This window comes from Acidiphilium sp. 20-67-58, from assembly GCF_002255515.1.
GTDB lineage: Bacteria > Pseudomonadota > Alphaproteobacteria > Acetobacterales > Acetobacteraceae > Acidiphilium.
This window is the reverse complement of the sequence record NZ_NCAS01000016.1, coordinates 1-94,631: the sequence shown is the minus strand read 5'-3', so window position 1 is coordinate 94,631 and position 94,631 is coordinate 1. Positions and strand designations below refer to the sequence as shown.

Annotated in this window: 86 protein-coding genes and 1 tRNA gene; 33 read left to right on the top strand and 54 right to left on the bottom strand. The window is 69.6% G+C overall.

Annotated elements, in window-relative coordinates; translation table 11 throughout:
• Positions 1 to 211 precede the first annotated feature (211 nt).
• The 5 genes from B7Z76_RS08345 to B7Z76_RS08325 all read right to left on the bottom strand — a co-directional run bounded on the left by B7Z76_RS08345 (position 212) and on the right by B7Z76_RS08325 (position 8,754).
• Positions 212 to 2,479 (bottom strand): Hint domain-containing protein, encoded by a 2,268-nt coding sequence (locus B7Z76_RS08345; protein ID WP_291343295.1) that lies wholly within the window; start codon positions 2,477 to 2,479, stop codon positions 212 to 214.
• 26 nt (positions 2,480 to 2,505) lie between these two features.
• Positions 2,506 to 3,702 (bottom strand): autotransporter strand-loop-strand O-heptosyltransferase, encoded by a 1,197-nt coding sequence (locus B7Z76_RS08340; RefSeq protein WP_291343293.1) that lies wholly within the window; start codon positions 3,700 to 3,702, stop codon positions 2,506 to 2,508.
• A 612-nt stretch (positions 3,703 to 4,314) separates the two neighbouring features.
• Entirely contained in the window at positions 4,315 to 6,054 is a 1,740-nt protein-coding gene (locus tag B7Z76_RS08335; protein WP_174504657.1) for an ABC transporter ATP-binding protein, read from the bottom strand.
• A gap of 30 nt (positions 6,055 to 6,084) precedes the next feature.
• Positions 6,085 to 7,521 carry an MFS transporter gene (locus B7Z76_RS08330; RefSeq protein ID WP_174504956.1) on the bottom strand — a complete coding sequence of 479 codons (1,437 nt, stop codon included), beginning with the start codon at positions 7,519 to 7,521 and terminating at the stop codon, positions 6,085 to 6,087.
• Positions 7,522 to 7,560: 39 nt separating this feature from the next.
• The gene (locus tag B7Z76_RS08325) at positions 7,561 to 8,754 is read right to left on the bottom strand and encodes a DUF2125 domain-containing protein (RefSeq protein WP_291343291.1); all 1,194 of its coding nucleotides are present in this window, start codon (positions 8,752 to 8,754) and stop codon (positions 7,561 to 7,563) included.
• Positions 8,755 to 8,898: 144 nt separating this feature from the next.
• Between B7Z76_RS08325 and B7Z76_RS08320 the strand changes: the two genes are divergently transcribed.
• The 3 genes from B7Z76_RS08320 (at position 8,899) to B7Z76_RS08310 (ending at position 11,377) form a co-directional block, all read left to right on the top strand.
• Positions 8,899 to 9,825 carry a glycosyltransferase family 2 protein gene (locus B7Z76_RS08320; protein ID WP_371808640.1) on the top strand — a complete coding sequence of 309 codons (927 nt, stop codon included), beginning with the start codon at positions 8,899 to 8,901 and terminating at the stop codon, positions 9,823 to 9,825.
• 164 nt (positions 9,826 to 9,989) lie between these two features.
• A complete protein-coding gene (locus B7Z76_RS08315; RefSeq protein ID WP_174504655.1) occupies positions 9,990 to 10,451 on the top strand; it encodes a MaoC family dehydratase in 462 nt (153 codons plus the stop codon).
• Positions 10,448 to 11,377 (top strand): bifunctional riboflavin kinase/FAD synthetase, encoded by a 930-nt coding sequence (locus B7Z76_RS08310; RefSeq protein WP_291343289.1) that lies wholly within the window; start codon positions 10,448 to 10,450, stop codon positions 11,375 to 11,377. The genes B7Z76_RS08315 and B7Z76_RS08310 overlap by 4 nt, the downstream gene beginning before the upstream one ends.
• Before the next feature lie 169 nt (positions 11,378 to 11,546).
• On the opposite strand, the gene recF is transcribed toward B7Z76_RS08310, so the two are convergent.
• Together recF and B7Z76_RS08300 are read right to left on the bottom strand one after the other, a co-directional pair.
• On the bottom strand, positions 11,547 to 12,686 hold the full coding sequence (recF, locus tag B7Z76_RS08305; protein ID WP_291343287.1) for a DNA replication/repair protein RecF: 1,140 nt from the start codon (positions 12,684 to 12,686) through the stop codon (positions 11,547 to 11,549).
• Positions 12,687 to 12,728: 42 nt separating this feature from the next.
• Positions 12,729 to 14,159: a short-chain fatty acyl-CoA regulator family protein gene (locus tag B7Z76_RS08300; protein ID WP_291343285.1), complete on the bottom strand. Its 1,431-nt coding sequence runs from the start codon at positions 14,157 to 14,159 to the stop codon at positions 12,729 to 12,731.
• Positions 14,160 to 14,566: 407 nt separating this feature from the next.
• Between B7Z76_RS08300 and B7Z76_RS08295 the strand changes: the two genes are divergently transcribed.
• Complete coding sequence (locus B7Z76_RS08295) at positions 14,567 to 15,442, top strand: hypothetical protein (protein ID WP_291343284.1); 876 nt, start codon at positions 14,567 to 14,569, stop codon at positions 15,440 to 15,442.
• A 9-nt stretch (positions 15,443 to 15,451) separates the two neighbouring features.
• Here B7Z76_RS08295 and B7Z76_RS08290 read toward each other — a convergent pair whose 3' ends face one another.
• From B7Z76_RS08290 to B7Z76_RS08265, 6 genes are all read right to left on the bottom strand, one after another.
• Complete coding sequence (locus tag B7Z76_RS08290; protein ID WP_291343282.1) at positions 15,452 to 15,874, bottom strand: PH domain-containing protein; 423 nt, start codon at positions 15,872 to 15,874, stop codon at positions 15,452 to 15,454.
• 63 nt (positions 15,875 to 15,937) lie between these two features.
• Positions 15,938 to 16,013 (bottom strand) — tRNA-Lys (locus B7Z76_RS08285).
• 70 nt (positions 16,014 to 16,083) lie between these two features.
• Positions 16,084 to 16,638, bottom strand: coding sequence for a peptidylprolyl isomerase (locus B7Z76_RS08280; RefSeq protein WP_174504649.1), 555 nt, complete (start codon positions 16,636 to 16,638; stop codon positions 16,084 to 16,086).
• Positions 16,635 to 17,144 carry a pantetheine-phosphate adenylyltransferase gene (coaD, locus tag B7Z76_RS08275; protein WP_291343280.1) on the bottom strand — a complete coding sequence of 170 codons (510 nt, stop codon included), beginning with the start codon at positions 17,142 to 17,144 and terminating at the stop codon, positions 16,635 to 16,637. Before coaD ends, B7Z76_RS08280 begins: the two co-directional genes overlap by 4 nt.
• Positions 17,137 to 19,869 carry a DNA gyrase subunit A gene (gene gyrA / locus B7Z76_RS08270; RefSeq protein ID WP_174504647.1) on the bottom strand — a complete coding sequence of 911 codons (2,733 nt, stop codon included), beginning with the start codon at positions 19,867 to 19,869 and terminating at the stop codon, positions 17,137 to 17,139. Before gyrA ends, coaD begins: the two co-directional genes overlap by 8 nt.
• Before the next feature lie 45 nt (positions 19,870 to 19,914).
• Entirely contained in the window at positions 19,915 to 20,652 is a 738-nt protein-coding gene (locus B7Z76_RS08265; protein ID WP_291343278.1) for a squalene/phytoene synthase family protein, read from the bottom strand.
• 117 nt (positions 20,653 to 20,769) lie between these two features.
• On the opposite strand from B7Z76_RS08265, the gene B7Z76_RS08260 reads away from it, so the two are divergent.
• Entirely contained in the window at positions 20,770 to 21,375 is a 606-nt protein-coding gene (locus tag B7Z76_RS08260) for a superoxide dismutase (RefSeq protein ID WP_174504645.1), read from the top strand.
• Positions 21,376 to 21,444: 69 nt separating this feature from the next.
• Here the strand turns inward: B7Z76_RS08260 and yajC are convergent, their stop codons facing one another.
• Positions 21,445 to 21,804 (bottom strand): preprotein translocase subunit YajC, encoded by a 360-nt coding sequence (gene yajC / locus B7Z76_RS08255; RefSeq protein ID WP_174504644.1) that lies wholly within the window; start codon positions 21,802 to 21,804, stop codon positions 21,445 to 21,447.
• A 106-nt stretch (positions 21,805 to 21,910) separates the two neighbouring features.
• On the opposite strand from yajC, the gene B7Z76_RS08250 reads away from it, so the two are divergent.
• The 5 genes from B7Z76_RS08250 to B7Z76_RS08230 all read left to right on the top strand — a co-directional run bounded on the left by B7Z76_RS08250 (position 21,911) and on the right by B7Z76_RS08230 (position 25,739).
• Positions 21,911 to 22,780: an ATP-binding protein gene (locus B7Z76_RS08250; protein ID WP_174504643.1), complete on the top strand. Its 870-nt coding sequence runs from the start codon at positions 21,911 to 21,913 to the stop codon at positions 22,778 to 22,780.
• 66 nt (positions 22,781 to 22,846) lie between these two features.
• Positions 22,847 to 23,602, top strand: a complete 756-nt coding sequence (locus B7Z76_RS08245) for an energy transducer TonB (protein WP_174504642.1) — start codon at positions 22,847 to 22,849, stop codon at positions 23,600 to 23,602.
• 120 nt (positions 23,603 to 23,722) lie between these two features.
• On the top strand, positions 23,723 to 24,394 hold the full coding sequence (locus B7Z76_RS08240) for a MotA/TolQ/ExbB proton channel family protein (RefSeq protein ID WP_174504641.1): 672 nt from the start codon (positions 23,723 to 23,725) through the stop codon (positions 24,392 to 24,394).
• 3 nt (positions 24,395 to 24,397) lie between these two features.
• Entirely contained in the window at positions 24,398 to 24,811 is a 414-nt protein-coding gene (locus B7Z76_RS08235; RefSeq protein WP_174504640.1) for a biopolymer transporter ExbD, read from the top strand.
• Positions 24,777 to 25,739 carry a tyrosine recombinase XerC gene (locus tag B7Z76_RS08230; RefSeq protein WP_174504639.1) on the top strand — a complete coding sequence of 321 codons (963 nt, stop codon included), beginning with the start codon at positions 24,777 to 24,779 and terminating at the stop codon, positions 25,737 to 25,739. The genes B7Z76_RS08235 and B7Z76_RS08230 overlap by 35 nt, the downstream gene beginning before the upstream one ends.
• Here the strand turns inward: B7Z76_RS08230 and B7Z76_RS08225 are convergent.
• The 4 genes from B7Z76_RS08225 to B7Z76_RS08210 all read right to left on the bottom strand — a co-directional run bounded on the left by B7Z76_RS08225 (position 25,732) and on the right by B7Z76_RS08210 (position 29,740).
• Entirely contained in the window at positions 25,732 to 26,265 is a 534-nt protein-coding gene (locus tag B7Z76_RS08225) for a GNAT family N-acetyltransferase (protein ID WP_291343270.1), read from the bottom strand. The genes B7Z76_RS08230 and B7Z76_RS08225 overlap by 8 nt on opposite strands.
• Positions 26,262 to 27,542 carry an RsmB/NOP family class I SAM-dependent RNA methyltransferase gene (locus tag B7Z76_RS08220; RefSeq protein WP_291343268.1) on the bottom strand — a complete coding sequence of 427 codons (1,281 nt, stop codon included), beginning with the start codon at positions 27,540 to 27,542 and terminating at the stop codon, positions 26,262 to 26,264. The genes B7Z76_RS08225 and B7Z76_RS08220 overlap by 4 nt, the downstream gene beginning before the upstream one ends.
• Positions 27,543 to 27,545: 3 nt before the next feature.
• Positions 27,546 to 29,045 carry an IMP dehydrogenase gene (gene guaB, locus B7Z76_RS08215; RefSeq protein WP_174504636.1) on the bottom strand — a complete coding sequence of 500 codons (1,500 nt, stop codon included), beginning with the start codon at positions 29,043 to 29,045 and terminating at the stop codon, positions 27,546 to 27,548.
• 110 nt (positions 29,046 to 29,155) lie between these two features.
• Positions 29,156 to 29,740, bottom strand: coding sequence for a hypothetical protein (locus B7Z76_RS08210; RefSeq protein ID WP_291343267.1), 585 nt, complete (start codon positions 29,738 to 29,740; stop codon positions 29,156 to 29,158).
• 257 nt (positions 29,741 to 29,997) lie between these two features.
• On the opposite strand from B7Z76_RS08210, the gene B7Z76_RS08205 reads away from it, so the two are divergent.
• Complete coding sequence (locus tag B7Z76_RS08205; protein ID WP_291343265.1) at positions 29,998 to 31,623, top strand: acyl-CoA synthetase; 1,626 nt, start codon at positions 29,998 to 30,000, stop codon at positions 31,621 to 31,623.
• A 51-nt stretch (positions 31,624 to 31,674) separates the two neighbouring features.
• Here B7Z76_RS08205 and B7Z76_RS08200 read toward each other — a convergent pair whose 3' ends face one another.
• From B7Z76_RS08200 to B7Z76_RS08180, 5 genes are all read right to left on the bottom strand, one after another.
• Positions 31,675 to 32,649 carry a glycosyltransferase family 2 protein gene (locus B7Z76_RS08200; protein WP_291343262.1) on the bottom strand — a complete coding sequence of 325 codons (975 nt, stop codon included), beginning with the start codon at positions 32,647 to 32,649 and terminating at the stop codon, positions 31,675 to 31,677.
• Between the two features lie 10 nt (positions 32,650 to 32,659).
• A complete protein-coding gene (locus B7Z76_RS08195) occupies positions 32,660 to 33,565 on the bottom strand; it encodes a polyprenyl synthetase family protein (RefSeq protein WP_174504632.1) in 906 nt (301 codons plus the stop codon).
• Complete coding sequence (locus tag B7Z76_RS08190) at positions 33,562 to 33,828, bottom strand: exodeoxyribonuclease VII small subunit (RefSeq protein ID WP_174504631.1); 267 nt, start codon at positions 33,826 to 33,828, stop codon at positions 33,562 to 33,564. Before B7Z76_RS08190 ends, B7Z76_RS08195 begins: the two co-directional genes overlap by 4 nt.
• A 205-nt stretch (positions 33,829 to 34,033) precedes the next feature.
• Positions 34,034 to 34,963, bottom strand: a complete 930-nt coding sequence (locus tag B7Z76_RS08185) for a histone deacetylase family protein (protein ID WP_291343260.1) — start codon at positions 34,961 to 34,963, stop codon at positions 34,034 to 34,036.
• Positions 34,964 to 35,009: 46 nt separating this feature from the next.
• A complete protein-coding gene (locus B7Z76_RS08180; protein WP_174504629.1) occupies positions 35,010 to 35,288 on the bottom strand; it encodes a sulfurtransferase TusA family protein in 279 nt (92 codons plus the stop codon).
• 85 nt (positions 35,289 to 35,373) lie between these two features.
• On the opposite strand from B7Z76_RS08180, the gene B7Z76_RS08175 reads away from it, so the two are divergent.
• Positions 35,374 to 36,270 carry an ROK family protein gene (locus tag B7Z76_RS08175; protein ID WP_291343258.1) on the top strand — a complete coding sequence of 299 codons (897 nt, stop codon included), beginning with the start codon at positions 35,374 to 35,376 and terminating at the stop codon, positions 36,268 to 36,270.
• Positions 36,271 to 36,291: 21 nt separating this feature from the next.
• Here the strand turns inward: B7Z76_RS08175 and cysQ are convergent, their stop codons facing one another.
• On the bottom strand, positions 36,292 to 37,062 hold the full coding sequence (cysQ, locus tag B7Z76_RS08170) for a 3'(2'),5'-bisphosphate nucleotidase CysQ (protein WP_291343256.1): 771 nt from the start codon (positions 37,060 to 37,062) through the stop codon (positions 36,292 to 36,294).
• A 92-nt stretch (positions 37,063 to 37,154) separates the two neighbouring features.
• On the opposite strand from cysQ, the gene B7Z76_RS08165 reads away from it, so the two are divergent.
• Positions 37,155 to 38,699 (top strand): leucyl aminopeptidase, encoded by a 1,545-nt coding sequence (locus tag B7Z76_RS08165; RefSeq protein ID WP_174504626.1) that lies wholly within the window; start codon positions 37,155 to 37,157, stop codon positions 38,697 to 38,699.
• A complete protein-coding gene (locus tag B7Z76_RS08160) occupies positions 38,638 to 39,780 on the top strand; it encodes a DUF563 domain-containing protein (protein ID WP_291343254.1) in 1,143 nt (380 codons plus the stop codon). Before B7Z76_RS08165 ends, B7Z76_RS08160 begins: the two co-directional genes overlap by 62 nt.
• On the opposite strand, the gene B7Z76_RS08155 is transcribed toward B7Z76_RS08160, so the two are convergent.
• From B7Z76_RS08155 to B7Z76_RS08125, 7 genes are all read right to left on the bottom strand, one after another.
• Positions 39,771 to 40,298 carry a YqhA family protein gene (locus tag B7Z76_RS08155; RefSeq protein ID WP_291343252.1) on the bottom strand — a complete coding sequence of 176 codons (528 nt, stop codon included), beginning with the start codon at positions 40,296 to 40,298 and terminating at the stop codon, positions 39,771 to 39,773. The two genes, B7Z76_RS08160 and B7Z76_RS08155, sit on opposite strands and share 10 nt — an antisense overlap.
• A complete protein-coding gene (locus tag B7Z76_RS08150) occupies positions 40,295 to 42,361 on the bottom strand; it encodes an FUSC family protein (protein ID WP_291343250.1) in 2,067 nt (688 codons plus the stop codon). Before B7Z76_RS08150 ends, B7Z76_RS08155 begins: the two co-directional genes overlap by 4 nt.
• The gene (gene parC / locus B7Z76_RS08145) at positions 42,348 to 44,582 is read right to left on the bottom strand and encodes a DNA topoisomerase IV subunit A (RefSeq protein ID WP_291343248.1); all 2,235 of its coding nucleotides are present in this window, start codon (positions 44,580 to 44,582) and stop codon (positions 42,348 to 42,350) included. The genes B7Z76_RS08150 and parC overlap by 14 nt, the downstream gene beginning before the upstream one ends.
• Positions 44,572 to 45,327 carry a DNA repair protein RecO gene (gene recO / locus B7Z76_RS08140; RefSeq protein ID WP_291343247.1) on the bottom strand — a complete coding sequence of 252 codons (756 nt, stop codon included), beginning with the start codon at positions 45,325 to 45,327 and terminating at the stop codon, positions 44,572 to 44,574. The genes parC and recO overlap by 11 nt, the downstream gene beginning before the upstream one ends.
• 19 nt (positions 45,328 to 45,346) lie before the next feature.
• A complete protein-coding gene (locus B7Z76_RS08135) occupies positions 45,347 to 46,570 on the bottom strand; it encodes a hypothetical protein (RefSeq protein WP_291343245.1) in 1,224 nt (407 codons plus the stop codon).
• Positions 46,571 to 46,582: 12 nt separating this feature from the next.
• Positions 46,583 to 47,737 carry a M20 aminoacylase family protein gene (locus B7Z76_RS08130; RefSeq protein WP_174504620.1) on the bottom strand — a complete coding sequence of 385 codons (1,155 nt, stop codon included), beginning with the start codon at positions 47,735 to 47,737 and terminating at the stop codon, positions 46,583 to 46,585.
• A 69-nt stretch (positions 47,738 to 47,806) separates the two neighbouring features.
• The gene (locus tag B7Z76_RS08125; RefSeq protein ID WP_174504619.1) at positions 47,807 to 47,965 is read right to left on the bottom strand and encodes a hypothetical protein; all 159 of its coding nucleotides are present in this window, start codon (positions 47,963 to 47,965) and stop codon (positions 47,807 to 47,809) included.
• Between the two features lie 46 nt (positions 47,966 to 48,011).
• On the opposite strand from B7Z76_RS08125, the gene B7Z76_RS08120 reads away from it, so the two are divergent.
• Positions 48,012 to 48,632, top strand: a complete 621-nt coding sequence (locus B7Z76_RS08120; RefSeq protein ID WP_174504618.1) for a carbonic anhydrase — start codon at positions 48,012 to 48,014, stop codon at positions 48,630 to 48,632.
• A 42-nt stretch (positions 48,633 to 48,674) separates the two neighbouring features.
• On the top strand, positions 48,675 to 49,481 hold the full coding sequence (panB, locus tag B7Z76_RS08115; RefSeq protein WP_291343241.1) for a 3-methyl-2-oxobutanoate hydroxymethyltransferase: 807 nt from the start codon (positions 48,675 to 48,677) through the stop codon (positions 49,479 to 49,481).
• Between the two features lie 96 nt (positions 49,482 to 49,577).
• Here the strand turns inward: panB and B7Z76_RS08110 are convergent, their stop codons facing one another.
• The 12 genes from B7Z76_RS08110 to B7Z76_RS08055 all read right to left on the bottom strand — a co-directional run bounded on the left by B7Z76_RS08110 (position 49,578) and on the right by B7Z76_RS08055 (position 64,745).
• On the bottom strand, positions 49,578 to 49,718 hold the full coding sequence (locus B7Z76_RS08110) for a hypothetical protein (protein WP_291343239.1): 141 nt from the start codon (positions 49,716 to 49,718) through the stop codon (positions 49,578 to 49,580).
• Between the two features lie 122 nt (positions 49,719 to 49,840).
• Positions 49,841 to 50,455: a 30S ribosomal protein S4 gene (rpsD, locus tag B7Z76_RS08105; RefSeq protein ID WP_174504615.1), complete on the bottom strand. Its 615-nt coding sequence runs from the start codon at positions 50,453 to 50,455 to the stop codon at positions 49,841 to 49,843.
• 189 nt (positions 50,456 to 50,644) lie between these two features.
• Entirely contained in the window at positions 50,645 to 55,144 is a 4,500-nt protein-coding gene (locus B7Z76_RS08100) for a Hint domain-containing protein (protein WP_291343236.1), read from the bottom strand.
• A gap of 66 nt (positions 55,145 to 55,210) precedes the next feature.
• On the bottom strand, positions 55,211 to 56,857 hold the full coding sequence (locus B7Z76_RS08095) for a class I adenylate-forming enzyme family protein (RefSeq protein WP_174504614.1): 1,647 nt from the start codon (positions 56,855 to 56,857) through the stop codon (positions 55,211 to 55,213).
• 10 nt (positions 56,858 to 56,867) lie between these two features.
• Positions 56,868 to 57,851, bottom strand: coding sequence for a cyclase family protein (locus B7Z76_RS08090; RefSeq protein ID WP_291343234.1), 984 nt, complete (start codon positions 57,849 to 57,851; stop codon positions 56,868 to 56,870).
• Positions 57,852 to 57,930: 79 nt separating this feature from the next.
• Positions 57,931 to 59,160, bottom strand: coding sequence for an NO-inducible flavohemoprotein (gene hmpA, locus B7Z76_RS08085; protein WP_291343232.1), 1,230 nt, complete (start codon positions 59,158 to 59,160; stop codon positions 57,931 to 57,933).
• Positions 59,161 to 59,343: 183 nt separating this feature from the next.
• Positions 59,344 to 60,504, bottom strand: coding sequence for a rod shape-determining protein RodA (gene rodA / locus B7Z76_RS08080; RefSeq protein WP_174504611.1), 1,161 nt, complete (start codon positions 60,502 to 60,504; stop codon positions 59,344 to 59,346).
• Positions 60,501 to 62,384, bottom strand: a complete 1,884-nt coding sequence (mrdA, locus tag B7Z76_RS08075; protein WP_291343230.1) for a penicillin-binding protein 2 — start codon at positions 62,382 to 62,384, stop codon at positions 60,501 to 60,503. Before mrdA ends, rodA begins: the two co-directional genes overlap by 4 nt.
• Positions 62,385 to 62,390: 6 nt before the next feature.
• Complete coding sequence (locus B7Z76_RS08070; protein ID WP_291343228.1) at positions 62,391 to 62,918, bottom strand: rod shape-determining protein MreD; 528 nt, start codon at positions 62,916 to 62,918, stop codon at positions 62,391 to 62,393.
• Between the two features lie 19 nt (positions 62,919 to 62,937).
• Positions 62,938 to 63,801, bottom strand: coding sequence for a rod shape-determining protein MreC (mreC, locus tag B7Z76_RS08065; RefSeq protein WP_291343226.1), 864 nt, complete (start codon positions 63,799 to 63,801; stop codon positions 62,938 to 62,940).
• An 80-nt stretch (positions 63,802 to 63,881) separates the two neighbouring features.
• Positions 63,882 to 64,295, bottom strand: a complete 414-nt coding sequence (locus B7Z76_RS08060; protein ID WP_174504607.1) for a hypothetical protein — start codon at positions 64,293 to 64,295, stop codon at positions 63,882 to 63,884.
• A gap of 30 nt (positions 64,296 to 64,325) precedes the next feature.
• Positions 64,326 to 64,745 (bottom strand): hypothetical protein, encoded by a 420-nt coding sequence (locus B7Z76_RS08055; RefSeq protein ID WP_174504606.1) that lies wholly within the window; start codon positions 64,743 to 64,745, stop codon positions 64,326 to 64,328.
• A gap of 180 nt (positions 64,746 to 64,925) precedes the next feature.
• On the opposite strand from B7Z76_RS08055, the gene B7Z76_RS08050 reads away from it, so the two are divergent.
• From B7Z76_RS08050 to B7Z76_RS08020, 7 genes are read left to right on the top strand one after another with little or no spacing between them, the layout of a single operon-like run.
• Positions 64,926 to 65,870, top strand: a complete 945-nt coding sequence (locus tag B7Z76_RS08050; RefSeq protein ID WP_174504605.1) for a LysR substrate-binding domain-containing protein — start codon at positions 64,926 to 64,928, stop codon at positions 65,868 to 65,870.
• A 32-nt stretch (positions 65,871 to 65,902) separates the two neighbouring features.
• Positions 65,903 to 66,586, top strand: coding sequence for a lysophospholipid acyltransferase family protein (locus tag B7Z76_RS08045; protein WP_291343225.1), 684 nt, complete (start codon positions 65,903 to 65,905; stop codon positions 66,584 to 66,586).
• Positions 66,571 to 67,839, top strand: a complete 1,269-nt coding sequence (locus tag B7Z76_RS08040; protein WP_291343224.1) for a 3-deoxy-D-manno-octulosonic acid transferase — start codon at positions 66,571 to 66,573, stop codon at positions 67,837 to 67,839. Before B7Z76_RS08045 ends, B7Z76_RS08040 begins: the two co-directional genes overlap by 16 nt.
• Positions 67,839 to 68,786, top strand: coding sequence for a tetraacyldisaccharide 4'-kinase (lpxK, locus tag B7Z76_RS08035; protein ID WP_291343223.1), 948 nt, complete (start codon positions 67,839 to 67,841; stop codon positions 68,784 to 68,786). The genes B7Z76_RS08040 and lpxK overlap by 1 nt, the downstream gene beginning before the upstream one ends.
• Positions 68,783 to 69,682 (top strand): lysophospholipid acyltransferase family protein, encoded by a 900-nt coding sequence (locus B7Z76_RS08030; RefSeq protein ID WP_291343222.1) that lies wholly within the window; start codon positions 68,783 to 68,785, stop codon positions 69,680 to 69,682. The genes lpxK and B7Z76_RS08030 overlap by 4 nt, the downstream gene beginning before the upstream one ends.
• Before the next feature lie 56 nt (positions 69,683 to 69,738).
• The gene (locus tag B7Z76_RS08025; protein WP_291343220.1) at positions 69,739 to 71,148 is read left to right on the top strand and encodes an APC family permease; all 1,410 of its coding nucleotides are present in this window, start codon (positions 69,739 to 69,741) and stop codon (positions 71,146 to 71,148) included.
• On the top strand, positions 71,148 to 72,212 hold the full coding sequence (locus B7Z76_RS08020) for a tartrate dehydrogenase (RefSeq protein WP_291343218.1): 1,065 nt from the start codon (positions 71,148 to 71,150) through the stop codon (positions 72,210 to 72,212). The genes B7Z76_RS08025 and B7Z76_RS08020 overlap by 1 nt, the downstream gene beginning before the upstream one ends.
• Before the next feature lie 52 nt (positions 72,213 to 72,264).
• On the opposite strand, the gene B7Z76_RS08015 is transcribed toward B7Z76_RS08020, so the two are convergent.
• Genes B7Z76_RS08015 through B7Z76_RS08005 form a run of 3 tightly spaced genes read right to left on the bottom strand, consistent with a single transcriptional unit; the run spans position 72,265 to position 74,893 of the window.
• On the bottom strand, positions 72,265 to 72,705 hold the full coding sequence (locus B7Z76_RS08015) for a GNAT family N-acetyltransferase (RefSeq protein WP_291343216.1): 441 nt from the start codon (positions 72,703 to 72,705) through the stop codon (positions 72,265 to 72,267).
• Positions 72,702 to 73,472: an inositol monophosphatase family protein gene (locus B7Z76_RS08010; RefSeq protein ID WP_174504597.1), complete on the bottom strand. Its 771-nt coding sequence runs from the start codon at positions 73,470 to 73,472 to the stop codon at positions 72,702 to 72,704. Before B7Z76_RS08010 ends, B7Z76_RS08015 begins: the two co-directional genes overlap by 4 nt.
• Complete coding sequence (locus B7Z76_RS08005) at positions 73,469 to 74,893, bottom strand: c-type cytochrome (RefSeq protein WP_174504596.1); 1,425 nt, start codon at positions 74,891 to 74,893, stop codon at positions 73,469 to 73,471. Before B7Z76_RS08005 ends, B7Z76_RS08010 begins: the two co-directional genes overlap by 4 nt.
• Before the next feature lie 83 nt (positions 74,894 to 74,976).
• On the opposite strand from B7Z76_RS08005, the gene B7Z76_RS08000 reads away from it, so the two are divergent.
• The 4 genes from B7Z76_RS08000 (at position 74,977) to B7Z76_RS07985 (ending at position 79,103) form a co-directional block, all read left to right on the top strand.
• Positions 74,977 to 75,729, top strand: a complete 753-nt coding sequence (locus B7Z76_RS08000) for a 3-deoxy-manno-octulosonate cytidylyltransferase (protein WP_291343297.1) — start codon at positions 74,977 to 74,979, stop codon at positions 75,727 to 75,729.
• Complete coding sequence (locus tag B7Z76_RS07995) at positions 75,726 to 76,589, top strand: prephenate dehydratase (protein ID WP_291343213.1); 864 nt, start codon at positions 75,726 to 75,728, stop codon at positions 76,587 to 76,589. Before B7Z76_RS08000 ends, B7Z76_RS07995 begins: the two co-directional genes overlap by 4 nt.
• A gap of 194 nt (positions 76,590 to 76,783) precedes the next feature.
• A complete protein-coding gene (locus B7Z76_RS07990) occupies positions 76,784 to 78,628 on the top strand; it encodes a Hint domain-containing protein (RefSeq protein ID WP_291343211.1) in 1,845 nt (614 codons plus the stop codon).
• 181 nt (positions 78,629 to 78,809) lie between these two features.
• On the top strand, positions 78,810 to 79,103 hold the full coding sequence (locus B7Z76_RS07985) for a hypothetical protein (protein ID WP_174504593.1): 294 nt from the start codon (positions 78,810 to 78,812) through the stop codon (positions 79,101 to 79,103).
• A gap of 75 nt (positions 79,104 to 79,178) precedes the next feature.
• Here the strand turns inward: B7Z76_RS07985 and B7Z76_RS07980 are convergent, their stop codons facing one another.
• The 6 genes from B7Z76_RS07980 to B7Z76_RS07955 form a co-directional block, all read right to left on the bottom strand.
• Positions 79,179 to 79,784, bottom strand: coding sequence for a ribonuclease HII (locus B7Z76_RS07980; protein ID WP_291343209.1), 606 nt, complete (start codon positions 79,782 to 79,784; stop codon positions 79,179 to 79,181).
• Complete coding sequence (locus tag B7Z76_RS07975) at positions 79,777 to 80,265, bottom strand: NADH-quinone oxidoreductase subunit B family protein (RefSeq protein WP_236656477.1); 489 nt, start codon at positions 80,263 to 80,265, stop codon at positions 79,777 to 79,779. Before B7Z76_RS07975 ends, B7Z76_RS07980 begins: the two co-directional genes overlap by 8 nt.
• Positions 80,266 to 80,292: 27 nt before the next feature.
• Positions 80,293 to 81,576 carry a Ni Fe-hydrogenase III large subunit gene (locus B7Z76_RS07970; protein ID WP_291343206.1) on the bottom strand — a complete coding sequence of 428 codons (1,284 nt, stop codon included), beginning with the start codon at positions 81,574 to 81,576 and terminating at the stop codon, positions 80,293 to 80,295.
• Positions 81,573 to 82,370 (bottom strand): hypothetical protein, encoded by a 798-nt coding sequence (locus B7Z76_RS07965; RefSeq protein ID WP_291343205.1) that lies wholly within the window; start codon positions 82,368 to 82,370, stop codon positions 81,573 to 81,575. Before B7Z76_RS07965 ends, B7Z76_RS07970 begins: the two co-directional genes overlap by 4 nt.
• Before the next feature lie 375 nt (positions 82,371 to 82,745).
• The gene (locus B7Z76_RS07960) at positions 82,746 to 83,966 is read right to left on the bottom strand and encodes a hypothetical protein (RefSeq protein ID WP_291343203.1); all 1,221 of its coding nucleotides are present in this window, start codon (positions 83,964 to 83,966) and stop codon (positions 82,746 to 82,748) included.
• A gap of 255 nt (positions 83,967 to 84,221) precedes the next feature.
• Positions 84,222 to 85,106 (bottom strand): sulfite oxidase heme-binding subunit YedZ, encoded by an 885-nt coding sequence (locus B7Z76_RS07955; RefSeq protein WP_174504587.1) that lies wholly within the window; start codon positions 85,104 to 85,106, stop codon positions 84,222 to 84,224.
• A gap of 250 nt (positions 85,107 to 85,356) precedes the next feature.
• Between B7Z76_RS07955 and ileS the strand changes: the two genes are divergently transcribed.
• From ileS to B7Z76_RS07935, 4 genes are all read left to right on the top strand, one after another.
• Positions 85,357 to 88,185: an isoleucine--tRNA ligase gene (gene ileS / locus B7Z76_RS07950; protein ID WP_291343201.1), complete on the top strand. Its 2,829-nt coding sequence runs from the start codon at positions 85,357 to 85,359 to the stop codon at positions 88,183 to 88,185.
• Positions 88,182 to 88,733, top strand: coding sequence for a signal peptidase II (gene lspA, locus B7Z76_RS07945; protein ID WP_174504585.1), 552 nt, complete (start codon positions 88,182 to 88,184; stop codon positions 88,731 to 88,733). The genes ileS and lspA overlap by 4 nt, the downstream gene beginning before the upstream one ends.
• Positions 88,730 to 89,302 carry a DUF3035 domain-containing protein gene (locus tag B7Z76_RS07940; protein ID WP_291343199.1) on the top strand — a complete coding sequence of 191 codons (573 nt, stop codon included), beginning with the start codon at positions 88,730 to 88,732 and terminating at the stop codon, positions 89,300 to 89,302. The genes lspA and B7Z76_RS07940 overlap by 4 nt, the downstream gene beginning before the upstream one ends.
• 77 nt (positions 89,303 to 89,379) lie before the next feature.
• Complete coding sequence (locus B7Z76_RS07935; protein ID WP_291343197.1) at positions 89,380 to 90,609, top strand: MFS transporter; 1,230 nt, start codon at positions 89,380 to 89,382, stop codon at positions 90,607 to 90,609.
• Here B7Z76_RS07935 and B7Z76_RS07930 read toward each other — a convergent pair.
• Positions 90,569 to 91,366, bottom strand: coding sequence for an alpha/beta hydrolase (locus B7Z76_RS07930; RefSeq protein ID WP_291343195.1), 798 nt, complete (start codon positions 91,364 to 91,366; stop codon positions 90,569 to 90,571). The two genes, B7Z76_RS07935 and B7Z76_RS07930, sit on opposite strands and share 41 nt — an antisense overlap.
• Before the next feature lie 167 nt (positions 91,367 to 91,533).
• On the opposite strand from B7Z76_RS07930, the gene mutL reads away from it, so the two are divergent.
• On the top strand, positions 91,534 to 93,258 hold the full coding sequence (mutL, locus tag B7Z76_RS07925; protein ID WP_291343193.1) for a DNA mismatch repair endonuclease MutL: 1,725 nt from the start codon (positions 91,534 to 91,536) through the stop codon (positions 93,256 to 93,258).
• Between the two features lie 46 nt (positions 93,259 to 93,304).
• Here the strand turns inward: mutL and B7Z76_RS07920 are convergent, their stop codons facing one another.
• On the bottom strand, positions 93,305 to 93,931 hold the full coding sequence (locus B7Z76_RS07920) for a hypothetical protein (RefSeq protein WP_291343191.1): 627 nt from the start codon (positions 93,929 to 93,931) through the stop codon (positions 93,305 to 93,307).
• A 326-nt stretch (positions 93,932 to 94,257) separates the two neighbouring features.
• On the opposite strand from B7Z76_RS07920, the gene B7Z76_RS07915 reads away from it, so the two are divergent.
• Positions 94,258 to 94,536, top strand: coding sequence for a hypothetical protein (locus B7Z76_RS07915; RefSeq protein WP_291343189.1), 279 nt, complete (start codon positions 94,258 to 94,260; stop codon positions 94,534 to 94,536).
• Positions 94,537 to 94,631 lie beyond the last annotated feature (95 nt).

The window sequence follows — 94,631 nt, the reverse complement described above, 5'->3', positions numbered from 1 at the left end:
ATAATCTGCTCGTCCGAAAACCTGCTCCGCTTCATTCGTCCGTCTCCTCGAGAAACGGACTCTACCCAAAAATGGCGCCAATTCAGGGGTGCACGTCACGCTTCATTCGTCCGTCTCCTCGAGAAACGGACTCTACCCAAAAATGGCGCCAATTCAGGGGTGCACGTCACACGCCACCGGGGGTTCCGGGGGCGCGGCGCATGGTCGTTTGTTAGCCGACGGACGCCATGCGGCTGTCCGCGGTCACCGGATATGCCAGGGTCGTGGCGATCGTGATTTCCACGTTCCTGCCCTGCACCAGCTCGGCCGGGATCACCGCGGCGCCATTGGTCCAGCGGCCATTGGCCTCGACATCGTGCCAGCCTTCGGCAAGGCCGGGGTGATCGAGCGCGATCGGCTCGCCCCCTGCTTTCAGGGCGCCGATCTTGATGCCGAGAACGCGGCGATCGCGCGGATCGACGGTCAGTTCACCGGGGACCGCCGTCCGGGATGCGATCACGACGCTGCCGTCCTGCCGATGGATCGCGACGACCGCGGCGTCCTGTGTCGTCTCGATCGCAGCACGGTCGAGGATCCGCGCCCGGGCCCTCTCGACGAGCGGACCATGGTCGGCGAAGGACGCGCAGCTGCGCGTCTCGCGGAGGGACTGCGCGAAATCCGGGTGCAGGATCAGGGCCTCGCCACCGTTCTCGAACGCGCCGCGATTGCCGGTTTCGAGGTAGCTTTCCGTTGCCATGCCCTCGGCCAGCAGCACCGCGTGGAACGGCAGTTCGACGTGGAAATACGTGACCTCGCGCATCGTGACCTGGCGGATCGTCGTGCCGTTGACCAGGATCTTGGCCGGGATCAGCACGCCTTCGAGGTAGAATGCGTGATCCGGGGAGACGACCAGGTCGCGGGCCGGAACGTTGTCTGCAATCGCGTTGGCGGAGATGACGACAGGCTGCACCGCTTCCGGCCGCGGATGGCGGGTGAGGTCGATCGTGCGCTTGCCCAGCCAGACCACCGGGGCGGTGCCGCCATCGTGCAGGAGGACGGTTTCGCCGGCGGTGAGGTGTTCCACGGCCACTGGGCCGCGCGCGGTCGCGATCAGCGTTCCCGCGGCAAAGCAGGGGTTGTTCGGGTTGTTCGGGTTAAAGATGCCGCCTGACGAGACCGTGAGAGTGGCCCCACTGGTCGCCTCCAGCGGGCTGAACACCTGGCCGCCGCTCGACACGGTGGTGTTGGTGCCGCTGCTGAACGTGTCCCCGATCGATTCGCCGCCGGAGGAGATGTTCACGGAGTCGGACGTCAATGCGTTGCCGCTCGTCACGCCACCCGCAGTCACGTCGAGCGTGCCGCCGGAGAGGGACGCGCTGAGCAGTTCGCCGCCGCTGTTGACGCTGACCGTATCGCCAGCCCCGAACGTCACGGCATTTCCGGAGACGACCGCGCCGCTCTCCACGATCAGTGTGGTGTTCGCACCGAGAGCGACAGGGCCGGATATGGTCTGGCCGTTACTCAGGTATTGTGTTGTGCCGTTGACGTTAACCGCCGACACGGTGCCGCCGGTAAGGACCTGCTCATTGTATTGGTTTGTTGCCATGCCACCGGAGCTGATGGTGCCACCGGAACCCGCGATAATCTTCGACACGGTTGCACCGGCGTTGATAGCGATATTACCGCCGCTCTCAACCAGCGCGCCGCTGAGCGTAGTGCCCGCATTGAAATAGACGCTAGGCATATAAGTAGAGGGGTTAATATTATTGATGAAGGTATCGTTGACCGACGAACCGCCATTATAAGTTTGCATCCCCCCGTTGATCACGTTGCCACTGGTGGTGCCGCCATAGCCATACATGTACGCGTTATTGATGACCGAGCTGAGCAATTCGCCGCCCGAACTAACGTTTACTGTGGCTTTCGAGGTACCACCGTTATCAACGATCATCCCCGAGACAACGGCGCCGCTCTCGATGTTGAGAGTGGTTCCGCCGGCCAGTTCGACCAGGCCGCTGACGGTTGTGCTGCCATTCGTATAGACAGTGGTGCCGTTGTTGTTCACGGCAGACCAGTATGAATATCCGTTAAGCACAGTGCGCTGGGTGTTGTTGGCCGTTGCCTGATCGACAATGGCACCGTTCTGGAAGTTTGCCGCAGCGCCAGCACTTACGAATGTGCCGGACACAATGCCTGAAGGAGCGACAGTGATCAGACCGCCGCTGCCGACGATAAAGTTGTTGAGGCTGGAGCCGCCGGAGGAAACCTGGAGACTGGCACCGCTCAGAGTCGAGTTTTCGACCACGCCGCCACCTGAAACATTGATGGTGACGCCGGCACCTGTGTTCGTCAGCCCGCTGGCAGTCGCGCCTGACTGGACAATCAGCGTCGCGCCCGCGTCGAGATTGACGAGGCCGGTAACGGTCACCCCGTTGCTGAGATACTGGGTGGTTCCGTTGGTGTTTACCGCAGACCAGGTTCCATTCAAATTCGTGGCCATATTCAATTCCTTTTTACAAACGCAGGTTATTCAATGTTGAGGAGAGGTTCGATCGTTCTGATGACCTGTTCGGACGTGATCAGACGCGTACACTCAAACTGCTTTGAGGTGTTCGCGTGCCGTGGACACCAGAAAAAATCATTGTGATCGAACATTTCACGCGGATCGTTCCAGCATGAATTGCAGGCATGCCAGTTGATGACGCGATACGGTGTTTCGAATTCATTGGTGGGGTGCGTGAACCCCGAAATCATCACGACGGGAGTCTCCATAGCCCAGGCCAGCCATGAAAGGCCGGAACTCAACCCAACAAAAAACGCGGCGTGCTTCAGCCAGCGGGCGCGCTCGGCCAGCGGGCGGTCTCCGGTCTCGTCCTCGGCGCCATGCGGAATCCGGTTCCACACATAGCCGGCGCCGTGTACCGGCTTCTGGTCGATGCAGATCACCCGGTAGCCCCTTGCCTTCAAGTGACTAACGACGTCGAGCCATCCCGTGGGATTGTTCCAGTATTTGCACTGGGCCGAACTCTGCGTCGCGATGCAGACATAGGGCTCCGCGATCGGCCTCGTATCATCCTCGAGCGCGATCCGGGGCCGGATTTCCGACGGATCCACCCCCAGAATGTAGGCGGCCGTCTTGTGCAGGCCGACATGGCGGAAATCGGTCGGCTGCAACGTGTTTTCGGTGTCCTTGAAGAACAGGCCGATGTGATAGTTCGCATAGGCCCGTTGCAGAGTGCTGTCGGCTTCGAGCTGCGCGGCCGTCATCAGCCGAAGCTCCGGATAGGTTGCCTCGAACAGCGGAATGAGCGCCGGCGACATGACACAGGTGACCCTCGCCTGCCGCGCCGCCGCGAACCGCGAGACATAGGGAAACCAGGCAAAGACGTCGCCGATGGTGCCGACCGGTATCTGCACGACCACGTTCTGATCCCGGAGATCGAGCACGTGCTGGAAGACAGGCTCCATGTCGCCTGCATCGCTACGTCGCTGGATCTTGATTTCAAAACGGACAACATACCTCTTTTTCGACTTGAGAACGCCGGTCTTGATCTCGTTCTGATAAACGACAAGGCCTGAATCCGCATCCGTCAGCGTTACGAACCACGCGCCCCCCTCGAGTTCGGGGAGATAGACACGCGCGCCATCGAGAAAATCATAACGAATTCCAAGCGGCGCCTCGCAAACCGGCATTTCCGGCGGGTTAATGTAAGCCGAGCTCAACGAAGCAATCCTCTGTCAATTCAATATTCAGATCAGTTTATGCCGCATAAATGATATTTTTCATATAAAAAGAGAATTTTCTCTTATAGCCCAGATCGTCAAACGCTATCCTAAAAGCTGTCTCAAACGCTGCCGTGGGTCTTCAGGACACTGAAGCACGGCCATCCTTGCTAAAACTAACGAAAGCCAAATACCGATTTCGTTCGTCTCGGTTATAGAGGAATTAATAACGTTCGGTCAATCAATACCAGCACTGGAGAATGTTTCAATAAATTTTATCCGATTATTTTTAAGACTATTTCCAGATTTATATTTTTATTTATACGATTTTTGTTTAAATAACATATTTAGTTTACTTATTTTTGTCTTTTGTATTCTAATTTTAGATCACCGAGACGGCGCGGGACAGGTGCGCCCGGCGCGTTCGCGAGTCTTGCCGCACCGGCCTCGGGACCGCAAGATCTGCCGCAACGCGCCGCGTGACAGCGTCTTCGCCCGCCGCGCACGACGATCAGGGCGACGGATGGGCGGACGGGGGAGCGGGGGAGCGGGCGAGCGGGCGAGCGGGCGAGCGGGCGAGAGCTTCATCCGATCCGGGGGGCGGAAAATGCTCTATGACGAGAGTGCCTGCGCGCGCACGAGGCGGGCGAAAGCCCCCTCACCCGCCATCAGGTCGGCATGCGTGCCCTGCTCCACGACCACCCCATCCGCAACCACCACGATCCTGTCGGCATCCCGCACCGTGGCGAGGCGGTGCGCCACGACGATGGTGGTGCGGCCGCGGCGAAGGCGGGCGAGCGCCTCCTGCACCGCCGCCTCGCTCTCGGCGTCCAGCGCGCTGGTTGCCTCGTCGAGCAGCAGGATCCGCGGATCGCGCAGCAGGGCGCGGGCCAGGGCCACGCGCTGGCGCTGGCCGCCCGAAAGCCGCTGGCCATTGACGCCGACACGGGTTTCGAACCCCTCGGGCAGATCGGCGATGAAGCCTGCCGCCGCCGCCTCGGCCGCCGCCCGGATCTCGGCGGGCGAGGCGCCCTTGCGGCCCATCCCGATATTGGCGGCAATCGTGTCGTCGAACAGCAGCGCGTCCTGGCCGACATAGGCGATCGCGCCGCGCAGGGATTGGAGGGAGACGGCGGCGATGTCGGCGCCATCGATCAGGATCGCGCCGCGATCGGCCTCGTAGAGCCGGGGGATCAGGGCCAGCGCCGTCGATTTGCCAGCGCCCGACGCGCCGACCAGGGCGAGAGTGCGCCCCGGCTCGGCGACGAAGGACAGATCGCGCAGCCCCGGCCTGCCATCCGGATAGGCGAACCCGACATGGCGGAATTCCACCCGGCCGGGACCGGGCGGCAGCTTCGCGGCGCCGGGGCGCTCGACGATGACGGAAGGCTCGTCGATCACGCGGAACACGCGCTCCAGCCCCGCCATGCCTTCCTGCACCGCGGCATTCATCGTGCCTAGCGCGCGCAACGGGCGGGAGGCGATCAGCAGCGCCGCCACGAAGCCGGTGAAATTGCCGATGCCCGCAGCGCCGGCGGCATGCCGCCAGCCGGCAAAGCCGATGACGAGGGCGATGGCGAGGCCGCCGAGGACTTCCAGCACCGGATCGAGCGCGGCCCGCCCGCGGATCATTCGCATCAGCGCCCGATACAGATGCTCGAACGCCCGGTCCGCCCGGCGGCGTTCATCCTCCTCGAGCCCATAGGCGCGGACGGTGCGGGCCTGGGCGAAGCTCTCGTTGAGCAGGGACGCGGCTTCGCCCATCCGCTCCTGCATGCCGCCCGAGGCGCGGCGGATGCGACGGCCGATCTTCTGGATCGGCAGCCCGGCCAGCGGGTAGAGCAGGGCGGCGATCAGGCTCAGTTCCCAGTCGATCCAGAGCATGGTGCCGACCAGCCCGATCAGCGTGAAGAAATCGGCGATGCCGTTCACCGCGCGGCTCATCGCCTCGCGGATCACCGTGGCATCGGTGGTGAAGCGGGCGGCGAGCGCTGCCGGCGGCTCGCGGTCGATCCGCACCAGTTCGGCGCTGGTCAGATGCCCGAACATCGAAACCTGCAGGCGGCGGATGGTGCCGAGCACGACCTGCTGCGTCAGCAGCGTCTGGGCGTATTGGGCAAGCGCCTTGATCACGGTGACGACGAGCACGATCAGCGGCACCTGGTACAGGATCCGCGGATCGCGCTTGGCGAACATGGTGAAGGCGCGGTCGATCAGCGCGGGGTAGAGCGCCGTCGTGCCCGACATCACCAGGGTGGCGACGATGATCAGCGCGACGCGGCCGCGATAGGCGGTGACATGTTGCCGCCACAGCCGCCGCGCGAGCGCGATGCTGCTGCCGGTTTCCATCATGAGAGATCCGTTTCCGCTTGCGATACCGCGTTACTGGCGCGGCGCCGGGTTCGCGTCAATCGCCGGTGAAGCTGCGGCGTGACCGCTCAGCGCCTCGCCCGCCCCCGGCGAGAGCCGGGCACAGACCGGCACCGAGAGCGCGCCGATGGCGCTGACGATGAGGAAGGCCCAGCCGTAATCGGCGATCGCGGGTTCGGTGTGCCCGGCCAGTGAAGTGGTGAATTCCAGCGCCCCGGCGGCAACCGATATGCCGAGGGTCAGGGTGATCTGCTGGAACGTGGCGTAGAAGCTCGTCGCGGCACTCATCCGGCTGCGCGGCACATCGGCATAGGCGATGGTGTTGAGGGCGGTGAACTGCAACGAGCGGAACACGCCGCCGACCAGCAGCACCGCGTCGAGCCCGAGTTCCGGCCAGCCGGGCCGGAACGCCGCGCAGGCAGCGGTGAAGACCACCGCGAGGCCGCCGAACAGCATCATCGCCACGCGAAAGCCGAGGCGGCGGAGGACCGGCTCGGCCAGCGGCTTCATCGCCAGCGCGCCGATGGCCGCGGCGAAGGTGATCGTGCCGGATTTCGCCGCGGTGTCGCCGAAGCCGAGCTGGAGCATCAGCGGCAGCAGGAACGGCATGGCGCCGGCCAGCACGCGGAAGAGGCTGCCGGCGATCGTCGAGTTCGCGAACGTGTCGATCCGCATCAGCGTCAGGTCGAGCACCGGGTGCGGATGGTGGCGCGCATGCCGGACATAGGCGAGTGCGGCCGCCACGCCGCCGGCGAAGCACAAGAGGCTCCAGCGCAGGGGAATGATGCCGCGGCCGATCGTCTCGAAGCCGGCCATCAGCAGCGCCATGGCAAGGCCGCTCCAGACCAGGCCGGCAAGATCGAGCCGGCCGGCCTCCGCCTCGTCCCTCACCTCGCGGATATGCCGGGTCACCGCGACGATGCCGATCAGGCCGATGGGCACGTTGATGTCGAAGGTCCAGCGCCAGGAGAGATAGGTGACGATGAAGCCGCCGAGCGGCGGGCCGATGATGGGGCCGAGCAGGGCCGGCATGGTGAGCCACGACGTGGCCGCGATCATGTCGCGCCGGCGGACCGACCGGAGCAGCAGCAGCCGGCCGACCGGCACCATCATCGCCCCGCCGAGCCCCTGGAAAATGCGCGCCGCGATCAGTTCGCCCAGGCTCTGCGACAGGCCGCAGAAAATCGACCCGAGGGTGAAGACGACAATCGCCGCCCGGAACACCGTCCGGCTGCCGAAGCGGTCGGCAACCCAGCCGGAGGCGGGGATGAAGACCGCGAGCGCGATCAGGTAGGAGGTGAGCGCGAGGCTCATGTGCAGCGGATCGGCGTGGAAGCTCTTTGCCATCGCCGGCAGGGCGGTGGCCACGATGGTGCCGTCGAGATTCTGCATGAACAGCGCCGTGGCGACGATCAGCGCGGTCAGGCGCATCCGGTGCGGCGGCAGCATCGGGCCGGCCTCGTCGTCGGGGGCGAGATCGGTCACGTCTCAGCCCTTCGGTTTCGGCGCTCCGGCGGTCGGCGGCGGCGGCGCGGGCCAGGCCAGGGGCGGCACCGTCATGAGGTCGGTGCTGTTCGCGGTCAGCTTGCCATCAGCCAGACCGAAGGTGACGGCGAGGCGCTGGCTGCCTTTCGGCCCGCGGACCAGAAAGGGCGACGCGGCTGCGGTGAGCGCGCTGATGCCGCCGACGAGACCCGGATAATGGGTCGAGATCGTGCCGAGCGCAGCACCGAACCCATCGGCGACCAGGTGCATCCGGCCGCGCGGCTGGACGCGGGAATCGAAGCCGAACTCACCCTTGCCGGTGGCATCGAGCGGGCCGACCGCAAGCCGGACACCGAGGCTGCCATGCCCGCCATCCTGCGCCCAGCGATGCAGCGCCGGGGCCGCTTGCTGCCAGAGCGCCATGAAATCTGCCGGGGCCACGGCGCTTGTCTGCCCGGCCGGGCCCGCGATGGTGGGGGCGAAGGCGCCGGCAAGCCCGGCCGGCAGTTCGGCGGCGGGGCCGGAGACGGCAAGATCGAGGCTGAGCCGGCCGAGCTTGCCGCCGAAGGGCAGGTCGCCCAGCGTGGTGAAGATCGGCGACAGCGCCAGCCCGGACAGCTTTTCGTGGAGGGAAAACGCGGTCTCGGCGGTGCCGGCGCGTGGGTTGCGGGTGGTGGTGACGGAGATCGCCGCGATGCTGAGCAGGGTGAAGTTGGTGTTCTGGCTGTCGATCCTGAGATCGGTCGCGTGGAAGCTGCCGGCGCGAAGCGGATTGTCCGATCCCTGGAGCAGCGCGGCCGGATCGAATTGCTCGGCGGCGGCGATGCTGCCGAAATGCAGCGTCGCCGAAGGGCCATCGACCAGCGCGAGACGCCATGTCGATGCGGGGGTGAGGTTCAGCGTGAACGGCGTGCCGGGACGCACCATCAGGTCCAGCGCGGGAATCCCGATCGTCGGCGCCGGGCCGTTCGCGACGGGCGGCGTGAGGCGCAGCCTGCTCACCAGAACCTCGGCCCGGAGCGGCGAGGTGCCGCGGGTGATCGCGCCGCGCGTGACCGTCCAGCCATGCGAGCGCAGCACGGTGGCCACCTGGTCCACCGCCAGGGCAAGGCGGCTTTCGGCATACCACCACAGCCCGAGCCAGACGATCGCCACGACCACCAGCGCGAGGGACAGAAAACGGACCAGGCTTCGCATCTTGCGTCCTTTCAGCTGCGCGGGTCACATGCGCATCCTTACTGTAGCTGCGGCCCCGCCCAAGGCCAAACCGGCCGACATCCCGGTTTACCGGCAGCACCACGGCGGCTACACCGGAGCCCGCCAATACGGAGCTGGATCACGATGACGGAGCCGAAGATCGCGGTTCTCCTACCTTGTCACAACGAGGCGGCGGCGATCGGCGCTGTCATCCGCGCGTTCCGCGACGCCTTGCCGGGTGCGGAGATCTATGTTTTCGACAACAATTCGACCGACGATACCGCCGCGATCGCGCGCGAAGCGGGCGCGATCGTTCGTCAGGAGAGCTTGCAGGGCAAGGGATACGTGGTGCGGCGGATGTTCCGCGACATCCAGGCCGATCTCTATGTCATGGCGGATGGCGACGACACCTATGACGCCACCCTGGCCCCGGCGATGATCGCGCTCGCGCGGCGCGGGCCGTACGACCTCGTCAACTGTGTGCGGCGCGAGACCGATGCCGCCGCCTATCGCAGCGGCCACCGGTTCGGCAACCACCTGCTCACCGGGGCGGTCCGCGCCATTTTCGGCGACCGGGTCGAGGACATGCTCTCCGGCTACAAGGTGCTGTCGCGCCGCTTCGTGAAATCCTTCCCGGTGCTGGCGACCGGGTTCGACATCGAGACCGAGCTTGCGGTCCACGCGCTCGAACTCGCGCTGCCGATCGCCCATGTCGAGGGCGAATACCGCCCGCGCCCGGCGGGATCGGCCAGCAAGCTGCGAACCTGGAGCGATGGCTGGCGCATCCTCCGGCTGATCCTGCGGCTGCTGCGGCACGAGCGGCCGCTGGCCTTTTTCGGCGCGCTCGGCCTCGCGGCGTTTCTGGCCGCTGCCGTGCTCATCGCCCCGGTCATCGTGACGTATCTGCGCACCGGCCTCGTGCCGCGCCTGCCGACCGCGGTGCTGGCGACCGGCATCGTCCTCGCCGGCGCGCTGAGCCTGACCACCGGCGTCATCCTCGACACGGTGACCCGCGGGCGGCGGGAAACCCGGCTGCTCGCCTATCTGCGCCATCCAGCCCCAGAGCCTTGATCCGGAGCGTTGACCCGGAGCGTTGACCCGGAGCGTTGACCCGGGGCCTTGATCCGGGGCCTTGAGCGGGAGCCTTGACCAGAGCCTTGACCGGGGGCCTTGACCCGGCGCCCCGATCCGGCGCTTTGTGCATCGCGATAGCTTGACCCGCGACGGGAGGTCCCATGCCCAGCTGCGTCCCCTTCGATCAGCTCCAGCCCGGCCAGACCGCCGCGCTCGGAAAAACCATCACCGAGGCCGATATCCTGCTGTTTTCGGCGGTATCGATGGATACCAACCCGGTTCACCTGAACCAGGAGTTGGCCGACGAGACGCTGTTCAAGGGGCGGGTCGCGCATGGGATGCTGTGCGGCAGCCTGATCTCGGCCGTGCTCGGCACGGTGCTGCCGGGGCTGGGCACGATCTATCTTACCCAGTCGATGCGGTTTCGCGCGCCGGTGCGGATCGGCGATACCGTCACCGCCGAGGTCGAGGTCGCCTCGCTCGATCACGAGAAGCGGCGGGCGACGATGCGCACGCGGTGCTTCGTCCGCGGCAAGGTGGTGATCGAGGGCGAGGCGGTGGTGATCCCGCCTTCCGAGGCCGTCGTCGCCGTGGCGCAGAACGAGAAGCGCGCCGCCGAATGATCCGCGTCTTCCACGACTGGACGGCGATTCCCGCGGACGCGCGCGGCGCTTCGGTGGCACTCGGCAATTTCGACGGGATGCATCGCGGCCATATCGAAGTGCTGCGCGCGGCACACGCGGCACGGCCGGATTCGCCGCGCGCCGTGCTCACCTTCGCGCCGCACCCGCGGGAGTTCTTCCGCCCCGAGGACCCGCCGTTCCGGCTGATGCTGGAGGCCGAGCGGGCGGCGGCGCTGGAAGAAGAGGGGATCGATTTTCTCTATGAACTCAGCTTCGATCGCGCCTTCTCGCAGCTGAGCGCCGAGGCATTCATCGGCGAGGTGCTGCATCGCGGCATCGGCGCGGCGCATCTGGCATGCGGCGCGGATTTCGCCTTCGGCCACCGCCGGGGCGGCGATGTCGCCCTGCTGCGCGAGACCGCGGAATTGCATGGCATCGGCCTCACGGTCGTGCCGCATCTGGATGATGCCGAGGGCCCGATTTCCTCCAGCCGGATCCGCCGGCTGTTGCAGGATGGCTATCCGGAACGCGCCGCCGCACTGCTCGGCCGGCCGCACGCGATTCGCGGCGTGGTCGCGCATGGCGACGCGCGGGGGCGGACGATCGGCTTTCCCACCGCCAACGTCGCACTCGGCCGGCATCTGGAACCCGCACGCGGCGTTTATGCGGTGACGGTGCGGCTCAAGGACGGCAGCAGGGTCAAGGGCGTCGCCAATATCGGGCGCCGCCCGACCGTGGCGGAGGGCGCGATCTCGCGGCTGGAGGCGCATCTGTTCGACTTCGCCGGCGATCTCTACGGCCAGGATATCACCGTCTCGCTGCACCATTTCATCCGCGAGGAGCGGCGCTACGCCGATTTCGACGCGCTGCGGGCGCAGATCGTGGCCGATGCGCAGGAGGCGCGGCGCCTGCTGGCGGCGATCTGACCGAAGCCCGATTAGAGCACGTTCCGATCCATCAGGATCGGATGTCGTGCTCTATCTTACTGATAACCAGAGCATCTTAATCCGATCAGATGATTCCATCTGATCGGATGATGCTCTAGGGCAGAGCGCTGTTGATGCGCGAGGGGCGCCATCCTCTTGCACCAATGCCTCAATCGCGGCGAAGACCGCCCTCGCCGACCGTCCAGATCGCGGCATCGCCGAGGGCGGCGAACTGCTCGCGCTCGGTCGCGGTGCAGAACACCTGCGCCTCCCCGCGCTGCAGGGCATCGCCGAGTGCCATCCGGTGCGCGGCATCGAGATGCACGAACGGCTCGTCGAGCAGCAGCACCGGCGCCGTGCCCCGGGCGGAGGCGACCAGCGCCACATGCGCGAGAACGATCGACACCAGCATCGCGCGTTGCTGCCCGGTCGAGGCCAGCGCCGCGACGAGGCCGCTCGCCGCCTGCGCGAGACCGAGATCGGCGCGCTGCGGCGAGATCGCGGCGACCGGTTCGGCACGCGAGGCGGCATAGCGGGCGCGCAGCCACTCCTCGACCTCCAGCGCCGGGCGGCGCGCGAGTTCGGCGCCGATCGGGCAGTCGAGCGACAGGCGCGCGGCGGGGAACGGATCGGCGGTGCCGGCGGCGAGCAGCGCGTTGAGCCGCTCGATGACGTAGAGCCGGGACGCGGTGAGTGCGGCGGCGTGGCGGGCCATCGAATCCTCGATCGTGGCGAGCCAGAGCGGGTCGTACCGCCCGGCCTCGATCAGCCGGTTGCGGTTGGCCGAGGCGGATTCGAAGGCAGCGACCTCGCTGGCATGGGCCGGTTCGAGGGCGAGCACCAGGCGGTCGAGAAACCGGCGGCGGGATGATGCCCCCTCGGTGAACAGCCGGTCCATCTGCGGGGTGAGCCAGAGGCAGGAAAACCGGGCGGCGAGGCGCGAAGCCGGCACCGGTTCGCCATCCAGCAGCAGGCGCCGACGATCCCCCTGCCCCGCCTCGATACCTGTCCCGATCGCGAATCCGCCCTCCTTGCCCTCCAGCCGCGCGGCAACGGCCCAGCCGCCGGCGGCGCCCGGCGTATGGCGGGCCAGCTCGGCGAGGCGCGCCCCCCGCAGGCCCCGGCCCGGCGCGAGCAGCGAAACGGCTTCGAGCAGATTGGTCTTGCCCGCGCCGTTCGGCCCGGCAAGGGCGACGATCTTGCCGCCGGGCTGCCAGTCGAGCCGGGCGTAGGACCGGAAATCGGCAAGGCGAAGCGAGGCGATCCGCAACGCGGCGGCGGAACGCGCGGAAATGCCGGGGTTCGTCATCCGGTTCTGATAGTCGAGGCCGCCTCCCGCGGCCAGATGGCGTCAGCCGCCGGGCAACGGGCGGCTGACCCGGTAGGGCACCACGCCGCGCTCGGCGGTGCCGACATCGATCGTGCCATCGATCGGCGGCATGGCGCGATGCCGGCAGGAAACCCGCAGGCAGGAGCGGCAGCCGGGGCCGATCGGGTCGATGGCACCCGGCCGGTCGAGATCGAGCCCGGCGGCGTAGACGATCCGGGGCGCATACTGGATCTCGCAGCCGAGACCGACCGCGACGGCGCGCGGCCGCGCGAGGTAGGACGTGCCGCCGCCGCCGACCGTGCGGGCGATGCTGATATAGGTGGTCTCGCCCGGCGGCTGGGCGAGCTGGACCGAGATTTTTCCCGGCTGCGAAAACGCCTGGTAGACATTCCAGAGCGGGCACGGGCCGCCGAAACGGTCGAAGCGGAAGCGCGTGGCGCTACTGCGCTTGAGCACGTTGCCGGCCACATCGGTCTTGAGGAAGAAGAACGGAATTCCCTGCGCGCCCGGCCGCTGCAACGTGCTGAGCCGGTGGCAGACCTGCTCGAAACTCGCCTGGAAGCGGATTTGCAGGCGCTGGATGTCGTATCGCTCGGCCTCCGCCTCGGCGAGAAAGCCGCCATAGGGCATGATCAGCGCGCCGGCGAAATAATTGGCCAGCGCGACGCGGGCGATGCCGCGCGCCGCATCGGAAGAGAATTTCGCCCGCTCGACCAGGCGCGAGATCAGCTTTCCATGGCTGAGCAGGCCGATCACATGGGCGAGGGAGAACCGGCGGGTTTCGAGCCGCATTTCCTCGGCGATCAGCAGCCGGCGGTTGCGCCGGTCGATCTGCCAGAGAATGCCGTCGGGCAGGAGATTGGCCGAGAGCACGACCTCGATCCGGTGCGCGGTGGCCAGATGATGTTCGAGTGCCGCAGATTCGTGGCCGAGCGCCGGGTGAATGTCGGCGGCGAGGCGCTCTGCCGCGAGGTCGATCTCGTGGAAGTAGTTCCGCTCGGACTGCACCCAGTCGCGCACCTCGTCATAGGGCGGCAAGGGGCCGGGTTCCTCGCGCCCGAGGGCGGTATCGCGCGCGACGCGGGTTTGCAGCGAGCGGTAGGCGGCATAGAGGGCGATGAAGCGGCGGGCGAGTTCCGGCGTGTCGCGCACCGCGACGCGGGCCTCGGCGAAGGTCAGCCGGCCGGGGCCGAGGGCGGGGTCGAGGGCGGCTTCGAGCAGGTCGCCGGCGCGGCGGACCTCGTCATCGCCGGACAGCTCGGCCGGCGGAATGCCGAGGAGATCGCAGAGCGGTGCGGCAAGGCGCGAGGGCACCGGCCGCCGGTCGTTCTCGATCTGGTTCATGTAGCTTGGCGACAGGCCGAGCTGGCGGGCGACATCGCGCTGCTGCAGGCCGCGCTGCTCGCGGATCAGCCTGATTCGGGCACCGGCGAAAAGTTTTGGTTCACGCAAAAGACAAATCCCTCGACGTGGCCAGGCCCCGCCCGCGCGATGTGGCGCAAGGTGGGAAGCAGCCTGCGATGGCCAGACCATCGACCGATCGGATGATCGCGCCCGATGGACTGGAAATACCATTGATGATCAACCGGATGACGCTCTAGAGCACGTTCCGATCCGATTGGATCGGATGTAGTGCTCTAGCATATTGATAAGTCGAGCATCTTTATCCGATCAGATGATTCCATCTGATCGAATGATGCTCTAGAGCACGTTCCGATCCATCCGGATCGGATGTCGTGCTCTATCTTTTTGATAATTAGAGCATCTTTATCCGATCAGATGATTCCATCTGATCGGATGATGCTCTAATGCCGCGGATCGCGCCGGTCAAACAGGGGGCTGCGCTGGATCAATGACCGATGCACTTCGTCTGGCTCATGTTCGGCATCGAGGCTGCGGCGGAGGGCATGATGAGACGGTTGCGCACCGGAATATGGCTGGCGCTGGCGGTCGTGCTGGCAGGCTGCGCGCGTCCGGCGCTTCGGACGGCGCTGCCACGCCCAGAGCCGGCGCGCGGCACCGCGGGCATGATCTTCGATGCCGAGACCGCAAAGACACGGGCGGCGCTGGCGCGCGATGTGCCGCGCGCCACCCTCCCCGCACCCGCCGCCGCCGCCGCCTGGATTGCGGCGACGCAGGGCGCGCTGGCGCGCGCGGGTGTCAGCCTGACCCGGCCGCAGCTCATTGTCGTCGTCAATCGCGATCACAGCGTGCAACGACTCTGCCTCGTCGCCGCCGCCCCGTCGGAATCGTGGCGGGTGGTCGGCTGCGACGCGGTCTCGACCGGGCAATCCGGGCGGCGCGGATACTTTATCACCCCGGTCGGCGTGTTCGCCCACACGACGGAAATTCTCGACTACCGCGCGCTTGGCACATTCAACGAAAACCATGTGCGCGGGCTTGGCATCAAGGGCATGCGGGTCTGGGATTTCGGCTGGCGGGTGGCGGAAAAAGGCTGGCGGCGCGATGGCGAGACCGGCGAGATCCGGCTGCTGGTGCATGCGACCGATCCCGACCTGCTGGAGCCGCGCCTCGGGCAACCGGCCTCGCAGGGATGCGTGCGGATCTCGGCGGCAATGAACCGCTTTCTCGATCGCCACGGCGTGCTGGACCGGGAGCAGGAGACCGAAGCACGGGACAACATGCGGATGGCGGCGACGCTGCCGGCCGACCGCACCCCCTCGCCGCTCGCCGGCGGATTGCTGGTGGTGATCGATTCGGCGAACGCCGCCTGAAATGCCGGATCAGGCGGCGGTGATGCTGCTGCGGAAGACCAGCGGGTCGGCAATGCGCGGGAATGGTTCCCAGGTGGACCCCGTGCCGCGCACAATCACCGTGCCGTAATTGAACAGGCGGCCGGCCAGGGACTGGCGGACCTCGACGCTCTCGACCTTGTCCAGGCTCATCTCATGCGTGGTGCGGCCGAAAATGCCGCTTTTGTGGATCACCCGCCGGTCGGTGACCGCAAGCTCGGTCGACATGCGCCGAAGCCAGGCGACGAACAGCAGCCAGCAGCCGAGGAGGAACGCCGCCGCCGCCGCGAAATGCAGGATCGTCGCCGAACGGGGGGATGCCACGCCGCCCGCCACGATGAGGGCAAAGGCGATGACAATGGTGAACATCCCGCGCAGATAGACGAACCAGTGGAGATGCGTCCAGCTCAGCACGGTTTCGTCAGGAGGACCTGCTCGATATAGCTCAAGGAGAGGCTCTCCGCGCCGTGTGGGTCATGGTGAGCCCGCAGGGATTCGAACCCTGGACCCCAAGATTAAAAGTCTCGTGCTCTACCAACTGAGCTACGGGCTCTCACCAGATGACCCGCCGGAAAGACCAATTCCGGCGGGGTTCGTCAAGAGGCTGAGACGGATTGCCGGTATTACGCGGCGAGTTCCATCTTGATGATCTTGGTCGGGTCGGTGACGCGGCCGCTCTGGCCCTGGCCCTTCTTGATCTGGTCGACGAAGTCCATCCCCGCGGTGACCTGGCCGAACAGCGTGTATTGCCCGTCGAGCCAGGCGGCGGGGGCGAAGCAGATGAAGAACTGGCTGTTGCCGCTATTGGGGTCGGCGGTGCGGGCCATGCCGAGAGACCCGGTCAGGAACTTCGCCTTGTCGGTGAACTCGGCGGGGACGTTGGGCAGGTTGCTGCCGCCGGTGCCGGTGTTGGACGGGTCGCCGGTCTGCGCCATGAAGCCGGCGATCACGCGGAAGAACTCGCAGCCGTCATAGAAGCCGCGGGCGGTCAGCGTGCGGATCTGCTCGCAGGTTTTCGGCGCGAGGTCGGGGCGCAGCTCGATCGTGACGACGCCGAAGGGCAGCGTCAGGTGGATGGTGTTCGACGGGCTGGCGGCGGAAGCGGATTCGGACATGAAAACTCCGGCAAGAGGGGTGGATGCGGCGGCGGCTAATAGCGTGCGGCGTCTGATGATCATGGTCTGCCAACCCGGCGAAGGGTCCTCTCCAAGGTCAGTTTCGGAACGAAGCTCGAGATGTCGCCGCCCAGCTGGGCAATTTCCTTCACGAAGCGCGAGGAGATGAACTGGTGCCGCTCACTCGCCATCAGGAAGATGGTTTCGATCTGCTGGTCGAGCCGTGCGTTCATCCCGGCCATCTGGAACTCGTAATCGAAGTCGGAGACCGCGCGCAAGCCGCGCACGATCACTTGTGCGCCGACCTGCTGGGCGAAGCCGATCAGCAGCGAGTCGAACGGCTGGACGTCGATCACGGTGCCGGTGCGCGCGGCGATCGGCGCAATCTCGGCGCGCGCCATCTCGACCCGCTCGTCGGTGGGGAAGAGCGGCCCCTTGCCGGCGTTGCGCGCGACACCGATGACCAGCTTCGCGCAGAGCTGCGCGGCGCGGCCGATGATGTCGAGATGTCCGTTGGTGATCGGATCGAAGGTTCCCGGATACAGCCCGACCAAGCCGCCCTCACGCATCCCGTTCCTCCAAGCCTTCCTCCTCGCCATCGTCGATGACCGGGAAAACGCTGGTCACCTGCTCATCTTTCTCGACCCGCACGAGTGTGACACCCATCGCCTGGCGGCCGGTGATGCGCACCTGATCGACCGGCGCGCGGATCAGCTTGCCCTGGTCGGTCACCAGCATGATGTCGTCGCCCGGCCGGACGGGGAAGCTCGCGGCAACCGCGCGGCCATTGCGCGCGGCGAGCGCGATATTGCCGATGCCCTGCCCGCCGCGGCCGGTGACGCGGTATTCATAGGCCGAGGAGAGCTTGCCGAAGCCGCCGGTGGTGACGGTGAGGAGCATTTCCTCGGCCGATTGCAGCTCGGCGATCCGCTCGGGGGCGAGCTGGATGTCGGCCGCCGCCTCGTCGTTTTCCACGGCATCGGCCTCGGGCTCCTCGCTGCCGGTGCGGCGCTGGGCGGCGGCGTATTTCAGGTAGGCCGCGCGCTCGTCCACATTCGCCTCGACATGGCGGAGCACGGAGAGCGAGATCACCTCGTCGCCGGCGCCGAGGCGGATGCCGCGCACGCCGCTGGAGTCGCGGCCGGCGAAGACGCGCAGGGTCTCGTCGGTGATCTGGAAGCGGATGCAGCGGGCCTGGCGGGTGGCGAGGAACACGTCGTCGCCCTCGCGGCAGGTGGCGACGCCGATCAGGCGGTCGCCCTCGTCGAGCTTCATCGCGATCAGGCCGGTCGAGCGCACGTTGCGGAAATCGGCGAGGCGATTGCGCCGCACATTGCCCGAGGCGGTGGCGAAGACGAGGTGCAGGTCGTTCCACAGGCTTTCATCCTGCGGCAGCGGCAGCACGGCGGTGACGGCGTCGCCGTTCAGCTCGGGCAGGATGTTGACGATCGCCCTGCCCTTCGCCGCCGGCGCCGATTCGGGCAGGCGCCAGACCTTTTCGCGGAACGCCTTGCCGCCCTGGCTGAAGAACAGCACGAACTGGTGGGTATGGGCGTTGAAGCTGCGGGTGATCACGTCGTCGCCGCGCATCGAGGCGGCGGCGCGGCCGCGGCCGCCGCGGTTCTGGGCGCGGAAGGATTCGAGCGGGGTGCGCTTGATGAAGCCGTCGCGCGTCATGGTGACGACCATCTGGCCGGGCTCGATCAGGCTTTCATCGTCCTGGTCGGCGACGCTGTCCTCGATGCTGGTCAGGCGCGGGGCGGCGATGCGCGCGCGGATGGCGATCAGCTCGTCGCGCATCACCTCGAGCCGGCGCGGGCGGGAGGCGATGATTTCGAGCAGCTCGCCGATGCGGCGGCCGACCTCGGCGAGTTCGGACTGGATCTTTTCGCGTTCGAGCCCGGTCAGGCGCTGGAGGCGCAGTTCGAGAATGCCGCGGGCCTGCGCCTCGGTCAGGCGCACGGTGCCATCCGGCGAGATCTGGTTGCCGTGATCGTCGATCAGTTCGAGCAGCGGGCGGACATCGCCGGCCGGCCAGTCCCGCGCCATCAGGGCGGCTCTGGCGGAGGCGGCGTCCGGGGCGGCGCGGATCAGCGCGATCACCGCGTCGATATTCGCCACCGCGATGCCGAGCCCGACCAGCAGGTGCGCCCGGTCGCGCGCCTTGTTCAGCTCGAAGCGCGAGCGGCGGAGGATCACGTCCTCGCGGAAGGTGATGAAGCAGTCCAGCGCATCGCGCAGGCCGAGCTGGCGCGGCCGGCCGCCATCGAGGGCGAGCATGTTGATGCCGAAGCCGGTCTGCATCTGGGTGAAGCGGTAGAGATGGTTGAGCACGATTTCCGGCGTGGCGTCGCGCTTCAGCTCGATCACCATCCGCATGCCCTCGCGGTCGCTCTCGTCGCGCAGGTCGGCGATGCCCTCGATTTCCTTGGCCCGCACCAGCTCGGCGATGCGTTCGAGCAGGGTCGCCTTGTTCACCTGGTAGGGCAGCTCGCCGACGATGATCGCCATGCGGTCCTTGCGGATTTCCTCGATGACGGTCCGCGCGCGCACGACGATGCCGCCACGGCCGGTCTCGAAGGCGCTGCGGATGCCGGAGCGGCCGAGAATGATGCCGCCGGTCGGGAAATCCGGGCCGGGGACGATCCGCATCAGATCATCCAGCGTCGCCTCCGGCTGGGCGATGAGATGCAGCGTCGCGTCGATGATCTCGGCGGGATTGTGGGGGGGAATGTTGGTCGCCATGCCGACGGCGATGCCGTTGCCGCCATTGACCAGCAGGTTCGGGAAGGCGGCGGGCAGGACGCGGGGCTCGCTGTCGCTCTCGTCATAGGTCGGCTGGAAATCGACCGTGTCCTTGTCGATATCGGCGAGCAGCGCCATCGCGGCATCGGCGAGGCGGGCCTCGGTGTAGCGCATCGCTGCCGGCGGATCGCCGTCGACCGAGCCGAAATTGCCCTGGCCGTCGATCAGCGGCACCCGCATCGAGAAGCCCTGGGCCATGCGGACCGCGGCGTCATAGATCGCGGCGTCGCCATGCGGGTGATACTTGCCCATGACATCGCCGACCATGCGGGCGGATTTGCGATAGGGCTTGTCCGGCGTGTTGCCCGATTCCTGCATGGCGTAGAGGATGCGGCGATGCACCGGCTTCAGCCCGTCCCGCGCATCCGGCAGGGCGCGCGAGACGATCACGGACATGGCGTAATCGAGATAGGAGCGGCGCATCTCCTGCTCGATCGTCACGGGCACCTGGCCGCTTGGCCCTTCGGTCTGGTCGGTCGTGTCAGTCATGCCGGCGTCATATCACCTGCGCCGCGCGGGGGCGAGGGGTGCGGCTCAACAGCGCCCGGTCAGCCCGGCGAAAATGACGGCGATCCGGTCGGCAAGGCCACGCGGCGCCGGGCCGGCGGGGCGATGCAGATCGCGACGGGCGAGCAGGTCGCGCAAGTCGCGACGGGCGAGCACCGCCGGCAGGGCGGCGGCGAGGCCCTGGCGCGGCGCCCGGCGGCGCAGCAGGCGGGCGGCATCCTCGCGCAGGGATGCGGGATCGGTGCCGTCCTGCGGCAGCAGGTCGCGCCCGGCGGCTGCAAGTGCCGGGGCGGCGCGGAGAATGCCGGCAATGCCATAGCCGGTGCCGAGATCCTCCAGCGCCGCCAGCTCATCGAAATCGGTCACGCCAAGCACCGTGCCGGCACTCCGCGCCAGCCCGCCCGCCGTGCCGCGCGCATAGGCGAGAAAGGCGGCGCGGTCGGGAATCGGTTCGGCCTCGGCCTCGCGCGCATCGATCAGCGCGGTCAGCGCGGCGGCGGAAAAGATGCCCCCGGCGAGGCCGGCGCGGAGGGAAGCGGCCAGCGGATGGGCGCGCTCGGCCCCTTCCACCACCTCGCGCCACCAGTGCAGCCGGATCAGCGCCAGCGGCGGCTGGCTCGCCACCTCGCGCGCGCGGGCCAGCTCGTGGTTGAAGGCGTAGAGCACGAACAGCCAGCGCCGTGCTTCCGGCGGGGCGAAGATCGCGCCGAGAAAACGGTCCGGATCAACGCGGCGGAGAAGGGCGGCGAGGTCGGGTTCGGTCATTGCGAAACTCTTTCGATGCTTGACGCTGGCAGGGCCGGACCATAGCTACCGTGCGAGCGGTCGGCACGCCCCGTGCCGGCGCCGAAACAGAAGCCCAAACCGGATCGGAGATGCCCCATGGCCTTTGAACTCCCCGCGTTGCCGTATGCGCACGCAGCCCTTGCCGCGCATGGCATGTGCCAGGAAACGCTCGAACTTCACCACGGCAAGCACCATCAGGCCTATGTGACGGCGCTGAACGGCTTCGTCGAGAAGAACGCCGACCTGCAGGGCAAGAGCCTGGAGGAGATCGTCGCCTTCACCTACAACAAGGCCGATCTCGCGCCGGTGTTCAACAATGCCGGGCAACACTGGAACCACAACCTGTTCTGGCAGTGCATGTCGCCCACCGATGGCGGCAAGCTGCCGGGCCGGCTGGAGGCGAAGCTCGTCGAGGATTTCGGCGGCGTCGCGCAGTTCAAGGACGCGTTCAAGACCGCCGGCACCACCCAGTTCGGCTCGGGCTGGGCCTGGCTGATCCTGACCCCGGGCGGCAAGCTCGCCGTCACCAAGACGCCGAACGGCTCCAACCCGGTCGCGACGGGCGAGGGCAAGCCGCTGCTCGGCCTCGATGTGTGGGAACACTCCTACTATCTCGATTTCCGCAATCGCCGGCCGGACTATATCCAGAACTGGCTCGACAATCTGGCCAACTACGCCCACGCCGCGCATCTGCTGGGCTGAGGCCGGGCAAAGCCTGACGATATTCGCGGCCCCGGAGTTTCGCTCCGGGGCCGTTGCCGTTTGCGGCGCCTACTTCTTCTTCGGCTCGGCCGCCTTGGTCTCGGCCGGCTTCGAATCGGTCAGCACGTTGCTGATCGTGCTGCGCAGCACGGTGATGCGGACATTGGGGGCGATGTCGACCTCGATTTCCTCGGCGCCGTCCAGCGCCTTGACCACCTGGCCGACAATGCCGCCGCCGGTCACCACCTTGTCGCCGCGGCGGATCGAGGCGAGCCGCGCCTTCTGGGCCTTGGCCTGCTGCTGCTGCGGGCGGATCAGGATGAAGTAGAAGACGATGACGATCAGCACCAGCGGTGCGAAATTGATCACCGCCGCCGTGATGTCCGATGGCGATGACTGTCCGGCAGCGTAGGCGGTGGCGATGAACATGCGGAATATCCCGATCTGCTGTGGTGAAGCTTGTCCTTGCTCGGGCGGGACCATAGTTTGCACGCCCGCCCCGTCAAGCCGCGCGGGGCCTGCCTGAGGAGACGTCATGGACCAGCCGACACACGACCTGCTCGCCCGCATCGCCGATGCGCTCGACCGCCTCGCCCCGCCGCCGCCGCCGGCGGCCGAGGTGACCGCGCACGATGCCTATGTCTGGCATCCCGAGCGCGCGGCGCTGGAGCCGGTGGAGCAGGTCTCGCGCGTGCCGATCGGGCTGTTGCAGGGCGTGGAGCGGCAGAAGGACATCCTGACCGAGAACACGCTGCGCTTCGCCCGCGCCCTGCCGGCCAACAACGCGATGCTGTGGGGGGCGCGCGGGATGGGCAAGTCCTCGCTGGTGAAGGCCGCGCATGCGGCGGCGAATCGGGCCTATCCCGGCAGCCTCGCGCTGATCGAGATCCATCGCGAGGACATCGCCACCCTGCCCGCGCTGCTCGACATCCTGCGCGGCCAGCCCCGCCAGTGCCTGATCCTGTGCGACGATCTCAGCTTCGAGCGCGAGGATGCCGACTACAAGGCGCTGAAATCGGTGCTCGATGGCGGGATCAAGGGCCGGCCGGACAACGTGCTGTTCTACGCGACCTCGAACCGGCGGCACCTGATGCCGCGCGACATGATCGAGAACGAGCGCAGCACCGCGATCCACGCCTCGGAAGCGACCGAGGAGAAAGTGTCGCTCTCGGACCGGTTCGGCATCTGGCTCGGCTTTCACAATTGTGATCAGCAGACCTTCTTCGCCATGATCGAGGGGTATGCGAAGGCGTTCGCCCTCGATGTCGACACCGAAACCCTGCATGCCGAGGCGGTGGAATGGTCGGTGACGCGGGGAGCGCGGTCGGGGCGGGTGGCGTGGCAGTTCATCTGCGATCTCGCCGGACGGCTCGGCCGCCGCATCGAGGCCGGAGCGGCGCCTTGACAGCCCTGGGCCGCCCCCCGAAGACAGGGGCGTGACCAGCAACCCGGACCAGCACCCGAGCCGCGCATGACGACGGAGGGGGCGACGACGAACGGCGCCGCCCGCTCCTGGCGGCCGGACGAGCTTGGCCTGCCGCGCGCAACGGCGGCGGGGCTCGCGCTGGTCGGGCTGATCGCCGCCGGCGCGCTCTACGCCGCCCGGCACCTGCCGCGCTACCGCACGCCCATCGTCCCGGCGACCACCGTGCACCTGGTCCGGCTCGCGCCGCCCTTGCCGCTGCCACCCAAGCCGGTGCAGCCGCCGCCCCCGCCGCTGCCGGTGCCGCCGCCGCCGGTCCCGCCGCCGCCGCAACCCGCACCGCTGCCGCCACCGCCCGCGCCATCGCCGATGCCGCCCCCCAAACCGCTATCGAGGCCGCTGCCGAAAGTGGTGCATCGCCCGCCGCCGCCGCGCCCGGCGCCGAAGCAACACCCGGTTCCCCATCCGGTGCCGCATCCCGCGCCGCCGCCGAAGGCGAAGACGCCGCCGCCGCAGCCGGCTTTCGATTTCGCGCAATACGCCGCCAGCCTGCGCGCACCGTTGCAGCGCGAGGTGCATGTCACGCAGACGATGCGCATGCTCGGCGTTCGCGGCATCGCGTTCATCGAATTCACCCTCGCCCCGGATGGAAAGCTGCTCTCAGCACGGATCTACCGCAGCAGCGGCAACCCGCTGATCGATCGCGCCGCACTCGATGCGGTGCGGCAGCATCATTTCCCGCCCTTCCCCGGCACCGCCGACAAGAGTTTCGCGGTGCCCATCCAGATCCGCGTTCGCGGCTAGAGCGATGGTCGGGATTGAGATCGGCGGGCGGGTTTTCGCCCCCGCGCGGATTGCGGCTATAGGATTGAACCGCCCCGGCGGCGCGCCAGCGCGGGGCAGGATGAACGAGGAGCTGAGCCGATGAATGAAATCGTCCGTCTGGTCATGATGACGGGCGGCCTGCTGGCGGTGATGCCGGTATTGCTGCTGGTGACGATCGTGGTCGGGCTCGAACGGTTCTGGCTGCTCACGCGCACGCTCGGCGCCGGGCGGCGCATCCATGCCGCGCTGCGCGCGGTGGGATACGGCAATCCGGCCGGGCTGCGCGACCTCGCCGCGCGCCACGGCACGACGCTGCAAGGCCACCTCATCGCCACCGCCCTCGCCTCGCGCGGTGAAACCGCCGACGAGCTCGACAACCATCTCGAGGAAGAGATCATGGACGCGATGCCGCGGATCACCCGCGGGCTCTGGATTCTCGACACCGCGGTGACGATCGCCCCGCTGCTCGGCCTGTTCGGCACGATCATCGGCATGATCCAGGCCTTCGACGTGCTGTCGAGCAATGGCGGCCCGGCGAAGGTGACGGGCGGGATCGCGGATGCGCTGGTCTCGACCGGCGCCGGCCTGCTGATCGCCATCATCGCGGTCTATCTCGTCAACTATTTCAACAACCTGACCCGCCGGATCGTGCAGCAGCTCGAACTCATCAAGGTGGTGCTGATCAACCGGCTGCACGGGCGCGGCCTCGCCGGTGACGATGCGGCCGAGGACGCGCCGAAACGCCGCGCCGCCGGCGTGGCGCGGGTCTGAGCGATGCGCCGCCGCCGCGACCTCATCGAGCGCGAACGCCCGCGGCTCGAAATCGTGCCGATGATCGACATCATGATGTTCCTGCTCGTGTTCTTCGTGATGATCGTGCTGAAGATGATCCCCGATTCCGGCGTCGCGCTGAAGCTGCCGGGCGCGCAGACGGCGAAGGAACTCAAGCCCGCCCAGGTGGTGGTGATGATCGACGCCGCCGGCGCGCTGCATGTGAAGAACCAGGTGGTTACCCTGGCGGGGCTGCGCGACTATCTCGGCCAGGTTCTCGCGGCGAAGCGGAATGTCGATGTCGTCATCGCCGGCGACAAGGATATCCGTTACCAGCGTCTGATGCAGGTGATGGACACCGTACGCAAATCCGGGATCGTCAATGTCGGACTCGCCACCAGACGGGCCGGCGGCTGAGGCCGGCAGGACCACGGCCGAGGCGCTGCGCCTCGGCTTTCTCGGCCACCTGGCCGGCGAGCGGCGGGCCGCACTGCTCACCGTGTCGACCTATGGCGCGGATCTCGCCGGATTTGTCGGCTTCGTCAGCCGGCATATCGGCGCCGAGCCCGCAGGGGCCGATCTCGCGGCGCTGAGCCTTGCGGATTTCCGGGCCTGGCTGGCGAGGGACGCCGCCGATGGCATCGGCAACGCGACGCGGGCGAAGAAACTCTCCGCGGTGCGCAGCTTTTTCCATTGGCTTCGCCGCCGCCACGGCATCGTCAACGAGGCGCCCTTCCTGCTGCGCACGCCCCGAGCACGCCGCCCCCTGCCCCGCGCGCTGAGCGCGCCGGATGCCGTCGCCGTGGTCGAAAGCCTCGGCGACGATGCGGCAAGCCCGGCGCTTGCGGCGCGCGACACGGCCTTGATGGCGCTGCTCTATGGCGCCGGGCTGCGCATCCACGAGGCGCTGGGGCTCGATATCGGCGATCTGCCGCCGGACGGCGCGCCGCTCGTGGTTCGCGGCAAGGGCGGGCGGCAGCGGATCGTGCCGCTGCTGGCGGTGCTGCGGCGGGAAATCGCCGCCTGGCTGCGGCATCACCCCGCACCCGCGCCCGAGTCGCCGCTTTTTCTCGGTGCGCGCGGCGGGCGGCTCAATCCCGGCGTGGTGCAGCGCCGGCTGCGCGACTTCCGCCGGCTGAACAACCTGCCGGAGCATGCGACACCCCATGCGCTGCGCCATTCCTTCGCGACGCATCTGCTGGCCAACGGCGCCGATCTCAGGGCGATCCAGGAATTGCTCGGCCATGCCAGCCTCTCGACCACCCAGCGCTACACCGCGGTGGATACCGCGCGGCTGATGGATGTCTGGCAGGCGGCGCATCCCCGTGCCAGGGATGTCAGATGAAGCGCTCGATCCCGTCCCAGCGATAGGCGATCTGCGGCACGTCGACCCCGCCGACCTCGACGCTGCCATCCGCCACGCGCCGCCCGCCCATGCGCTCGTAGAACCAGCGGGCGGGATTGTCGGCCAGGACCCACAGGATCGCCGAGGCGCAGCCCCGTCCGGCGAGATGCGCCATCGCCGCGGTGAGCAGCTGCCGGCCGAGCCCGCGCTCGCGGAAATCGTCGAGCACGTAAAGCGTCTCGATCTCGGCATCGGCGACGCCATCGCCGCGCCGCCGCCCGGTCACGAAGGCGACGACATCGCCGCTTCGGCCGGCTTCAGGCCGTTCGGGACCGGAGGCGACCGCCACATGCACGACGGCACCGCTGCGGATCACCCGGTCGTAATATCCGGCCTGGTCCGGCGCCGAGAGGCCGGTGAGCACCGGTTCCGGCAGGACGCCGGCATAGGCGCTCCGCCAGCTCTCCACGTGCACGGCGCCGATGCCGCGCGCATCCGCGGTGCGGGCGCGGCGGATCGCGATCATCCACGCCGCTCCATCCGGCAGGCGAAAAATCCGTCGGTGCCGTCCCGCGCCGGGGACAGGCGCAGCGTGTCGCCATGCAGATAGGCCGGCAATCCGTCGGTGACCGGGAGAATTGCAAAGTCGGGATGGCGGGCGAGAAACCCCTCGATCTGCGCCTCGTTCTCCGGGCGCAGCACCGAACAGGTGGCATAGACCAGCCAGCCGCCCGGCTTGACCAGGCGCTGCGCGGCATCGAGGATCGACGCCTGCTTCGCCGTGAGCTCGGCAAGGTCGGTCTCGGTCAGCTTCAGCCTCGCATCCGGGTTGCGCCGCCAGGTGCCCGCACCGGTGCAGGGCGCATCGACCAGCACGCGGTCGAATTTCTTCTCCTGGCGCTTCACCCATTTGTCGCCCGATTCGAGCAGGTGGCGCTCGGCATTGTGGACCCCGGCGCGGCGCAGCCGGCGGATCGCGCCATCGAGCCGCGGCGCGGAGACGTCGCAGGCGATGATGTGTCCCTTGTTGGCCATCGTCATCGCCATCGCCAGCGTCTTGCCGCCGGCGCCGGCGCAGTAATCGGCGACGCGCATGCCCGGTTGCGCCCCGGCGAGCAGGGCGACGAGCTGGCTGCCCTCGTCCTGGATTTCGACCAGCCCGTCGCGGAACGGGGCTGCGACGGTGACGTTCTGCCGGCCGGCGAGGCGCAGGCCCCACGGGCTGAGCCGCGTGATCTCCGCCTTCAGCCCGGCGCCGGCCAGCGCATCCAGCGCCGCCTCGCGGGTCGCCTTGAGCAGGTTGACCCGCAGATCGAGCGGCGCGGGCTGCATCATCGCGGCGCATTCGGCCGCCAGCCGGTCGCCGAAGCGCTCCCGCAGCAGGGGCAGCGCGAAATCGGGGATTTCCAGCTGGATCGCCTCGGGCATCGAGGGATGATCGAGCGTATGGGTATCGAGCCGGTCGAGCGCGCGGCGCTCGGCGGCGTCGAGCGGCGGCGGGGCGAACCGCATCACGCCGAACAGGCCGGCGACGCGCTGTGCCTTCATGCCGGTGAGCACATGCAGCGCGGCGATCAGCAGGCGCGCCGTCGGCTCGGCTTCGACACGGTCGAGCCACCAGCCGAGCCGGCGGCGGGCGCGCAGCACCGACCAGACGATCTCGCTGATCTCGCGCCGGTCGCCGCCGCCGATGAAGCGGCGGGTGCGCAGGAAGTCGTTGGCGATGGCGTCGGCTGGGCGGCGATCCGTCTCGATCGCCTCCAGCAGCTCGATTGCCGCCTGCAGCCGGCCCGCGGGGGTCAAGTCTCAGTCCTGCCGGTAATTCGGGGCCTCGCGCGTGATCGCCACGTCATGAACGTGGCTCTCGCGCAGGCCGGCGCCGGTGATGCGGCGGAACTGCGCCTTGGTCTGCAGCTCCGCGATCGTGGCGCAGCCGGTATAGCCCATGCCGGCGCGCAGGCCGCCGACGAGCTGGTGCACGACGCCTGCCATCGGCCCCTTGTAGCCGACGCGGCCCTCGATGCCTTCCGGCACGAGCTTCAGCGAATCCTTGATGTCCTGCTGGAAATAGCGGTCGGCCGAGCCGCGGGCCATCGCGCCGAGGCTGCCCATGCCGCGATAGGATTTGTAGGATCGTCCCTGGTAGAGGAACACCTCGCCGGGCGCCTCGTCGGTGCCGGCGAGGAGCGAGCCGATCATCACGCAATCGGCGCCGGCGGCGAGCGCCTTGACCACGTCGCCCGAGGTGCGGATGCCGCCATCGGCGATGGCGGGGACATCCGCCGCGTGGCAGGCGGCGGCGGTTTCCATCACGGCGGAGAATTGCGGCACGCCGACGCCGGCGACGACCCTTGTGGTGCAGATGCTGCCCGGCCCGATGCCGATCTTGATCGCATCCGCCCCCGCCTCGATCAGCGCCGCGGCGGCTTCGGGGGTGGCGACGTTGCCGGCGACGATCTGCACCGCGTTCGAGCGTTCCTTGATCCGGGCGACGGCGCGCAGCACGCCCTCGGAATGGCCGTGCGCGGTATCGACCACGACGACATCCACCCCGGCCGCGATCAGCGCCTCGGCGCGGCGCGCGCCGTCCTCGCCGACGCCGGTCGCGGCGGCGACGCGCAGCCGGCCAAGCTCGTCCTTGTTGGCCAGCGGATGCGCCTCCGCCTTGTCCATGTCCTTGACGGTGATCAGGCCGACGCAGCGATAGGCCTCGTCCACCACCAGCAGCTTCTCGATCCGGTGCTTGTGCAGCAGCGAGCGGGCAACCTCGGGCGCCACGTTCGCCGGGGCGGTGACAAGGTTATCCCGCGTCATCAGTTCGTGGACACGGGCGGCGGGGTCGGTCGCGAAGCGGACGTCGCGATGGGTGAGAATGCCGACAAGGCGGTTGGTGCCGCGCTCGACCACGGGAACGCCGGAAATCCGGTGCTGCGCCATCAGCGCCTGCGCCTCGGCCAGGGTCTGCTCGGGATGGATGGTGAGCGGGTTGACCACCATGCCGCTCTCGAATTTCTTGACCTGGCGGACATGGTCGGCCTGGTCCTCGATCGAGAGGTTCTTGTGCACCACGCCGATGCCGCCCTGCTGGGCCATGGCGATCGCCATCTGCGCCTCGGTGACGGTGTCCATCGCGGCGGAAATGACCGGGATGTTGAGCGAGATGGTGCGCGTCAGCCGCGTGCGGGTGCTCGCCGCAGCCGGCAGCACCGTGGAAAAGCCGGGCACAAGCAGCACATCATCGAAGGCATAGGCCTCGGTGATGCGGTCTGCGCCGCGCGGGAGAGAAACGTCGTTGCTGGGAGCCATGGTGCGTCCTTGCCGGTTTGCGGACCTTGGCGATCCCTACTATCTGGCTCCCGCCGATCCGGCAAGGCCGGCGGCGCAGGGCAGACCGGGCGGCGCCGGATCTTGCGGCCTCAGCCGGCCGCGCGCGCCCGACCGGGAACCAGGTCCTCCGCCTCGATCGTCCTCGAGGGCGGCGGCAGCGCGTCCGCCGGCAGACGCTGACGGGCCTGCGGCGGGTAGCCGCCAAGTGCCTGCGGCGGGTAACCGCCAAGCTTATGCGGCGGGTGGGAGGGCATCGCGGCGGCCTGCGGCGCGCAGCCGGCGCTGCGGCGGACGAAGACGTGCATCCTTCCATCGTGCCCCGGCATGATCTCCATCTGCTCGCTGCACACACCCTTGCCCCCGCCGGCGGCGACCATGGTGATGCGCACACCGCCGGCTGGCGGCGCGGCGAGGCCGGCCATCGCCGGGAGCGCCGGCGGGCGCGCGGCAAGACGCGCGAGCGCTGCCATCTGCACCTGCATCGCGCGCTGCATCGCGTCCATCTCGCGGAACAGGGTCACCGGGGGGGCCGGCATCGCCATCACCGGCACCGCGACGGGCACGACCACGATCGCCGCGGGCGACGCGGGTGGCGCTGCCCGGGCGGTGGCAGGCAGGGCGGCCACGGGCAGGACCAGCGCCGCCGCGGCAAGGGGCAGGAAGGAACGGATCATCGGCGTGACTCCTTCGATTTCGGCAAGTCTGGGATTTCGGCAAGTCTGGGATTTCGGCAAGTCTGGCAAGGCGGGATGAGGCGGTCCGGCGCCGGCGGGCATCCCGCTGACCGATGCCGATCTTGGCGCCCCACCCCGCCATGTCCAGCGTCATCCGCGCCCCTTCCCGTTCACATCGTCGCGCGCGGGCGGGATGGCGGCGCGGGGAAGCGGCTGATATCCTGCCGGCAAACAAACCGCCACGCCGAGGAAACCCCATGACCGATTTCACCGCCGGCCTCGAAAAGACCGCAGCGAATTACCAGGCGCTGTCGCCGCTCTCCTTCCTCGCGCGGACGGCGAGGGTCTGGCCGGAACGGACGGCGGTGGTTCACGGCGCGATCCGGCGGAGCTGGGCGGAAACCTTCGCCCGCTGCAAGCGGCTCGGCGCGGCGCTGGCGGCGCGGGGGATCGGGCGGGGCGATGTCGTCGCGGTGATGGCGCCCAACATCCCGGCCATGGTCGAGGCGCATTTCGGGGTCGCGATGGCGGGGGCGGTATTGAACACGCTCAACACCAGGCTGGATGCGCCGACCATCGCCTATATCCTGCGCCATGGCGAGGCGAAGCTGCTGCTGACCGACACCGAATTCGCGCCGGTGATCGGGGCGGCGCTGGCCGAGCTGGGCGATGCCGCGCCGCCGGTGATCGATATCGACGATCCCGAGGGGCCGGGCGGCGCGCGTCTCGGCGCGATGGAGTACGAGGACTTTCTCGCCACCGGCACGGCGGGATTTGACTGGCAATTCCCCGACGACGAATGGTCGGCGATCGCGCTGAACTATACCTCCGGCACCACCGGCAAGCCCAAGGGCGTCGTCTATCATCATCGCGGCGCCTATCTGAACGGGCTCGGCAACGCCATCACCTGGAACATGCGCCAGCACCCGGTCTATCTCTGGACGCTGCCGATGTTCCACTGCAACGGCTGGTGCTTCCCCTGGACCATCACCGCGCTGGCGGGAACGCATGTCTGCCTGCGGCGGATCGACGCGGCGCATATCGCCGCCGCCGTGGAGCGGCATGGGGTGACGCATCTCTGCGGCGCCCCGGTGATCATGAACATGATGATCAACGCGCCGGAGCCGCAGCGCGCGGTCTATGCCGGGCGCGGGGTCGCGATGATGACCGCGGGCGCGCCGCCGCCTGCCGCCGTGATCGAGGCGATGGAAGGGCTCGGCGTCGATCTCACCCATGTCTACGGGCTGACCGAAACCTACGGCCCGGTGACCTATTGCGCCTGGCAGGCGGCGTGGGACGGCCGGCCGGCGCCGGAACGCGCGGCGCTGCGGGCGCGGCAGGGCGTGACCTACGCGGTCGAGGAAGGGGCGATGGTCGCCGATCCGGCCACCCGCGCGCCGGTGCCGGCCGACGGGACGACGATGGGCGAGGTGTTCCTGCGCGGCAACATCGTCATGATGGGCTACCTGAAGGACGCGGCGGCGACGGAAAAATCCTTCGCCGGCGGCTGGTTCGCGACCGGCGATCTCGGCGTGATGCACCCGGATGGCTATATCGAGCTCAAGGACCGCTCGAAGGACATCATCATTTCCGGCGGGGAAAACATCTCCACCATCGAGATCGAGACCGTGCTCTATCGGCATCCGGCGGTGCTGGAGGCGGCGGTGGTGGCCGCGCCGGACGAGAAATGGGGCGAGGTGCCCTGCGCCTTCGTCGTGCTGCGGCCGGAGATGACCGCGACGGCGGAGGAGATCATCGGCTTCTGCCAGCAGAACATGGCGCGTTTCAAGGCGCCGAAGCGCATCGTGTTCAGCGAGCTGCCGAAGACCTCGACCGGCAAGATCCAGAAATACGTGCTGCGCGAGCGGGCGCGGGAAGGCTGAGCGACGCGAGGGCGTCATCCGATCGGACGACGCTCTGGAAGCGTCATCCGGTCAGAACAGGAAGTTGCGCTCGCCGTTCCATCGCGCGACCAGGCCGCGCGCCTCGGCCGATTCGTCGAGCAGCCGCCCATGGGCGCGGGCAAGCGCCTCGGCATGGTGCAGTGCTGCCGCGAGCGCACGCATCGCCGGGTCGGACGGCACCGTATGGCGCAACTCGCCGCCGCGATACGCGATCGGGTCGAGCACCATCCGCGCCGGATCGACCGGCTGGGCGAGATAGGCCGGCTCGCGCAGCAGGCTTGCCGGCGCATCGCGCAGACGCTCGAAGGGCACCCGGTAATGCGCCGAATACCCCGCCTGCGCCGCGTGCCCGCGGGCGGCCAGCACCTTGAGCCAGCCGATGGCGGATTTCTGCAGGTCGTGCCAACCGGAGCGGCGGGGATAATGCGCGAGTGAAGCGCCGGGCAGCCCCACGTGCGGCAATGCGACGCCATCGACCGACGCGCCGTGATTGCCCGGTGCGATCGCGCAGCGCGCCCCGAAGCCGCCGCGCACGATGACCTTGGGCACCGGCGGCATCTGCCGCGCGCGCCAGCGCAGCCGCCGCGGAATGACCAACTCGGCGGGATCGTCATCGGCGGTATCGTGATAATTCACGAGCGGAAGCGCCACCGCCGGCGCCGGTGCGGCGGCCAGAAGCGGGGCGAGAAGCGGGGCCAGCCCGTCCTCGCCCGCGACGATGAATTCGTCGACGTCGAGAAACGCCACCCAGTCCGGCCGGTGCAGCCCGTCCGCGGTCTCGTAGAGCCAGGTATTCACCCGCGCCTCGTCGAAGCCGACGGCGCGCGCCTGGAACACCGAGATCGGCAGCCCCTCGTCGCGCAGCGCAAGCAGGATCGCGAGTGTGCGGTCGGTGCTGCCATTGTCGAAGAAGAGCAGGTGCGCCGCGAAGGTCGCGTTGTGGCGCACGAAGGCCTCGACAATGTCCTCCTCGTTCAGAATCCGGCTGGCGATGACGATCCGCATCGCCCGCCGGTCAGCTCCGGCGGCTGACGGTGAAGGCGGCGAGGCCGCGCAGCAGGTCGGCCTGCGCGCCGAACCCGTCGAGATAGGCGGCGGCCTGGCTGGCGAGATGCGCCGCATGGGTGCGCGCACGCTCGATGCCCATCACCGCGACCATCGTCGCCTTGCCCTGGGCCGCATCCTTGCCGGCGGTCTTGCCGAGGCTCGCAGCCGAGCCTTCCTCGTCGAGAATGTCGTCGGCGATCTGGAAGGCGGCGCCGAGATCGCGCCCGTAGCCGGCGATATGGTGGCGCTGCGAGCCCTGCGCGCGGCCGAGAATGGCGCCGGCCTCGGCGCTGAACTGGATCAGCCGCCCGGTCTTGAGCGCTTGCAGGCGGGTGATCACCGGCGGTTCGAGCTGCTTTCCTTCCGAGACGATGTCGATCATCTGGCCGCCGACCATGCCGCGCGCGCCGGAGGCCGCCGCAAGGGCGAGCACCAGTTCGCAGCGCACCTCGGGGTCGGAATGGGTATCGGGCTCGGCCAGCACCTCGAAGGCGCGGGTCTGCAGCGCATCGCCGGCGAGGATCGCGGTCGCCTCGTCGAAGGCCTTGTGGCAGGAGGGCTTGCCGCGGCGCAGATCGTCATCGTCCATCGCCGGCAGGTCGTCATGCACCAGCGAATAGGCGTGCAGCATCTCGACCGCGGCGGCCACCCGCACCGCGCAGGTGAGGTTGACCGAAAACAACCGCGCCGTCTCGATCACGAGGAAACCGCGCATCCGCTTGCCGCCGCCGAGCACCGCGTAGCGCATCGCCTCGACCAGCGGCCGCTCCTCGCCCTCCGGCAGGGGCAACAGCACGTCCAGCTCGGTCTCGATCAGCGCGGCGGCATCGCGCAGCGCCGCGGCGAGGGCGTCATCCGACCCGGCGGCGCTCACTGGTCGTCCTTCAGCGCAAGCGCGCCATCGGCGCGCGCGACGATCGACTGCACGCGGCTCTCCGCCTCGGCCAGACGCGCCTCGCAATGCTGCTTGAGGCGACTGCCACGCTCATAAGCCGCGATCGCGTCCTCAAGTTTCTGCTGCCCGGTTTCGAGCCCGCGCACGATGCGCTCAAGCTCGGCCAGGGCATCCTCGAAGGACAACTTGTCGATGTCCGGCCCCGTATCGGGGGCGCCGGCATCCGGCTTGGCTGCGGCCATGATCAAAACTCCCAAGTTTTCCTCGCGATAGAGCCGTTTCCGATCCCATGGATCGAATGTAGTACTCTATCATATTGACAAACCGAGCTTCTTTAACTGATCGGATGATCCCATCTGACCGGATGATGCTCTATCCTGTTGATTATCAGAGCATCTTTATCCGGCCATATCATTCCATCTGACCGGATGATGCTCTAGCCCCGGATCAGTGCCGCATCAAGGCGCGGACATGGGCGGCGGTGCCGGCGGCGAGTGCATCGAGGTCGTACCCGCCTTCGAGCAGCGAGACCACCCTGCCGCCGCAATGACGGTCGGCAATGCCCACCAGCGCCTCGGTCAGCCAGGCGAAATCGGCGGTTTCCACGTTGAGTTCGGCGAGCGGGTCGAATTTATGCGCATCGAACCCGGCCGAGACGATCAGCAGCTCGGGCGCGAAACGCTCCAGCGCCGGCAGCAGCGTCTCCTGCCAGGCGGCGCGGAAGGCCTCGGAGCCCGAGCCCGGCGGCAGCACGGCATTGACGATATTGCCGGCAACCCCGCGCTCGGAGGGCCGGCCGGTGCCGGGGTAGCACGGGTATTGGTGCGACGAGGCATAGAACAGGTCGGCATCGGTCTCGAACATCGCCTGGGTGCCGTTGCCGTGATGCACGTCGAAATCGACCACGGCGATGCGCCGGAGGCCCCGCGCGCGGGCATGGTGCGCGGCGATCGCGGCATTGGCGAAGAGACAGAACCCCATCGCCCGGTCGGGTTCGGCATGATGGCCGGGCGGGCGGGTGGCGACGAAGGCGGCCCGCGCCCAGCCCTCCATCACCGCGTCGACCCCGCGCATGGCACCGCCGGCCGAGCGCAGCGCGGCGGCGAGGCTGCCCCGGCTCATCAGCGTGTCGGCATCGAGATTCACCTTCTCGCCCTCTGCCGGCAATTTCGCGAGAATCGAGTCGACATAGGCGTCGTGATGCACCGCCCGCAGCGCCGACTCGGGGGCTTCGGGGGCGACCTCGCGCAGCAGGTGCTGGAATTCGGGGGTCTCCAGCGCGGCGAGCACGGCGCGCAGCCGGGCCGGGCGCTCGGGGTGGTGCGGGCCGGTATCGTGCTCGAAGCAGGCAGGATGAGTGATCAGGGCCACGGTCATTTTTCTTGGTATCTCCCCTTATTCTGACATTTCCCGAGGCGTCAGCTCATGTCGCCGGACCGCGCGGCACTGCTTCGTGGGGCGCGGCCTCGCGCGCGGCGCCGGCCGCACGAATGGTGAAGCTGAACACGCCCTTCACCTCGCTCCACGAGACCAGCGCGTGGCCGGCATCGCGGCAGAAATCACGAAAATCGACGACGGTGCCGGGGTCGGTCGCCAGCACGCGCAGCCGCGTTCCGGGTGCCAGGCGGCGCAGTTCGCGGGCCGCCCGCAGCACCGGCATCGGCCCTTTCAGATAGCGCGCATCGAGCTGCCTGTCCGCCATGACGGCATGGTGACGCCTCGCCGCCTCTTGAGCAATAGGCCCAATGGCGTGATAGAGGCGACGAACGCAACGGACGGGACAGATCATGACCTATCGCATCGGCATCGACCTGGGCGGGACCAAAATCGAGATCGCGGCGCTGATGCCGGACGGCTCGCTCGCGCATCGCAAGCGCGTGCCCACCCCCCAGGATTACGGCCGCACGATCGAGACCATCGCCGAACTGGTGCGGGAGGCGGAGGCGCAGCTCGGCACGGCGCACGGGGTCGGCATCGGCATTCCCGGCACGATCAGCCCGGCTACCGGCCTGGTCAAGAACGCCAATTCCGAGCGGCTGAACGGCAATCCGTTCGACAAGGACCTCGAAACCAAGCTCGGCCGGCCCGTGCGCGTCTCGAACGACGCGAACTGCTTCGCGATGAGCGAGGCGGCGGATGGCGCGGGCGCGGGCGCGCATTGCGTGTTCGGCGTCATCATCGGCACCGGCTGCGGCGGCGGCATCGTGGTCGACGGCAAGGTGCTGGAAGGGCGGCATCACATCGCCGGCGAATGGGGCCATACCCCGCTGCCCTGGCCGCGCATGGAGGAAATGCCGCTGCGCCGGTGCTGGTGCGGCAAGTCCGGGTGCCTCGAAACCTATATCGCCGGCCCCGCCCTCGCCGCCGAGGCCGATGGGCCGGGCGCGCGCGATGCCGGCCGCCTGCCGGCGCGCGCCGCCGCCGGCGAGGAGCGCGCCATCCGCGCCCTCGCGACACATGCCGAGCGGCTGGCCCGGGGCCTCGCGATGATCGTGAACATCCTCGACCCGGACGTGATCGTGCTGGGCGGCGGGCTGTCCAACCTCGACCATCTCTACACCGACCTGCCGAGGCTGATGAAACCCTACATCATCAGCGATACGTTCGACACGCCGGTGGTCCGCAACAAGCACGGCGATTCCTCGGGCGTGCGGGGCGCGGCCTGGCTCTGGCCGGCGCCCTGAGCGAGCGCACGGCCCACACCTTCAGCCGGGAGGGCGGCCGAAGCAGAGGAAATGCGGGTTCTCGAACCCTTGCTTGCCGTAGCGCAGCGGGGTTTCATCCGTCATGGTGAGAACCCGGCCGCCGGCCGCCTCCAGCACCGCCTGCGGCGCCGCCGTGTCCCACTCCATGGTCCGGCCGAGACGGGGGTAGAAATCCGCCGCCCCCTCGGCAAGGCGGCAGAATTTCAGCGCCGAGCCGATATTGGTCAGCCGCGCCACCTTGTAGCGGGCGAGATAGGCGGCGAGCTGCGGATCGTCGGCGTAATGGCGCGAGGCATAGACGGTAATCCCCTCGTCCGGCGGCGTGCGGGCCGCGATCGGGTGACGGCCGGCGCTGGTCTGCCGCCACGCCCCCTGCCCCACGATCCCGCCATACACCGCCCCTTCCGCCGGCGCGCCGACCGCGCCGAGACGCACCCGCCCATCGACCACGAGCCCGATGCAGACGGCGAACTCGTCCCGCCCGGCGGCGAATTCCCGCGTGCCGTCGAGCGGATCGACCAGCCAGAAGCGCTGGCCCGGGTCGGTCTGCCGCCCGGCGGCGACCTCCTCCTCGGCGATCACCGGAATTTCCGGCGCGGCCCGGCGCAGACCCTCGACGATCAGGCGTTCGGCCCGCGTGTCGGCAATGGTGACCGGGGTTTCGTCGGCCTTGCGGTCGACCGCGAAGCCGCCGGCGCGGACGGCCAGGATTTCACTCCCCGCGGCCTCGGCCAGCGAGGCGGCGAGTTCGAGCAATTCACTGTCATTCATGCGCGCCTGATATCGCGGGGCTTGGAAAACGCCAAATTGGCGGGCATGCTGGTTCGCGACACAAAACGAAACGGAAAACGGGACAAGACGGCATGATCGACATCGGCTTTGCCAAGACCGCGCTGCCCGAAAGCGGCGCCCTCGCCCTGCTGCTGGCCGAGGGGGCCGCACCGGAGGGGGTGGCGGCAGCACTCGATGCGGCACTCGATGGCGGCCTCGCCCGGGCGATGGCGGCGGCGCGCTTCACCGGCAAGCGCGGCCAGACCGCGACGCTGATCGCGCCCGGCGGCGGTCTCGACCGGGTCGTGCTGATCGGCCTCGGCGCCGCCGAGGACGTGACACCGCATCGCGCCGAAAGCGCCGGCGCCTCCGCCGCGGCGATGCTGCTGAGGGAGCCGGTGGCAGCCCTCGCCGCCGATGCGCTCGAACCCGCCCTGCTCGCCCATGCCGCCCTCGGCGCGCGGCTGCGCAGCTACCGGTTCGATCGCTACCGCACCCGCCAGAAGGAGGAGCAGAGGCCGAAACTCGCCCGCCTCACGGTGCTGGCGCCGGATGCCGCCGCGACGCGCACCGCCTTCACGCCGCTCGCCGCCCTCGCCGCCGGGGTGGAGCTGACGCGCGACCTCGTCTCCGAGCCCGCCAACATCCTCACCCCGGCCGAGATGGCCGACCGTGCGAAGGCGCTGAAGTCGCTCGGCGTGAAGGTCGAGGTGATGGACCAGCGCGACCTTGAGAAACGCGGCTTCGGCGCGCTGCTCGGCGTTGCCCGCGGCAGCGTCAACGAGCCGCGCGTGGTGGTGATGCAATGGCTCGGCGCCTCCGAGCCGGAAGCCCCGGCCGGCGGCCGCAAGGCGCAGGCGAAGCAGGCGGTGAAACCCGCGCGCAAGGCACGCGCCGTCCCGCGCGATCCGCTGGTCTTCATCGGCAAGGGCGTGACCTTCGATACCGGCGGCATCTCGATCAAGCCCGCCGCCGGGATGGAGGACATGAAATGGGACATGGCTGGCGCCGGCACGGTGATCGGGCTGATGGCGGCACTGGCCGGGCGCAAGGCGCGGGTCGACGCGGTCGGGCTGGTCGGGCTGGTCGAGAACATGCCCTCCGGCAGCGCGCAGCGGCCGGGCGATGTGGTCACCTCCCTCTCGGGCCAGACGATCGAGGTGCTCAATACCGACGCCGAGGGGCGGCTGGTGCTGGCGGATGTGCTGACCTACGCGCAGGAGCGGTTCCAGCCGCGCTTCATGATCGACCTCGCGACCCTGACCGGGGCGATCATCGTGGCGCTCGGCCATGAGAATGCCGGCCTGTTCTCGAACGACGACACGCTGGCCGGCCAGCTCGCCGAGGCGGCGAAGATCACCGGCGAGGGCGTGTGGCGGATGCCGATGGGCGATGCCTATGACAAGCTGATCGATTGCGACATCGCCGACATGAAGAATATCGGCGGCGGCCGGGCCGGCGGCTCGATCACCGCGGCGCAGTTCCTCCAGCGCTTCGTCAACAAGGTGCCCTGGGCGCATCTGGACATCGCCGGCATGGCCTGGGCGACGAAGGAGGGCGCGGTCGGCCCGAGAGGTGCGACCGGCTACGGCGTGCGCCTGCTCGACCGGCTGGTGGCCGACCATTACGAGCGCTGAAGCCTCCGGCCTGCTGCGCGCGGCGGGCGGCGCGATCCCGCGGATCCGCCTCGCCGGCGCCGCGATGCCGGCGGCCCTGCCCATCCCCCGGCCGGCGGATGCGGAGTTCATCGCGCCGGAATGGATCCGGCTTCACGCCGAGGCGCCGCGCGCGGCCTTCGACCTGGCCATGCTCGGGCCGATGCGGGCGCGCCTCGCCGGGCCGGGGCTGGTCTGGCATGGCGGCGCGCTGCTCGACGACGAGAGCGTCATGCCTGTCTATGTTCGCCGAATCGTGCAGCAGGAGGACGGGGCGATGCCGGCGCATCTCGCCGCCCTGCCGGTGCGGCGCGAGACCCGGCTGGGCTTCGTCTTTCACGGCTGGGGTGTGCGGGTCTATGGCCATCTGCTGATCGAGATGCTGCCGAAGCTGCTGCTGGCCATCCGGTTCCTGTCGCTGCTCGACGGGGTGCGCCCGGTGCTCGACCGCGAGATGCCGGACTGGTTCATCGCGATCATGCGCGATCATTTCGGTGTCGATACAGATGAGGCCATCTGGTACGATTCCGCGCGCGAGCAGCTCGATCTCGACCACGCCATCATCCTGCCGCTGCTCGGCCGCACAGGCGGATATCACCCGCTCACGGGCGGGCTGATCGACCACATGCTCTCCCGCATCGCCCGCCCGCCGGCAATGCCGATGGAGCGGATCTTCGTTGCCCGCGGCGATTTCGCCAACCCGCATGCGCCGCAGCGCCGCTACGCCAACGAGGACGAGATCGCCGCGATCGCCCGCGACGAATTCGGCTTCGCCGTGCTGCGGCCGGAAACCCTGCCCTTCGCCGAACAGATGGGGCTGTTCGCCGGCGCGCGGGCGATCGTGGGGCCGATGGGCTCGGGGCTGCACAACGCGATCTTTGCCGGGCCGGATTGCGTGACCGGCGTGATCCGCTGCCACGCGCTCGACCAGTCGGCGATCGCGGCACTGCGCGGCCAGCGGATCGGCCTGCTGAGCGAGGGCATCCACGAGACCGCGCCGCAGGCCTATACAGTGGAGCCCGACCGGTTCCGCCGCTTCCTCGCGGCGCTGCTTCAGTCGTGACCGGCGATGCGGTCGGTCAGCGCCAGCAATAGGCCGGTGAGCACCAGGGCCAGCATCAGGCCTGACTGATACAGCACGACGCGGTCGGGCTCGGCGCGCACCTCGAGAAACACCCGCAGCACATGCACCGCCGCGATCACGGTGATCGAGCCCAGCATTTTCAGCTTGAGCCCGCCGAAATCGATGCTGCCCATCCATTCCGGCCTGCGGTCGCCTTCCGCCAGGGTGATGCGGGCGACGAAATTCTCGTAGCCGGAGAGTATCACGAGCACGATCAGGTTGGCGGTGAGCGAGAGGTCGATCAGAGACAGGGTCGCCATGATCACCTGCGTCTCGCTCATCGCGATCAGGCCGGGTGCGGCATGGACGAGCTCGACGATGAACCGCGCGACGATCAGCGCCAGCAGCACCAGCATCGCGAGATAGAGCGGCGCCAGCAGCCAGCGGCCGCCGAACAGCAGCGCCTCGATGATGCGCACGACGCCGCCATTGCGGCGGGATGGGCGTTGTTCGCTCATGCGGTGGTCTCCGACGTCACGCGTTCGCGGACAAGTTCGGCCTGCCGGGCCAGCCGCGCAAGCCCCTCATCGATCGCGGGCAGGCCTACCGGCGGGGGCAAGGGCGGCGGATCCGGCAGGTCGGGATCGAACCAGGCGGCGAGCGCCGCGCCCCAGGCCTGGCAGCCTGCCCTGAACGCCGCCTCCGGCCGGGGTTCGAGGGCGAGCGCCGCCAGCCTGCCGGCGGTGCGGCGCAGGGCGGCATCGGTGACGATCGCGGCGCGCAGCAGCTTGTCGTCATCGCGGTGCGGCTCCATCATCACCCGCGCGATCGAGGCTTCGAGATTGTTGCTCGCCAGCCCCGCCTGCCGGCGCGCGGCCTCGGGCGGCGGCGCCGCGGCGGCCAGATGGGCGAAGGTCGCGACGAGATAGGCGCGGTGCGCGGCGATGGCCTCAAGCCGCGCCGCGCCAAGCCGGTTGCCCTCGAAACTCGGCCAGAGCACGAGATTGGCGGCCACCGCGAGGATGCCGCCGGCCAGCGTGAAGCCGACGCGCGAGGCGGCGACGACCCACTGGTTCGCTCCCGGATCGATCTGCTCGATCAGCAGCACGATCATCGGCGTGAGCAGCACGACCCAGGCGCTGTAGTTCACCCCGCGCACGGCGAAGGCGAACATGGTGAGCGGCACCATCGCCACTGCGAGATCCAGCCTCGTGTGCACCAAGAGGCCGATGCCGGCGGCGAGCAGCCCGCCGGCGACCGTGCCGCCGACCCGCTCGACCGCGCGCACCCAGGTGGCCGAGAAATGCGGCTGCAGCACGAGGATCACGGTGATGGCGAGCCAGTGGCCGAACGGGTTGCCGAGCCAGGCGACGAAGGCGAGAACCAGGGTGGCGACCAGTGTCGTCCGCAGCGCATGGCGCAGCGGCACCGACGCCAGGGTGAGATTGGAGCGCAGCGGCGCGAGGATGGCGGCGATCAGCCCGGGCTGCGCGCTCTCGGCCGCGACCGGCGCGCCGGGTGCGTTCGAGACGGTGATGAGCACCGAAAGCCGGTCGAGTGCCGCGGCGAGCGGCCGGCGCCGCGCCGGATCGCCCAAGGCGATGACCGCCCCCTCGCGCAGCGCGCCGAGTGCGGCGCGGAAGCCAGGGGTGTCGAGCGACTGGCCCGCCTCCAGCGCCGGGGCCATCGCCGCCAGCACGTCGCCAATGCCCGCCGCCGCCCGGCGGGACGCCGCATCGCCGCCGCCATGCGCGGCCATGTCCTCGCCCAGCGCGATCAGCGCGCCGAACAGCTGGTCGAACGTGGCGATGCGGAGCACGAGCACGTTCGCCCGCTGGCTGGCGGCGCCGCGCCGGCGCAGCGTGGCCAGGATCACGGCGCGGGCGCGCTCGATCGCCTCGCGCACCGCCCGGCGATGGCCGCGGGCGTGCAGGTCGAACCCGGTCTCGCCGCCGGGATCCGCCTCGCGTTCGGCAAGGTCGCGGGCCAGTTCGGCGAGCGCCAGCGCCGCATCCGCCAGCGCGGCGCGCGCCGGGCCGAACGGGCGGATGCGCCAGAGTGCGAGGGTCAGGATCGCGGCTTCCGCGGCTCCCGCCCAGAAGCCGAACGCCGCATGCGCTGCGGCGAGGGGCGAGCCGGTCGGCATGTCGAGCGCGAGGACGATGGTCACGGCCAGCAGGTTGCCGGCGAGCAGCCCGCCCTGACCATAGATCCGCGCGAGGCTGCAACAGAAGATGCCAAGCCCGGCGACCGGAATGGCCAGCAGCGGGCTCACCCCGTCCAGCAAGCGGAACAGGCCGAGGCAGATCGCCCCGCCGACGCCGAAGATCAGCATTGGCGGCAGGCGGGCGCGCAGCGCGCCGCCCGGATCGGTGAAACAGGCGAGCAGCGCGCCGAGTGCCGCAAGGCCGAGCTGCGGCAGGCCGAGCAAGGCGCCGGCGCCCAGCGTGCCGGCAACCGCGATCGCGGCGCGCACCCCCTCGAGCAGCGAGACGGCGCGGAAATTCAGCGCGAGGCTGCCGCCCGCCAGCGGCAGCCCCGCGCGATCGGTCAGGCGGGGTCGCGCATCAGCCCGCGTCATCGTCCGGCGGGCCGAACGTGCCGGCGCGCGGGAAGCCGGTCGGCGGCAGCCGTCCGGCCTGGCCGCGCGCCCCCAGCCATTCGGCGAGCCGCGTTTCGGTGCGCAGCTTGTCGCCAAGGCGCCAGCTCAGCCCGGCGGCAAGGGTGAAGCCCTTGGCGTCGGCCAGCCCGCCATCCTTGTATTTCTGCAGGATCACGCCGGCGCCGCGGGCCATTTCCGGCACCTGGTCGAGCGGGAAGACCAGCAGCTTGCGGTTCTGCCCGATCACCGCGAGATGATCGCCCACGATCTTGCGGCACAGCATCGCCTCCTGCCCCGGCCGGACGGTGAGGATCTGCTTGCCGGTGCGCTTCTCCGCACCCAGCTCGGCGCCGGAGATGATGAAGCCCCGCCCGTCGGTGCCGGCAACGAGATAGCGCGCCTCGGGATCGGCGATGAACAGCGACACCACCTCGTCCTCGTTGCCGAGATCGATCGCCAGCCGGATCGCCTGGCCATCGCCGCGGCCGCGCGGCAGTTCGGCGGCGCGCAGGCTGTAGACCCGGCCATTGGTCACGAAAACCGTCACCCGGTCGAGGCTGGAGCAGCGCAGCAGCGCCTTCGGCCGGTCGCCTTCCTTGAATTTCAGATCGGCCTCGGCCACGGCATGGCCCTTGAGCGCGCGGATCCAGCCTTTCTCCGACAGGATCACGGTGAGCGGCTCGCGCTCCACCAGCGCCTCGACCGCGACCTCGGTGAGCGCCGCAGCACCGCTGATCGTGGTGCGCCGCGCGCCCGGGCCGCCGCCGAATTTGCTGGCCGTCGCCTCGATTTCCGCCTCGATCCGCGCCCAGCGCTTCGCCGGATCGGCCATCATCGCATCCAGCGCCGCGCGCTCGGCGGTCAGCGCCTTGTGCTCCTTGCGGATTTCCATCTCCTCGAGCCGGCGCAGGCTGCGCAGCCGCATGTTGAGGATGGCCTCGGCCTGGGTGTCGGCCAGGGTGAAGGCGGCGATGAGGGCGGGTTTCGGCTCGTCCTCGGTGCGGATGATGCGGATCACCTCGTCGAGATTGAGGAAGACCGCGAGATAGCCTTCGAGGATTTCCAGCCGGCGGGCGATCGCGGCGAGCCGGTGGCGGGAGCGCCGCTCCAGCACCTCGTGCCGGTGATCGAGCCAGGCGCGCAGCATCTCGCGCAGCCCCATCACCCGCGGCGTGCGGTCGGCGTCGATCACGTTCATGTTCATGCTGAAGCGCTGCTCGAAGGCGGTGGCGCGGAACAGGCTCGCCATCAGCATGTCCGGATCGACGGTGCGCGATTTCGGCTCGAGCACGATGCGCACGCGCTCGGTGCTTTCGTCGCGGATGTCGCCCAGCAAGGGCAGCTTGCGCTCGTACATCAGCTGCGCGACCTGCTCGATGAGGCGGGATTTCTGCACCTGGTAGGGAATTTCGGTGACGACGATCTGCCACGTCCCGCCCTTGAGGTCGCTGCGGCTCCAGCGCGCCCGCACCCGCAGCGAGCCGCGGCCGGTCTCGTAGGCGGAGAGCAGGGTCGCACGGTCCTCGACCAGTTCGCCGCCGGTCGGGAAATCCGGCCCCTGCACGAAATCGAGCAGCGCCGCGGTCCCGGCATCAGGATGGCGGATCAGATGGATCGCGGCGGCGCAGAGCTCGGCCGCGTTGTGCGGCGGGATCGAGGTTGCCATGCCGACGGCGATGCCGGCCGCGCCATTGGCCAGCAGGTTGGGAAACGCGCCGGGCAGGACGACGGGCTCGGAATCCTCGTTGTCATAGGTCGGGCGGAAATCGACGGCGTCCTCGTCGATCCCCTCCAGCAACGCGGCGGCGACCTCGGTCAGCCGGCTTTCGGTGTAGCGCATCGCCGCAGCGTTATCGCCGTCGATATTGCCGAAATTGCCCTGGCCCTCGATCAGCGGGTAGCGCGATGCGAAATCCTGCGCGAGGCGGACCAGCGCCTCGTAGATCGACATGTCGCCATGCGGGTGGAACTTGCCCATCACGTCGCCCACCACGCGGGCGCATTTCTTGAAGCCCGAGCCCGGATCGAGCCGAAGCTGGCGCATCGCGAAGATCAGCCGGCGATGGACCGGCTTCAGCCCGTCGCGCACATCCGGCAGCGACCGCGCCATGATGGTCGAGAGCGCATAGGCAAGGTACCGCTCCGAAAGGGCGGTGGCGAGTTTCGTGTCCTGAACATTGCCCAGGAGATCATCGGGCATCGTCGTCTCCGTTCAGCCTGCGGGTCAGCCGGTCATAGAGGTCGAGCCGGGACGTGGGAAGCGGGGCGTGGCGCGCGCCGAACGCATCGCGCGCGAGGAAATGGCCGGTCAGCGCCAAGCCGTCGCGGCAGGCGGCGAGATCGGCCTCGTCGTCGGCGGCATCCTCGTCGAGCAGGAAGGAAGGCAGCTTCAGCAGCCGTGGCGCCCAGTCCCCGGCGGCGGCGCGCGAGACGGCGCGGCCGCTGCGCGGCGAGACGAAGGCAAGGTCCGCCGCCGTGCCGGTCAGCGCGCAGCACGACAGGTCGAGCCCGTAGCCAAGCTCGCGCAGCAATTCCAGCTCGAAGCGCACCAGCGCCGGCAGCGCGGCACCGGCGACGCCGATGCCGCCCAGCAGCCGGGCAAGCCGGATGAAGGCGCCGCGATGCGGCTCGCGTTCCGGCAGCGCCCCGGACGCGACGGCACAGGCGGCGCGCAGCACCGCCAGCGCCAGCTTGTCCGCCATCGCGATCGCGGCGGCGGGATGCACCAGCTCGCCGCTGATGCTGCCGAGCTGTTCGGGCAGCCGCGCGACCCAGCGGGCGTTGATCAGATTGCCTTCCTGCCAGATCGCCGCCCCGCGCCGGCCGGCCCCGCCGCGCGCGAGGCCGTGCCAGGCGCCTTGCGTCTCGGTCAGGACGACGGCGCGCAGGTCGCTCTCGCCGAAAGTAGCGACGCTGAGGACGATCGCCGGCTCGCTCCACTCCACCCTGAAGGCCCGTCGCGGTTCAGAGCAGGGCCGGATCGTGGAGTTCGAGCCACCCGCCCGGCCCGTCCCCCGCCGCCACCGCGGCCTCGAACACGATGTCGATCTCGCCGAAAAACACCGGCAGGTCGAAGCGCCAGACCACGCTCTCGCCCGGCCTGATCTCGCGCACGGCGCGATGGATCGGCCGGCCCGTATCCGCGGCGGCGAAGCCGATCGCAAGCTGTGTCGGCGCCACCGGCGCGGGCAGCAGCCGCAGCCCCACCTCGAACCCCGACGCCCCCGCGGCAAAACAGCGCAGCGAAAGCCGGACATCCCCTCCCCCGGCGGGCGGCGCGAGGCAGAACCCGGTCTCCCCGGCCGGCCGCCAGCCCTGCGCGGGCAGGGTGCAGGCGATGCTGTCGCCGGCGAGGTCGAACACTTTCTGGCGGCGGGCGGCGGCGCGCGGCCCGGCGGCTGCGCGATCGAAGACGAGATGGCGCGGCGCCGCCCCGGCGCGCCAGGCGGGCGGCGGGAGGCGCGCGGCGAGCCCGGCCCCGGCGCCGGCCGTGCCCGCGCGGATCATGATCCGCCTGAAGGCCGCAAGGTCAGCGTCGATCGCGGGATTGGCGAGATCGGGGCAGACCGCCGGATCGATCACCAGCAGGTCGGCATTCGACCAGCCGAAATGCTGCAATACCTGGCCGAACCCGAGCGTCACGATCTCGCCGTTCGGGTCCGGCACCAGGCGTTCGCCGCCGGTTTCGGGGGCGGTGACGATGGCAAGGCGGGTGCCGGCGACGCCGAGGGGATTGTGGATCGTGGCGATGCGGCGCCATGGCAGCGTGTTGAGCGCGTGCAGCCGGGCGCGGTCCGGCACCGGCTCGACGCTGACCAGCCCGGCATCCGGGTAGGACGCCGCGAGTGCCACGGCGAGATAGGCATCGCCGATCACCATGATCCGGTGCGGCAGGAACGGCAGATCGAGCCCGCCGCCCGCCTCGCGCACCGCCGCGATGGCGGCCGCGGCATCGCAGCTGCCGGCGCGGACCCAGAGCGGATAGGCAAGATTGGGCAAGCTGACGCTGACCAGACCGACCCGCCCGGCCACCGCGTCGCGCACGCGCCGTGCTGGGTCGTCCGCCGGCGGGCTGGCTTCGCGGCCGGCTGCAGCGGGCGCGCTCTCGCCCGCGGCCAGACGGCGGGCGATGTCGCGCCGCTTCGCCGCGGTCAGCGGAGCCGGCGTGCGGGGCTGGAAATCCTCCATCGGCGCCTCGCTTCAGCCCGCCAGCGCCGCTTTCGCCACGCCGGCGAGATAGCCGGCGGCCACCGGCAGGATGGCGTCGTTGAAATCGTAGTTCTGGTTGTGCAGGAACGCGCCCTGGGCGGCGGGGCCGTTGCCGATCCAGGCATATGCGCCCGGAACCTCCTGCAGGAACCAGCCGAAATCCTCGCTCGCCATGGTCGGCGGCAGGTCGGCGAGAACCTTCATCCCGCGCTCCTGCGCCACCAGCCGGCCCCGCGCGGCCTCCTCCCGGTGGTTGATGGTCGCGGCCAGCCGTCGCTCGAACGTCACCTCGCCACGGCAGCCCATGGCGGCGGCGGTGTGCTCGACGATCTCGCGGATCCGCGCGGCGACGTGATCGAACACCTCCGGCAGCAGGGCGCGCACCGTGCCGCGCAGGGTCACCGTCTCGGGCACCTGGTTGTCGGCGTCGGCCCCCTTCAGGCCGCAGATCGAGACCACTGCGGCATCGAGCGGATTGACGTTGCGCGAGACCACCGCTTGCAGCGCGACGATGATCTGCGCCGCGCAGACCACCGGATCGGCGGTGAGATGGGGCATGGCCGCGTGGCCGGCATGGCCGTGGATGGCGATGGCGAGGCGCTCGCCCTGGGCCATCATCGGCCCGTCATGGATCATGATCGCGCCCGCTTCCAGGCCCGGCCAGTTGTGATAGCCGAAGATGCGCTCCATCGGGAACCGGCGGAACAGCCCGTCCTCCATCATCGCCAGCGCGCCGCCGAAGCCTTCCTCGGCGGGCTGGAAGACGAGATGGACGGTGCCCGACCAGTCCGGATCGTCGCGCAGCAGCATCGCCGCACCCAGCAGCGAGGTGGTATGCCCGTCATGCCCGCAGGCATGCATCACGCCGGGGGTTTTCGAGGCATAGGGCAGACCGGTCGCCTCGGTGATCGGCAGCGCGTCCATGTCCGCCCGCAGGCCGACGCTGCGGTTGCCGCCGCGCCGCAGCGTGGCGACGACGCCATGCCCGCCGATCCCGGCCTCGAACGGAATCCCCAGCTCGGTGAGCCGTTCGCACACGAATGACGCGGTGTTCCGCTCCTGCAACGAGAGTTCGGGGTGCTGGTGCAGGTAGCGGCGCCATTCGGTCAGTTGCGGGGCGAGACGCTCGGCATGGGTATCGGGCATGGATCACCTGTGAAGCTTCCATGGCAGAGTATGCGCCGCCGCCGCATCGCGGCAAGGGGTGGCGCAGCCTCAGGCCGGGCGGTTCACGGAATGAGACAAGGTTTGCCGCATCGCGGCATGGGTGTTAATCGACAGAGGGGCGGTGTCCCGCTCCTGCAATTCGTGGATGAATTCCAGGGACGGGCCGGCCACCAGGTCGCTGATTTTTAGAGTGTCCATCTTGAGCATGAAATCCGGTGGTTTTCAGCTTCGGGACACTGGATGAGGAGCCGAGATGGAAGAGCTGCTGGCCGGATATCGGCGGTTCCGCAACGGGCGCTGGCCGTCGCAGCGGGAAACCCTGGAGGCGCTGGCGCGCGACGGGCAGAGGCCGCACACGCTCGCCATCGGCTGCTGCGATTCCCGGGTGACCCCGGAGATGATCTTCGACTGCGCGCCCGGCGATGTTTTTACCGTGCGCAACATCGCCAATCTCGTGCCCCCCTACGCGCCGGACACCGCCAATCACGGCACCTCGGCGGCGCTCGAATTCGCGGTGCGGGTGCTGCGGGTGCGGCGCATCGCGGTGATCGGCCATTCCTCCTGCGGCGGCATCGCGGCGCTGCTGCACGAGCCGCCGCCCGAGGCGCGCGATTTCGTGGCGAACTGGGTGCGGATCGCCGAGCCGGCCCGCAAGCGCGCCGCCCGCTTCGCCGATGATCCGGTCGAGGCTGCCCGCCGCGCCGAGATCGAGAGCGTGCGGGTCTCGCTCGAAAACCTCATGACCTTCCCCTGGATCGCCGAGGCGCATGAAGCCGGCCAGCTCGGCGTCTATGGCTTCTATTTCGACGTATCGAGCGGCACGCTGCGCGAGGTCACGGCGGATGGCGAGCGGCTGATTGCCGAAGCCTCGTAGCGCGCAGGCAGATCCCAGCACAGAAAGGCAGAAGGCAGGACGATGGAAACGGCAGATCGCAAGGCCGACCGCAAATCGATCGGATCGTGGGAACGCGCGAAGCGCAACGGCGAGCGCCGCGCCCTGATCACCGCCTATGACTATCCCTTCGCGAAGCTCGCCGAGGCCGCCGGGATCGACGGCATCCTGATCGGCGACTCCCTCGGCATGACGGTCCAGGGCGAACGCGACACGCTGCGGGTCACGCTGGAGCAGATGGTCTATCATACCGGCATGGTCGCGCGCGGCGCGCCCTCCTGCCTGATCATGGCCGACCTGCCCTTCGGCAGTTTCGAGGCCGGCCCGGCCCAGGCCTTCGCCAGCGCCGCCCAGCTGCTCAAGGCCGGCGCCGACATCATCAAGCTTGAAGGCGGGGCGGCGATGGTCGAGACCGTGGGCTTCCTCTCGGCCCGTGCCGTGCCGGTCTGCGCGCATATCGGGCTGACGCCGCAGCATGTCCGCCAGCTCGGCGGCTTCCGCAAGCAGGGCAAGACCGAGGACGCGGCGGCGCGGATGATCGAGGACGCCGGCGCCCTCGCCGAAGCCGGCGCGCGCATGGTGCTGATGGAGGCGATCCCTGCCGGGCTCGGCACCGAGATCACCCAGCGCGTCCGCGTGCCGACCATCGGCATCGGCGCCGGCAACGGGACCGACGCGCAGATTTTGGTGATGCACGACGTGCTGGGCCTGACCGGCGGCTATGTGCCCGGCTTCGCCAAGGTCTATGTCGATGGCGCCCGGGTGGTCCGCGAGGCGATCGGCGCCTATGCCGACGAGGTCCGCACCGGCGCCTTCCCGCCCGCTGAATAGGGCGTCAGCCGCAACTCGGCGTCACGCCGCGGGGGTGGGCTGTTATCAGTATACTGCTCTAGAGCATCATCCGATCCGGATTGATCGGAACGTGCTCTAGCGCCCCTGCTGCGGAATGGCGAGGGTCGCGCTGCCCTTCCCCGCCGAACCGACCGATCCGAACATCCCGCAACCAGCCAGCGTTCCCGCCAGCGCCAGCGCGAGGGCCAGGCCGATGATGCGCCTTGTCGTGGTCATGCCGCCTCTCCTTGATCGAAACGAAACGTGGGGCCGAAACGAAACGGGGCCCATACCCGGTGCGGATACAGGCCCCATGACGTCAAACCGGCAACCGGGTCAGCGCGAGCAGAACAACCAAATCAGCGCGAGTAGAACTCGACGACCAGGTTCGGTTCCATCTGCACGGGATAGGGAACGTCGGCCAGCTTCGGCGCGCGGGCGAAGGTGCCCTTCATCGCGCGGTGGTCGACCTCGATATATTCCGGAACGTCGCGCTCGGCGCTCTGCACCGAATCGAGCACCACGGCGAGCTGCTTCGACTTCTCGCGCACTTCGATCACGTCGCCGTCGCGCACCTGGTAGGAGGCGATGTTGACGCGGCGGCCGTTGACCATGATGTGGCCATGGCTGACGAACTGGCGCGAGGCGAACGGGGTGATCGCGAACTTCATGCGATAGACCACCGCATCGAGCCGGCGCTCCAGCAGTTCGATCAGGTTCTCGGAAGTATCGCCACGACGGCGCACCGCCTCCTCGTAATACTTGTAGAACTGCTTCTCGCTGATATTGCCGTAATAGCCGCGAAGCTTCTGCTTCGCCATCAGCTGCACGCCGAAGTCGGACGGCTTCTTGCGGCGCTGGCCGTGCTGGCCGGGGCCGTATTCGCGCTTGTTGATCGGGGATTTCGGCCGGCCCCAGAGATTGACGCCGAGGCGGCGGTTGATCTTGTACTTGCTCTCGGTACGCTTGGTCATGCGTGCCGCACTCCTTCTTGTTGACGCGGACCTGCCGCTGATGTTGCACCGGTAGGCTCCGCCACGCTTGCACCATGGATCAGGCGCGCAAGCATGACGGAACGGGCGCGCACCCCGAAGGTGCGTCCACGTTCCCGGCAGTGCCGGTTCGCTTAGTGAGGCCGCGGCCGCTTGTCAAATCCAGCGGGGTCAGAGCGCGAGCATCGCCGGGTTTCGCACCCAGCGCGGCACGCTGCCGACGAGATCGAGGCTGACCCGCCGCGCCGGGCGGGCGAATACCAGCTCGGCGGCCCCGCCGCTCCACATGCCGCGATCCCCCTCGTCCGGGCTGAACCAGCCCACGCCGTGCCAGGCCGGCAGGCGCACGCCGTTGGCGACCACGCCTGCAGCACAGATGCCGAGGCTGCGGCGGTCTTCGGATGCGGGATCGGTATAGGCGGGCGGTGTCGCGCGGGCGCGCAGCACCAGCCGCGACACCGGCGCCAGCAGGATGAAATCGAGCCGCCCGCGGCGGCAGCGCGGCAGGATCGGCGGCGCGTCGCCGGCCCGCGCGTCGACCTGCGCGCCATGCACGATCTGATACCCGAGTTCGATGGCGCGGCAGTGGAGCATCGCCCGGACCGCCAGCAACGCCGCGCCGGACGTGACGACCGGGCGGCAGGACGACGCCGGCGCGCCCGGCACGCCGAGCGCCACCGCGAAGCGGTCGCGGTTGCCATCGTCGCGATAGGTCTCGCAGGGCAGGTTTTCCGCCCGGATCACCGCATGGCGGGCGAGTTCGACATGGTAATAGGTCACGGCAAACCGCGAACAGTCGCGCAGCACGGTCGCGCCGTTCACCAGCAGCGAGGCCGGGACCAGGCCATCGCCCGCCAGCACCGCGTGCAGCGGCGAGAGCGTCACCGCGCAAGCCGGCACGCCGGGGCCGAAAGCGCCCGGCGTGATGATCACCGGGTGCAGCAGCGGCGCCGCCTCGTCGCGCGAAAGGTCGATCGTCCGCGAGCCGATCCAGACGATCGGTTCCGTGCCGCCCCCCTCGGTCACCAGCCGATGGCCGGGACGCAGCGTCTCGACCGGCCGATACCCGTCCGCGGTCAGCAGCCGCGTGCCGCGGGCAAAGCAGGGCATGGCGCCGCCCACGGTGACATAAGTGCCGCCGAACCCGTCCGTCCCGATCGCGATCGCCGCCTGCGCCGCCGCCTCGGCGAGGCCGAACCCGCCCTGCCCGCTCACCGTGAGCGTGCCGCCGGCATCGCTGACCAGCGAGGGGGCGACGCCGATCAGGTCGATCGCGTCGCCGGAGGCCATGTTCACCACCGGATCGGTCATCGCGGCGACGTCGTTGATCGCAAGGGTGCCATCGGCGCCGGCAAAGGCGATGCTGCCGCCCGTGGCCGGCCCCGCGAGGTCGAGCACCGCACCCGCCGCGATGGTGGCGCCGCCGGCCAGCGTGCCGCCCAAAGCCAGCGTACCGCCGGACGCTTCCAGCGTGCCCGCCGCATCGACCGGGATGAGCCCGGGCGCGCCGATCGTGCCGATCAGCCCATATCCGGTGAGCGTGGCACCGGCTGCAAGGCTGATCGCCGCGGCGCGCAGCGCGCCGCCCTCAAGGGTCAGCGCCGCCCCCGCCGCGAGCGTGGCGGCGCCGGCAAGGGCGAGCGTGCCGCCGGCAAGGGTCGCAGCACCCGAATCGAGCAGGGAGGCGGCATCGAGCGTGCCGCCGACCGCGAGCGCCGCACCGCCGCCCAGCACCAGCGCGCCGCCGAGCGATGCCGCGGCGAGCCCGCCGATCGCCAGCGTGCCGCCGGCGAGATCGAGCCCGGCGGTGCCGGACAGCCGGGCGGATCCCGCAAGTTGCAGGGCGCCCGCGGCGATGGTCGCGGGGCCGAGGGTGAGGCTCGCATCGCCCGCGAGCCCGACCGTGCCGCCCGCCAGCGTGAACGTGCCGAAACCGAGTGCCGCGGTGCCCACCGCCGTCACCGCGCCGAAGCCATCGATCGTCGCCGCGCCGAACGCGGCAGCGCCGGTCAGGTCGAAGGTGCCGGCCGCGCCGCTGCCGAGAACCAGTGCAGCGGCGGCGATGCTGCCGGAGACATCGAGACGGCTGCCCGCCGCCGCGCTGCCGGCGATGGCGATCGTCCCCGCCGCGTCGAGCCGCCCGGCAACGCCCAGCGTGCCCGCCCCGGCGGCATCGCCCACCATCGCCCCGCCGCCGAGCGTGACCACCGCGCCGGCATCGAACAGCGCGATCCCGCCCGCGCCGATATCGAGTGCGGCCCCGGTGCTCGGCAGGTCGATCGTGCCGGTGAAATCATAGCCGCCCGCGACCGAGGCGCTGCTGGCGGCGCCGGGCCCCACCACCAGGAGCGGGGCGCCGGCATGGCTGGCAAACACCACGAGATCGCCATTGGCCGGCGGCACACCGCCCCGCCAGGACGAGCCGGCATTGAACAGGCTGCCATCGGTGCCCGAGAAATCGAGCGTGCCGGGAGCGGCAAGCGCGATGCCGATCGCGGCACTCAGCCCGGCAAGCCCGGTGCCGCCGGCGAAGTTCAGCACATCGCCCGTGCCGCCGCCCGGCGCGGTGTAGACGAGAGCGGCGAGTTCCGCGTTCATCGCCAGCGCGGTCGCCGCACTCAGCACCAGCGAGGCGGCGGCCGTCCCACCCGCGCCGACGATCTCGCCATGAACCGCGCTGACGGTGAGTTGCAGCCCCGCCGTGCCGTTGCTCGGCACCAGCAGGCCGAGACCAATCAGCGGTGTCGCGACACCGTTCACCGCCTCGATCGAGGCGCCGGCGGCCGGCACGTCGTTCAGCGTCAGCGCGGCCGTGGCGGCGCGCAGGCCGATCACCGCATCCCCGGCCTGGTCCGTCTCCACCACCGGCGCCACCCCGGCGGGGATCGCGGCATGGATGGTGATGATCTCGCTCTGCGTGGTGTTGCCGGCGACGAGGCCCGCGACCTCGAACCCGGTGGTCGAGACGTTGAGCACCGACAGGCTGGTGAGGCCGGGCAGGACGATCCGGTCGCCGGGGGCGAAGCCGGCCAGGGTGGCGGCGAAATCGGCCGGGCTGTCGAGCACCAGGACCCCGCCCTGCTCGCCGAGCGTGCTGGCATAGGCGGTGGCGTCCTGCGCCGTGCTGGCCCCCGGCGCGAAGCTGATCGTGGCGTCGGCGCCGACGGTCACCGGTGTTGCGTTGAACACGCCGTAGAGCGGCGAGACCGTGCCCAGCTCCAGCACGCCGCCCGGCGCGATCGCGAGATCGACCCCGCCGCCGATGCTGCCGGCGGCGATGGCGAGCGGCGCCGGGCCGGGGGCGAGAATGGTGCCGGGCCCGACAATGGTTTCTGGCTCGCTGAAATTGCCCGCCAGCAGCAGCCCCGCCCCTTCGAGCGTGCTGCCGGCGGCGAGGGAGATGGCGTCGAACCCGGTGGCGAGCGCTGCGGCGTCGGCTTGCAGCGTGCCGGCGAAATCCACCACGCCGCCGGACGCGAGATCGAGCGCGCCGGCCAGCGTGCCGCCGCCGGGCAGCAGCGCCGTTCCCGACGCCGCGAGCCCGCCGGCCGCGAGCGCGTCGAAGGCGACGAGCGCGCCATCCGCGCCGATCGTGATCCCGGCGGCATCGAGCGTGCCGGAGCCGCCGACCACCAGCGTCGCGGCATCGAGCACAAGCCCGCCGGCGATCGACAGCGCGCCATCGATGGCGACCGTAGCACCGCTGCCGAACGTCGCCGTGGCGACGCCGAACGCCCCGTCGAGCCCGACCGATGCGCCGGCCGCCACGTCCAGCGCCGCGCCGAGCCCCTCGCCGCCGATCGCCGCGCCGTTGCCGAGCGTCACATCCGTGCCCACGCCCGGCACCACCCCGCCGGACCAGTCCGCCGCGCTCTGCCAGTCCCCGACGCCGCCGGCCCAGCCCGCACTCCCGCCGGCGACCGTGCCGGTGACGGCGATGCTCAGGCCGCAATTGGTCACCGCATCGGGCAGCACGCCGCCGGACTGGCGGAGCACGTATTCGAGCGTGCCCGCTGCCGTGGCGGCGAAGCGCACCGCGTCGAGCGCGCTGGCGAGACCGGCGAGGTCGCTCGCCGCGGCACTCAGCACCAGAGTGCCGGTGCCATTGCCGGCAACGCCGATCGCCGCAACGGACGCGGCATCGAGCAGGAACGCGCCCGTATCGGCGATCAGGCTGACGGTGAGGGTTTCGCCGCCGAGGCCGAATCCGGCGAGCAGGGAAGCGGGATCATCGGCAATCGCGAGGCCGAGCGTCTGCGCGCTGCCGGCGGCGAGGGTGAGCGCGGCGGGCGGCGCCACGAAGGCGGGCGGCGAATCCGGCAGGGCGCGCACCGCAACGGAGGAGGACAGCGTCGTCCCGCCGCTCGCCGCGGTGATGGCGATCGTCCCGGTGCCGGAAGTCGCGGCGCTGAGCGCGAGGCTCGCCAGCGCGGCGTTCACCTGCGTCGCACTGCCGCTCAGGGTGATCGCGCCGCCGCCCTGCGACACACTCGCCCCGCCGGCGGTGCTGGCGGAAAACCCGTAGCCGCCGGAGAGGGTGACAGTCGTCGCGGCACTGGCGGCGAGCCCGGCGAGGGCGAACCCGCCGGGCGGCACGCCGCCGAGGGAGGACAGCGTCAGCCCCTCGATCAGCCCGATCGCATCCGGCGCGATGAGTTCGAATGTGGACACGATGCCGCCCCCATGCGTGAGGACGGCATCATATTATTCTACCTTAAGTAGTTCAACCCGATCGTTCTACCCGCGCAGCTCCCGGCGCAGGATCTTGCCCGTCACGGTCTTGGGCAGGTCGTCGATGATCTCGACCAGGCGCGGATATTTGTAGGCGGCCATGCGCTCCTTGCAGAAGGCGACGATCTCCTCCTGCGTCACCTGCGTCCCCGGCCGCAGGCTGATCACGGCCTTCACCGTCTCGCCGCGATAGGCGTCGGCGATGCCCACCACCGCCGCCTCGCGCACCGCGGGATGGGTGTAGAGCACGTCCTCCACCTCGCGCGGCCAGACCTTGTAGCCGGCGGCGTTGATCATGTCCTTCTTGCGGTCGACCAGGTAGAACCAGCCGTCCTTATCCATGAAGCCGACATCGCCGGTATGGAAGCGGCCGTTGCGGATCGCCTCGGCGGTCTTGTCCGGCTTGTTCCAGTAGCCCGGCACGATCATCGGCCCCTGGCTGACGATCTCGCCGACCTCGCCCACCGGCAACTCCCGCCCCTCGTCGTCGCAGATCCAGGAGATGGTGTTGTAGGCCGGCACCCCGATCGACAGCGCGCCCGAGGCCGGATCGACCGGCGCCTCGCGCGACAGCGGGACGACATGCGTGGGCGAGTTGGTTTCGGTCAGCCCGTAGCCGTTATGGATGTAGTGCCCGAATGTCTCGCGGAAGGCGGTGACCACGCTGGGCGGGATCGGCGCGCCGCCGGAATAGATCCTGGTCATCGAGGCGAGCTTGGCGGGGGCGGCGTCCGGGTGGTTCATCATCGCGATGAAGGCGGTGATCGCGCCGATGGTGAACGCCGCCTTGTGTTCCTCGATCGCGTCCAGCATCACCCCCGGCTCGAAGCGATAGGCGAGGATCAACGGGGATGCGGTGATGAAGGCGGCGGCGATATGGCCGATCAGCCCGGTGATGTGGAACAGCGGCGCGATGCCGAGGATGGGCGCGCCCTCGCCGAGCCCGATCCAGTCACGATAGGTCTGGGCGTTGAAGGTGACGTTGCCATGGGTGTTCATCGCCCCCTTCGGCACGCCGGTCGTCCCCGAAGTGTAGACGAGGAAGGCGATGTCGTCCGGCTTGCAGGCGGGGGTGGGCGGCAGCGCCCCGCCCGCCCCGATCGCCGTCTCGAAATCGACCGCCCCGGCGCAGGCCACGCGCTGCATCCCGGCGAAGACGCGCTTGTCGTTGCGGGTCTGGAAGGCGAGGGCCGAGGTGGTCAGCACGATCTGCGGTCGTAACCCCGGCTCCAGCGCGCCCACCGTCTCGTCGCAGGTGGTGTCGTGGCAGACGACCGCCTTCGGCGTGCAGTCGGCGAACAGGATGCCGATTTCCCGCGCGCGGTTCATCGGGTTGACCGCCACCGCGATTCCCCCCGCTTTCCAGGCGCCGAGAATGGCGATGACGAATTGCGGCACGTTCTGCAGGTAGACCGCCAGCCGGTCCCCCGCGCCGAAGCCGTGCGCCGCGAGATAGCCAGCCAGCCCGTCGCTCAGCCGGTCAAGCTCGGCGTAGCTGATCCGGCCGTCGAAATAGAGGATGGCCGGCGCCTGCGGTGCCCGCGCCACGGCGGCGCGGAACATCGCCAGCGCATCGGTGAAATCGGGCGCAATCTCTGCGGGCTGGCCCGCATCGTAGAGCGCGAGCCAGGGTTTCTCGTCGTAGATGCTCATCCAGGCGTCCTTACTTGATCACGACGGGGTTCACCGGCGCGCCGGTGCCGTTGACGACCTTGAGCGGCGCTGCGGTGTAGAGGAAGGTCCACTGCCCGTCCTTCGCGCAATCATCGGCGAGGTCGTCGAGGGCGGCGATTTCGGTAAAGGTGACGCCGAGATTGCGCATCAGCGCGTTGTGCAGCGGCAGCACCACGCCGGAAACCGGGTCGGCGGTGATCTCGTTGGCGATCGTGTCGGTGACGAGATTGGGGATCTCCATCTCGTGGAACCACTTCACCAGCTCCTTGGAATAGGTCAGGCCCGGCTCCATGAAATCCTTGTAGAACTCGTCCTTCTCGCGCTTGTAGTAGGAGCCGATCCAGCCGGTGCGGATGATCAGGATGTCGTGCTTCTCGATTCTGGTGCCCTGTTTCTCGGCTGCCGCCATCAGGTCTTCGTGGGTGAAGGTCTCGGCGCGTTCCAGCCAGGGCTTGCCGCGATGGCGGGCCATGTCGATCAGGATGCCGCGGCCGACGATGCCGCGCTCGGCGATCGGCAGCACGCTGGCCTTGGTCATGCCGCCCGCCGTGGTGCGCGCGTCGTAACCGTTGTAGAGCGTGTCATCGCACCAGACATGGCCGAGCGCGTCATACTGCGTCGAGCCCTGCAGATACATGAACAGCACGTCGTCGGCGTATTCGGCATGGCCGGGAAACACCGGGCCCTTGCCGCACATGTAATGGCCCTTGTCCATCACGTTGATCCGCACCGGGTCCTTGCGGCCGGGCCAGACCGGATCGCCCTTCGGGTGGCACATCTGGATCTGCAAGGTGAAGGTCCTGCCCTGCTTCACCGACTGCACGCCGCGCAGCACCTCCTCGCTGGTGAGGAAGTTGAGCCCGCCGACCTCGTCGTCCGGCCCCCAGCGGCCCCAGTTCTTCGGGTCGTCCTTCAGCAGTTCGGTAACGGGAATCTCGGCGCGCAGTGATCCGGCCATCTTCGTTTCCTCCATGATGGGGCGGATCGTTGCCGCCCGGGCGCATCCTGCAACGCGCATCCGGGCGGCACAAGAGGCAGCGAGACTGTCCGGCTCAGGCTGCTTCCGTCTGGAACAAAGCGGCCGGGTCCTCGTCCGCCGGGCCGAAGAACTCGAAGCGCAGACGCTCGCCCGGCACGCCGAGCGCGGCGAGCCCGCCGATCACCGCGCGCATGAAGGGCTTCGGCCCGCAGACATGAAACACCGTCTCCGCCGGCACATGCGCGTGCAGGAAGGCGGCGGTGACGAGACCTTCGTGATCGTAGTCGACGCCCAGCCGATCCGCCGCCGCGGCCTCGGCATAGAAGGTCGCGGTCGAGACGCCGGGCGCCTGCGCCTCCAGCGCGCGGACATGCTCGCGCATGGCATGGACGCTTCCGTTCAGCGCACCATGCACCCAGAAGACCGGCCGGTGCGGCGTCGTCGCCACGATTGTCTCCAGCATGCTGACCATCGGCGTGAGGCCGACGCCGCCGCTGACCAGGGCGACCGGTGCCGTCGATGCGGGATCGAGGAAGAAGTCGCCCGCCGGCGCGGCCACCCGCAGCATCGTGCCGGGCCTTGCATGGCCGTGCAGCCAGTTGGAGATCCGCCCCATCGCCTCGCGCTTGACGGTGATGCGATAGGCGCGGTCGTTCGGCGCACAGGAGATCGAATAATTGCGCCGCTGCGCGCCGATGCCCGGCACGTCGAAGGCGAAGCCGAGATACTGGCCGGGGCGGTGCCGCAGCACGGGCCCGCCATCGTCAGGCACCAGGGTGAAGGAGCGGATGACGCTGCTCTCCTCCACGACCGCCTCGATCACGAAATCCCGCCAGCCGTTCCAGCCGCCGGGGGCAGCGGCGAGATCGCGATAGATCGACGCCTCGCGGCCGACCAGCACCTCGGCAAGGAACCAGTAGGCCTCGCCCCAGGCGGCGAGGATCTCGGCACTCGCCGCATCGCCCAGCACATCGCCGATGGCCGCGAGCAGCGCGGTCGCCACATGCGGATAATGCTCGGGCAGGATGTTCAGCGCGACATGCTTCTGCGCGATCCGCTCGACCGCGCCCGAGAGCGGCGCGAGATCGTCGATATGCCGCGCATAGGCCAGCACGGCGCCGGCCAGCGCCCTGGGCTGCGCGGCCGCACCATCCTGGTGCGACTGGTTGAACAGCTCGGCGATCGCCGGGTTGCGGAACATCAGCTCATACATCCGGCGGGTGATGGCCAGCCCGTGCTGTTCAAGCGCGGGCACGGTGGCCTTGATGAGAGCGACGGTGCGGTCGGACAGCGGAGCGGGCATGGGCAATCTCTTCCTGCGACGTGGGGCGGACCCCGATTAAAGATGTATATCGTATGCAGGTTTATACGCCTAAAAACATGGATTCAAAATACATGTTTTGAGCATCACCCATGCGCCGTCCCGCCTCGACAGGCGTAAGGGCCTTTACGATCCTTGCGGAGCGGATGGCGTGCTCGTGCAGACCTATTGGCTGTCGGTGGCCTCGAACTCGACGTCGCGGTGGACGTGCACCGACATCAGCACCCCGAATCCGAGCATCACGGCGGTCAGCGCCGAGCCGCCATAGGAGACCAGCGGCAGCGGCACGCCGCCCACCGGAATGAGCCCCATCACCATCGCCAGGTTGACGAAGCAATACAGGAACAGGTTCGTCGAGATGCCGATCGCCACCAGCCGGCCGAACTGGTGGCGGCAGCGCAGCGCCGTGTAGGTCGCCATCGCCACCATCGAGAGCAGGATGGAGAGCAGCACCGCCGAGCCGGCGAAGCCGAATTCCTCGGCGATGATGGTGAAGACGAAATCGGTCTGCTTCTCGGGCAGGAAATTCAGCTGGTTCTGCGAGCCGTGCAGATAGCCCTGCCCCCACATCCCGCCCGAGCCGAGCGCGATCTTCGACTGGATGATGTTGTAGCCGGCGCCGAGCGGATCGCGCCCCGGATGCAGGAAGGTGAGGATCCGCTCCTTCTGGTAGCCATGCAGGTGGTGATAGGCGAAGGGCGCGATCACGGCGACGAGCGCCAGCACGATCGCGAATTTCCACCACCGCACCCCGGCGCCGAACATCACCGCGCCGCCGATGCTCATGGTGATGACGGCGGTGCCGAGATTGGGTTCCTTCAGGATCAGCACCGCGGGCAGCAGGACGGTCAGCGCCGGCGGGACGAGGAACAGCGGATTGCCGACCTGCTCGTGGCTCGCGCGCTGGAACCAGGCGCCGAGCGCGAGTGCGAGGAACAGCTTCATCAGCTCCGAGGGTTGCACGTGCACGCCGCCGACATCGAGCCAGCGCTTGGCGCCGAGCCCGACATGGCCGAACTTCCAGACCGCGACCAGCAGCACCAGCCCGAGCCCGTAAAGCGGCCAGGCCAGTTTCGCGATCAGCCGGATATCGACCATCGCGATCCCGATCATCATGATCAGTGCCGCGAAGAAGCGCTCGATCTGCGGCGTGGCATAAGGCAGGCCATGCCCGCCCGCGGCCGAGTAGAGCGCCGCATAGCCGATGCCCGCCACCGCACAGCAGGCGAGAACGAACAGCCAGTTCATCCGCAGCAGCTTGGCCGGAATGCCGGTCCCGCGCTCGTAATAGGGACGGTAGGTCTTGTCGGTCAGCAACGGGGTCATGCGGGTCCGTTCCCGCCCGCGCTGGCCTCGGCCGGCGTCTCGATCACGGTGCCGGGCGGCGCGGCCCGCAGGTCGCGGGTCAGCGCCGCGGTCACGAGGTCATGCGCGATCGGGGCCGCCGCGGTCGCCCCCTCATCGCCATGCTCCACCGCCACCGCCACCGCCACCCGGGGCGCGTGCGCCGGGGCAAAGGCGATGAAGAAGGCGTTCGGGCGGAATTTCCAGGGCAGCGTCGCGTCGTTCAGGTTGGCCTTTTCCTCTGCCTGGGTGTTGTCATGCACCTGCGCCGTGCCGGTCTTGCCGGCCATGAACACCCCCGGCAGCGCGAGGCGCGCGGCATAGGCGGTGCCCTTGGTGGTGTTCACCACGTCGAACATCCCCTGGCGCACCGCGGCGAGGCTGCGTTCGTCGAGGCCGAGATCCGGCCAGCGGTCCGGCGTGTCCTGATGCAGAAGGTTCCGCCCGATCCCCCGCGCGACATGCGGCTCCACCGCCCGACCGGTCGAGATCCGCGCCGTCATCGTGGCCAGCCCCAGCGGCGTCACCTGGGTATAGCCCTGCCCGATGCCCTGGATCACGGTATTGCCCTTGGTCCAGACCAGCCGGCGGCGGCGCGCCCAGGCGGCGGTGGGCAGAAACCCCTCGGAGACGGCCGGCAGGCCGATCGGCGGCTTGCCGATCAGCCCGAGCCGCCTTCCCATCGCCGCCATCCGGTCGATCCCGACCAGCAGGGCCGCATGGTAGAAGAACACGTCGCAGCTCTGTTGCAGGGCGGTGACCACGTTGATGTGGCCATGCCCGTAATGGTCCCAGCAATAGAAGGTGTGATTGCCGAGCTTGAGATAGCCGGGGCAGAAGAACCTGGTATCCGGCGTGATCACCCCGGCCTCCAGCGCCGCGAGCGCGGTGCAGGGCTTGAACGTCGAACCCGGCGCGTAGAGCCCGCGCGTCGCCCGGTCGCTCATCGGGTGCCTCGGGTTGGACATCCATGATTTCCAGACCGTCTCCGGCACGCCGGTATCGAACAGCGTCGGATCGAACCCCGGCTCGCTCGACAGCGTCAGCAGTTCGCCGTTCTCGGTGTCGATCATCACCGCGGCACCCGACTGCCCGCTGAGCCGCTGCGCCGCGATCGATTGCAGGCCGGCATCGAGCGTCGTCTGCACCGTGCGGCCCTGCACGCCGTTGTCGCGGTCCAGCACGCGGACCACGGAGCCGTGGACGTTCACCTCGGTCTGCACGATGCCCGGCGTGCCGCGCAGCGCCATGTCGCGCACCCGCTCGATGCCGGCGCGCCCCACCCGCATCCCCGGCAGGGCGAGCAGCGGATTGGCGGCGGCCTCCGCCTGGGTCGGCCGTGCGACATAGCCGACCACATGGGCCATCTGCGCGCCGAACGGATACACCCGCGAGGCCCCGACATCGACGAAGACGCCCGGCAGGTCGGTCGCGTGGACCTCGATCCGCGCCATGTCCTGCCAGTCCAGATAATCTTTCAAAAGCAGCGGGATATAGTGCGGCTTGCCCTTCAGCTCGCGGATGATCCGCGCCGTCTCGGCCGGATCGAGGCCGACGATCCCGGCAAAGCGCGTGATCACCGCCGCCGGGTCCGGCGCCTCGACCATCATGAACATCGCCCGCCAGTGACGCTTGTTGCTGGCGAGCAGCGCGCCATAGCGGTCGGTGATCAGCCCGCGCATCGGTGCGACGAGACGCTCGTTGATGGAATTGTGCTTCGCCAGCGTCGCGTATTTGCCGTGCTCGACCACCTGCATCCGGTAGAGGCGGGTGCCGAGCACGCCGAAGGCGCCGAGTTCGGCGGCGCCGAGCAGCAGGGCGCGGCGGGTGAAGATCGGGCGAATCTCGCGTTCGCGTTTCATCGCCGCTCAGGCCTGTTCCGGCGCGGCCGGCCCGGCATGGGCGCGCGCCAGCGGCACGACCACGAGCGGATAGATCAGCACGCAGGTGACGAATTCCAGAACGGTTGGCAACACCGGCAAGGTGGAGAATGTCAGCAGCATCCGCGCCAGCCATTCGAGCGTCACCACCGCGAGCGCGCAGCCGGCAAAGGCCAGCCAGATCACCATGAACCCCTGCCGCAGCAGGATCCGGCGCGACATGCCGGCAACCGCCTGTTCAAGCAGCAGCAGCACCGACCAGACGCCGAGCGGCACGTCGCCGATCAGGCCGAGCAGCACCCCGATCAGTGCGACCACCGGCGCGGGCAGCGCCGCCGGACGGTAGATCGTCCAGAAAAATACCGACGACATCACGAACCCCGCCCGCACGTCCGATGCCGCCGGAAACAGTCCCGGCAGCGCCAGCAGAACCACCACCACGACGATCACGGCGGTCGGCAACGTCGCCCGCGCCGCGCGGTCGAGCGCGCGCATGACCTCTGCCAGATCCATCATCCGCGGGCGAATCCCCGCCTCACGCCGCCCCCGGCGCGTGCACGCCCGCCGTGTTGCCGCCACCGCCGACACCATCGGCGCCATATTCGAAAATGCGCAGCACCCGCAGGCTGTCCATCTGGGCGAACGGCACAACCACCGGGTCGTTGCGCCCCGCGTAATGCACGATCCCGATCGGCAGACCGTTCGGAAACACCCCGCCGACGCTGCTGGTCAGCACGATCGCCCCCTCGCGCGGGGGGGTGCCGGGCGCCCAGTAGAGCAGCCGCGGCGCACCGGTATTCTGCCCGATCATCATCGCCCGCGCGCCGCCGGGGCCGATCGCGACCGGCACCTTGCTGTTCAGGTCGGTGATCAGCAGCACCCGCGCCGAGCGCGAGCCCGACTCGATCACGCGGCCGACCACGCCGGCCCCGTCCATCGCCACGGCATCGTGCACATCGCCCGGCTCGCGCGGCAGGGTGACGAGCACCGAGCGGGAATACAACCCGCCAAGATCGGCGATCACCCGCGCGGTGAAGAAGGAGGGCGTCGGCGTCGGGACATAATGAAGCTGGGATTTCAGCGATTCATTTTGCGCTTCGAGCGCGAGCGCCACCGCGCGCCACCGCCGCAGCTCGTGGTTCTGCCGGGCCAGCTCGGCATAGCCGGCGCGCAGGTGCAGCCAGGAGCCCAGCGCCCCGCGGTCGCTCTCGAGGGCGGCGACCGGCGCGATCGCGGCGCGATAGAGTGGCGCCAGCGCGTCGTCCACCTGGGTACGCAGGAAATCTCCGAGGTGCCGGTCGGCGCGGCCGGCCAGAACCAGGGCGAGCGACGCCATCAGCATCACGGGGAGGGTTAGCCGGGCAAGCGCCGCTCGCACGGGCATGGACAGCCGCAGCATGCGGCAAGCTCCGTTAATGAATGTTTATGGTGCGGCCGTCTTACGCCAAACCGCACCCGAGTCCAAGCCGCCGCCCCGGATTATGGCGGCGCGGCATCGTCCGGTTCGCGTCCCTGCAGATATTCGGCCAGCGCCCCCAGCACGAGGCCGGCCAGCACCATCTTCGCCGGATCGCGCCGGAGCAGCGCGAGCGCCACGGCCAGACCCTCGCGCCACACCCCGGCCCGCGCCGCCTCGGCCAACGCGCGCTTGCGGTGGCGCCAGCGATAGGTGCCCACCGCATGCAGCCCGACCGCGACGAGGATCAGCCCACCGCCGAGCGCCAACGCCGCATGCACGGGACCGATGGCCGCACCGAGCGCCTCCGTCGCGGCGGCGAGCAGGAAGCCGAGTCCGGCCAGCAGCAGCGCCAGCGCAGCCGCCGCAAGGCCGATCCTCACTCCAAGCCGCCGGAGGGTCGCGCCATCGAACAGCTCGACGAGACCGCGCAGCACCTCAGCGCCCCGCCGGGTCCGGCCCGGCGCTCACGGCGCCCGGCGCCGGCGGAACAGATGCGCCGCGACGAAGCCGAGCCCGGCCGCCATCGCCAGCGCCGCCAGCGGCTTCTCCCGCACCGTGTCCTCGATCCGCCCGGCCACCGCGCCGCCCTGCACGCGCAGGGCGCGGCTCAGCGTCTCGATATCGCGCTCGATGCCGGCGAGCCGGCCATCGAGGGCAGCGCGCAACTCGGTGAAAGCCTGGGTGCCGGCCTGGGCGCCAGCTTGCACACCGGTCTGCGCGCCGGTCTGCGCGTCCGAAGCGGCATGATCGCCAGCCTTGCCCGCGATCTCGCCGGCCAGCCCGGCCAGCCGCGCGCGCAGCGCCTCGAATTCGTGCTGGAAGCGGTCGAACTCGCCGCCCAGCCGGTCCGCGGCCTCACGTCCCGTTGCCGTCCAGTCCGTCATGCGAGCCTCCTTTCGTCGTATCGCTGCCGTCGGGGGCGAAACCGCCCCTCTCTCATGGCCCATCTTCATGGAATGGGACTCCCCGCCATGCGCTTCAAGCCGCCAGCCGCCCTCGCGCCACAGCATAGGAATTATCTATGACAGGGTTCTTCGGTCGGGAAAATCGATTAGACAGGGGGCATGACCACCCAACTCGACGAACTGCCCCGCTCGCTTGCCGGCCTGTCGCTGCGGGATCTGGAATACGCCCAGGCCGTCGCCGAACTGCGGCATTTCGGCCAGGCGGCGGAGCGCTGCGGCGTTTCCCAGCCGGCGCTGTCCGAGCAGATCCGCAAGCTCGAGGCGATCCTCGGCGTCACCCTGTTCGAACGCGGGCGGCGGCGGGTGACGCTCACCCCGGCCGGCACCGCCCTGCTGGCGCAGATCGAACGGGTGATGGCCGAGGCCCGCCACCTCCTCACCCTCTCGCACGATCAGCCGGAGGGGCTGGCCGGCACGCTCGGCCTCGGCGCGATCGAGACGCTCGGCCCCTATTATCTTCCGGCGCTGCTGCGGCTGCTGCGCGCGGTGCGGCCGGACCTGTCGCTGCGCCTTACCGAGGGACGGACGGCGCGGCTGCTGGAACGGCTGGCGGATGGCACGCTCGACGTCGTGCTGCTCGCCGCCCCGGTGCCGCGCGGCCGCTTCGGCACGGCCCCGCTGTTCTTCGAGCCGTTCCAGCTCGCCGCCCCGCCCGGCCACGCGCTCGCCGGCCTGCGCCAGCTGATGCTCGACGACCTGCCGACCCAGGACCTGCTCCTCCTCGAAGAGGGCCACTGCCTGCGCGACCATGCGCTCTCCCTCTGCGATGCGAAGCCGGTCACCCGGCACGCCACCAGCCTGGAGACGCTCTGGCAGATGATCGCCGCCGGCGAGGGCTACTCGCTGCTGCCCGAACTCGCGGTGGTCGCACGGCCCGAGCTGCGCGATCTCGTGGTCTGCCGCCGGCTCGACGACACGAATGCCGGGCGGACGATCGTGCTCGCCTGGCGCGGCTCCGACCCGCGCGAGGCGGCGTTCCGCGACCTCGCCACGCTGCTCGCCAAGAACCGGCCGCCCTGCACCCATGCCCCCGCAGCCGGATGACGCCGCCCCCGGCAGGTGCTACCGCCACCGCGATGATCCGCGCCCTGAAATCCCGCACCCAGTCGCCCGCCGTCCAGGCCCGGATCGGCGAAGCGATCGGCGCTGTGCTTGGCTTCAGCCTGTGGACCACGCGCTGGCGGTTCGATGCCGCGCCCCTGCTCGACACGGTCGGCGCCGGCGCCCCGGTAATCGTCGCCTGCTGGCACGAATGCCTGCCCTCGATGCCGGCGGCGATGCGCGCCCTGCGCCGCCCGGCGGATGCGCCGACGATCCACATGTTGGCCAGCCGCCACCGCGACGGCCAGCTCGTGGTCAACGCGCTGCGCCGGTTCGGGCTCGAAGCGATCTCGGCCTCCTCCTCGCGCGGCGGCGCCGCGGGGATGCTCGAACTCGCCCGGCTGGTGCGCGCCGGGCACCCGGTGGTGATCACGCCGGATGGGCCGCGCGGCCCGCGGCGGCGGGCGGCGGCGGGAGTCGCCCAGCTCGCGGCGCTGACCGGCGCGGCGGTCGTTTGCGCCGGTGCCGCCACCAGCCGCGCCATCGGGCTCGACAGCTGGGATTCGATGCGCCTGCCTTTGCCCTTCGGCCGCGGCGCACTGGTCGCGGCGGCGCCGATCGCCGTGCCGCGCGACGACTGGGCGACCGCCCTGCCGCAGATCGAGGCCGAGATGAGCCGCACGCTGGACGAGGCGCTCGCCCGATGCCGCCGGCCCTGACCGCCTATCGCCTCGCCACCGCCGCGATCGCGCCGCTGCTGCCGCTCTGGCTGGCGCGGCGGGCGCGGCGCGGCAAGGAAATCGCCGCCCGCCTGCCGGAGCGCCACGGCATCGCCGGGATCGCGCGACCGCCGGGCCGGCTCGTCTGGGTCCATGCCGCCAGCATGGGCGAGACGATGTCCGCCCTCGGCATGATCGACGCCCTGGCCGACGGCGCACCAGACGACAGGGCAACCGTGCTGCTGACCACCGGCACCCGCACCGCCGCCGCCCTTGCCCAGTCGCGGGCGCGGGCGCTGCACCAGTTCGTCCCGCTCGACGTCGCCGCCCATGCCGCGCGCTTTCTCGACCATTGGCGGCCGGACGCGGCGGTGTTCCTCGAATCCGAGATCTGGCCGAACCTGCTCGCCGGGCTCGACGCGCGGCGGATTCCCCGCTTCCTGTTCAATGCCCGCCTGTCCGCCCGCAGCGCCGCGCGCTGGCGCCGCGCCCCGCGCCTCGCCCGCGCCCTGTTCGGCGGGTTCCAGCTGATCGCCGCGCAATCGGCGCCGGATGCCGACGCCCTGCGCGGCCTCGGCCTCACCCGCGTCGAGACCTGGGGCAACCTGAAATTCGCCGCCCCCGACCTGCCGGACGACCCCGCCGCGCGCGCCGCTCTCGCCGCCGCCGCGGCCGGCCCGTTCATCCTCGCCGCCAGCACCCATCCGGGCGAGGATGCGCCGGTGATCGCCGCGCATCGCATTCTGCGTGCAACCCGGCCCGGCCTCGTCACCATCATCGCGCCGCGCCACCCCGAACGCGCCGCCGCCATCGCCGGTCTCGCCGGCGATCTGCCGGTTTCCCGGCGCTCGCGCGGCGAGGCGCCCGCGGCCGGCGGGCTCTACCTCGCCGATACGCTGGGCGAACTCGGCCTGTTCTACCGTCTCGCCGCCGTTTCCTTCATCGGCGGCTCGCTGGTTCCCATCGGCGGCCACAACATGATCGAGGCCGCCCAGCTCGGCTGCCCCGTGCTCACCGGCCCGCATCTGACGAATTTCGCCGAGGCCGCGGCAACGCTGCGCGCGGCCGGCGCCCTTGCGGATCTCGCCGGGCCGGACGATCTTGCCCCCGCCATCGCCACCCTGCTCGACGATCCCGCCCGCCGCGCCGCGATGGCCGCCGCCGGCCGCGCCGCCTGCGCCGGGCTCGCCGATCTGCCGGCCCGCCTCGCCCATATCGTTCTCGCCCGCACCGTTCCAGACAAGGCCCCCTGATGCGCGCCCCCGCCTTCTGGACCACCGATGCCTTCCCCGCACCGCTGCTCGCCCCGCTCGGCGTGATCACGCGGGCGCTGACGGCAAGGCGCGTCGCCCGGCCGGGATACGGCTCCGGCGCGCGCGTCTTCTGCGCCGGCAATGCCGGGGTCGGCGGCGCCGGCAAGACCATCCTCGCGCGCCACCTGCTCGCCCGCCTCGCCGACCGGGGCGAGACGGTCTTCGCCCTCACCCGCGGGCATGGCGGGCGCCTCGCCGGGCCGGTGCGGGTCGATCCCGCCCGGCACGACGCCGCCGATGTCGGCGACGAGGCGCTGCTCCTCGCCGCGACCGCGCCCACCATCGTCGCCCGCGACCGCGCGGCCGGCGCCGCGATGGCCGTCGCCGCCGGCGCGACCGCCATCGTCATGGATGACGGACTGCAAAACCCCGATCTGGTGAAGACCGCGTCGTTCCTCGTCATCGATGGCGGGGCCGGCTTCGGCAACGGGCGGCTGCTGCCGGCAGGGCCGCTGCGCGAGCCGGTCGACGCCGCCGCCGGGCGCTGCGCCGCCGCCGTGCTGATCGGCGCCGACCGCACCGGCGCCCGCGCCGCGCTGCCGCCATCCCTGCCGGTGCTCACGGCACGCCTCGTCAGCGATGCCGGGCAACTCGCCGGCACCCGAATCCTCGGCTTCGCCGGAATCGGCCGGCCGGAGAAATTTTTCGAGTCGCTGCGCGATGCCGGCGTCACGCTCGCCGGCGCGCTGCCCTTTCCCGACCATCACGCCTATCGCCCGGCCGATCTCGCCCGGCTCGACGCCGAGGCCGGCCGCCTCGGCGCCCGCCTCGCCACCACCGCGAAGGATGCGGTGAAACTGCCGCCGGCATTCCGCGCGCGCTGCGCGGTGATCGAGGCGGGGCTTGCCTTCGACGACCCGGCCGCGCTTGATCGGTTCCTGACATGAGCCTCCTGCACCAGATCGAAACCACCGCCGCCCGCGTCTTCCTCGGCATCTTCCGCGCCCTCGGCCCGGTTGCGGCCAGCAATCTCGCCGGCGCGCTCGGGCGCGGCATCGGCCCGCTGATCCCGACCTCGCGCGTGGCCGAGCAGAATCTCCGCCGCGCCATGCCGGAACTCGACGAAGCCGCCCGAAGCCGCATCATCCGCGAGGTGTGGGAAAGCCTTGCCCGCACCGCCGGCGAATTTCCCCATCTCGCCGCCCTGCGCGAAACCGCCGCCGGCCCCGGCTACGAGATCGTCGGCCGCGAGCATTGCCTGGCCCTCGCCGCCCAGGGTGGCCCGGCACTCATCTTCACCGCGCATTTCGGCAATTGGGAGCTGATCCCGCCGGTGCTGCACCGGCTCGGGGTCCGGCTCGCCTTCTTCTACCGCGCCGCCGCCAACCCGGCGGTCGACCGCCTGATCCTCGATTTGCGCGAGCAGGCCACCGGCGAGCCGGTCACCATGTTCGCCAAGGGGGCCGCCGGGGCCCGCGGCTCCTATGCCCATCTGGTGCGCGGCGGCATTCTCGGCATGCTGATGGACCAGAAGCTGAACGACGGCATTGCCTCGCCGCTGTTCGGCATCGATGCGATGACCGCCCCGGCGCTCGCCGTCTTCGCCCGCAAGTTTCGCTGCCCGATCCTGCCGGTGCGGGCGGAACGCATCGGCCCCGCGCGCATCCGCATCGTCTTCGAGCCGTTGCACCGGATCGAGGTGACCGATGACCGCGAGGCCGACATCGCCGCCGGCACCGCCTGGATGAACGCGACGATCGAGCGCTGGGTGCGCCAGCGTCCCGGCCAGTGGCTCTGGCTGCACCGACGCTGGCCAAAGCTGGGCGTTGGCCCAAGCCGGTAGCCTAACACCCACCGGTCGGCTAAGGTGGCCGGACAATAACAAATCCGGGAGAAATCATGTCTGTTCTGGGTTCACATCACCGCCTCAAGCGCGACGCGCTGGGCCTGCCGCAGATCGTCGCCTCGACGCTCGCGAACATCGCACCGGCGATGAGTTTCTTCTTCGGCTTCGGGCTGATCGTCAGCGGCGCCGGCGTTGCCGCCCCGCTCACCATCCTCGTCGCCATGGTGGTGGTGCTGTTCCTGACCAACACCCTTGCCGAATTCTCGAAATACCGGCCCTCGACCGGCTCCTTCGTCACCTTCATCGGCATGGCGTTCGGCCCGGCGGCGGGGGCGGCGGCCTCGATTTTCGTGGTGTTCGGCTATGTCGTCGCCGCCTCCTCGGTGGTGGTGATCTCGGGCGGCTGGGCGCATGACACGCTGAAGCTGTTCCTCGGCCTGAACATACCCTGGCAGCTGCTCAGCCTGCTCGAAACCGGCCTGGTCGGCATCCTGGTCTCGCGCGGCGTCGCCCTCTCGACCACCTGGGCCGCCGTGTTCTTCTATTTCGAGCTTGCCCTGCTGCTGATCGGCGCGATCACCATGCTGGTGGTCAATGCAGGTCATCTCAGCCTCGCCCCGTTCGAGTGGAGCCATCTCTCCGGCGGGCTCAAGGGCATCGGCCTCGGCTTCCCGATCGCGATCTATCTCTTCATCGGCTGGGAAAACTCGGCAACCCTCGCCGAGGAAACCCGCGACGCGCGGCGCAACATCCCCCGCGCGCTGATCATCGGCACGCTGTCGATCGGCATTCTCTACATGTTCCTCGCCTATGCCACCGAGATCGCCTTCCACAACAATGCGACCGCGATCGGCAAGGCGGATATTCCCTTCGTCGACGCGTTCAAGGCCTCGGCGGCATCGTTCCTGATCATCGCCTATCTCGCCGGCGTCACCAGCATCTTCTCCTCTCTGCTCGGCCTGACCAACAGCCAGGCGCGCATCCTGTTCAGCTCCGGCCGCGAGGGGCTGCTGCCGCGCTTCTTCGGCAAGATCCACCCGCAGCACCGCACGCCCTTCGTCGCGATGTGGAGCTACGTGCTGGTGGCCCTCGGCATCGTCATCTTCTTCGGCTGGAACATCAAGCCGGTCGATCTCTTCGGCGAGACCGGCTCGCTCGGCACGATCCCGGTGATCCTGACCTATCTCGTCACCAACATCGCGCTGCCGGTCTACATGCTTCCCCACCACCGCAACGAGTTCAACCCGGTGAAGCACGCGCTGATCCCCATCCTCGGCACGATCCTGATGCTGTTCCCGCTCTGGGGCCTGATCCAGCCCGGCCAGCCCTACCCCTACAACATCTATCCCTGGGCGGCGCTCGGCGTGCTGGTCCTCTCGATCATCTATGGCCTCTCGCTCGCCAGGCGCGACCCCGACCTCGTGCAGAAGATCGGCTCCTATGTCGCCGACGAGGAATACTGATGTCGCGCCGCCACCGCATCGCCGTCATCGAGGGTGACGGCATCGGCCGCGAGGTGATCCCGGCGGCCCGCACGGTGCTCGACCGTGCGGCCTCCGCCTGCGGCTTCACGCTCGACTGGCGCGATTTCGACTGGAGCTGCGAAACCTGGAAAGCCACCGGGCGGATGATGCCGGAGGACGGCATCGCCAGGCTTGCCGACCACGACGCGATCTTTCTCGGCGCGGTCGGCTATCCCGGCGTGCCGGACCACATCTCGCTCTGGGGCCTGCTGATCCCGATCCGCCGCGAGTTCGACCAGTATGTAAATCTGCGCCCGGTCCGCCTGCTGCCCGGCGTGCCCTGCCCGCTCGCCAACAAGAAGCCAGGCGATATCGATTTCTGGGTGGTGCGCGAGAATGTCGAGGGCGAATACAGCCAGATCGGCGGGCGGATGTTCGCCGGCACCGAGCGCGAGTTCGTCGAGCAGACCGCGATCTTCACCCGCGCCGGCACCGACCGCATCCTGCGCTACGCCTTCGACCTCGCCCGCCGCCTCGGCCGCCCGCACGTCACCTCGGCGACCAAGTCGAACGGGATCTTCCACTCGATGCCGTTCTGGGACGAGCGCTTCGCCGCGATCGGCGCCGACTATCCGGAGATCCGCGCCGATCAATACCATATCGACATTCTCGCGGCCCGCTTCGTGATGAGCCCCGAGCGGTTCGATGTGGTCGTCGGCTCGAACCTGTTCGGCGACATCCTCTCCGATCTCGGCCCCGGCGTCACCGGCACGATTGCCGTCGCACCTTCGGCCAATCTCAACCCGGAGAAGAAATTCCCCTCGATGTTCGAGCCGGTGCATGGCTCCGCCCCCGACATCTTCGGCCAGCGCATCGCCAATCCGGTGGGTGCGATCTGGGCCGGGGCGATGATGCTCGATCATCTCGGCGAGGCCGAGGCCGCGGCGCTGGTGCTGGGCGCGATCGAGACCGCCCTCGGCGATCCCGCCTCGCCGCGGACGCCCGATCTCGGCGGCACCGCGAAGATGGACGATCTGGCGGCCTGCATCGCCGCCGCGGTCTGATCTGGAGTAGAGCACGTTCCGATCAGATGATTCCATCTGATCGGATGACGCTCTAATCCAGCGTCTTCGCGAAGCCGAACAGGGTGATGGCGAGGCCCTCGCGGAAATAGAACCGGTGCGCCCGCTCGCGATGGGTGCCGGATTCGAGCGTCAGCCGGGTGCAGCCGCGCCGGCGCGCCTCCGCCTCGCACCAGCCGAGCAGGGCGGCGCCATGCCCGGCGCTGCGGGAGGGGGCATCGGTGACGAGATCGTCGATATAGAACCGATACCCGTTCGCCGTGTCGTGAAAGGCGCGGAACACCGCCAGCGCGCGCGGCACGCCCGCCTCGTGCAGCAGCGCCATTTCTGCTCCCCCGGCCAGGATCCGGCGCATCGTCCCTTCATAATCAGTGGGGAGATGCGGGCGCAGCACCCGGTGCAGCGCCTCGCAGCGGCCCAGCCAGTCCGCAAGATCATCCGCGCCGGCGGTCAGATGGACGATCGTCTCTGTCATCCGCCGAGCAGCGCCACGGCGTCGCCGAGCAGGGCGGGGTTGCCGAGCGCCAGCGCCGTGCCGTCGCTCTCCAGGGTGAGCGGCGCACCGCGCCAGTCGGTCATCGCCCCGCCCGCCGCCTCGATCACCGGGGCCAGCGCCGACCAGTCCCACGGCTTGAGATCGGCTTCGGCGATGACATCGATCTGCCCCAAGGCGAGCAGCCCGTAGCCATAGGCATCGCCGCCATAGGTCACCCGCCGGCAGGCGCCGGCAAGCCGGCGGAACCGGCCGAATTGCGGTTCGGTGAACATGTCGGGCGAGGTGCAGGACAGCTCCGCCTCGGCCAGCGAGGCGACAATCCGCGTCCCCGGCGCACCGCCATGCGGGCCGGAAAAGCGCAGCTCGCCCTCATGGGCAAGCCATCGCTCGCCAAGCACCGGCTGGTCGATCAAGCCGAGTATCGGCCGCCCATGTTCCAGCAGCGCGATCAGGGTCGCAAACACTGGCCGGCCGGTGATGAAGGCCCGCGTGCCATCGATCGGGTCGATCACCCAGGTGAACCGCCCACCTTCCTTGCCGCCCATCTCCTCGCCGATCACGGCATGGTCCGGGCAATATTGGTCGAGAACGCGCCGGATCGCGGCTTCGGCGCCGCGATCCGCCAGTGTCACCGGGCTGGCATCCGCCTTGGTGTCGACATCGATCCGCGCCCGGAAATGCGCGCGGATCACGTCGCCCGCCGCGTCCGCCGCGGCCGAGGCCACGGCGACCGGATCAAACCTCATTTGAAGGTTTCGGGATGGTCGGACTGCTGGTTCAGATAGGCGATCATGTTGGCCCGGGCGACGTTGTTCTTGATGCCCGGATAGGCCATGTGCGTGCCCGCCACCGCCTTCATCGGATCGTAGAGCCATTCGTTCAGCTCATGCACGGTCCAGTCGCCGGTCGACTGCTTCTTCGCGGCCGCAGAGAAGCTGTAGCCCGCCGCGGCGAACATCTTCGCGCCGACCACACCGTAGAGATTGGGGCCGACGCCATTCGCGCCGCCCTTGTTGATCGAGTGGCAGGCCGAGCATTGCTGCTGGAACATCGCCTGACCCTTGGCCGGCGCGGCATTCGCCATCAGCGCCTTCACTGAAGGCGCGCTGGAATCGAGCCCGGTCGGCGCCGCACCCGCGGCGGCGGCCGTCGTCGCGGCGGGACCGGCTGCCGCGGCGAGGTTCACCGGATGGTCGGACTGCTTGTTGAGATAGGCGATCACGTCCGCCCGGGTCTGGTTGTTCTTGATCCCCGGATAGGCCATGTGCGTGCCCGCCACCGCCTTCATCGGCGCGTAGAGCCATTCGTCGAGCTCATGCGGCGTCCACTTGCCATCGGCATGCTGCTTCGCGGCGGCGGAGAAGGCATAGCCGGCCTTGGCGAACATCGGCGCGCCGACGACACCATACAGGTTCGGCCCGACTCCGTTCGCCCCGCCCTTGTTCACTGAGTGGCAGGCCGCGCATTGCTGCTGGAAGAAAGCCTGGCCCTTGCCCGCGTCGGCGCTGGCGTAAAGGGTGGCGATCACCGGCGCGCCGGAATCGAGACCCGCCGGCGCCGCGCCCTTCGAGGCCACCGCCGACCCGCCGGCGCCCGGCTTGGGCAGCGGGATCGGGCTGTCCGCCAGCGTGCGGAGATAGGCGATCGCATCGGCGCGGACATTGTCGTTCTTGATGCCGGAATAGCCCATGCGGGTGCCCGGCGCGAATTTCTGCGGATCGTCCAGCCACTCGTTCATCTTCTGGTAGGTCCAGACGCCGGACGACACCTTCTCCACCGCGCCGGAGAAGGTATAGCCGGCCTTCTTGAACATCGGGTCGCCCATCACGCCGTAGAGGTTCGGCCCGACACCGGCCGCGCCGCCCTTGTTGAGCGTGTGGCAGGCCGCGCATTGCTGCTGCACGAAGGCCTGGCCCTTCTTCACATCGGCCTTGAGGATAAGCCCGTCGATGGAGGGAATGCCGCTGCTCTGCGCCGCAACCGGCGCCTCGGCGGTCTTGATGACCGGCTTTTTCACATCCTTCTCGCCGGTGATCACCCCGGCGGCGTGGATCGCGATCCAGACCAGAAGCCCGGCCGAGAGGACGCCCCCGGCAATCTTGTTCAGCAGCAGCGGGTCGCGGCCCTTGCCGCCGTGGCCGGAAGACGGGTGGTTCTGATCACTCATAAGCGCGGTCCCTCCAAAGCTTTACGAGGGGATGTATAGCGATTTAGGAAAGTGCGACAAGCGATAACCATGGTGGCGACCCCATATCCTACAAGGAGGCAGATATTCCGGCTCCCATCGTCCTGATTCCCGCCCGCCTGGGTTCGACCCGGCTGCCCGGAAAACCCCTTGCCGAGATCGGCGGGCTGCCGATGATCGTCCATGTTCTCCGCCGCGCCGAGGAGGCCGCGATCGGCCCGGTTGCGGTCGCCTGCGCCGAATCCGCGATCGCCGAGGCGGTCCGCGCGGCGGGCGGCACGGCGGTGCTGACCGATCCCGACCTGCCCAGCGGGTCCGACCGCATCCACGCCGCCCTCGCCGCGCTCGATCCGGCCGGCATTCATGACATCGTGGTGAATCTTCAGGGCGACCTGCCCGGCTTCCCGCCGGACGCGCTGCGCGACCTCGTCGCCGTGCTGGACGATCCCGGATTCGACATCGCCACCCTCGTCGCCCCGGTCACCACGGCGGAGGAAGCCGCCGCCCCCTCGGTGGTCAAGGCCGCCTGCGGCTTCGGCGATGCGGCCACCGCCCCGGCGCTCTATTTCTCGCGCCACCCGATCCCCTCCGGGCCGGGGCCGCTCTGGCACCATGTCGGCGTGTATGCCTATCGCCGGGCGGCGCTCGACCGTTTCGTCGCCGCCCCGCCCTCGCCGCTGGAGCTGCGCGAGAAGCTCGAACAGCTCCGCGCCCTCGAACTCGGCCTGCGGATCGGTGCGGCACGGATTGACCGGGCGCCCTTCGGCGTCGATACCCCGGAAGACCTCGACCGCGCCCGCAGGGATCTTGCCGCATGACCCACCGAATCGCCTTCCAGGGCGCGCCCGGCGCCTATTCCGACCTCGCCTGCCGCACCGCCTATCCCGGCATGGCGACCCTGCCCTGCCAGACCTTCGAGGCGGCGATCGAGGCGGTGCGGACCGGCGAGGCCGAATACGCCATGCTGCCGACCGAGAACTCGCTTGCCGGCCGGGTGCCGGACATGCACGCCCTGCTGCCCGAGTCCGGCCTGTCGATCATCGGTGAGCATTTCCAGCGCGTGGAGCACTGCCTGCTGGCCCCGCGCGGCGCCATGATCGACGCCATCCGCCAGGTGCATTCCCACGCCGTCGCCCTCGGCCAGGTGCGGGCGCTGGTGCGCGAACTCGGCGCGCGCGCGGTGGTCGAGGCCGATACCGCCGGCTCGGCCGAACTCGTCGCCCGCTGGAACGACCTCTCCCGCGCCGCGATCGCCTCCTCCCTCGCCGCCGAGATCTACGGACTCGACATCCTCCGCCGCAACGTCGAGGACGCCGCCCACAACACCACCCGCTTCTACGTCATGGCTCGCACCCCGCGCCTGCCGCCGGCGGACACGCCGAACTCGATCACCAGCTTCGTCTTCCGGGTGCGCAACGTGCCGGCCGCGCTCTACAAGGCGCTCGGCGGCTTCGCCACCAACTCGGTGAACATGACGCGGCTGGAGAGCTACATGGTCGGCGGCCAGTTCGCCGCCACCCAGTTCCTCTGCGAGATCGACGGCCATCCCGAGCAGCGCAACGTCCGCCTCGCCCTCGAGGAACTCGATTTCTTCTCCCGCGAAATCCGCATCCTCGGCGTCTATCCCGCCGCCGCCTTCCGGCTGGAGCAGCGCATGGCCCGCCAGGGCGCCGACTGAAACCTGTAGTGGAAAAATCGTTAAAAACATTTGTTTTTGGGGATTTTTTAGAAAATAGTGAAGAATTTGTTTGAGCCCCGCGCGCAGCCCTGCTAACCCGGCGGCAGTATCGGGCGCAAAACATTGCCCTCTTCACGGCCACCGGCACATGACGTGCGCGGCCCGGCCGTCGGGGACATTTGATGACGGGCAATTTGACCACAGATCTTTTCCAGCCGCCCTCCGGCGCCGTCGCTGACTGGAGCGCTGCGTGGAACTGGAGCGGGGCGTCGGTTCCCGGCGCCGGCGGCACGGCTGAAATCGACGGCGCGTCGGCCCTGGTCGATCCCGGCGTCACGATCGCGAACACGCTCCGGCTCGACGGCCAGCAGGCCACCGCGGGGCTGACCGGCAATGGCGGCGCCATCACCCTCGCCGCCGCCGCCCGTCTCGATATTGCCGGCCATGTCGATCTCTACGCGTGCGACGAGATCATGGCGGCGGGGGCGATGACGCTGGAAGGCGGATCCTCGGCCGATGTGGTGGTCGACATCGGCGCGCTCACCGGCCTGCCCGGTGCGGCCGCGCCGCAATTCACCAATGCCGGCACCATCACGGTCGGCACCGGCGCCACGCTGTCGGTCGGCGGCACGGCGTTCGACAATGCCGGCGCCGTCAACCTCGCCGGCGGGACGCTGGTGGTCGATGGCGGCGCGCTTTCGGGCGGCGGGACGATCGCGCTCGGCGACGGCACCTCGGTGCGCGTCACGGACGCGGTCTCCAGCCAGACCTTCGAATTCGGGCCGGGCCGCGCGACCCTCACCCTCGCCGACCCGTTTCTCGGCGCGAACGTGACCATCGGCGGCCTGTCCGGCAACGATGCCATCCTGCTGCCCTCCCTGGCCGGGGGATCGATCCGCGAAAGCGGCGCCACGGTCAGCCTGCTCGACGCGCAGGGCCATGTCGAGGGACGTTTCATCAGCGCCGATGCCGCGCCGCTCTTCGCCACCACGGGGCCGGGCGGGCTCAGCCTGACCGCCGGCATCGCCACCGAAACCGCCACGGCCACGACCAGCACCAATCCGCCCTGCTACGCGCGTGGCACGATGATCCTCACGCCGAACGGCCTGCGTCCGGTCGAAACCCTCGCGGCCGGCGACCGGGTGGTTACCGCCGCAGGGCATGTCGTGCCCGTCATCTGGACCGGATCGCGCGTGCTCGATCTCACCGCGCATCCCGCGCCGGAGCAGGTGCAGCCGATCAGCTTCGCCGCCGGATCGCTCGCCCCCGGCCTGCCGGCGCGCCGCCTGCGCCTGTCGCCCGACCATGCCCTGCTGCTCGACGGCGTGCTGGTGCCGGCGCGGTTTCTCGTCAACGGCGCGACCATCTGCCGGGAGGAGGCCTGCCTCGCCATCTCGTATCACCATGTCGAACTCGTCCGGCACGACCTGCTGCTGGCCGAAGGCGCGCCCTGCGAAAGCTATCTCGACACCGGCAACCGAGCCGGCTTCGCCGCCTCCGAAACCTGTGTCGTGCGCGGCCTGAACTGGGACCGGGACGCATGCGCGCCGCTCTGCACCGGCGGCGCCCGCCTGCGCGCGATCCGCGAAACCCTGCACGCCCGCGCCCAAGCACTCGGCTTCATGGTCGAGACAAGTGACGATGCGGCGCTATGGGCCGGCGGCGCGGTGATGCCGCTCGTGCCCGGCGAATGGATCGCGCTGCCGCCCGGCCATGGCGGGAAGGCCTTCCTGCACTCGTCCCGCTTCGTGCCCGGCTGTGTCGATCCCGCGTCCGACGACCGGCGGCAGCTCGGCGTCGCTCTCGCGGAATTGCGAACCGAGACCGGCCCGCTCGACATCGCCGCCAGCGCGGTCCGCGGCTTTCATCCCCAGGCCCCCGGCGATCAGGCGATCTGGTCGACCGGCCATGGCGAACTCCGCCTGCCCGCGGGCGCGACGCGGCTTTTTGTCCGGCTCGCAGCTTTCCCGCAGCTGTGGCGGCGCGTAGAGTCAGCCGTCGGATCGGGCGTCGAAGCCGTTCATTTGTGCCGCTTTTAACGAAATGGAAACGTATTTGATGTACGATGTGTCTAAAATATGATCCAATTCATCTCAAGAATAAAGTTGCTCAGGAACTCGTAATATGAAATTTTAATTCGAATGAAATTCGTTCATTAAAAAGTATGGTATTTCGATTACTATTTGGTAATATGGTCTCAGAAATAACAGGAATTCGATCATGTCCCTGACCGACAACGACCACCAGAACCCCGCCGTCGAAGACACCGGCAAGGCCGAGCGGTCGACCACCCGCTACAGCCGCCGTCTCTCGGATAAAATCCTGATCGCATTCCACCACGCCTGCGACCAGGACGATTACGAGATTGCGGAAGATCTTCTCGGCATACTCGAACGCCTGCTCACCCGCCGGTCCATCCATCCCGACGCCAACCGCAGGAAGAGCATCGAAAGCCTCGTCGCGGCGCATGAGCGGCTGTGGCATCTGCGCCACCCCGAACGCCGCTACGCCTGACCGGCCGATCCCTGACAGGGTCTGGCTCGCGCCGCGCGGAACAGGGCCGCGTGGCAGCGTTTCAGACCCCAGATGTCAGGCGCCGGGCTCTCTGAGCAACGGGCCAAAGCCGCGCCGGTGATGCGCGGTGATCCCGAGGGTGATAATCGCCGCACGGTGGCTCGCCGTGCCGTATCCGGCGTTGCGCTCCCAGCCATAGCCGGGATGGCGCCGCGCCAGCCTCTCCATCGCCCGGTCGCGCACCACCTTCGCCGCGATCGACGCCGCCGCGATCGACAGCGACTGGGAATCCCCCCCCACCACGCACCGGCAGGGCATCGGCAGTTCCGGCGCGATCTTGCCATCGACCAGCACGCAGTCGGGCCGGGTCCACAGCCGCGCCACCGCCCGGCGCATCGCCAGCAGGCTGGCCCGCAGGATATTCAGCGCCTCGATCTCGGCAACGGATGAAGCCGCCACCGCGATCTCGGCGCCGGCACCGAGCAGTGCCGTCAGCGCCGCCTCCCGCCGTGCTGCCGAGAGACGCTTCGAATCATCGACCATTGCCGCGATCGCCGCCGGCAGGTCGGGCGGCAGCACGGCGGCGGCAGCCACGACCGGCCCGGCCAGCGGGCCGCGCCCGACCTCGTCGACCCCCGCCACCACGCCGCCCAGGGCGCGCTCATGACTGAAATCAGGCATGCGGCTCGGTGCGCCTCGCCCGTGCCTCGCGCGCATTCGCCTCCAGCAACGCCGTCAGCCCCGCAAGGATCTGCCGTGGCGAGGGCGGACAGCCGGCGATCAGCAGATCAACCGGGATCACCGCCTGCACCCCGCCCAGAACCGGCGGCGCGCCCTTGAACACGCCGCCATCCAGCGCGCAGTCGCCGGCCGCGACGACGAAGCGCGGCGGCGCCATCCCGGCAAGGCTCTTGCGCAGCGCCTCGGCGAGGGTGCGCGTCGCCACCCCGGTCACAAGCAGGAGATCGGCGGCGCGGATGTCGTCCACCAGGACGATGCCCTGCGCGGCCATGCCGCCGCGCAACCGCCGGCAGGCGCCGATCTCGATCTCGCAGCCGCCGCAACTGCCGGCATCGACATGCCGCACCGCCAGGCTCCGGCCGAGCAGCGCCTGGCCGGTGGCCGCAAGCCGGGCACCCAGCACCCGGACCGGATCGTCCATGTCATCCATCATTATCATCCATCGATGTCATCCATCGATCGCCCCCGTCGGCACCGCGTAGCATGCCTCCAGCACGGCGAAGCCCTCGATATCCAGCCCGACAGCCGCCTCCTCCAGGCGGCTCGCGAGGCGCGGCGCCGGGTCGATCAGCGCCGCCGCCGCGATCTGCCCGTCATGCAGCTTCACCCAGTGATGCACCATCCCGCGCGACGAGGCGGCCGAGCCGAGCCCGGCGGCGCTCACCGGCGGCAGTGCTGCCACGATCTCGCCCGGCGGCGCCGCCTCGATCGCGGGCACGATCGCGCTCACGCGCGCCAGCACCGCCCGCGCCCGGTCGCGCGCCAGCGCCGCTGCCGGCCCCAGCGCCCGGCGGACGCGAAATCCACCCACCAGCCGCACCGACGGCGCGGCCGCAGCCAGGGCGGCGGCGAGCGCCGGCAGCGCCTCCGGCCGGGCATCCACCTCCAGCCCGCCGGGCGTCACCGCGTCCATCATCAACCGGTGGCCGAACAGCACCGCCACGGCAGCGGCGATATCGTCCCGCACGCGGCCCAGGCGGGTCGCAAGCCCGGGCCGGCCCGCCGCCTCGAGCGCTGCCGCCAGCGCCAGCAGATGCGCCGTCACCCGCTCGATATCCAGCATCGCCGCCCGCAGCGCCGCGGCGCGGGGCGGAATATCGCACCCGCCCGCCGCCTCGGCGGCACGGGCGAAGGCAAGCGCATGCGCCACCACCGCATCGCCGGCCAGCCGCGCCGCGAAACGCGCCGCCGCGCGCGGCGACTTGCCATGCAGCAGCGCCGCGATGTCGCGGTGGGCATAGCCGTGGCGATGTTCGAGCCGGGCAATCCGCCCCGCCGCGATGGTGAACCGGCGATGCACCGGCCGGGCGATCAACCCGGCGACCGGCCCCTGCCCGACCTGAAACGCCCCCTCATCGGCCGGCGCGTCGAAACGCGGCCAGGCGGCGTCGCCCTCGCCGTGGCGGATGGCCGGCCGGGTGTCGGTCGCACCCGTCGCGGTCGCGCCATGGGTTTCGGCCGCCCGCCGCTCATACCAGCCAGCCTCGGGGATCGCCGGCGAAAGCGCGGGATACGCGCCATTGTCCAGCGCCACCGCCACCAGCAGCGGCGCCGCACGAAAGAACAGCGCATGGGCACGGCCATCGGCGACGAACAGCCCGGCGAAATCCGCCGGGTCCACCAGCTCGGCGAGACGCAGCCAGTCCGCCGGCGCGAGCAGATGCAGCGCCGCGCCGCCGCAGGGCTCGACCGGCGCTGCCGCGAGCAGTGCCGCGATTTCCGCGTCGCTCATCGCAGCCCCGCCACCGGCGCCGCGCCGAGCAGCACCATCAGGACGAGCAGCAGCAACACGGCCGGCCCGCGCCCCGGCCTCTCGCCGGCGCCGCCCGCCGCCGGCAGCGTCAGCCCGCGCGCGGCTCCGATCCCGAGCAGCGCGACGAGCGTGCAAGCCAGCAGCGGCGAGACCGTCGCGGCCGCGCTGGCGATGCGGAAATCGCCGGCGAACACGCCGAAGGGCGGCATCCCGGCCAGCGCCGCGATCGCCCAGCGCCGCAGCCCGCCCTCGCCCGCCAGGGCGACGGCGATGCGGCCGAGCGCCACCCCCGCGAGGATCGTCGCCCCGCCGCGGACATCGCCGAGCCCGAACCCGACCATCGCCGCTCCGCCCTGCAACAACGCGAGCGCCTCCGCCGCCGGCCAGCGCCGCCAGAGCAGCGCGAGGCCACCGCCCATGCCGAGCACCCCGGCGACGATGCCGAGCCGCGCCGCCGTCACCCCGCCCAGCAGTGCGAGGGCGAGTGCGGCGAGCGTGAGGATCACGCCGGTTCGCGGCGCGCCGCCCGGCAGCACCAGCCGCACCGCCCCGAGCGCCGCCGCCGCGATGGCGAATTTCGCGGCATAGACCGCGATGCCCACCGGCCAGCCCAGCGGCGCGGTGGCCCGCGCGAGGCCGGAAGGGGCGATGAGCGCCACCAGCAGCGCCAGCCCGGCGGCGCGGCGCAGCATGGCTTCGGCCTGAAACACCGCACGGTCGGGTCCGGCATAATCGCCGGGCACCGGTGCTGCGTCGGGCCAGGCCAGCAGCACACCGAGCGCCGCGAGACCCGCTCACCCGTATCGCCCGCCCCAGCGCGAGCAGCCCGACGAACAGCGCCGGGCCGGCAAGCCCGGCGGTGAGCTGCCCCGCCGCGAAACCGGGCATGATGGCAAGCAGCGTGATCGTCACCGTCAGCGCGGCCAACGGCCAGATGCCATGCAGCGGCGAGGCGAAGGCCGGGCGGATGCGGCGCTTGCGCAGGAGGCGGCGCAGATCCCGCACCGGCTGCGCGAACGGCATGCCGGCCTCCCCCGCCACCGCGCCGGCCAGCCGGGCACGAACGCATTCGAGCAGCAGCGCCGCCGCGCCGAGCAGCGCCACGGACAGCAAGGTGGCCATCGTCCGGCCAGCAAGCGCGGCGAGGATCACGACCACCACCCTGCGATACGCGTCCCGCCGATCCGCCGGGCGAGCCAGGTCGCCGGGCCGCGCAGGGGCGCGGCAAATCCCGTCGCGTTGATCTGCGTCACCGGATCGCCGAAGGGCAGCCAGGCGGGCGGGCGGGCAAACCCGTCCTCGAAGGGCGGCGCCTCGACCGGCCCGGCGCGCAGGCTCCAGCGCCACAATCCCAGCAGCAGCACGAGCGGGACCAGCAACAGAACCGGCGCGGTGACAAGGGCGAGCCCGGCGGCGGCGGCCACCGGCAGGCCGAGCGCGACGAGATCACGGCGCGGCAGATCCTCGGCGGCAGCGGCGCGCAGGCTGCGCGGCCGGCCGAGGCAGACCAGCGCGAAAAGCCCCGCCGCCGCGAACCCGGCCAGCGCGAAGCCGCCAGCAAGGGCGATGGCGACGAGATCACCCGGCCAGCCCGCCCGCAGCGCCGCCGCGAACGCGCCCTGAAACGCGACGAAACCCGGCCCCGGCGGCAGCAGGCTCGCCCAGAACACCGCCCCGCCGAAGCAGAGCGCGAAGCCCGGCATGCCGCGCGCCAGCCCGCCCAGCCAATCCGGCGCGCGCGAACCCGTCGCGTCCTCGATCCGTGATGCCGCGAGCGCCAGCACCGGCGCCGCCAGCGCTTCGGTCTCGAGCGCGAGCCGCATCGCCGTCGCATCGCCAAGCCCGGACGCGACCAGCGCCAGCCCGGCAAGCCCGATTGCCATCCCCTGGGCAAACCGGCGCAGATCGCCCCCCAGCGCGGCGAGCAGATATCCGGCGGGACACAACACCGCCCCGGCCGCGAGCATGATGCCTGGCAGCCCGGTTGCCGCGGCCAGCGCCAGCAGCGTGGCCGGCAGCACGGCGAGCGCCGCCGGCGCCGCACGGTCGCGAAAGCCCAGAAACCCCACGATCAATGCCGCAAAAACAAGCGTGTAGAGATTGTTCGCGAGAATGACGACGAGGCCGGCGAGCAGCAATATGGCGGAAACGCCCAGGCCCGGCGCGGCCAGCAGCGCGGCAGATCCGCCCACCAGCACGGCGGCGAGCAGCGCCGCCCGGCCCGGATCGATCGCCAGCGCCAGCCCGCCTGCCGGACCAAGCGCCGGCAGCGCGACCGCCAGAGGGCCGGGCAGCAGCACCGCGCCGCCCAGCGCCAGCACCGTCCCGGCCAGTGCCAGGCCGGCAGCAATGATTGGGGCGATCGACAAGAATCGCGCGAGCGAACGGGGCGCAGGGCGTGCCATGGTCCCTTGCTAGCAGGGCCCGGCCGAGTCGGGTATGGCGCCGATGTGACGGTTCAGGGTACGTGCCGATCCTGATGGATCGGATGATGCTCTATCATATTGATAAACAGAGCATCTTTGTCCGACCAGATGTGTCCATCCGATCGGATGATGCTCTATCATATTGATAAACAGAGCATCTTTATCCGACCAGATGTGTCCATCCGATCGGATGATGCTCTAGCCCGAAGCGGCGTGTCGCTGCAGCCGCCGCGCGGCGACCAGCAGCGCCAGCAGCGCCAGATCGGCCGCGACGAAGGCCGCCGGGCTGATCCGCGCGGTAGAGAGATTGGCATCGAGCACCCGCCACGGATCGATCCCGGAATTCAGCGCATACCATCCCGCCTCGCCACCGGCAGTGAGCGCCACGGCGCCGAGGGCGAGGACGAGGATCCCGGCCAGCGAGCGCCGGAACTCTGGCGGCGCGAGACGCCACAGCATCAGCCAGGCAAACAGGCCGAAGGGCACCATCGCCGCGGCGACGTCGATCTTCTGGGTCAGGAAGAAATGCCAGATCGAAAGTGCCGCAATCGGATAGACCAGCCGGTGCAGCACCTTCCACCGCCGCCCCAGCCGCGCCATCGCCGCATCGGTGGAGGTCGCGGCCAGCGCCAGCAGCCCGATCGTCGCGATCGTGCCGAGGATGAGGTAGAACACCGTAAACATCTGATTCAAGACGAATCCAATGGCGTATCCCTCATCCGCCGCATACAGAACGACATGCGCGAACGTATACGCAGCCGCGGCGAGGCCCAGCATCCGCCGCAGCATCGCCACCCGCATCCAGTCAAACACCGCCCGCGCCGGGGTGATGGCGAGGCCGAGCAGCAGGAAGCGGATCGCCCAGAATCCGGTCTGCAGCATCAGCTCATGAGTCGGCCGGCCGCCGAGCTGTCCCGCCTGCCGCTCCCACAGCATGTAGCCCGCCGGGGCGATGCAGAGCGCGAGGGCAATCGCCTTCAGCCAGGAAAACCGACCGGCCGGCGTGCGCCATGGCGCGCCGAAGACGCGGGGCTGGCGTTTCGGGCGAACCGGGATTTCGGCTTGCGGGGCAGCGTTCTGCATGGCGGCTCGGATTTGCGTTGCGGGACCAGAGATATGCCCTCAATTCGCCCCGCAACCACCATCCGGATGCGGATGAGAGCAAAATTCCGTTCAACATTCCGCGCTTGACCGTTCGGGGTGGCGGCTCGCATAACCTCTCGCCATGACATCCGCACGGCGCGCCGCCTGCCTCATCCCGCGAATTCGCCGCCCGGTCCTGATCTAGGGCCGGGATTGCACGACTGTCCTTTCCTCCGCCGGAGCCTTTTCGATGAACGACCAGCCGTCCAGCCCGCGTGACTACCGCGCCACCGTCTTCCTGCCGCGAACCGGCTTTCCGATGCGCGGAGACCTGCCGAAGCGCGAGCCAGAGGCGCTGGCGCGCTGGGCGGCGACGGGCCTGTTCGCCCGGCTGCGCGCCGATGCCGCCGGCCGGCCGCCCTTCATCCTGCATGACGGCCCGCCCTATGCGAACGGCAATTTGCATATCGGCCACGCGCTGAACAAGATCCACAAGGACCTGATCAACCGCGCCCGCCAGATGGCCGGGTTCGACGCCAATTACGTCCCCGGCTGGGACTGTCATGGCCTGCCGATCGAGTGGAAGGTCGAGGAAGGCTACCGCAAGGCGGGCCGCAACAAGGACGAGGTTCCGGTTCTCGAATTCCGCCGCGAATGCCGCGACTATGCCCAGCACTGGCTCGACGTGCAGGCCGAGGAGTTCAAGCGCCTCGGCGTCGAGGGCGACTGGGCGAACCGCTACGCCACGATGGATTTCGCCTCCGAAGCGGCCATTGCGGCGGAAATCCACAAATTCGCCGCCTCCGGCGCGCTCTATCGCGGGCTGCGGCCGGTGATGTGGAGCCCGGTCGAGAAGACTGCCTTGGCCGAGGCCGAGGTCGAGTATCAGGACCGGCGGGACACCGCGATCTGGGTCCGCTTCCCGGTGATCGGCGGCGATCTCGAGGGGGCGGCGATCGTGATCTGGACGACGACACCCTGGACCATCCCCGGCAACCGCGCCCTCGCCGCCGGGCCGGAGTTCGAGTATGTCGTGATCCGCATCGCTGACACCACCGAGCACAGCCTCGCCCGCGAGGGCGAGCGCCTCGTCGTCGCCGCCGAACTGCTCGATGCCTTCGCCGCCGAAACCGGCATCACCGCGCATGAGGTCGAGCAGACGCTGCGCGGCAAGGATCTCGGCGCCCTCGTCTGCGCCCATCCGCTGCGCGGCCAGGGCTATGACTACGATGTCCCGCTCCTGCTCGGCGATTTCGTCACCACCGAGGCCGGCACCGGCTTCGTCCACATGGCGCCCGCGCATGGCGAGGACGATTTCTTCCTCTGCCGCGCCCATGGCATCGAGGTGCCGGAGACCGTGAACGACGACGGCACCTACGCCGCCGACGTGCCGCTCTTCGCCGGCCTGCATGTCTACAAGGCCGCCGACCCGGTCTGCGCCGCGCTCACTGAAGCTGGCGGCCTGCTGCGGCGCGAGGAGTTCCTCCACTCCTATCCGCATTCCTGGCGGTCCAAGGCGCCGCTGATCTATCTCGCCCGGCCCAACTGGTTCATCCGGATGGATGGCGAGGAGGCGATCCGCGCCCGCGCGCTGGAGGCGCTCGACCGCACCGCCTTCGTGCCCGACCAGGGCCGCAACCGCATCCGCTCGATGGTGGAGGCGCGGCCGGACTGGTGCATCTCCCGCCAGCGCGCCTGGGGCGTGCCGATCGCGATTTTCGTGCGCCGGGACGACAAGTCGATCCTGGCCGATCCGGCGGTCTTCGCCCGCACCCGCGCCCTGTTCGAGGCCGAGGGCGCCGATGCCTGGTATGCCCGCCCCGCCGCCGACTTCCTCGGGCCGGACCACAACCCCGCCGATTTCGAGCAGGTCTTCGACATCGTCGATGTCTGGTTCGAGAGCGGCTCGACCCACGCCTTCGTGCTGGAGGCGCGCGGCATGCCCTGGCCGGCGGATCTCTATCTCGAAGGCTCCGACCAGCATCGCGGCTGGTTCCAGGCCTCGCTGCTGGAAGCGGTCGGCACCCGCGGCACCGCGCCGTTCAAGGCGATCGTCACCGACGGCTTCGTGCTCGACGAGCAAGGCCGCAAGATGTCGAAATCGCTCGGCAACGTCACCGCGCCGCAGCAGGTGATCGACCAGTATGGCGCCGACATCCTGCGCCTGTGGGTGATGAATTCGGACATCCACAACGACCTGCGCATCGGCAAGGACATCCTCAAGCAGCAGGCCGATCTCTACCGCCGCATCCGCAACACGCTGCGCTGGGTGCTTGGCGGGCTCGACGGCTTTACCGAGGCCGAGGCGATGCCGGCCGCCGACATGCCGGCCCTCGAACGCTACGTGCTGCACCGCCTCTCCCGGCTCGATACGATGCTGCGCCGCGCCGTCGAGACGCATGACTGGACCGGCGTCTATCCGGCGATCCACCAGTTCTGCAACAACGACCTATCTGCCTTCTATTTCGACATCCGCAAGGACGCGCTCTATTGCGACGTCCGGCTCGATGCCGAGGGCGGGCTCGTTTCCCAGAGCGAGACGCGGCGCGCCTGCCGCACCGTGCTCGACATCCTGTTCCGCTGCCTCGCGACATGGCTCGCCCCCGTCCTGCCCTTCACCGCCGACGAGGCCTGGCGCGCCCGCCATGGCGAGGCGGCCTGCGTGCATCTCGCGCAGTTCCCCGAACTTCCCGCCGCCTGGCGCGACGATGCGCTGGACGAGGCCTGGACCGAGATCCGCGCGGTGCGCCGCATCGCCAATGCCCGGATCGAGGAGGCCCGCCGCAACGGCGACATCGCCGCCTCGCTGCAGGCGAAGATCGTCCTCACCTTCGCGGTCGATGCGCCGGAAGCCCTGCGCGATGCGGACTGGGCGGAGATCATGATCACCTCGGCGGCGGCAACCGACATCGCCGCAGCACCCGAAGGTGCCGGGGCCAGCGCGCCGCTGCGCGCCGAGCCGGTGGTCGAGATCGCCGCCGGGGAGAAATGCGAGCGCTGCTGGAAAGTGCTGCCCGAGGTTGGAAGCAACCCTGCGCATCCCGGCCTGTGCCGCCGCTGCTGCTCGTATGTCGAATGACGGGTACGGCAAATCCCGGCGCGCCCGCCCAGGGTAACGCAAGCCGCCGCGCATTCGGCGCGCTGATGGCGCTGGTCGTGCTGGCCATCGACCAGGCCTCGAAGGCGTGGGTGCTCTACGGGCTCGACCTGCCGCGGCGCGGCAGCGTCGCGATCCTGCCGATGCTCAACTTCACCATGGTCTGGAACCACGGCGTCACCTTCGGCATCCTGGCCGGCGACGATGCGCGGCTGCTGCTGATCGCCGTCGCGACAATGGCCATCGCCGGGCTCTCGGTCTGGCTCTGGCGCAGCCCCTCACTGCTCTCGACCCTCGGCCTCGGCGCCATCATCGGCGGCGCCGCGGGCAATGTCATCTCGCGAATCGGCTATGGCGCCGTGGTCGATTTCGTCGATGTCCATGTCGGCACCCTGCATTGGTACGTGTTCAACCTCGCCGATGCCGCGATCGATGGCGGCATCGCCGCGCTGATCCTCGAAAGCCTGTTCAGCCACGACCGCGCCGGTCACTTGCCGCCTCCGGCGCGCGAGGATAAGGAAACGCCATGACCCGTTCATCGCGCGCGACCCTTCCGTTCCTGCTGCTCGGCCCGCTGCTGCTGGCCGGCTGCAGCCATCCCGCCAAGACGTTCGGGCTCGAACTCACCCCGCCGGACGCGTTCGCGGTCGGCACCGAGGCGCCGCTGAGCGTGCCGCCGGATCTGCAAACCCTGCCGCCGCCGGTTCCCGGCGCGCCGCGGCCGCAGCAGGTCTCCGCCGCTGGCGAGGCGCAGAGCCTCCTCGCCCCGCAATCCACCTTGCAACCGGGCAGCACCAGCCTCGGCCCGGCGCAACAGGCGCTGCTGCAACAGGCTGGCCCCACTCCGCCCGCCCATATCCGCGCGACCATCAACCGTCAGGCCGAACAGGAAAGCCGCGGCACCGGCTTCGTGGATTCGCTGATGTCCTTCGGCGGCAAGACCCAGGGCGGCAACCAGGTGGTCAACGCGCAGTCCGAACAGAAGCGGCTGCAGGAAAACGCCGCCCTCGGCGAACCGGCGACGAAGGGTGCGACCCCGGCAGCCGCACCCGCCGGCGCATCGAAAGGCTTGCTCGGCCGGGTCCTCGACCTGTTCTGAGCCGTTTTCCACCGGCAAGGGTGCGGTTCGTCCGCCCCGCCGCTTGAAGTCGCCTCCGCGCGGGACATATCGCTGCCATGTCGAACAGCATCACGGCCCCACCGGCCGCGGCCCAACCCGGCCGCGCCGCGCCCTCCGTCGCCCTGACCACGCTCTTTGCCGTCGCCACCGGCGTGGTGGTGGCCAACATTTATTACGTGCAGCCGCTGGTCGGCACGATCGCGCCGGATATCGGCCTGCCGCCCGCGGTCGCGAGCCTGCTGGTGACGCTGACGCAGCTCGGCTACGCCGCCGGCCTGCTGCTGCTGGTGCCGCTGGGCGACCTGCTGGAAAACCGCAAGCTGATCGCGCGGATGGTCGGCGCCTCCGCCCTCGCCCTCGCCCTTGCCGCCTTCGCCTGGAACGGCGCGAGCTTTCTCGCCGCCTCGCTGCTGATCGGCGTCAGCTCGGCAGCGGTGCAGATCATGGTGCCAATGATCGCCTCCCTCACCCCGGATGCGATCCGCGGCCGGGTGGTGGGCAATGTGATGGCCGGCCTGCTGCTCGGCATCCTGCTCGCCCGGCCGATGGCAAGTTTCGTCGCCTGGCTCGCCGGCTGGCGGGCGGTGTTCGGGCTGTCGGCCGCCGGGATCGCGGCTCTCACGGTCCTGCTGCGGCTGAAACTGCCGCGCGTGACGCCGAAGCTCGATCATCACTATGGCGAGCTGATCGTCTCGATGCTCGGCCTCTACCGCACCGAGCCGACGCTGCGCCGCCGTGCCGCCTATCAGACCTGCGCCTTCGCCGCCTTCACCCTGTACTGGACGGCGGCACCGCTGCTGCTGCTGCATGAATTCCACTACACGCAGCTCGGTGTCGCCATCTTCGCCCTGGTCGGCGCCGCCGGCGCCGCCGCAGCACCGATCGCCGGGCGGCTGGCCGATGCCGGATATGGCCGCCCCGGCACGGCGACGGCTCTCGGGCTGATCGCCCTGTCGTTCCTGATCTCGGGCTATGGCGCTTCCATCCACAGCGTCGTCCTTCTCGCCGGCGCCGGCGTGCTGCTCGATTTCGGCGTGCAGGCCAATAATTTGTTCGGCCAGCGCGCGATCTACGCCCTCGCCCCCGAGCTTCGGGCCCGGCTCAACGGCGCCTACATGACGGCCTTCTTCCTCGGCGGCGCCGCCGGCTCGGCCGTGGCCAGCACGCTGCTCATTCGCGGCGGCTGGCACCTCGTCGCCCTTGTCGGCGCAGCACTGCCACTGACCGCCCTTATCTATTTCACGATCAACGAGTGGCGCCGGGCGAGGCTGCGGCACCACGGATGAAGGCGGCGCTCTCATCGAGGGTGGCGCGGCCCTCAGGCAGGATCGCCTGGAATATCGGCCAGACATGCGGCACCACCGGCCAGACCCGGAGCAGGCTGGCGACGCCGGCGGCCAGCGCCTTTTCGTGCAGGCGAACGGAATCATCACGCAGCACCTCGCGCGCGCCGACATGGGTGAGCATCGGCGGCAGGCCGGCGAGATCGGCATAGAGCGGCGAGGCCAGCGGATTGCGCGGGTCCGCCCCGGCGAGATAGGGCCGGGCGCCATCGGCCAGCCGGCTGGCCTTGATCATCGGATCGCGCCGGGCGTTCTCGACGATGCTGGCGCCGGTCGCCGCAAGGTCGGTCCAGGGCGAGAACAGCAGCAGCCGTGTCGGCATCGGCATCCCCGCCTCACGGAGCCGCAGCGCCAGCGCCAGGGCGAGGCCGCCGCCGGCGCTGTCGCCGGCGATGGCGAGGGCGGCGGGGTCGTGCCCCTGGTCGATCAGGCCGGCCCAGGCGGCCTCGGCATCGTCGACCGCGGCGGGAAACGGATGCGCCGGGGCGAGCCGGTAATCGGCGGCGAAGACCCGCAGGCCCCTTGAGGCGAGGCCGCCGGTGATCGGGCGGTGGGATTCGGCGGAGCAGACGACATAGCCGCCGCCATGCAGATAAAGCACGGTCATCGCCGGCGGGGCGCCGAAGGCGGGTTCGACCCATTCGCCGGGGACGCCGCCGATGATCGAGGGCGTATATCGTGCCCCTCGCGGCGTGGGCATGGGCGAGCGGAACGCCCGTTGGAGAGTTTTGGAATCATGGGCCCTGGCCAGCTTTCGCTTGACCTCGAACCGTAGGACCGGATTGAGCAGGTGGGCAGCGAGGCTGGTCATGTGTGGGGTGCCGTGGCGAATTGAAGATCGGGGTTGAGTGCCTGTAAGATGGGGTCATGCCGATCCGCCGCCTAGACCCGACCACGATCAACCGTATCGCCGCCGGCGAGGTGATCGAACGGCCCGCCGCCGCGGTCAAGGAACTGGTGGAGAATGCGCTGGATGCCGGGGCCCGGCGGATCGGGGTGACGATCGAGGGCGGGGGGATCGGGCGGATCGAGGTGACCGATGACGGGCACGGGATTCCGGAGGCGGAACTGCCTCTGGCGATCGAGCGGCATGCCACCTCAAAGCTGACGGACGAGGCGCTGGTCCGGATTGCCACGCTGGGGTTTCGGGGCGAGGCGCTGCCCTCGATCGGGGCGGCAGGGCGGCTGAGCGTGACGTCACGCCCGGCGGGGCAGGATTCGGCGGCCCGGATCGTGGTCGATGGCGGGGCGGTTCGGGAGGTCGAGCCGGTGGCCGGGCCGGTGGGGACGAGCGTGATCGTCGAGGATCTGTTCCATGCGACACCGGCGCGGCGGAAATTTCTGCGGAGTGCCGGTTCGGAAGCGGCGGCCTGCGCCGATGCGGTGCGGCACCTGGCGCTGGCGGCACCGGGGGTGGGGTTTTCGCTGACGATCGACGGGGCGACGAGTTTCGACCTGCCGCCACAGGACCGGCGGGGGCGGGTCGCGGCAATTTACGGGCGGGGGGATGCGGAGAAGCTGCTGGAGATCGAGGCGGTTCGGGAAGAGGTGGTGCTGCGGGGGTTCATTTCGCCGGCGAGCCTGACCCGGGCGACGGGGCGACACCAGCACATGGTGGTGAACGGGCGGCCGGTGCGGGACCCGCTTTTGCGGATGGCGCTGCGGCTGGCGTATCGGGAGCGGATTCCGGCGGGGCGGCATCCGCTGGCGGCCTTGTGGCTGGAGATCCCGCCGGAGATGCTGGATGTGAATGTGCATCCGGCGAAGGCGGAGTTGCGGTTCGCGGCGCCGGAGGCGGTGCGGTCGCTGATGATCGGGGCGGTGCAGCGGGCGCTGGCGATTCCGGCGGAGCTGGCGGTGGCGCCTTCGGTTGCGTTGCCGCGGGCGGGCTGGGCGACTGCGCCGATGCCGCGGGCGGCGCGGGGGTTTGCGGAGGCGGAGCTGCGGGGGCTGGATTTGCCGCCGGGGCGGGTTGTGCCGGAGGTTTTGCCGGAGGTGCGGCCGGAGTATCCGCTGGGGACGCCGATCGCGCAGGTGTTCGACACGTATATTCTGGCGCAGAGCGGGGATGGGACGCTGGTTCTGGTGGACCAGCATGCGGCGCATGAGCGGCTGACGGAGATCCGGCTGCGGGCGGAGCGGGATTCGGGGGTGATTCCGGCGCAGGCGCTGCTGGCGCCAGCGGTGGTCGAGCTGGGGGCGGAGGATATTGCGCGGCTGCTCGGGGCGGCCGGGCGGCTGGCGGGGCTGGGGCTGGAGATCGAGGCGTTCGGGCCGGGGGCGGTGCTGGTGCGGGCGGTGCCGGCGGCGCTGATGCGGGCCGATCCGGCGGGGCTGGTGCGGGATGTCGCGGATACGCTGGCGGAGAGCGGGACGGCGATTGCGCTGGAGGTGCGGCTGGATGCGGTGCTGATCCGGATGGCGTGTCATCGGTCGGTGCGGGCGGGGCGGCGGCTCGCTTTTGCGGAGATGGAGGCGCTGTTGCGGGCGATGGAGACCACCCCCCTCGCCCAGACCTGCCCGCATGGGCGGCCGACGGTGTTGCGGCTGACGCAGGGCGATCTGGAGCGGATGTTTGGCCGGGCCGGCTGATCGTTTTGTAATCGTAACAAATTAGGCGCGATGAGGCGCTGGCGGGTTACGCGCTAAATTTGGCGCTGAGTTTCCGGCGCGGGGGGTTGAAGCGGGCGGCGCCGGGGGCGCGGGGCCAGGGCGCGTTGGCGGGCGGGATCTCGTATCGTGGTGGGGGGTTTGGCCGGGGCGCGGGCGGCGGCTGGGCGGGTTGGGCCGTGGTTTGCGATGCTTGCGGTTTGGGCCGCGGGCGTTTGGTGCGCGGGCGGCGGAGGGAGGGCGGCGGGCGGAAGCCGATGGTGTGGCAGAGGGGGCGGAGGGTGCGGCCGATTGCGGGGTTGGCGGCGATGAGGGCCGTCATTTCCGGGGTGTCGAGCAGGGCGCGGAACTGGGCGGCGACGGAGGCGGTTCCGGGGATGAGGCGGGAGAGCCAGCCGAAGGAGTGCGGGAGGGTGTGTGGCGGGCCGGCGCGGTGCGGGCGCTGGCGGGTGCGGGGTGTGTGCGGCGGGGCGACGGCGAGGCGGGCGAAGCGGGCGGCGAGGCGGCGGATTCGCTGCCAGATGAGAACGATGAGCGGCCCGGCGACACGGTGGCGCAGCCCCTCCCCGGCGATATGGGCGCAGAGCGCTTCGATGAAGGCGTCGAAGCGGGGGAGGAGCAAAAGACCGGGGGATGTGGGGGTTGGGGTGGTCACAGGAGCAAAAGTCCCATGAGGGGGTGGGGGTGGGCAAGGATTTTTGTTAGTTTTGTCTCTCCGCCAATGTATCAGAGATGGCGAACTGGTCTGCTGACGACATCAACGCTCATACCGCCCTCCCGCTTGCAAGCAGGCTTTCAATTTTTCGTGACTCTATCCGCAGAAAAAATACCGTTCGGAACTGAAATGAACCTAATTTAAACACCAAAGACGGTATCTAGTCGCCACTCAATGCGACCTATTATCCATTTTGTTCCTCGACCAGTGTGTTGCATTTTATATTTTCCGGATTATCTTCTTCAAGAAATATTATGGAGGCAAAAATGTCTGAAAGCATCGCAAAACGAACTTATCAACTGAGCGAAGTCTTTAATGAGGCGGATGTACCAGTATTGACTTTCGTCCCACCAAGAGATTTTACTGATTTAGTAGGCTCCCTTAGAACTCAAGGCAAACATGTGACATTAAGTGGCCCCTCCGGCTCCGGGAAAACAACTTTAGCTCGAAAAGCTTTAGCAAAAGCCGGTATCGATTTGGTCGGTCATTTCTGGATTTCTGGGCGAGATCACTCAAATAAATACACGTTAGTTGAGATGTTGTGACGTGCACCCCTGAATTGGCGCCATTTTTGGGTAGAGTCCGTTTCTCGAGGAGACGGACGAATGAAGCGGAGCAGGTTTTCGGACGAGCAGATTAT

What these genes read in the sequence shown, in the direction of transcription:
- B7Z76_RS08345 (WP_291343295.1), bottom strand. Translation starts at nt 2,479, where the DNA reads ATGGCCACGAATTTGAATGGAACCTGGTCTGCGGTAAACACCAACGGA.
- B7Z76_RS08335 (WP_174504657.1), bottom strand. Translation starts at nt 6,054, where the DNA reads ATGATGGAAACCGGCAGCAGCATCGCGCTCGCGCGGCGGCTGTGGCGG.
- B7Z76_RS08330 (WP_174504956.1), bottom strand. Translation starts at nt 7,521, where the DNA reads ATGCTGCCGCCGCACCGGATGCGCCTGACCGCGCTGATCGTCGCCACG.
- B7Z76_RS08325 (WP_291343291.1), bottom strand. Translation starts at nt 8,754, where the DNA reads ATGCGAAGCCTGGTCCGTTTTCTGTCCCTCGCGCTGGTGGTCGTGGCG.
- B7Z76_RS08320 (WP_371808640.1), top strand. Translation starts at nt 8,899, where the DNA reads ATGACGGAGCCGAAGATCGCGGTTCTCCTACCTTGTCACAACGAGGCG.
- B7Z76_RS08315 (WP_174504655.1), top strand. Translation starts at nt 9,990, where the DNA reads ATGCCCAGCTGCGTCCCCTTCGATCAGCTCCAGCCCGGCCAGACCGCC.
- B7Z76_RS08310 (WP_291343289.1), top strand. Translation starts at nt 10,448, where the DNA reads ATGATCCGCGTCTTCCACGACTGGACGGCGATTCCCGCGGACGCGCGC.
- recF (WP_291343287.1), bottom strand. Translation starts at nt 12,686, where the DNA reads ATGACGAACCCCGGCATTTCCGCGCGTTCCGCCGCCGCGTTGCGGATC.
- B7Z76_RS08295 (WP_291343284.1), top strand. Translation starts at nt 14,567, where the DNA reads ATGCACTTCGTCTGGCTCATGTTCGGCATCGAGGCTGCGGCGGAGGGC.
- B7Z76_RS08280 (WP_174504649.1), bottom strand. Translation starts at nt 16,638, where the DNA reads ATGATCATCAGACGCCGCACGCTATTAGCCGCCGCCGCATCCACCCCT.
- coaD (WP_291343280.1), bottom strand. Translation starts at nt 17,144, where the DNA reads ATGCGTGAGGGCGGCTTGGTCGGGCTGTATCCGGGAACCTTCGATCCG.
- gyrA (WP_174504647.1), bottom strand. Translation starts at nt 19,869, where the DNA reads ATGACTGACACGACCGACCAGACCGAAGGGCCAAGCGGCCAGGTGCCC.
- B7Z76_RS08265 (WP_291343278.1), bottom strand. Translation starts at nt 20,652, where the DNA reads ATGACCGAACCCGACCTCGCCGCCCTTCTCCGCCGCGTTGATCCGGAC.
- B7Z76_RS08260 (WP_174504645.1), top strand. Translation starts at nt 20,770, where the DNA reads ATGGCCTTTGAACTCCCCGCGTTGCCGTATGCGCACGCAGCCCTTGCC.
- yajC (WP_174504644.1), bottom strand. Translation starts at nt 21,804, where the DNA reads ATGTTCATCGCCACCGCCTACGCTGCCGGACAGTCATCGCCATCGGAC.
- B7Z76_RS08250 (WP_174504643.1), top strand. Translation starts at nt 21,911, where the DNA reads ATGGACCAGCCGACACACGACCTGCTCGCCCGCATCGCCGATGCGCTC.
- B7Z76_RS08245 (WP_174504642.1), top strand. Translation starts at nt 22,847, where the DNA reads ATGACGACGGAGGGGGCGACGACGAACGGCGCCGCCCGCTCCTGGCGG.
- B7Z76_RS08240 (WP_174504641.1), top strand. Translation starts at nt 23,723, where the DNA reads ATGAATGAAATCGTCCGTCTGGTCATGATGACGGGCGGCCTGCTGGCG.
- B7Z76_RS08235 (WP_174504640.1), top strand. Translation starts at nt 24,398, where the DNA reads ATGCGCCGCCGCCGCGACCTCATCGAGCGCGAACGCCCGCGGCTCGAA.
- B7Z76_RS08230 (WP_174504639.1), top strand. Translation starts at nt 24,777, where the DNA reads ATGTCGGACTCGCCACCAGACGGGCCGGCGGCTGAGGCCGGCAGGACC.
- B7Z76_RS08225 (WP_291343270.1), bottom strand. Translation starts at nt 26,265, where the DNA reads ATGATCGCGATCCGCCGCGCCCGCACCGCGGATGCGCGCGGCATCGGC.
- guaB (WP_174504636.1), bottom strand. Translation starts at nt 29,045, where the DNA reads ATGGCTCCCAGCAACGACGTTTCTCTCCCGCGCGGCGCAGACCGCATC.
- B7Z76_RS08210 (WP_291343267.1), bottom strand. Translation starts at nt 29,740, where the DNA reads ATGATCCGTTCCTTCCTGCCCCTTGCCGCGGCGGCGCTGGTCCTGCCC.
- B7Z76_RS08205 (WP_291343265.1), top strand. Translation starts at nt 29,998, where the DNA reads ATGACCGATTTCACCGCCGGCCTCGAAAAGACCGCAGCGAATTACCAG.
- B7Z76_RS08200 (WP_291343262.1), bottom strand. Translation starts at nt 32,649, where the DNA reads ATGCGGATCGTCATCGCCAGCCGGATTCTGAACGAGGAGGACATTGTC.
- B7Z76_RS08190 (WP_174504631.1), bottom strand. Translation starts at nt 33,828, where the DNA reads ATGGCCGCAGCCAAGCCGGATGCCGGCGCCCCCGATACGGGGCCGGAC.
- B7Z76_RS08185 (WP_291343260.1), bottom strand. Translation starts at nt 34,963, where the DNA reads ATGACCGTGGCCCTGATCACTCATCCTGCCTGCTTCGAGCACGATACC.
- B7Z76_RS08180 (WP_174504629.1), bottom strand. Translation starts at nt 35,288, where the DNA reads ATGGCGGACAGGCAGCTCGATGCGCGCTATCTGAAAGGGCCGATGCCG.
- B7Z76_RS08175 (WP_291343258.1), top strand. Translation starts at nt 35,374, where the DNA reads ATGACCTATCGCATCGGCATCGACCTGGGCGGGACCAAAATCGAGATC.
- cysQ (WP_291343256.1), bottom strand. Translation starts at nt 37,062, where the DNA reads ATGAATGACAGTGAATTGCTCGAACTCGCCGCCTCGCTGGCCGAGGCC.
- B7Z76_RS08165 (WP_174504626.1), top strand. Translation starts at nt 37,155, where the DNA reads ATGATCGACATCGGCTTTGCCAAGACCGCGCTGCCCGAAAGCGGCGCC.
- B7Z76_RS08155 (WP_291343252.1), bottom strand. Translation starts at nt 40,298, where the DNA reads ATGAGCGAACAACGCCCATCCCGCCGCAATGGCGGCGTCGTGCGCATC.
- B7Z76_RS08150 (WP_291343250.1), bottom strand. Translation starts at nt 42,361, where the DNA reads ATGACGCGGGCTGATGCGCGACCCCGCCTGACCGATCGCGCGGGGCTG.
- parC (WP_291343248.1), bottom strand. Translation starts at nt 44,582, where the DNA reads ATGCCCGATGATCTCCTGGGCAATGTTCAGGACACGAAACTCGCCACC.
- B7Z76_RS08135 (WP_291343245.1), bottom strand. Translation starts at nt 46,570, where the DNA reads ATGGAGGATTTCCAGCCCCGCACGCCGGCTCCGCTGACCGCGGCGAAG.
- B7Z76_RS08130 (WP_174504620.1), bottom strand. Translation starts at nt 47,737, where the DNA reads ATGCCCGATACCCATGCCGAGCGTCTCGCCCCGCAACTGACCGAATGG.
- B7Z76_RS08125 (WP_174504619.1), bottom strand. Translation starts at nt 47,965, where the DNA reads ATGCTCAAGATGGACACTCTAAAAATCAGCGACCTGGTGGCCGGCCCG.
- B7Z76_RS08120 (WP_174504618.1), top strand. Translation starts at nt 48,012, where the DNA reads ATGGAAGAGCTGCTGGCCGGATATCGGCGGTTCCGCAACGGGCGCTGG.
- panB (WP_291343241.1), top strand. Translation starts at nt 48,675, where the DNA reads ATGGAAACGGCAGATCGCAAGGCCGACCGCAAATCGATCGGATCGTGG.
- B7Z76_RS08110 (WP_291343239.1), bottom strand. Translation starts at nt 49,718, where the DNA reads ATGACCACGACAAGGCGCATCATCGGCCTGGCCCTCGCGCTGGCGCTG.
- rpsD (WP_174504615.1), bottom strand. Translation starts at nt 50,455, where the DNA reads ATGACCAAGCGTACCGAGAGCAAGTACAAGATCAACCGCCGCCTCGGC.
- B7Z76_RS08095 (WP_174504614.1), bottom strand. Translation starts at nt 56,857, where the DNA reads ATGAGCATCTACGACGAGAAACCCTGGCTCGCGCTCTACGATGCGGGC.
- B7Z76_RS08090 (WP_291343234.1), bottom strand. Translation starts at nt 57,851, where the DNA reads ATGGAGGAAACGAAGATGGCCGGATCACTGCGCGCCGAGATTCCCGTT.
- hmpA (WP_291343232.1), bottom strand. Translation starts at nt 59,160, where the DNA reads ATGCCCGCTCCGCTGTCCGACCGCACCGTCGCTCTCATCAAGGCCACC.
- rodA (WP_174504611.1), bottom strand. Translation starts at nt 60,504, where the DNA reads ATGACCCCGTTGCTGACCGACAAGACCTACCGTCCCTATTACGAGCGC.
- mrdA (WP_291343230.1), bottom strand. Translation starts at nt 62,384, where the DNA reads ATGAAACGCGAACGCGAGATTCGCCCGATCTTCACCCGCCGCGCCCTG.
- B7Z76_RS08070 (WP_291343228.1), bottom strand. Translation starts at nt 62,918, where the DNA reads ATGATGGATCTGGCAGAGGTCATGCGCGCGCTCGACCGCGCGGCGCGG.
- mreC (WP_291343226.1), bottom strand. Translation starts at nt 63,801, where the DNA reads ATGCTGCGGCTGTCCATGCCCGTGCGAGCGGCGCTTGCCCGGCTAACC.
- B7Z76_RS08055 (WP_174504606.1), bottom strand. Translation starts at nt 64,745, where the DNA reads ATGACGGACTGGACGGCAACGGGACGTGAGGCCGCGGACCGGCTGGGC.
- B7Z76_RS08050 (WP_174504605.1), top strand. Translation starts at nt 64,926, where the DNA reads ATGACCACCCAACTCGACGAACTGCCCCGCTCGCTTGCCGGCCTGTCG.
- B7Z76_RS08045 (WP_291343225.1), top strand. Translation starts at nt 65,903, where the DNA reads ATGATCCGCGCCCTGAAATCCCGCACCCAGTCGCCCGCCGTCCAGGCC.
- B7Z76_RS08040 (WP_291343224.1), top strand. Translation starts at nt 66,571, where the DNA reads ATGCCGCCGGCCCTGACCGCCTATCGCCTCGCCACCGCCGCGATCGCG.
- lpxK (WP_291343223.1), top strand. Translation starts at nt 67,839, where the DNA reads ATGCGCGCCCCCGCCTTCTGGACCACCGATGCCTTCCCCGCACCGCTG.
- B7Z76_RS08030 (WP_291343222.1), top strand. Translation starts at nt 68,783, where the DNA reads ATGAGCCTCCTGCACCAGATCGAAACCACCGCCGCCCGCGTCTTCCTC.
- B7Z76_RS08025 (WP_291343220.1), top strand. Translation starts at nt 69,739, where the DNA reads ATGTCTGTTCTGGGTTCACATCACCGCCTCAAGCGCGACGCGCTGGGC.
- B7Z76_RS08020 (WP_291343218.1), top strand. Translation starts at nt 71,148, where the DNA reads ATGTCGCGCCGCCACCGCATCGCCGTCATCGAGGGTGACGGCATCGGC.
- B7Z76_RS08015 (WP_291343216.1), bottom strand. Translation starts at nt 72,705, where the DNA reads ATGACAGAGACGATCGTCCATCTGACCGCCGGCGCGGATGATCTTGCG.
- B7Z76_RS08010 (WP_174504597.1), bottom strand. Translation starts at nt 73,472, where the DNA reads ATGAGGTTTGATCCGGTCGCCGTGGCCTCGGCCGCGGCGGACGCGGCG.
- B7Z76_RS08005 (WP_174504596.1), bottom strand. Translation starts at nt 74,893, where the DNA reads ATGAGTGATCAGAACCACCCGTCTTCCGGCCACGGCGGCAAGGGCCGC.
- B7Z76_RS07995 (WP_291343213.1), top strand. Translation starts at nt 75,726, where the DNA reads ATGACCCACCGAATCGCCTTCCAGGGCGCGCCCGGCGCCTATTCCGAC.
- B7Z76_RS07985 (WP_174504593.1), top strand. Translation starts at nt 78,810, where the DNA reads ATGTCCCTGACCGACAACGACCACCAGAACCCCGCCGTCGAAGACACC.
- B7Z76_RS07980 (WP_291343209.1), bottom strand. Translation starts at nt 79,784, where the DNA reads ATGCCTGATTTCAGTCATGAGCGCGCCCTGGGCGGCGTGGTGGCGGGG.
- B7Z76_RS07975 (WP_236656477.1), bottom strand. Translation starts at nt 80,265, where the DNA reads ATGGACGATCCGGTCCGGGTGCTGGGTGCCCGGCTTGCGGCCACCGGC.
- B7Z76_RS07970 (WP_291343206.1), bottom strand. Translation starts at nt 81,576, where the DNA reads ATGAGCGACGCGGAAATCGCGGCACTGCTCGCGGCAGCGCCGGTCGAG.
- B7Z76_RS07955 (WP_174504587.1), bottom strand. Translation starts at nt 85,106, where the DNA reads ATGCAGAACGCTGCCCCGCAAGCCGAAATCCCGGTTCGCCCGAAACGC.
- ileS (WP_291343201.1), top strand. Translation starts at nt 85,357, where the DNA reads ATGAACGACCAGCCGTCCAGCCCGCGTGACTACCGCGCCACCGTCTTC.
- lspA (WP_174504585.1), top strand. Translation starts at nt 88,182, where the DNA reads ATGACGGGTACGGCAAATCCCGGCGCGCCCGCCCAGGGTAACGCAAGC.
- B7Z76_RS07940 (WP_291343199.1), top strand. Translation starts at nt 88,730, where the DNA reads ATGACCCGTTCATCGCGCGCGACCCTTCCGTTCCTGCTGCTCGGCCCG.
- B7Z76_RS07935 (WP_291343197.1), top strand. Translation starts at nt 89,380, where the DNA reads ATGTCGAACAGCATCACGGCCCCACCGGCCGCGGCCCAACCCGGCCGC.
- B7Z76_RS07930 (WP_291343195.1), bottom strand. Translation starts at nt 91,366, where the DNA reads ATGCCCACGCCGCGAGGGGCACGATATACGCCCTCGATCATCGGCGGC.
- mutL (WP_291343193.1), top strand. Translation starts at nt 91,534, where the DNA reads ATGCCGATCCGCCGCCTAGACCCGACCACGATCAACCGTATCGCCGCC.
- B7Z76_RS07915 (WP_291343189.1), top strand. Translation starts at nt 94,258, where the DNA reads ATGTCTGAAAGCATCGCAAAACGAACTTATCAACTGAGCGAAGTCTTT.